This window comes from Cellulomonas sp. WB94 (assembly GCF_003115775.1).
GTDB lineage: Bacteria > Actinomycetota > Actinomycetes > Actinomycetales > Cellulomonadaceae > Cellulomonas_A.
This window is the reverse complement of sequence record NZ_QEES01000003.1, coordinates 56,789-157,415: the sequence shown is the minus strand read 5'-3', so window position 1 is coordinate 157,415 and position 100,627 is coordinate 56,789. Positions and strand designations below refer to the sequence as shown.

General features: G+C 72.5%; 90 protein-coding genes and 1 pseudogene (1 of these 91 only partly in view). 43 read left to right on the top strand and 48 right to left on the bottom strand.

The genetic code is table 11. The features are described from left to right. The 4 genes and pseudogenes from DDP54_RS14635 to DDP54_RS14620 all read right to left on the bottom strand — a co-directional run. Positions 1 to 200, bottom strand: a pseudogene (locus tag DDP54_RS14635) (ubiquinol-cytochrome c reductase cytochrome b subunit); the annotation flags it as partial. Beyond that, a complete protein-coding gene (locus DDP54_RS14630; RefSeq protein ID WP_242448498.1) occupies positions 197 to 1,222 on the bottom strand; it encodes a Rieske 2Fe-2S domain-containing protein in 1,026 nt (341 codons plus the stop codon). The gene DDP54_RS14630 and the pseudogene DDP54_RS14635, both read right to left, overlap by 4 nt. A gap of 8 nt (positions 1,223 to 1,230) precedes the next feature. Then, positions 1,231 to 2,016, bottom strand: coding sequence for a c-type cytochrome (locus DDP54_RS14625; protein WP_109132726.1), 786 nt, complete (start codon positions 2,014 to 2,016; stop codon positions 1,231 to 1,233). 64 nt (positions 2,017 to 2,080) lie between these two features. After that, positions 2,081 to 2,728 (bottom strand): heme-copper oxidase subunit III, encoded by a 648-nt coding sequence (locus DDP54_RS14620; RefSeq protein ID WP_109132725.1) that lies wholly within the window; start codon positions 2,726 to 2,728, stop codon positions 2,081 to 2,083. Positions 2,729 to 2,900: 172 nt separating this feature from the next. Between DDP54_RS14620 and DDP54_RS14615 the strand changes: the two genes are divergently transcribed. Further along, positions 2,901 to 3,353 (top strand): response regulator transcription factor, encoded by a 453-nt coding sequence (locus DDP54_RS14615; RefSeq protein WP_109132724.1) that lies wholly within the window; start codon positions 2,901 to 2,903, stop codon positions 3,351 to 3,353. Continuing rightward, on the top strand, positions 3,350 to 4,402 hold the full coding sequence (gene trpD / locus DDP54_RS14610) for an anthranilate phosphoribosyltransferase (protein ID WP_109132723.1): 1,053 nt from the start codon (positions 3,350 to 3,352) through the stop codon (positions 4,400 to 4,402). The genes DDP54_RS14615 and trpD overlap by 4 nt, the downstream gene beginning before the upstream one ends. Positions 4,403 to 4,474: 72 nt before the next feature. Here the strand turns inward: trpD and DDP54_RS14605 are convergent, their stop codons facing one another. Together DDP54_RS14605 and DDP54_RS14600 are read right to left on the bottom strand one after the other, a co-directional pair. Then, positions 4,475 to 4,756: an Lrp/AsnC ligand binding domain-containing protein gene (locus DDP54_RS14605; protein WP_109132722.1), complete on the bottom strand. Its 282-nt coding sequence runs from the start codon at positions 4,754 to 4,756 to the stop codon at positions 4,475 to 4,477. Between the two features lie 7 nt (positions 4,757 to 4,763). Continuing rightward, the gene (locus DDP54_RS14600; RefSeq protein WP_242448491.1) at positions 4,764 to 6,620 is read right to left on the bottom strand and encodes a DEDD exonuclease domain-containing protein; all 1,857 of its coding nucleotides are present in this window, start codon (positions 6,618 to 6,620) and stop codon (positions 4,764 to 4,766) included. A 91-nt stretch (positions 6,621 to 6,711) separates the two neighbouring features. Here DDP54_RS14600 and DDP54_RS14595 point away from each other — a divergent pair, with 91 nt between their 5' ends. Then, positions 6,712 to 8,064: an NYN domain-containing protein gene (locus tag DDP54_RS14595; protein WP_109132753.1), complete on the top strand. Its 1,353-nt coding sequence runs from the start codon at positions 6,712 to 6,714 to the stop codon at positions 8,062 to 8,064. A gap of 36 nt (positions 8,065 to 8,100) precedes the next feature. Next, the gene (locus DDP54_RS14590) at positions 8,101 to 8,331 is read left to right on the top strand and encodes a hypothetical protein (RefSeq protein WP_109132720.1); all 231 of its coding nucleotides are present in this window, start codon (positions 8,101 to 8,103) and stop codon (positions 8,329 to 8,331) included. A gap of 31 nt (positions 8,332 to 8,362) precedes the next feature. Here the strand turns inward: DDP54_RS14590 and DDP54_RS14585 are convergent, their stop codons facing one another. Further along, on the bottom strand, positions 8,363 to 10,183 hold the full coding sequence (locus tag DDP54_RS14585; RefSeq protein ID WP_109132719.1) for an AMP-dependent synthetase/ligase: 1,821 nt from the start codon (positions 10,181 to 10,183) through the stop codon (positions 8,363 to 8,365). A gap of 230 nt (positions 10,184 to 10,413) precedes the next feature. Between DDP54_RS14585 and DDP54_RS14580 the strand changes: the two genes are divergently transcribed. Further along, positions 10,414 to 11,358 carry an ROK family glucokinase gene (locus DDP54_RS14580; protein ID WP_109132718.1) on the top strand — a complete coding sequence of 315 codons (945 nt, stop codon included), beginning with the start codon at positions 10,414 to 10,416 and terminating at the stop codon, positions 11,356 to 11,358. Positions 11,359 to 11,406: 48 nt separating this feature from the next. Here the strand turns inward: DDP54_RS14580 and DDP54_RS14575 are convergent, their stop codons facing one another. After that, positions 11,407 to 12,033, bottom strand: coding sequence for a hypothetical protein (locus DDP54_RS14575; RefSeq protein ID WP_109132717.1), 627 nt, complete (start codon positions 12,031 to 12,033; stop codon positions 11,407 to 11,409). A gap of 90 nt (positions 12,034 to 12,123) precedes the next feature. On the opposite strand from DDP54_RS14575, the gene DDP54_RS14570 reads away from it, so the two are divergent. The 3 genes from DDP54_RS14570 to DDP54_RS14560 all read left to right on the top strand — a co-directional run bounded on the left by DDP54_RS14570 (position 12,124) and on the right by DDP54_RS14560 (position 15,594). Then, entirely contained in the window at positions 12,124 to 12,909 is a 786-nt protein-coding gene (locus DDP54_RS14570; protein WP_109132716.1) for a lysophospholipid acyltransferase family protein, read from the top strand. A 115-nt stretch (positions 12,910 to 13,024) separates the two neighbouring features. After that, entirely contained in the window at positions 13,025 to 14,245 is a 1,221-nt protein-coding gene (locus tag DDP54_RS14565; RefSeq protein WP_109132715.1) for a pyrophosphate--fructose-6-phosphate 1-phosphotransferase, read from the top strand. Next, entirely contained in the window at positions 14,242 to 15,594 is a 1,353-nt protein-coding gene (locus DDP54_RS14560) for a 3-deoxy-7-phosphoheptulonate synthase class II (RefSeq protein ID WP_109132714.1), read from the top strand. The genes DDP54_RS14565 and DDP54_RS14560 overlap by 4 nt, the downstream gene beginning before the upstream one ends. A 77-nt stretch (positions 15,595 to 15,671) precedes the next feature. Here DDP54_RS14560 and pknB read toward each other — a convergent pair whose 3' ends face one another. Beyond that, on the bottom strand, positions 15,672 to 17,690 hold the full coding sequence (gene pknB / locus DDP54_RS14555; protein ID WP_242448490.1) for a Stk1 family PASTA domain-containing Ser/Thr kinase: 2,019 nt from the start codon (positions 17,688 to 17,690) through the stop codon (positions 15,672 to 15,674). Positions 17,691 to 17,737: 47 nt separating this feature from the next. After that, the gene (locus DDP54_RS14550) at positions 17,738 to 18,973 is read right to left on the bottom strand and encodes a LysM peptidoglycan-binding domain-containing protein (RefSeq protein WP_109132713.1); all 1,236 of its coding nucleotides are present in this window, start codon (positions 18,971 to 18,973) and stop codon (positions 17,738 to 17,740) included. A gap of 166 nt (positions 18,974 to 19,139) precedes the next feature. Between DDP54_RS14550 and DDP54_RS14545 the strand changes: the two genes are divergently transcribed. After that, on the top strand, positions 19,140 to 19,562 hold the full coding sequence (locus DDP54_RS14545; RefSeq protein ID WP_109132712.1) for an Rv2175c family DNA-binding protein: 423 nt from the start codon (positions 19,140 to 19,142) through the stop codon (positions 19,560 to 19,562). A 40-nt stretch (positions 19,563 to 19,602) separates the two neighbouring features. Here DDP54_RS14545 and DDP54_RS14540 read toward each other — a convergent pair whose 3' ends face one another. Continuing rightward, the gene (locus tag DDP54_RS14540; RefSeq protein WP_109132711.1) at positions 19,603 to 20,721 is read right to left on the bottom strand and encodes a polyprenyl synthetase family protein; all 1,119 of its coding nucleotides are present in this window, start codon (positions 20,719 to 20,721) and stop codon (positions 19,603 to 19,605) included. A gap of 19 nt (positions 20,722 to 20,740) precedes the next feature. Further along, the gene (locus DDP54_RS14535; RefSeq protein WP_242448489.1) at positions 20,741 to 21,319 is read right to left on the bottom strand and encodes a hypothetical protein; all 579 of its coding nucleotides are present in this window, start codon (positions 21,317 to 21,319) and stop codon (positions 20,741 to 20,743) included. 123 nt (positions 21,320 to 21,442) lie between these two features. Here DDP54_RS14535 and DDP54_RS14530 point away from each other — a divergent pair, with 123 nt between their 5' ends. The 3 genes from DDP54_RS14530 (at position 21,443) to DDP54_RS14520 (ending at position 24,917) form a co-directional block, all read left to right on the top strand. Then, positions 21,443 to 22,597, top strand: coding sequence for a DUF4192 domain-containing protein (locus DDP54_RS14530; RefSeq protein WP_109132710.1), 1,155 nt, complete (start codon positions 21,443 to 21,445; stop codon positions 22,595 to 22,597). 99 nt (positions 22,598 to 22,696) lie between these two features. Continuing rightward, complete coding sequence (locus tag DDP54_RS14525) at positions 22,697 to 23,095, top strand: universal stress protein (RefSeq protein ID WP_109132750.1); 399 nt, start codon at positions 22,697 to 22,699, stop codon at positions 23,093 to 23,095. A gap of 232 nt (positions 23,096 to 23,327) precedes the next feature. Continuing rightward, complete coding sequence (locus DDP54_RS14520) at positions 23,328 to 24,917, top strand: RNA polymerase sigma factor (protein ID WP_109132709.1); 1,590 nt, start codon at positions 23,328 to 23,330, stop codon at positions 24,915 to 24,917. 121 nt (positions 24,918 to 25,038) lie between these two features. Here DDP54_RS14520 and DDP54_RS14515 read toward each other — a convergent pair whose 3' ends face one another. Then, positions 25,039 to 25,293: a hypothetical protein gene (locus tag DDP54_RS14515; protein ID WP_109132708.1), complete on the bottom strand. Its 255-nt coding sequence runs from the start codon at positions 25,291 to 25,293 to the stop codon at positions 25,039 to 25,041. Positions 25,294 to 25,426: 133 nt separating this feature from the next. On the opposite strand from DDP54_RS14515, the gene DDP54_RS14510 reads away from it, so the two are divergent. The 3 genes from DDP54_RS14510 to DDP54_RS14500 all read left to right on the top strand — a co-directional run bounded on the left by DDP54_RS14510 (position 25,427) and on the right by DDP54_RS14500 (position 29,498). Next, positions 25,427 to 27,553: a DNA topoisomerase IV subunit B gene (locus DDP54_RS14510; protein ID WP_109132707.1), complete on the top strand. Its 2,127-nt coding sequence runs from the start codon at positions 25,427 to 25,429 to the stop codon at positions 27,551 to 27,553. A 70-nt stretch (positions 27,554 to 27,623) separates the two neighbouring features. Further along, complete coding sequence (locus tag DDP54_RS14505; protein ID WP_109132706.1) at positions 27,624 to 28,655, top strand: GNAT family N-acetyltransferase; 1,032 nt, start codon at positions 27,624 to 27,626, stop codon at positions 28,653 to 28,655. Between the two features lie 66 nt (positions 28,656 to 28,721). After that, the gene (locus DDP54_RS14500; protein ID WP_242448488.1) at positions 28,722 to 29,498 is read left to right on the top strand and encodes a lysoplasmalogenase; all 777 of its coding nucleotides are present in this window, start codon (positions 28,722 to 28,724) and stop codon (positions 29,496 to 29,498) included. Here DDP54_RS14500 and DDP54_RS14495 read toward each other — a convergent pair. After that, positions 29,441 to 31,912 carry a DNA topoisomerase IV subunit A gene (locus DDP54_RS14495; protein WP_109132705.1) on the bottom strand — a complete coding sequence of 824 codons (2,472 nt, stop codon included), beginning with the start codon at positions 31,910 to 31,912 and terminating at the stop codon, positions 29,441 to 29,443. The two genes, DDP54_RS14500 and DDP54_RS14495, sit on opposite strands and share 58 nt — an antisense overlap. Positions 31,913 to 32,099: 187 nt before the next feature. Here DDP54_RS14495 and DDP54_RS14490 point away from each other — a divergent pair, with 187 nt between their 5' ends. The 4 genes from DDP54_RS14490 (at position 32,100) to DDP54_RS14475 (ending at position 37,391) form a co-directional block, all read left to right on the top strand. Continuing rightward, positions 32,100 to 34,841 carry a GNAT family N-acetyltransferase gene (locus DDP54_RS14490; protein WP_109132704.1) on the top strand — a complete coding sequence of 914 codons (2,742 nt, stop codon included), beginning with the start codon at positions 32,100 to 32,102 and terminating at the stop codon, positions 34,839 to 34,841. Positions 34,842 to 34,918: 77 nt separating this feature from the next. Further along, positions 34,919 to 35,500 (top strand): DUF5998 family protein, encoded by a 582-nt coding sequence (locus tag DDP54_RS14485; protein ID WP_109132703.1) that lies wholly within the window; start codon positions 34,919 to 34,921, stop codon positions 35,498 to 35,500. After that, positions 35,497 to 36,699, top strand: a complete 1,203-nt coding sequence (locus DDP54_RS14480; RefSeq protein WP_109132702.1) for a nucleotide pyrophosphatase/phosphodiesterase family protein — start codon at positions 35,497 to 35,499, stop codon at positions 36,697 to 36,699. The genes DDP54_RS14485 and DDP54_RS14480 overlap by 4 nt, the downstream gene beginning before the upstream one ends. Positions 36,700 to 36,716: 17 nt before the next feature. After that, the gene (locus DDP54_RS14475; protein WP_109132701.1) at positions 36,717 to 37,391 is read left to right on the top strand and encodes a thymidine kinase; all 675 of its coding nucleotides are present in this window, start codon (positions 36,717 to 36,719) and stop codon (positions 37,389 to 37,391) included. 19 nt (positions 37,392 to 37,410) lie between these two features. On the opposite strand, the gene sepH is transcribed toward DDP54_RS14475, so the two are convergent. Further along, entirely contained in the window at positions 37,411 to 38,526 is a 1,116-nt protein-coding gene (gene sepH / locus DDP54_RS14470) for a septation protein SepH (protein ID WP_109132700.1), read from the bottom strand. A 65-nt stretch (positions 38,527 to 38,591) separates the two neighbouring features. On the opposite strand from sepH, the gene DDP54_RS14465 reads away from it, so the two are divergent. The 3 genes from DDP54_RS14465 to DDP54_RS14455 all read left to right on the top strand — a co-directional run bounded on the left by DDP54_RS14465 (position 38,592) and on the right by DDP54_RS14455 (position 40,686). After that, entirely contained in the window at positions 38,592 to 39,275 is a 684-nt protein-coding gene (locus DDP54_RS14465; RefSeq protein ID WP_242448487.1) for a TRIC cation channel family protein, read from the top strand. A 145-nt stretch (positions 39,276 to 39,420) separates the two neighbouring features. Next, positions 39,421 to 40,227 (top strand): inositol monophosphatase family protein, encoded by an 807-nt coding sequence (locus tag DDP54_RS14460; RefSeq protein WP_242448497.1) that lies wholly within the window; start codon positions 39,421 to 39,423, stop codon positions 40,225 to 40,227. Between the two features lie 159 nt (positions 40,228 to 40,386). Then, positions 40,387 to 40,686 carry a DUF4193 domain-containing protein gene (locus DDP54_RS14455; RefSeq protein WP_109132747.1) on the top strand — a complete coding sequence of 100 codons (300 nt, stop codon included), beginning with the start codon at positions 40,387 to 40,389 and terminating at the stop codon, positions 40,684 to 40,686. Between the two features lie 79 nt (positions 40,687 to 40,765). On the opposite strand, the gene DDP54_RS14450 is transcribed toward DDP54_RS14455, so the two are convergent. Next, positions 40,766 to 41,245 (bottom strand): DUF3093 domain-containing protein, encoded by a 480-nt coding sequence (locus DDP54_RS14450; RefSeq protein ID WP_109132698.1) that lies wholly within the window; start codon positions 41,243 to 41,245, stop codon positions 40,766 to 40,768. A gap of 59 nt (positions 41,246 to 41,304) precedes the next feature. Here DDP54_RS14450 and dut point away from each other — a divergent pair, with 59 nt between their 5' ends. The 4 genes from dut to DDP54_RS14430 all read left to right on the top strand — a co-directional run bounded on the left by dut (position 41,305) and on the right by DDP54_RS14430 (position 43,761). After that, positions 41,305 to 41,781: a dUTP diphosphatase gene (gene dut, locus DDP54_RS14445; RefSeq protein WP_109132697.1), complete on the top strand. Its 477-nt coding sequence runs from the start codon at positions 41,305 to 41,307 to the stop codon at positions 41,779 to 41,781. A 93-nt stretch (positions 41,782 to 41,874) separates the two neighbouring features. Continuing rightward, positions 41,875 to 42,666: a DUF3710 domain-containing protein gene (locus DDP54_RS14440; protein ID WP_109132696.1), complete on the top strand. Its 792-nt coding sequence runs from the start codon at positions 41,875 to 41,877 to the stop codon at positions 42,664 to 42,666. Continuing rightward, the gene (locus DDP54_RS14435) at positions 42,663 to 43,031 is read left to right on the top strand and encodes an OB-fold nucleic acid binding domain-containing protein (protein WP_109132695.1); all 369 of its coding nucleotides are present in this window, start codon (positions 42,663 to 42,665) and stop codon (positions 43,029 to 43,031) included. Before DDP54_RS14440 ends, DDP54_RS14435 begins: the two co-directional genes overlap by 4 nt. Next, positions 43,024 to 43,761 carry a DUF3159 domain-containing protein gene (locus DDP54_RS14430; RefSeq protein WP_242448486.1) on the top strand — a complete coding sequence of 246 codons (738 nt, stop codon included), beginning with the start codon at positions 43,024 to 43,026 and terminating at the stop codon, positions 43,759 to 43,761. The genes DDP54_RS14435 and DDP54_RS14430 overlap by 8 nt, the downstream gene beginning before the upstream one ends. On the opposite strand, the gene DDP54_RS14425 is transcribed toward DDP54_RS14430, so the two are convergent. Continuing rightward, positions 43,694 to 44,368, bottom strand: coding sequence for a TrkA family potassium uptake protein (locus DDP54_RS14425; RefSeq protein WP_109132694.1), 675 nt, complete (start codon positions 44,366 to 44,368; stop codon positions 43,694 to 43,696). The two genes, DDP54_RS14430 and DDP54_RS14425, sit on opposite strands and share 68 nt — an antisense overlap. Further along, positions 44,365 to 45,015: a TrkA family potassium uptake protein gene (locus tag DDP54_RS14420; RefSeq protein ID WP_109132745.1), complete on the bottom strand. Its 651-nt coding sequence runs from the start codon at positions 45,013 to 45,015 to the stop codon at positions 44,365 to 44,367. The genes DDP54_RS14425 and DDP54_RS14420 overlap by 4 nt, the downstream gene beginning before the upstream one ends. A 112-nt stretch (positions 45,016 to 45,127) precedes the next feature. Here DDP54_RS14420 and DDP54_RS14415 point away from each other — a divergent pair, with 112 nt between their 5' ends. The 7 genes from DDP54_RS14415 (at position 45,128) to DDP54_RS14385 (ending at position 53,388) form a co-directional block, all read left to right on the top strand. Beyond that, positions 45,128 to 47,131 carry an APC family permease gene (locus DDP54_RS14415; RefSeq protein ID WP_109132693.1) on the top strand — a complete coding sequence of 668 codons (2,004 nt, stop codon included), beginning with the start codon at positions 45,128 to 45,130 and terminating at the stop codon, positions 47,129 to 47,131. Next, positions 47,121 to 48,410 carry a TRAM domain-containing protein gene (locus DDP54_RS14410; RefSeq protein WP_109132692.1) on the top strand — a complete coding sequence of 430 codons (1,290 nt, stop codon included), beginning with the start codon at positions 47,121 to 47,123 and terminating at the stop codon, positions 48,408 to 48,410. The genes DDP54_RS14415 and DDP54_RS14410 overlap by 11 nt, the downstream gene beginning before the upstream one ends. A gap of 127 nt (positions 48,411 to 48,537) precedes the next feature. Then, positions 48,538 to 49,254: a hypothetical protein gene (locus DDP54_RS14405; RefSeq protein ID WP_109132691.1), complete on the top strand. Its 717-nt coding sequence runs from the start codon at positions 48,538 to 48,540 to the stop codon at positions 49,252 to 49,254. Then, the gene (locus DDP54_RS14400; RefSeq protein ID WP_158274538.1) at positions 49,251 to 49,526 is read left to right on the top strand and encodes a GNAT family N-acetyltransferase; all 276 of its coding nucleotides are present in this window, start codon (positions 49,251 to 49,253) and stop codon (positions 49,524 to 49,526) included. Before DDP54_RS14405 ends, DDP54_RS14400 begins: the two co-directional genes overlap by 4 nt. Positions 49,527 to 49,643: 117 nt before the next feature. Then, the gene (locus DDP54_RS14395; RefSeq protein ID WP_109132689.1) at positions 49,644 to 49,862 is read left to right on the top strand and encodes a translation initiation factor 2; all 219 of its coding nucleotides are present in this window, start codon (positions 49,644 to 49,646) and stop codon (positions 49,860 to 49,862) included. Between the two features lie 160 nt (positions 49,863 to 50,022). Continuing rightward, positions 50,023 to 52,779: an aconitate hydratase AcnA gene (acnA, locus tag DDP54_RS14390; protein WP_109132688.1), complete on the top strand. Its 2,757-nt coding sequence runs from the start codon at positions 50,023 to 50,025 to the stop codon at positions 52,777 to 52,779. Positions 52,780 to 52,962: 183 nt separating this feature from the next. After that, a complete protein-coding gene (locus tag DDP54_RS14385; RefSeq protein ID WP_242448485.1) occupies positions 52,963 to 53,388 on the top strand; it encodes a DUF1801 domain-containing protein in 426 nt (141 codons plus the stop codon). Between the two features lie 39 nt (positions 53,389 to 53,427). Here the strand turns inward: DDP54_RS14385 and DDP54_RS14380 are convergent, their stop codons facing one another. From DDP54_RS14380 to DDP54_RS14365, 4 genes are read right to left on the bottom strand one after another with little or no spacing between them, the layout of a single operon-like run. Then, positions 53,428 to 54,318, bottom strand: a complete 891-nt coding sequence (locus tag DDP54_RS14380; protein WP_109132687.1) for an aminoglycoside phosphotransferase family protein — start codon at positions 54,316 to 54,318, stop codon at positions 53,428 to 53,430. Between the two features lie 27 nt (positions 54,319 to 54,345). Continuing rightward, positions 54,346 to 55,038 carry a CoA pyrophosphatase gene (locus tag DDP54_RS14375; RefSeq protein ID WP_242448484.1) on the bottom strand — a complete coding sequence of 231 codons (693 nt, stop codon included), beginning with the start codon at positions 55,036 to 55,038 and terminating at the stop codon, positions 54,346 to 54,348. Beyond that, positions 55,035 to 56,489 carry a GuaB1 family IMP dehydrogenase-related protein gene (locus DDP54_RS14370; protein ID WP_109132686.1) on the bottom strand — a complete coding sequence of 485 codons (1,455 nt, stop codon included), beginning with the start codon at positions 56,487 to 56,489 and terminating at the stop codon, positions 55,035 to 55,037. Before DDP54_RS14370 ends, DDP54_RS14375 begins: the two co-directional genes overlap by 4 nt. Positions 56,490 to 56,508: 19 nt before the next feature. Then, positions 56,509 to 58,668 (bottom strand): glycogen debranching N-terminal domain-containing protein, encoded by a 2,160-nt coding sequence (locus DDP54_RS14365; protein WP_109132685.1) that lies wholly within the window; start codon positions 58,666 to 58,668, stop codon positions 56,509 to 56,511. Positions 58,669 to 58,831: 163 nt separating this feature from the next. Between DDP54_RS14365 and DDP54_RS18945 the strand changes: the two genes are divergently transcribed. The 5 genes from DDP54_RS18945 to pflA all read left to right on the top strand — a co-directional run bounded on the left by DDP54_RS18945 (position 58,832) and on the right by pflA (position 65,270). Continuing rightward, on the top strand, positions 58,832 to 59,665 hold the full coding sequence (locus DDP54_RS18945; RefSeq protein ID WP_347338540.1) for a glycosyltransferase: 834 nt from the start codon (positions 58,832 to 58,834) through the stop codon (positions 59,663 to 59,665). Further along, positions 59,551 to 59,955, top strand: coding sequence for a glycosyltransferase (locus tag DDP54_RS18940; protein ID WP_347338539.1), 405 nt, complete (start codon positions 59,551 to 59,553; stop codon positions 59,953 to 59,955). Before DDP54_RS18945 ends, DDP54_RS18940 begins: the two co-directional genes overlap by 115 nt. A gap of 78 nt (positions 59,956 to 60,033) precedes the next feature. After that, the gene (dxs, locus tag DDP54_RS14355) at positions 60,034 to 61,917 is read left to right on the top strand and encodes a 1-deoxy-D-xylulose-5-phosphate synthase (protein ID WP_109132684.1); all 1,884 of its coding nucleotides are present in this window, start codon (positions 60,034 to 60,036) and stop codon (positions 61,915 to 61,917) included. Between the two features lie 154 nt (positions 61,918 to 62,071). Next, positions 62,072 to 64,339, top strand: coding sequence for a formate C-acetyltransferase (gene pflB, locus DDP54_RS14350; RefSeq protein WP_109132683.1), 2,268 nt, complete (start codon positions 62,072 to 62,074; stop codon positions 64,337 to 64,339). A gap of 34 nt (positions 64,340 to 64,373) precedes the next feature. Continuing rightward, entirely contained in the window at positions 64,374 to 65,270 is an 897-nt protein-coding gene (pflA, locus tag DDP54_RS14345; RefSeq protein ID WP_109132682.1) for a pyruvate formate-lyase-activating protein, read from the top strand. 21 nt (positions 65,271 to 65,291) lie between these two features. Here pflA and DDP54_RS14340 read toward each other — a convergent pair whose 3' ends face one another. The 5 genes from DDP54_RS14340 to DDP54_RS14320 all read right to left on the bottom strand — a co-directional run bounded on the left by DDP54_RS14340 (position 65,292) and on the right by DDP54_RS14320 (position 71,565). Continuing rightward, the gene (locus tag DDP54_RS14340; protein ID WP_109132681.1) at positions 65,292 to 67,427 is read right to left on the bottom strand and encodes a 3-hydroxyacyl-CoA dehydrogenase NAD-binding domain-containing protein; all 2,136 of its coding nucleotides are present in this window, start codon (positions 67,425 to 67,427) and stop codon (positions 65,292 to 65,294) included. Beyond that, on the bottom strand, positions 67,424 to 68,680 hold the full coding sequence (locus DDP54_RS14335) for a thiolase family protein (protein ID WP_109132680.1): 1,257 nt from the start codon (positions 68,678 to 68,680) through the stop codon (positions 67,424 to 67,426). Before DDP54_RS14335 ends, DDP54_RS14340 begins: the two co-directional genes overlap by 4 nt. 203 nt (positions 68,681 to 68,883) lie before the next feature. After that, positions 68,884 to 70,206, bottom strand: coding sequence for an HRDC domain-containing protein (locus tag DDP54_RS14330; protein WP_109132742.1), 1,323 nt, complete (start codon positions 70,204 to 70,206; stop codon positions 68,884 to 68,886). 70 nt (positions 70,207 to 70,276) lie between these two features. Then, complete coding sequence (locus DDP54_RS14325; protein WP_242448483.1) at positions 70,277 to 70,834, bottom strand: LuxR C-terminal-related transcriptional regulator; 558 nt, start codon at positions 70,832 to 70,834, stop codon at positions 70,277 to 70,279. A 146-nt stretch (positions 70,835 to 70,980) separates the two neighbouring features. Beyond that, positions 70,981 to 71,565 carry a DUF3000 domain-containing protein gene (locus tag DDP54_RS14320; RefSeq protein ID WP_109132679.1) on the bottom strand — a complete coding sequence of 195 codons (585 nt, stop codon included), beginning with the start codon at positions 71,563 to 71,565 and terminating at the stop codon, positions 70,981 to 70,983. A gap of 137 nt (positions 71,566 to 71,702) precedes the next feature. Here DDP54_RS14320 and gndA point away from each other — a divergent pair, with 137 nt between their 5' ends. Both gndA and DDP54_RS14310 read left to right on the top strand, forming a co-directional pair. After that, positions 71,703 to 73,157, top strand: coding sequence for an NADP-dependent phosphogluconate dehydrogenase (gene gndA, locus DDP54_RS14315; protein ID WP_109132678.1), 1,455 nt, complete (start codon positions 71,703 to 71,705; stop codon positions 73,155 to 73,157). Continuing rightward, a complete protein-coding gene (locus DDP54_RS14310) occupies positions 73,154 to 74,392 on the top strand; it encodes a hypothetical protein (RefSeq protein ID WP_242448482.1) in 1,239 nt (412 codons plus the stop codon). The genes gndA and DDP54_RS14310 overlap by 4 nt, the downstream gene beginning before the upstream one ends. Positions 74,393 to 74,443: 51 nt before the next feature. On the opposite strand, the gene DDP54_RS14305 is transcribed toward DDP54_RS14310, so the two are convergent. The 11 genes from DDP54_RS14305 to DDP54_RS14260 are packed head-to-tail and all read right to left on the bottom strand — an operon-like array spanning position 74,444 to position 84,669. Next, positions 74,444 to 74,929 (bottom strand): hypothetical protein, encoded by a 486-nt coding sequence (locus DDP54_RS14305; protein WP_109132677.1) that lies wholly within the window; start codon positions 74,927 to 74,929, stop codon positions 74,444 to 74,446. After that, complete coding sequence (locus DDP54_RS14300) at positions 74,926 to 75,750, bottom strand: dihydrofolate reductase family protein (protein WP_109132676.1); 825 nt, start codon at positions 75,748 to 75,750, stop codon at positions 74,926 to 74,928. The genes DDP54_RS14305 and DDP54_RS14300 overlap by 4 nt, the downstream gene beginning before the upstream one ends. 53 nt (positions 75,751 to 75,803) lie before the next feature. After that, positions 75,804 to 77,036 carry a uroporphyrinogen-III C-methyltransferase gene (cobA, locus tag DDP54_RS14295; protein WP_197711455.1) on the bottom strand — a complete coding sequence of 411 codons (1,233 nt, stop codon included), beginning with the start codon at positions 77,034 to 77,036 and terminating at the stop codon, positions 75,804 to 75,806. 6 nt (positions 77,037 to 77,042) lie between these two features. Next, entirely contained in the window at positions 77,043 to 77,927 is an 885-nt protein-coding gene (locus tag DDP54_RS14290) for an ABC transporter permease (RefSeq protein WP_109132675.1), read from the bottom strand. After that, positions 77,917 to 78,726: an ABC transporter ATP-binding protein gene (locus DDP54_RS14285; protein ID WP_109132674.1), complete on the bottom strand. Its 810-nt coding sequence runs from the start codon at positions 78,724 to 78,726 to the stop codon at positions 77,917 to 77,919. Before DDP54_RS14285 ends, DDP54_RS14290 begins: the two co-directional genes overlap by 11 nt. 2 nt (positions 78,727 to 78,728) lie before the next feature. Then, positions 78,729 to 79,844: an ABC transporter substrate-binding protein gene (locus tag DDP54_RS14280; RefSeq protein ID WP_109132673.1), complete on the bottom strand. Its 1,116-nt coding sequence runs from the start codon at positions 79,842 to 79,844 to the stop codon at positions 78,729 to 78,731. A gap of 44 nt (positions 79,845 to 79,888) precedes the next feature. Beyond that, complete coding sequence (locus DDP54_RS14275; protein ID WP_109132672.1) at positions 79,889 to 81,205, bottom strand: GTP-binding protein; 1,317 nt, start codon at positions 81,203 to 81,205, stop codon at positions 79,889 to 79,891. After that, entirely contained in the window at positions 81,205 to 82,146 is a 942-nt protein-coding gene (gene cysD / locus DDP54_RS14270; RefSeq protein WP_109132671.1) for a sulfate adenylyltransferase subunit CysD, read from the bottom strand. The genes DDP54_RS14275 and cysD overlap by 1 nt, the downstream gene beginning before the upstream one ends. Beyond that, positions 82,143 to 82,847, bottom strand: a complete 705-nt coding sequence (locus tag DDP54_RS14265; protein ID WP_109132670.1) for a phosphoadenylyl-sulfate reductase — start codon at positions 82,845 to 82,847, stop codon at positions 82,143 to 82,145. The genes cysD and DDP54_RS14265 overlap by 4 nt, the downstream gene beginning before the upstream one ends. Next, positions 82,844 to 83,014: a hypothetical protein gene (locus DDP54_RS18440; protein ID WP_197711454.1), complete on the bottom strand. Its 171-nt coding sequence runs from the start codon at positions 83,012 to 83,014 to the stop codon at positions 82,844 to 82,846. The genes DDP54_RS14265 and DDP54_RS18440 overlap by 4 nt, the downstream gene beginning before the upstream one ends. Next, on the bottom strand, positions 83,011 to 84,669 hold the full coding sequence (locus DDP54_RS14260) for a nitrite/sulfite reductase (protein ID WP_109132669.1): 1,659 nt from the start codon (positions 84,667 to 84,669) through the stop codon (positions 83,011 to 83,013). Before DDP54_RS14260 ends, DDP54_RS18440 begins: the two co-directional genes overlap by 4 nt. A gap of 315 nt (positions 84,670 to 84,984) precedes the next feature. Here DDP54_RS14260 and zapE point away from each other — a divergent pair, with 315 nt between their 5' ends. Further along, positions 84,985 to 86,046, top strand: a complete 1,062-nt coding sequence (zapE, locus tag DDP54_RS14255; RefSeq protein ID WP_242448481.1) for a cell division protein ZapE — start codon at positions 84,985 to 84,987, stop codon at positions 86,044 to 86,046. Positions 86,047 to 86,083: 37 nt separating this feature from the next. Here zapE and DDP54_RS14250 read toward each other — a convergent pair whose 3' ends face one another. The 6 genes from DDP54_RS14250 to DDP54_RS14225 all read right to left on the bottom strand — a co-directional run bounded on the left by DDP54_RS14250 (position 86,084) and on the right by DDP54_RS14225 (position 96,222). Then, positions 86,084 to 86,944, bottom strand: a complete 861-nt coding sequence (locus tag DDP54_RS14250) for a PPK2 family polyphosphate kinase (protein WP_109132667.1) — start codon at positions 86,942 to 86,944, stop codon at positions 86,084 to 86,086. Positions 86,945 to 87,061: 117 nt separating this feature from the next. Further along, positions 87,062 to 88,819: a malto-oligosyltrehalose trehalohydrolase gene (gene treZ / locus DDP54_RS14245; protein WP_109132666.1), complete on the bottom strand. Its 1,758-nt coding sequence runs from the start codon at positions 88,817 to 88,819 to the stop codon at positions 87,062 to 87,064. A 1-nt stretch (position 88,820) separates the two neighbouring features. Beyond that, positions 88,821 to 91,340, bottom strand: a complete 2,520-nt coding sequence (gene treY / locus DDP54_RS14240; RefSeq protein WP_109132665.1) for a malto-oligosyltrehalose synthase — start codon at positions 91,338 to 91,340, stop codon at positions 88,821 to 88,823. Continuing rightward, positions 91,337 to 93,502: a glycogen debranching protein GlgX gene (glgX, locus tag DDP54_RS14235; RefSeq protein ID WP_109132738.1), complete on the bottom strand. Its 2,166-nt coding sequence runs from the start codon at positions 93,500 to 93,502 to the stop codon at positions 91,337 to 91,339. Before glgX ends, treY begins: the two co-directional genes overlap by 4 nt. A gap of 53 nt (positions 93,503 to 93,555) precedes the next feature. Next, positions 93,556 to 94,668, bottom strand: a complete 1,113-nt coding sequence (locus tag DDP54_RS14230) for an FAD-dependent oxidoreductase (protein ID WP_109132664.1) — start codon at positions 94,666 to 94,668, stop codon at positions 93,556 to 93,558. Positions 94,669 to 94,791: 123 nt separating this feature from the next. Then, positions 94,792 to 96,222: an MFS transporter gene (locus tag DDP54_RS14225; protein ID WP_109132663.1), complete on the bottom strand. Its 1,431-nt coding sequence runs from the start codon at positions 96,220 to 96,222 to the stop codon at positions 94,792 to 94,794. 138 nt (positions 96,223 to 96,360) lie between these two features. Here DDP54_RS14225 and DDP54_RS14220 point away from each other — a divergent pair, with 138 nt between their 5' ends. Then, positions 96,361 to 97,263 carry a universal stress protein gene (locus DDP54_RS14220; RefSeq protein WP_158274537.1) on the top strand — a complete coding sequence of 301 codons (903 nt, stop codon included), beginning with the start codon at positions 96,361 to 96,363 and terminating at the stop codon, positions 97,261 to 97,263. A gap of 21 nt (positions 97,264 to 97,284) precedes the next feature. Here DDP54_RS14220 and DDP54_RS14215 read toward each other — a convergent pair whose 3' ends face one another. Next, positions 97,285 to 98,280 (bottom strand): pirin family protein, encoded by a 996-nt coding sequence (locus DDP54_RS14215; RefSeq protein WP_109132737.1) that lies wholly within the window; start codon positions 98,278 to 98,280, stop codon positions 97,285 to 97,287. Between the two features lie 169 nt (positions 98,281 to 98,449). On the opposite strand from DDP54_RS14215, the gene DDP54_RS14210 reads away from it, so the two are divergent. Then, a complete protein-coding gene (locus DDP54_RS14210; protein ID WP_109132661.1) occupies positions 98,450 to 98,680 on the top strand; it encodes a hypothetical protein in 231 nt (76 codons plus the stop codon). Positions 98,681 to 98,684: 4 nt separating this feature from the next. Here DDP54_RS14210 and DDP54_RS14205 read toward each other — a convergent pair whose 3' ends face one another. The 3 genes in view from DDP54_RS14205 to DDP54_RS14195 are tightly spaced (at most 11 nt apart) and all read right to left on the bottom strand, a layout consistent with a single transcriptional unit that may run on beyond the window. Beyond that, positions 98,685 to 99,818, bottom strand: a complete 1,134-nt coding sequence (locus DDP54_RS14205; protein WP_109132660.1) for a phosphatase domain-containing protein — start codon at positions 99,816 to 99,818, stop codon at positions 98,685 to 98,687. Further along, positions 99,802 to 100,386 carry a DNA starvation/stationary phase protection protein gene (locus DDP54_RS14200; protein WP_109132659.1) on the bottom strand — a complete coding sequence of 195 codons (585 nt, stop codon included), beginning with the start codon at positions 100,384 to 100,386 and terminating at the stop codon, positions 99,802 to 99,804. The genes DDP54_RS14205 and DDP54_RS14200 overlap by 17 nt, the downstream gene beginning before the upstream one ends. 11 nt (positions 100,387 to 100,397) lie before the next feature. Further along, a protein-coding gene (locus DDP54_RS14195) for a DUF4126 domain-containing protein (protein ID WP_109132658.1) crosses the window boundary here: on the bottom strand, positions 100,398 to 100,627 show its end. 436 nt of this gene lie beyond the right edge of the window; 230 of the gene's 666 nt are visible here — the last part of the coding sequence; its start codon lies off the right edge, out of view — the gene reads right to left on this strand; it ends in the stop codon at positions 100,398 to 100,400.

The following is a 100,627-nucleotide window of genomic DNA, read 5'->3' as shown; positions in this document are numbered from 1 at the left end:
AAGAACGCGGTCAGGAACACCCCGGAGATGAGCAGGACGACGAAGCTGAACAGCGCGATCTCACCGAGCAGGAACGACCAGTGGTCGGGGAAGATCTTGCGGGCGAACGCCTTGACGGCGGTCCCGATCCCGGTGCGCTGGTCGAGGTAGTCCGCGGTCGCCGCTGCGGGCCCTGCGCCGCGCGAGGTGGTCGTGCTCACTTGAGGCGCTCCCAGAAGCTCGGTCCGACAGGTTCGTGGAAGTCCGACTGCGCGACGAGGTAGCCCTCGGCGTCGACCTCGATGGGCAGCTGCGGCAGGGGCCGCTTGGCCGGCCCGAAGACCACCTTGGCACCGTCCGCCACGTCGAACGTGGACTGGTGGCAGGGGCACAGCAGGTGGTGCGTCTGCTGCTCGTACAGCGCGACGGGGCAACCGACGTGGGTGCAGATCTTCGAGTACGCGACGATGCCGTCGTACGACCAGCCCTTGCGGTCGTCCGCCTCCTTGAGGTCGCGCGGGTCGAGACGGACGAGCAGGACCACGGCCTTGGCCTTCTCGTCGAGCGGGTGCTCGGCCTCCTCGAGGTCCGCGGGGATGACGTGGAACACGGAGCCGATCGTCACGTCGGAGGCCTTGATTGGCTGGCCCGACGGATCCTTGGCGAGCTTCGTGCCCTTCTTCCACCACGTGTGCTTGTACTTCGAGACGTCCCAGTCCTCGCCGACGTTGCCGATCAGCGGCAGGACGATGGTCAGCGGGAACAGCGCGAGTGCCGACACGAGGGCGCCCTTGAGGATCCCGCGGCGACCGATGCCGGAGTCGGCGGCACCCTCGGACAGGACCTCGATCGCCGCCGCACGCGTCTCGTCGGAGCTGCGCTGCGGGTGGCGCTCCTCGGACTTCTCGTGGTCGTTCATGATGGACTTCGCCCAGTGGACGGCCGCGGTGCCGATGCCGCCGAGCGCGAAGAACAGCGTCAGGCCGAGCAAGAGGTTCGACGTCCGCATGCTGGCGACGGTCTGGCCGGGCGGGGCGGCGAAGTACGCGACGACGAACCCGATGGTGCCGAGGATCGAGACCGTGAGCATCACGACGACCTGACGCTCGGCGCGCTTGTCCGCGGCGGGGTCGACGTCGGACCGGCGGTCGTGGTGCTCGGGGTGACCGGGGTTCTCGAACCGGTCGGGGACCGTCTGCCGTGCCGGGACGACCTCGTTCGACGCCTGGTGGCCGGGGTTCACGTGCGTGCTCACGAGGACTTCGCTCCGATCCAGACGGCCGCGCCGATCAGCAGGCCGATGCCGATGACCCACACCCACAGGCCCTCACCGACCGGCCCGATGGACCCGAGGGTCGACCCGCCGGGGGAGCCCTGCTTCTGTGCGTCGAGGTACGCGATGACGTCGCGCTTGTCCTGCGCCGACAGGTTGGCGCTGTTGAAGACCGGCATCGACTGCGGGCCCGTCAGCATCGCCTCGAAGATGTGCGTGGGTGTCGTCGCCATGAGCGTCGGTGCGAACTTGCCCTCCGAGAGCGGGCCGCCGATGCCGACGGCGTTGTGGCACATCGCGCAGTTCGTGCGGAACAGCGCCATGCCGTTGGCGACGTTGCCCTTGGCCGGGTCGACGTCGTCCGCCGAGGGGATCGACGGACCGGCGCCGAGCGACGCGACGTAGGCCGCGAGCTGCTCGATCTGCGCGGCGTCGAACTGCACCTCCTTGGCCTCGACCTGCGGACCGCTCATCTGTGCGGGCATGCGACCCGTGCCGACCTGGAAGTCCACCGCCGCGGCGCCGACACCGACGAGCGACGGTGCACTTGCGGTTCCCTCGGCCGAGGCGCCGTGGCACGTGGCGCAGTTGGCCTGGAACAGCTTCTTGCCGGTCGCGACGTCGTTCGTGCTGGTCGCCGCGGGGGCGGCGTCGGCAGTGGTCGGCGCCAGGACGGCGTACAGGCCGCCGGTGACCAGCAGCGCCAGCAGGAGCAGTGCGACCGGCGCATGCCGGGAGTGCCTGCGGGCTGCGAGTGCCTTCACGGATCGTTCCTCGTCTCGCACGTGGGGGTGGGGGCGGTGGGGACGCTGTGCGTCCGCCGGGAGATCAGCGCAGCAGGTAGATGACCGCGAACAGCGCGATCCAGACGACGTCGACGAAGTGCCAGTAGTACGACGTCACGATCGCCGTCGTGGCCTCGTGGTGGCCGAACCGCTTGGCCGCGAACGAGCGGCCGAGCAGGAACAGGAATGCCAGGAGCCCGCCGATGACGTGCAGGGCGTGGAACCCCGTCGTGAGGTAGAAGACGGAGCCGTAGGGGCTCGAGGCGATGGTCAGGCCCTCGCTCACGAGGCCGGCGTACTCGTACATCTGACCGCCGACGAACACGGCGCCCATGACGTACGTGAGGGTGACCCACTCGTTCATGCCCCAGCGCGCGGGCTGGAAGATCGAGCCGGTCCGGGACGGCTGGAACCGCTCGGCGGCCCAGACGCCCATCTGGCACGTGACCGACGACAGCACGAGCACTGTCGTGTTGATGGCGGCGAAGGTCAGGTTGAGCTTCGGCGTCTGTGCCGCCCACTCATCAGGCACCGCGCCGCGGAGACTGAAGTACATGGCGAACAGGCCGGCGAAGAACATGAGCTCGCTGGCGAGCCACACGATCGTTCCCACCGACACGGGGTTCGGCCGGTTGACGCTCACGTGTGGTGCGGTGCGGGGGGCAGCCGTTGCGGTCGACACGTTGGCCATTATGGCCGATCGGAGGCGCGCATGGGTCGTTAGGCCTAGATGACACTCACGGGATATGTCACATCGTCAGTTCCGGGTGGCCTCGGCGCGGCTGTCAGACGGCGTGAGCACCGGGCCGCCCCGACGTGCCAAGATGCCTTTCAGGCACGTCGACGACGAGTGAGGATGCATCATGGGAACCGCCGAGCAGCACGACCAGCCACGATCTGACGGCGTGGAGGGCACACGGGGCGCGGCCCCCGCGATCCTCTTGTACAGCGACGACGTCGACACGCGCGAGCAGGTCAGGCTCGCCGTGGGGTGCCGGCTGGGGCGCGGCGCGCCGGACATCCGGTGGGTCGAGGTGGCCACCGCCGCCGAGGTCATCCGCCAGGTCGAGCTCGGCGGGTTCGACCTGCTCGTGCTCGACGGCGAGGCGGGGAAGGTCGGCGGGATGGGCATCGCGCGCCAGCTCAAGGACGAGATCTACCAGTGCCCGCCGGTCCTGCTGCTGACCGGCCGCGAGCAGGACGCGTGGCTCGCGTCGTGGTCGCGGGCGGACGCGGTCGTGAGCCGGCCGATCGATCCCGTCAAGCTGCCCGTTGTCGTGGCCGACCTCATCGCTGCGCGTGCGCTGACGGCATGAGCATCACGGCGACGTGGTCCGACGTGCTGACGGCCCTCGTCGCGCGCACGGACCTCACGCCCCAGCAGGCTGCGTGGGCGATGGGCGAGATCATGACCGGGGACGCGTCTCCGGTGCAGGTCGCGGGGTTCCTGGTCGCACTGCGCAGCAAGGGAGAGACCGCGGAGGAGTTCGGCGCCCTCGCTGACACGATGCTCGCTCACGCGGTCCGGATCGAGGTCCCCGGGCGCACCGTCGACATCGTCGGCACGGGCGGGGACCGCGCTCACACCGTGAACATCTCGACGATGGCCTCGATCGTGATCGCCGGGACCGGTCTGCGCGTCGTCAAGCACGGCGGGCGTGCCTCGTCGTCGTCCACCGGGTCGGCGGACGTGCTCGAGGCGCTCGGCATCCGGCTCGACCACACTGTCGGGCGCGTCGCCGAGCTGGCGACCGAGGTCGGCATCACGTTCTGCTTCGCGCAGGTGTTCCACCCGTCGATGCGCCACGCCGCCGTCGCCCGCCGTGAGCTGGGCATCGCCACGGCGTTCAACTTTCTCGGCCCCGTCACCAATCCCGCGTCGCCCGCAGCCGCGGCCATCGGTGTCGCCGACGCGCGCATGGCCGTCCTCATGGCGAGCGTCCTGGCGGGGCGGGGGACGAGCGCGCTCGTCTTCCGCAACGACGACGGCCTCGACGAGCTCGCCCCCACGGCACCCTCGACCGTCTGGGAGGTGCGCGACGGCCTCGTGGTCGAGCACCGCTTCGATGCTGTGGTGGACCTCGGGCTCACCGCCCTCGAGATCGCGGACCTGCGTGGCGGCGCGTCGGAGCTCAACGCCGGCGTCGTCCGCGCCGTGCTGGCGGGGGAGCTCGTCCCCGCACGCGAGACGGTGCTGCTCAACGCCGCGGCGGGTCTGGTGGCTGACGGGACCCTGCCGGGCACCGCTCGCGGGACCCTCGTCGAGCGCCTGAGAGCCGGTCTGCGGCTCGCCGGCGAGTCGGTCGACTCCGGGGCCGCGCTCGACGTCCTCGAGCGGTGGAGGGCGGCCTCGGCCGCCTCCTGACCCCTGAGCGGTCGAGAGTCCGAAGTCGAAGGTCGGCCGTCGACCGTCGACCGTCGACCGTCGACTCGAGACTCAGTCGTCCAGGCCGAGCGAGAAGGCCTCGTCGAGGTCGTGCTTGGAGTAGGTCCGGAACGCGATGTACGTCTGCGTCCGGAGCACGCCCTCGACCTTGCTCAGGTGGTCGGCGATGACGTCGGCGAGCTGGTCGTGCTCGCGGACCCGCACGAGCGCGATGAGGTCGACCTCGCCGGTCACGGAGTAGACCTCGCTGACGCCGGGGACCTCCGCGATCGCCGCAGCGACCTCGGGGATGCGGGCGGCGTCGGTGTCGATGAGGACGATGGCAGTCAGCATGCGGCCATCATGCCGCGCCCACGGTGTCGGCGCGCACGCGTGACCCGGCATCGTCGGGCAGCGCTGCGGCGAGGTACGCCGAGACGGACGCCGCCGTGGCCTCGGCACCGGCGCACGACTGGGCGCCGCGCACCGGGCACGCCCACCCCTCGGGGACCTCGACGAGCCGCACGCCCGGGGAGTCGAGCCACGCGAGCAGCAGGTCGGCCTCCTCGGGGTGCCCGGCGGGCGCTGGGGCGACGGGGCGCTCGACGTGCTCGGCAGACAGGCGCAGCGACTCGATGACGGGCCACGGGTCGTCGGTGCGATCCACCGTTGCCGTGGCAGCGAGCCGCGCGTACCGGATGAGGACGACCTCCCAGCCGCCGCCGGGAGACCGCCGGGCCGCGACGAGCTCGGGGCAGGCGGACAGCGGGGCGAGCCGCTGCGCACGAGCAGCGCCGCGCAGGAACGCGGTCAGCCTGTCCCGCACGGCTCCTGCCTCCTCGAACCGCTCCTGGGCGACGAGGGTGGCGATGCGGGTGGCGTGGGCACCGACCACCGCCGTCGGATCGGAGAGCATCGCGGACCGGACGGCGTGGACGACGTCGGCGTAGCCGCTCGGGTCCTGGTGCCCTGTGCACGGTGCGGCGCAGCGGCCCATCTCGGCGAGGGCGCACGCGCTCGCGCCTTGCGCTGCGACGAGGGGCAGACGGGGTGTGCACTGACGGATCGCGAACGTCTCGTGGAGGGCGTCGATCGCCGCCTGCGCCGCACCCTGCGAGGCGAACGGTCCGATGTGGGCCGAGACGGGGCCGTCCGTGCTCCCGCGCTCACCCGCGTCGCCCCGGACCTCGCGGACGATGGAGAGCCGGGGGAACGGCTCGTGGGTCAGGCGCACCCAGGGCATGCGCTCGGGGAAGCGCGAGCGACGGTTGTACCGCGGCGAGTGCTCCGCGATCAGCCGGAGCTCCCGGACCTGCGCCTCGAGCGGTGTCGCGCACACGACGGGCGTGACCTCGTGCGCGATGCGGACCATCTCGGTCATCCGGGCGCGCTTCTCGGCGGCCGTGAAGTAGCTCCGGACGCGGGTGCGGATCGACGTCGAGGTCCCGACGTACAGGACCTCGTCGTGCGGGCCGCGGAACATGTAGACGCCCGGTGCGTCGGGCAGGCCGTCGGCGAGGTGGCGCTTGCGGCGGACGTCCGAGGGGACGGGGTCGGTCGCGGACGCGAGGTCCTCGAGGTGCGTGATGCCGAGCGGCGCGAGTCGGCTGAGCAGCGCGTGCAGCACGTCGACGGTGGCGCGCGCGTCGGACAGCGCGCGGTGGTCGGGCGTGACCGTCGCCCGGAACAGCGCCGCGAGCGTGCCGAGCTTGTGGTTGGGGGCCTCGTCGCGGGTGACGACGCGGCGTGCCAGCCGCACGGTGTCGAGCACCTGGTTGCCCGGCCACGGGTAGCCCGTCTCGGCGGCGGCGGCCTTGAGGAACCCGATGTCGAAGGGAGCGTTGTGCGCGACGAGGACCGACCCGCGTGCGAACTCGAGGAAGCTCGGCAGGACCTCCGCGATGCGGGGTGCGCCGATCACCATCGAGGTCGTGATGCCGGTCAGCACGGAGATGAACGCCGGGACGGGCCCGCCCGGGTCGACGAGCGTCTGGAACTCCCCGAGGACCTCGCCGCCCCGCACCTTGACGGCGCCGATCTCGGTGATCGCGCACGAGCCCGGGGTGCCGCCCGTCGTCTCGAGGTCGACGACCACGAACGTGACGTCCGACAACGGCGTGCCGAGCTCGTCGAGCGTGAGCTGGACCGGGCGGCCGGTCGTCGGTGGCGTCAGGTCGGCGCGGGCCAACGGCCGGCGCTGACGGGGGATCGACACCATGACCCGGAGGCTAGCCGCCGTGACCGACATGCTGCGCCAGTCGGCTCGCCGCGCAGATGTGGGCGGCGTGTCGCCACCTAGGGTGGGCGGCATGACGAAGCGTGCGCAGACGGCCGGGGGCGCCGACGAGCTGCCTGCCGACGTGCGTGCCGCGATCCTGCGGACCGCGGCGGAGGTCCTCGGGTCGCTCGAGCCGACGGAGGTCCCGGTCGCGCTGCGCCAGGTGCACCGGTTCGCGCCGCGTCGTCGTGCGACCGCCGGGGCTCTGCCGCTGTGGACCACCCTCACGCTGGACGACGGCTTCCGTGGCCGCGTCGCGCGCGTCTGGAGCCAGGCGCGGCCGACGCTCGCGGACAGCCTCGTCGGGACGCACGACGGCGTGGACGACCACGAGGTCGCCGAGCTCGCCGCCGGGTCGGCTGCCGAGGTCGCCGTCGGCGCCTGGCTGCTGCGACCCGCGGGCTGGGAGGACCTGCTGGTCGCAGCGTCACGGGCGCTGGCGGAGCAGGGCACGGTCGAGGGGGGCGTGCCAGCACGGACCCTGGAGGCCGCGCAGGAGCGGGCGGACCGCGCCGAGGCCGACGCCGCACAGCTCGCGGCACGGCTCGGTGTCGCCCTCGTCGAGGCCGAGGAGGCCCGGAGCGACGCCGCGACCCTGCGCCGCGAGCAGAGGCGGCTGCGCTCGGACGCAGACCGCGCCCGCAGCGAGGCTCGACGGGCACTGGGTGAGGCGCAGGCCGACCGGGTCGAGGCCGAGCGGCTGCGGGTCGAGGCGGGGGACCTGCTGGCCAGGGCCATGGACGTGGAACGTTCCGCCGAGGCCGAGCGGCTCGTGGTCCGAGGGGAGTCCCGCTTGGCCCGTGGGCTCGCCGAGACACGCGTGCGACTGCTGCTGGACACCATCGTCGACGCTGCGGACGCGCTCCGCGACGAGCTCGCGCTGCCACCGGTCGGCCTCGGGCCTGCTGACCTCGTGGCGCCCTCGGGCGACCAGGGGCCCGCGCCGCGGCGCACCTCACGGGGTCGCGCCGCCACCGACCCGGCGCTCCTCGACGACCTGCTCGCGCTCCCGCACGCGCACCTCGTCGTCGACGGGTACAACGTCTCGAAGAGCGCCTACGGGGAGCTGTCGCTCGCCGACCAGCGTCACCGGCTCGTCGGTGCGCTCGCGAACCTCGCCGGGCGCACCGGTGTCGAGATCACCTGCTGCTTCGACGGCCAGGAGGGTCCGCGCCGGACCGGCGGCTACGCGCGCGGGGTCCGGGTGCTGTTCTCCGTCGGGGAGATCGCCGACGACCTGATCCGGCGGCTCGTACGCGCCGAGCCGCCCGGTCGGGTCGTGGTCGTCGTGACGAGCGACCAGCAGGTGGTCGCCGACGTGCAGGCAGGCGGTGCGTGGGCGGTCCCGGCCGAGACACTGCTCGCGCGGCTGACCCGCCTCTGAGCCGGCGTGTCGGCGGCCGCGGCTAGCGTGCGGCGCATGATCATCGACTGCGACAGCTGCACGGTCCGGGGCGCGGCGTGCGCCGACTGCGTGGTGACCTTCCTGACCGTCCCGGTGCGCGCGGGCGCTGCGGCACCGTCCGCCGCCAGGGCGTTCGACCTCGACCTGGCGGAGCGAGGGGCGATCGGCGTGCTCGCGGCATCGGGGCTCGTGCCCCCGTTGCGGCTGGCGCGCACCGGTGAGGGCGCCCGAGCCGCAACGGGTTGACCGTCGAGCACCTCGCGGTCAGCGGCGCACGTCAGTCGCTGTGGGCGTCGCTCGTCTCGTAGAGCGCGTCGATCTCGGCCGCGAAGTCCTTGATGACCTCCGTGCGCCGGATGCTGAGCTTCGGCGTCAGGTACCCGTTGGCGATGGTGAGGTCCCCCGGGAGGATGCGGAACTTGCGGATCGACTCGGCGCGCGAGACGGCGCGGTTCGCGCGCTCGACCGCCTTCTCGATCGACTCGAGCACGGCAGGGCTCGTCCTGGCCTCCTCGAGCGTCAGGTGAGCGTGACCGTGCGTCGCCAGCCAGCCAGGCAGGCCCTCGGGGTCGAGCGTCACGAGCGCGCCGATGAACGGTCTCGCGTCGCCCACGACGACGACCTGGCTGATGAGCGGGTGGCTGCGCAGGCGGTCCTCGAGCACAGCGGGCGCCACGTTCTTGCCCGCTGCGGTGACGATGATCTCCTTCTTGCGGCCCGTGATGCGCAGGAAGCCCTGCTCGTCGAGCGACCCGAGGTCGCCGGTGCGGAACCAGCCGTCGTGGAAGGACTCCGCGGTGGCGGCCTCGTTGCGGTGGTAGCCACGGAAGACATTCGGGCCCTTGAGCTCGATCTCGCCGTCCTCGGCGATGCGGACCGCGTGCCCGGGCAGCGGTGGGCCCACGGTCCCGATCTTGGTCGTCGCCGGCAGGTTGACCGTGGCCGGTGCCGTCGTCTCGGTCAGCCCGTAGCCCTCGAGCACGTGCAGGCCCAGCCCGCGGTAGAAGTGCCCGAGCCGCTCGCCGAGCGGCGCACCGCCGGAGATCGCCCACTCCGCATGCCCACCGAGCGCCGCCCGGAGCTTGCCGTAGACGAGCCGGTCGGCGAGGCGGTGCTGCAGCCGGAGCCACGTCGGCGGGCCACCGGCGGCGTCGAGCGCGCGCGAGTACGTGATCGCCGTGGCCGCGGCCCAGCGGAAGATCTTCAGCTTGGCGGGGCTCGAGGCTGCCTTCTGCTCGGCGGAGTTGTAGACCTTCTCGAACACTCGCGGTACCGACAGGATGAACGTCGGCTTGAACGACTCGAGGTCGGCGACGAGGTTCTTCGTGTCGGAGGTGTGGCCGAGGACAGCGCCGCCCGGGATGCACAGCACCTCGACGAACCGTGCGAACACGTGCGCGAGCGGCATGAACAGGAGCGTGCGGGAGCCGGGGGAGTTCACGACCTCACCGAGGCGACCGACCGCGTTGCGGGTCAGCACCGAGAAGTTGCCGTGCGTGAGCTCGGCGCCCTTGGGGCGGCCCGTGGTCCCCGACGTGTAGATGATCGTCGCGAGGTCGTCGAGCTGGGCGAGGCCCCTGCGGCGCGCGATCTCGGAGTCAGGGACGTCCCGACCACCCTCGACCAGCATCGCGATCGCGCCGTCGTCGATGACGAGCACCTCGCGGACAGTCGGCGCATCGACCCGCACCTCGGCGGCGGTGGCCGCGTGCGCGGCGGACTCCGCGACGAGCAGCGACACCTCGGAGTTGGTGAGGATCCACAGGACCTGCTCGGCCGACGACGTCTCGTACAGCGGGACGGGCACGGCAGCGGCTGCCCAGCAGGCCCAGTCGAGCAGCGTCCACTCGTACCGGGTCCGCGAGAAGATCCCGACCCGGTCGCCCGGCTCGACGCCCCGGGCGACGAGCCCCTTGGCGAGCGCGACCACCTCGGCGTCGAACTCACGCGCTGTCAGGGGGACCCAGGGGCCGTCCGGCACGAGCCGGCGTTCCACCACCGCGCGATCCGGCGTGGCGGCGACGCGGGCCGCGAGCAGGTCGTTGAGGTTCTCGGTGGGGTCCGGCTCGATGAGCGCGGGGGTACGAAACTCGTCCATGCTGGCTCCAGTGACAGTGGCCGAAGAGTTGTAAGGGACACCTTACCGGGACTTTCGTACTAACCAGTACGTTTCGGGGGTGAGTATTCTTCGCGCGCGGTCCGTTCGTCGGCCCCGGGGCAGCACCACGCCGCGGGGCGCTAGCGTGGACGCGCATCCATGGCAGGGCTCGGATCGACGGGTGGCGTGAGCCCCCCGACCGGCCGCACGACGAGTACGTAGGGACGGACATGCACGCCATCGGAGTGGACATCGGCGGGACCAAGATCGCGGCCGGCGTCGTCGACGAGGACGGGAACATCCTGGCGCAGACGCTGCGCAGGACGTCCGCCGAAGACTCGGACAGCGTCGACCGCGAGGTCATCGCCGCGTGCCGCGAGCTAGCGAGCGAGCATGAGATCGGCGCCATCGGTCTTGCGGCGCCCGGCTTCGTCAGCTCGGATCAGGCCACCGTGCTGTTCACCCCCAACCTGCCCTGGCGGGACCACCCGCTGCGTGACCGCGTCGCGGCGGAGTTCGGCACCGACGTGCGCATCGTCGTGGAGAACGACGCGAACGCTGCCGGGTGGGCGGAGTTCCGCTTCGGTGTCGGCAGGGACGTCGACGACATGCTGCTGCTCACGATCGGCACGGGTCTCGGTGGCGCCGTGATCGTCGGCGGCAAGCTCGTCCGAGGCGCCTGGGGCGTCGCCGCGGAGGTCGGCCACATGCGGGTCGTCCCGGGCGGGCACTTCTGCGGCTGCGGCCACGAGGGCTGCTGGGAGCAGTACGCGTCGGGCAGCGCGCTCGTGCGCAACGCGAAGGCGGCGCTCGTGTCGCGGCCGGACCGCGGTGCCCGGCTCCTCGAGCTCGCCGGGGGCGACGCCGAGGGCCTCGTCGGCCCGCACATCACCATCGCGGCGCAGGGCGGCGACCCGCTGGCCATCGAGCTGCTCGCCGACCTCGGCCGGTGGATCGGTGAGGGCTCGGCGTCGGTCGCTGCGCTCCTCGACCCGGCGCTCATCGTCATCGGCGGCGGCGTCGGAGCCGCGGGCGACCTGCTGCTCGCCCCGGCGCGGCGCGGGTTCACGGACCAGCTGCCGGCGCTGGGCTACCGGCCCGTGGCACGCATCGAGCTCGCGGCGATGGGGAACGACGCCGGGATCGTCGGCGCAGCCGACCTCGCTCGGCTCTGAGCCGCACGCGCCCTACCGTCGGGTGACGGCAGGGCAGGTCGACGCAGGTCAGACGACCGCGCCGTGGTTGTCGTCGGAGTCGTCGCGCCGGTGGTTCGGCATGCGCCAGACGAGCACGGCGACACCGAGCGCGAACACGACCCCGGCGGCCTCGACGAGCGCCGTCGGGGCGTCTCGCCAGGCGATGAGCAGGATGAAGAAGAAGACCGGCATGCCGGCGGCGGCGAACCACGCCATCGTGAGCAGCGGATCGCCGCCGAGGACGGGCCCGGGATCCGGGGGCTCGAAGTGCTCCTCGGCGTCGACGGAAGCCTCGGCGTCGTCGATCTGGTCCGTGCCGTCCCAGTCCCGCCCGGTCAGCTCCGGCGGGGTCACGTCGCGGCCGCCTGCGGGCCGGATCACACGAGGGTCGGACACCCAGGGCGCGACCGGGTACGACACGACGTGGGAGCCGCTCTCGGGGGCTGTGGGGGTGTCGGGCAGCGGCCCGTCGAGGTCGGAGAGCTGGGCCACGATCGCGTCCCAGCGTTCGGCCTCGGTGGGCTCGGGGTTCTCGGCAGCGGGTTCGGCAGCTGCCGGCGCGCCGGCGGACGAGTCGTCGGCACCCACGTCGGGAGAGCCGTCGGCGGCAGGCTCGTCGGCGTCGTCGCGGGGCTCGTCCGCGCGTGGTGGCATGGCAGCACTCTAGAGTCGGACCAGTGCATGGTGAGGCTCGCGGGACGAACCCGGGCTCGGTCGAGAGGTGGCAGGTTGTTCTACTGGCTGATGAAGCGGGTCCTCGTGGGTCCGCTGCTGCACCTGCTCTTCCGACCCTGGGTGCGCGGCATCGAGAACGTGCCCACGACGGGCGGTGCGATCCTGGCGAGCAACCACCTCGCCGTGATCGACTCGTTCGTCCTGCCGCTCGTCCTGGACCGGGAGATCGTGTTCATCGGCAAGTCCGAGTACTTCACGGGCACCGGGATCAAGGGCCGGCTCAAGGCGGGCTTCTTCCGCGGGGTCGGCACGATCCCGGTGGATCGCAGCGGCGGCAAGGCGTCCGAGGCGGCCCTTCACACCGGCCTCCTGCGGCTCGAGGCGGGCGGGCTGTTCGGGATCTACCCCGAGGGGACGCGCAGCCCCGACGGTCGGCTCTACCGCGGCAAGACGGGTGTGGCGCGGCTCGCCCTCGAGTCCGGCGTCCCCGTGATCCCGATCGCGATGATCGGGACCGACGTCGCGCAGCCGATCGGTCGGACCATCCCGAAGCCCGTGCGCATCGGCGTCGTCGTCGGCGAGCCGCTCGACTTCAGCCGCTACAAGGGCATGGAGAACGACCGCTTCATCCTGCGGTCGGTGACCGACGAGATCATGTACTCGCTCATGAGCCTGTCCGGCCAGGAGTACGTCGACGTGTACGCCGCGACGCAGAAGGCGCGCATCGCGACCGGTCACCCCGCGGCGAAGCTCCCGACGCCCGACGCGGCCGCGACGGCCCCCGGCGGCCGACCCGTCCCGGACGTCCACGTGCCGGTACCGCCCGAGGACGACGCGGCGCCGTCGGTAGGATGAACCCGCCGCCGGTCTCCGGGCGGCAACGCCTTCCCCGGACCTAGGGCCCGACGACTCGTCGTCGTGACGCCCGACGATGTGGGCTCCGGTACCCGTTCAACGAGAGGTGCATCTCATGTCGGTTCGTCGCGTCGCGCTCCTGACCGCAGGCGGCTTCGCCCCGTGCCTGTCCTCCGCCGTCGGTGGGCTCATCGAGCGCTACACCGAGCTCGCGCCGGAGATCGAGATCATCGCCTACCAGCACGGCTACCACGGGCTCCTGACCGGCACGAAGATCGTCGTCGACGCCGAGGCGCGCGCGAAGGCCGGCATCCTGCACCGGTTCGGCGGCTCGCCGATCGGCAACTCGCGCGTCAAGCTCACCAACGCGGCCGACTGCGTCAAGCGCGGCCTCGTCAAGGAGGGCCAGGACCCGCTGCAGGTCGCTGCCGAGCAGCTCAAGGCCGACGGCGTCGACGTGCTCCACACGATCGGCGGCGACGACACCAACACGACGGCCGCCGACCTCGCCGCGTACCTCGAGGACCACGGCTACCACCTGACGGTCGTCGGCCTGCCGAAGACGATCGACAACGACGTCATCCCGATCAAGCAGTCGCTCGGGGCCTGGACCGCGGCCGAGGAGGCCGCGGGGTTCGCCGCGAACGTCATCGGCGAGCACCGGTCCGGACCGCGCATGCTGATCGTCCACGAGGTCATGGGTCGGCACTGCGGGTGGCTCACGGCCGCCGCGGCCTCGGAGTACCGCAAGTGGCTCGACACGCAGGAGTGGGTCCCCAGCATCGGTCTGTCGCGGGAGCGCTGGGACATCCACGCGGTGTTCCTGCCCGAGCTCGCGCTCGACATCGAGGCCGAGGCCAAGCGCCTGCGCGCGGTCATGGACGAGGTCGGCAACGTCAACATCTTCCTGTCCGAGGGCGCAGGCATGCACGAGATCGTCGCGCAGCTCGAGGCCGCGGGCACCGAGGTTCTCCGCGACGCGTTCGGCCACGTCCGGCTCGACACGATCAACCCCGGCCAGTGGTTCGCGAAGCAGTTCTCGAAGCTGCTCGGTGCCGAGAAGACCATGGTCCAGAAGTCGGGCTACTACTCGCGCGCCGCGGCGGCCAACGTCGAGGACCTCCGCCTCATCAAGTCGATGACCGACTTCGCGGTCGAGTCGGCGTTCAGGGGCGAGTCGGGCGTCATCGGGCACGACGAGGAGGACGGCGACCGCCTCAAGGCCATCGCGTTCCCCCGCATCGCGGGCGGCAAGGCGTTCGACACCTCGGTGCCGTGGTTCGGTGAGCTCCTGGCCGACATCGGCCAGGACCTGGTCCCAGCGGCGCACTCATGAGCGTCGAGGCGGACCCGCAGGTCCTCGCCGGGCTGGACAACTGGCGCACGATGTCGGCCCGCCAGCAGCCGCGCTGGCCGGACCTCGCCGAGCTGGAGTCCGTCACCCGCAAGCTCGCCCAGGTCCCGCCGCTCGTGTTCGCGGGGGAGGCGGACGCGCTGCGGGCCCAGCTCGCGGCCGCGGGGCGCGGGGAGGCCTTCCTGCTGCAGGGGGGCGACTGCGCGGAGACGTTTGCCGACGCCACCGCCGACAACATCCGCAACAAGATCAAGACGATCCTGCAGATGGCGGTCGTGCTCACCTACGGCGCGAGCCTGCCCGTCATCAAGATGGGTCGCATGGCGGGGCAGTACGCCAAGCCGCGCAGCTCCGACGAGGAGACGCGCGACGGGGTGACCCTGCCGGCGTTCCGCGGCGACATCATCAACGGCTTCGAGTTCACCCCCGAGGACCGCACGCCCGATCCGCGCCGGCTGCTCGAGGCGTACCACACGTCCGCCTCGACGCTGAACCTGATCCGTGCGTTCACCACGGGTGGGTTCGCGTCGCTGCTGCGTGCGCACGAGTGGAACAAGGGGTTCATGGCGAACCCCGCGTACTCCCGCTACGAGGAGATCGCCGCCGAGATCGACCGTGCGATCCGGTTCATGGCGGCATGCGGAGCCGACTTCGACGCGCTGCGCACCGTGGACTTCTACTCGAGCCACGAGGGGCTGCTGCTCGACTACGAGCGGCCGCTCACGCGCATCGACTCGCGCACCGGGCTGCCGTACGACTGCTCGGCCCACTTCCTGTGGATCGGTGAGCGCACGCGCGAGCTCGACGGCGCGCACGTCGATTACTTCTCTCGCGTCCACAACCCGATCGGCATCAAGCTCGGCCCGACGTCGACCGCCGACGACGCGCTCGCGCTCATCGACAAGCTGAACCCGACGGCCGAGCCCGGACGCATCACGTTCATCACGCGGATGGGCGCCGGCAAGATCCGGGAACGCTTGCCGCAGCTCGTGGAGAAGGTCACCGCCGACGGTCGTCCCGTCACCTGGGTGTGCGACCCGATGCACGGCAACGGCATCACGTCGGCCAGCGGGTACAAGACCCGCCGGTTCTCCGACGTCATGGACGAGGTCGCGGGGTTCTTCGAGGTGCACCGCGCGCTCGGGACCGTTCCCGGCGGGCTGCACATCGAGCTCACCGGCGACGACGTCACCGAGGTGCTGGGCGGCTCAGAGGAGATCGACGACGCCGGGCTGGCCCGGCGCTACGAGACGCTCGTCGACCCGCGCCTGAACCACCAGCAGTCGCTCGAGCTGGCGTTCCAGGTCGTGGAGCTGCTGCGCAGGTCCTGAGGCTGCACGGCAACGGGCGCACCCGATCGGGTGCGCCCGTTGTTGCGTCAGGTTGCCCCGACGTGCCCGCAGACGGCTCAGACGATCGAGAGGGTGATCTCGCTGCCCTTGGGAATCTTGGAGCCCGCCTTCTCACTCTGAGAGAAGATCCGGTTCGCCACCGCGTAGCCGAGTGGTTTGCCTGTCTTGACCACGAACCCGGCGGCCTCGAGCGTGGCAATCGCGTCGTCTGCCGGCTTGTTCACGACGTTGGGCACTTCGATCAGCTCCCGACCCTGCGAGATGGTCAGCGTGACCGTGTCGCCGCGGTGGTGGCCCTCAGCCTGGGGGAGCGGGTCCTGGCTGATGACGCGTCCCTGGGCGACGGTGTCCGAGAACGCGGGGGCCAGGGCCACCTTGAGGCCGATGCTCTCGAGCTGCTTGTTCGCCTCGTCCTGCGTCGCGCCGACCACGGAGACGATCGTCACGGGCGCCGGGCCGTCCGAGATCGTCAGCAGCACGTCGGACGAGCGCTCGAGCTGGTCGCCGGGCTTCGCCGACGCCTCGATGACGACACCGAGGCCGGCCATGTCGGAGTAGTGCTTGCCCTCGACGTACACGGCCTTGAGGCCGGCTGCGGTCAGCGCGGCATCGGCGTCGGCCTGCAGCGCGCCGACGAGCTTGTCGGGGACGGAGACGAGGTCCTGACCCTTCGAGACGGTCACCGTGACGGTCCCGTCCTTGCGGATGCGGGAGCCCTCCGCGGGGGTCGTGCCGACGACGAAGCCCGAGGCCACGGTGTGATCGAACGCCTGGACCGGCTCAGGCGTCAGCCCGTGGGCGGTCAGGATGCTCGCGGCGACGTCCTGCGCCTCGCCGGCCACCTGGGGGACCGTCGTGTAGGCGCCGGGGCCGTCGGTGACGTACCACCACGTACCCGCGCCGCCGGCGACGAGCAGGAGCGCGACGATGCTGGCCCAGATGATGCGACGTCGGCGGTGGTTCGGCGCGGACTTGTCGGCGGTGGGCCGGATGCCGCTGCCGATGGGCAGTGCGACGGTGCCTCCCGCGGGGACGAGGACGAACCGGGTCGTCGCGGCGTCCGGGCCGGTCGCAGGCACGTCCTGGGAGTCGTCGGGAGGCGTCGGGCCGACGAGCGCGGTGCCCGGCGCATCGTCGTCGGGCGCCTCCTCGCCGGCGTCGGTGGCGAGCGGCAGGGAGATCGACGGGCTGACGTCCGCGCGGCGATCGAGGGTCTCGGGGTCGAGGGCGAGGCGGGTCCGTCGGACGAGCGCGAGCGCTGCGGACGCGTCGATGGGACGGTCGTCGGGCTCGCGCGCGGCGAGGGCGCCGATGAGCTCGTCGATCTCGACGGGGAGCCAGCCGACGAGGTCCGAGGCCGCCGGGATGTCGGAGTTGACGTGCTGGAACGCGACCTGGATCGGGGTCTCGCCGACGAACGGCTGGCGGCCGGTGATCATCTCGTAGAGCAGGATCCCGATGGCGTACACGTCGGTGCGCGCGTCGCTGCTGCCGCGAGCGACGAGCTCGGGGGCGAGGTAGGCGACCGTCCCGAACACCGTCCCGGTCGTGGCAGACGTGACCTCGGTGACCGCCCGCGCGAGGCCGAAGTCGGCCACCTTGACCCGGCTGTCGGCAGCGATGAGGACGTTCTCGGGCTTGATGTCGCGGTGCACGAGGCCCGCGCGGTGAGCGACGGCGAGCGCATCGAGCACGCGGTCGATGAGGTCGAGCGCCGCGCCGACCGTCAGGGAGCCCTGCTCGCTGAGGTGACGGCGCAGGTTGGTCCCGTCGATGTACTCCATCGTGAGATAGCTGGTCTCACCGTCGAGACCCTGGTCGTAGACGCCGACGAGGCCCGGGTGCGTCAGCCGGGCCGCCGCACGGGCCTCCCGACGGAACCGCGCGACGAAGTCCGAGCCGTCCGTGCCGGCAGCGAGGTGGGGGTGCATGACCTTGAGGGCGACCTCGCGGTCGAGCCGACGGTCGATGGCGAGGTACACCGTGGCCATCCCGCCACGCGCGATGCGGGACATGACCTCGTACCGCCCGTCGACCAGGCGGCCGACGAGCGGATCGGTGATGGTTGCTCCCACGGGCCGAAGTCTACGGTCGCCGTTGCTCCGACCGGGGGACGTGCTCGTCAGCTGAAGCGCGTCATGTGGGTCTGGACGTTCGCGACATAGCGGCGGGTGTCGGCGAACATGCCGTTGCGCCGGACCGAGGCCGCGCCCTGGTAGTAGCCCGCGATCGCCGTCGACACGTCCGGGCTGGACTTGACGAGCGAGCGCAGGATCGCGATGCCTGCCACGACGTTGTCGTCGGGGTCGAGCAGGTTGAGCGAGCGTCCGACGAGCTGCGACGCCCACTCGCCCGAGCTCGGGATGACCTGCATCACGCCGATGGCGTTGGCGGGGGACACGACGGTGTGCTTGAACCCGGACTCCTGGAAGGCGATGGCCTGCGCGAGTGACGGGTCGACCCCCATCTGTCGGGCCGTGGCCACGATCTTCGCCTGCATCTGGGACTTGGTGGGCACAGACGAGCCGAGGAGCGTGCTCTGGTTGACGTTCGCGGCGGCGACGACGGAGTCGGAGTACGTGCGGCCCGCGAACGTGTTGCTCACGAGCTGCACGGTCGCGGTCGCAGCCGTCGCGGTGACGGGAATCGTCAGCTTCTGGCCGATGCGGACGAAGGCGCGGGCGTTGAGCCCGTTCGCCGCGACGATCGCCTGGGCCGTCGTGCCGAGCTTCTTGGCGATCCCGGAGACCGTCTCGCCCGAGACGACCGTGTGGGTGGTCGTCGCCGTCGTGGTCACGACCGTCGCGGCGGCTACCGGCTGCGCGGTCGCGGCGGCGGCGCCCGGGATGGTCAGCTGCTGGCCGATGCGGATGAACCCGCGCGCGTCGAGCCCGTTGGCGGCGACGATCGCCGCGATCGTCGTGTGCTGCCTGGTGGCGATGCGCGAGACGGTGTCGCCCTTCGCCACGGTGTAGGTCGCCGCTGCGGGGGCGACGGTGACGGCGGCGACGGGTGCCACGGCGACGGCCGTCGAGCTGCTCGGGATGACGAGGCGCTGCCCGACGCGGATGCGCGCGGCGTCGGCGAGCGCGTTCGCCCTTGCGATCGCTGCGACCGTCGTGCCGGTGCGCGCGGCGATGTGGCCGACGGTGTCGCCCGTGCGCACGGTGTACTGGTCGTCGGCGTGGGCCGCTCCGCCGGTCGCCGTGACTGCCACGGCGGCGAGCACGAGGGTCGCGGTCGCGCCCGTCCCGGTCACCCGTCGACGCGTCGAGCTGCTGGCGACCTGGGCGTGCCGTGGGCTCGCGTCTGCCGGGCGGAGAGCGCTGCTCGGCGATGCGGGGGCGGTCTGCGTCATTTGTCCGACCTCATGATGCTCAAGTGATGAATGGTGCTCGTGTGACTGGAGTGAATGATTGTGACGGTAGCCCAGGGGAGCGCAAGGGGAAAGCGCGCCGGGGGAATTACGGCGGTGTCATTCACAGGCAGACGGGTGAACCGCGGAAGTTGCGTACGCTGTCGCCGTGACTGACAGCGCACACCTGGACTCCCTCGTCGGCTCGTGGCTGACCCTTCCCGACGTCGCCGACCGGCTCGGCATCGACGTCGGCAAGGTGCGCCGCCTTCTTCAGGAGGGGCGCATCGTGGCGGTGCGACGCGGCGACCCCCGGGTGATCTCGGTCCCCGAGGACTTCTTCGTCGCGAGCCACCTCGCCAACCCGTCCGCCCCGAACCGTGAGGTCCAGGGCGATGCAGAGGCTCCCGCCTGGACCGTGCTCGCCGCGCTCCAGGGCACGTTCACGTTGCTCTCGGACGCCGGGTTCGACGACGACGGCGCGATCGAGTGGCTCTTCTCGGTCGACGACGGGCTGGGCATGACCCCCATCGAGGCTCTGCGGACGGGTCACAAGACCGCGGTCCGGCGCCAGGCCCAGGCCCTGCTGTAGCCCCAGGCCCGTTCGGCTGGCGCCGCGTGGCGCAGCCCGCTCAGGCGCGGCGGTCGACCGCGGCGTGCGCGAGGCGTCCGAGCATCGTGCGGCCCGGCTCGGCGAGCTGGGGCCCGCTCAGGGCCACGAGAGCGCCCTGGGTGAGCTCGCCGATGAGCTGCTCGAGGTCGTCGGGTGCGCCGGTGGCCGCGATCGCGTCAGCGACGGCACGCGCGGCGTGGTCGTCGAGGTCCCGACGTCCGAGCTCGTGGTGCAGCATCGCTGCCGTGCCCTCGTCCCCTGCGGCTCGGGCGCGCGCCATGGCTCGGGCCACGAGCACCGTGCGCTTGCCCTCGCGCAGGTCGTCGCCCGCGGGCTTGCCCGTCGTCGCCGGGTCGCCGAACACCCCCAGCAGGTCGTCGCGCAGCTGGAACCCCTCGCCGAGCGGCAGGCCGATCGCCCGGCACGCGTCGATCTCGTCGTCGCCGGCCTCCGCGAGCACCGCGCCCAGGACCAGGGGGTGCTCCACGCTGTAGCGGGCGGATTTTGCCCGGATGACCTCGCGCGCCCGGGCCTCGTCAGCGGCCGGGTCCTCGCCCCACGGGAGCGCCTGGGCGAGCACGTCGAGGTACTGGCCGACCGTGACCTCGGTGCGCATCAGGTCGAAGACCGCACCGGCCTCGGTGCGCAGGGTCTGCGGCTCACCGGCGACCGCCTCACGGAACGCCTGCTCGCTCAGCACGAGCGCCAGGTCGCCGAGGAGGATCGCGGCAGACTCGCCGAACCGGCGGGCGTCGCCGCTCCACGCCGCCGACGCGTGGAGGTCGGCGAAGGTCCGGTGCGCCGCGGGAAGCCCGCGACGGGTGTCCGAGTCGTCCATCACGTCGTCGTGGAACAGCGCCGCCGCCTGGAACAGCTCGAGCGCGGCACCGACCTCCAGGACGACCTGCTCGCGCGCGGTCCCCGGGAGGCCGCCGTGCGCACGCCACGACCAGTAGCAGAACGCTGCCCGCAGGCGCTTCCCGCCGGAGAGCATCACCGCGACGGCATCCGCGAGCCGGTCCGCGTCGTCACCCGACCGGGCGAGCTCGCCCCGGAGCTCAGCGACCCGCTGCGCAAGGACCGCGTCCACGTGCGCGCGGACGTCCTCGACGTCGACCAGTGCCGTGGGGCTGTTCACGGGGCCGAGCCTAGGCGGCTCACGATCCGACGCGCACGCGTCCACCGAGCGTCATGGTCCGCACCCCGTCCCGGTCGAGCACCCCGAGGACGAGGATCTCGGCGCCGTCGCTCCGGCTGAACGTGGCCTGCGCCGCGAGCCCGGGCTCGGCGTGCTCGGGCGCGGTCTCGACGAACCCGGCGGCCACGAGGTGCTGGCGGAAGACGTCGACGAGGCCGGCCGCGTCCTGCGCCGTCCGCAGGTTGAGGCTCACGTCCCACAGGTCGGTGTCACCGGCTCGAGCCGCCGACGACACGAGCACCTCCGCGCCGTCGGGCACCGGCACGAGATCGACCGGGAAGCCGTCGGCGAGGCTCCCGACCGACGAGTGGCTGTCCGGGCTCTCCGTCAGCAGCGACTCGGTCGGGGCCGGCAGCGGTGCGCTGGCGCTGCTCGTCGCCGACGCCGAGGGCCCGCCGGGACCGGTGACCGGGGTGCAGGCCGCGGCCACGAGCAGGGCGGCCACGGCGCCGGTCGCCAGCGCGACGAGCCGGACCGGGCGCGGGTGGAGGCCCGACGGGTGCGATGACGCGGGGGGCGGGGAGCTCGGAGCGGGCACGGCTCACGGTAACGCGAGGCTCCGGCTCAGTTCGCCCGACCTCAGGGCCCCAAGGCAGGTGAACCATCCACAGATCCTCGTCGCCGGGTCCGGTGACGGGAGTGCATGCAGTGGTCTGTGCCCATGGACACCACCACGATCCGGGTCAGCGAGCCCCGGGAGATGCTCGCCTACCTTCCCCATCAGCTCGGCTTCCGGCCCAGCCACAGTGCCGTGGCAGTGAGCCTCCGTCCGCCACGTGGCCGCATCGGGCTCGTCGCGCGGGTCGACCTGCCCGACCTGGCCGACGTGGAGCGGGGCCCGCAGCTCGCCCGAGGCCTCGTCTCGCACCTCGTGGCCGACCGTGCGTCGGGCGCGGTGCTCGTGCTCTACACGCAGGACGACCCCCGCGATCCCGGCCCGACGCGCACGGTCGCCCGAGCCGCCGCCGAGCACTTCCGCGAGGCCGCGCACACGCTGCTCGGTGAGGTCGTCGTGTGGGTCGTGACGCCGCACGGATACCTGGCGCTCGACTGTGACGACCGCGAGTGCTGCCCGCGCGGCGGACGCCCCCTGCGAGACCTGGAGTCCACCGCGGTCGGCGCCCACATGGTCCTCGCCGGCTCATCGGTCGCCGACTGCCGCGAGGACCTCGCCCGGATCCGGCCCGCACCCGGGAATGCACGCCGGTCCGTCAGCCGCGTCGCCGTCCGGTGGCGTGCACGCGCCGACGAGGCGCAGAGGGACGGTGGCGACGCGCTGCGCGCCTGGCGAGAGCAGTCGGTGACCGCGTGGCGTGCGGCGGTCGAGGTCGAGCTCGCGAGCTCCGCGACCGGCGCAGCGGTCGCGAGCGCTCCGCTCGGTCCGTCGGCTCTGGGGAAGATCGAGGCCGGGCTCGAGGACCGGCGGGTGCGCGACGGCGTCCTCGTGACCCTCGTCCCCGGGACACGCGACCTCGCGGAGCGATCCGTGCGGGACGACGCCACCGCGGCGAGCTCGGAGATGGCGGACGCGGTCGGGGCGATCATCGACCCGCGCTGCGCCGTCGAGCCGCCTGTGGCCGAGACGGCCGCGCACGTCCGGGTCCTCGAGTCCGTCGTCGCGCACGGTCGGCGGGGTGCGCAGCCGCCGGCCCTGACCCTGCTCGCTCTCCTGGCGTGGTGGCAGGGCGACGGGGCACGGGCCAGGCTCCTGCTCGAGCGCGCGCTCGCCGAGGACCCTGCGTACACCCTGGCGCAGCTCCTGGACGCGACGCTCGCCGCCGCCGTCCCACCCGGATGGATCAGTCGGCCACTCTGACGGCACCGTCGGGTGGCGTGCCGGTCGTCCGAGCCGCCGCGCTCCGGTAGCGTCACGGAGCACGGCGACGACGCCGAGGCGAGCGGGAGGGAGACACCGATGGCCATCGTGGTCGGCTACCTGGCGACACCAGAGGGGCGTGCTGCGCTCGAGACTGCAGCGGAGGAGGCCCAACGCCGCACCGAGCGACTCGTCGTCGTGGTGAGCGGCCGTGGGGACGAGACCGACGAGCAGCGGAGCGAGCTCGACGTGGCGCTCGACGGCGTGCGGGCCGAGCTCGACGCGCGCGGAGTCGCGCACGAGCTTCGAGTGCTCACGCGCGGACGCGACGTCGCCGAGGACCTGATCGGCACTGCCGAAGAGGTGGGAGCCGCGCTGATCGTGATCGGTCTGCGCCGGCGCAGCCCGATCGGCAAGCTCATCCTCGGAGCCAACGCGCAGCGCATCCTGCTCGACGCGCCGTGCCCGGTGCTGGCCGTCAAGCCTGTCGCGACCTGAATCAGGGGACAGCCCCGGGAATCATCCTGTTCGGCCGTTCGTTGAACAACGGAACGCGCACGAGAGCTGGCGCGCTCAACCGGAAGAACGGCGCGGGCACCTCCCGCCCGGCCCTTACCTGCAGCGTCTCTACGTTGCCCGCGGGTCTGGGGGCGTGTGCGCGGGACGCCGCCGGTACAATATGGGGGCCCCGCTGATCTGATCCGGGCCTCTCGCTGCCGAAAGGTTGTTTGTGTCGTCCCTTTCTCCACACCCTGCACTGCCGCGTGAGTTCGAGCACCCCGCACTTCAGGCGCTCGTCATCAGCGGTCGGACACACGGACGCGTCGATGCAGCTGCTCTGCGCGACGCATGCGACCAGGCCCAGGTCCAGGACGCCAAGCGGCTGAAGGCCGTCGTGCGCGGGCTGTCGACCGTGGGCATCTCGGTCGACCACCCCGTCGCCGAGCTGCGGGCCGTTGCCGCCACGAGCGCCAAGTCGCGGACCGTCGCGAAGGCCGTGGTCCCCGATGCCGCCGGCGGAGACGCTCCTGCGCCTCGCCGACCCTCGCGCGCCAAGGCCGCGACCACCGCCGCCACGGGTGCGGCCGCCAAGGCACCTGCCAAGACCGCAGCGGCCAAGCCGCTCAGCAAGACCGCCGCCGCCAAGTCCGCGCGCAAGGCGTCCGAGGTCGACGAGGCCGACGGTGTCGTCGAGCCCGACGACGTGGACGTCGACATCGACATCGACATCGAGGCGGTCGAGGTCGTCCCGATCGAGGACGTCGTCGTCGTCGACGACACAGCCGCGGCCGAGTCCGACGACGAGAAGCCGGCCCCCGCCAAGGCGGAGGAGGAGTCCGAGGACACCGGCTTCGTCTACTCCGACGCTGACGACGACGACGCGCCCGCCCAGCAGGTCGTGACCGCCGGTGCCACCGCCGATCCGGTCAAGGACTACCTCAAGCAGATCGGCAAGGTCGCCCTCCTCAACGCCGAGCAGGAGGTCGACCTCGCCAAGCGCATCGAGGCCGGGCTGTTCGCCGAGGAGCGCCTCAACTCCGGCATCACGCTCGAGCCGAAGACCCGCCGCGAGTTCGAGTGGATCGCCGGTGACGGTCGCCGCGCCAAGAACCACCTCCTCGAGGCGAACCTTCGCCTCGTGGTCTCGCTCGCCAAGCGGTACACGGGTCGCGGGATGCTCTTCCTCGACCTGATCCAGGAGGGCAACCTCGGCCTCATCCGCGCGGTCGAGAAGTTCGACTACACCAAGGGCTACAAGTTCTCGACCTACGCCACGTGGTGGATCCGGCAGGCGATCACCCGCGCCATGGCCGACCAGGCGCGCACGATCCGCATCCCGGTGCACATGGTCGAGGTCATCAACAAGCTCGCGCGTGTGCAGCGCCAGATGCTCCAGGACCTGGGTCGTGAGCCCACGCCGGAGGAGCTGGCCAAGGAGCTCGACATGACCCCTGAGAAGGTCGTGGAGGTCCAGAAGTACGGCCGTGAGCCCATCTCGCTGCACACCCCGCTCGGCGAGGACGGCGACAGCGAGTTCGGTGACCTCATCGAGGACTCCGAGGCCGTCGTGCCCGCAGACGCCGTCAGCTTCACGCTCCTGCAGGAGCAGCTGCACCAGGTCCTCGACACGCTCTCCGAGCGTGAGGCCGGAGTCGTCTCGATGCGGTTCGGCCTGACCGACGGTCAGCCCAAGACGCTCGACGAGATCGGCAAGGTCTACGGGGTCACGCGTGAGCGGATCCGGCAGATCGAGTCCAAGACGATGTCCAAGCTGCGTCACCCGTCGCGGTCGCAGGTCCTGCGGGACTACCTGGACTGACCGGGACACCTGGACCGACAGCAACGACGAAGGCCCGACGCGAGATCGCGTCGGGCCTTCGTCGTCGTCTACGGAATCGGTGTCAGCCGGTGGCTCCGGTAGTGGTGTCGGGAGCGGGGGCTCAGCGCGCGGCGCCGGCGCCCGCTCCGTGCTCGGCGAGGAGTCGGTCGGTCTCGTCCTGCACGAACGTCGCCAGCTCGGCGAACTTCGGTGCGTGCTCACGAGCGTGGTGGGCGCAGAACAAGAGCTCGCCCACGGTCAGCTGCACCCGGACGTAGGCCTGCGCGCCACAACGGTCGCAGCGGTCGGCTACGGTCAGCGGTTCGGTCGTTGTCCCAGTCACATCGCTATACAACCAGCGGGCGGCCGATTCCATCGCATCGAAACGGTCAGGTTCGCTTTCCGCGTACAGGCACGGGCGTCGGGAACAAACGCATACCCGCCCGACCCGGGCGCTGACCGGCACGTCGCCGCGAGCCCGTCGGTGCCGTCGATTACGCTCAGGCATCGTGACGACGGCATCGGCAGAGTCCAGCTACACCGCCAGGCACCTCTCGGTCCTGGAGGGACTCGAGGCCGTCCGCAAGCGCCCCGGGATGTACATCGGGTCCACCGACTCGCGCGGGCTCATGCACTGCCTCTGGGAGATCATCGACAACTCCGTCGACGAGGCCCTGGGTGGGTTCGGCGACCGGATCGACATCGTGCTGCGCGCCGACTCGTCGGTCGAGGTCCGCGACAACGGCCGCGGGATCCCGGTCGACCTCGAGCCCAAGACCGGCCTGACCGGCGTGGAGGTCGTGTTCACCAAGCTGCACGCCGGCGGCAAGTTCGGCGGCGGCTCGTACGCGGCGTCGGGCGGCCTGCACGGTGTCGGCGCCTCGGTCGTCAACGCGCTGTCCGCGCGGCTCGACGTCGAGGTCGACCGTGGCGGCAAGACGCACCTCATGACGTTCCACCGTGGCGAGCCCGGGATCTTCCACGACTCCGGCGAGCCGAGCCCCGAGTCGCCGTTCGAGCCGTTCGTCGACAACTCCGAGCTCAGCATCGTGGGCCGCACCGCGAAGGGCCGGACCGGTACGCGTGTCCGGTACTGGGCCGACCCGCAGGTGTTCCCCTCCAACACGCTGTTCTCGTACGACGAGCTGGTGACGCGCGCGCGCCAGACGAGCTTCCTGGTGCCTGGCCTGGCGATCACGGTGCGCGACGAGCGCGGGATCCCCGGGACCCCCGGTGCGGACGGCCCGCACGAGGAGACGTTCCTGCATGCCGGCGGGACCATCGACTTCGTCGACCACCTGGCACCGGACCCGGCCGTGACGGACACGTGGCACCTGACCGGGTCGGGCACGTTCACCGAGACGGTTCCCGTGCTCGACGGCCGCGGGCACATGACGCCCCAGGAGGTCACCCGCGAGTGCCAGGTCGACATCGCGCTGCGGTGGGGCACCGGGTACGACACCGAGGTGCGGACGTTCGTCAACATCATCTCGACCCCCAAGGGTGGGTCGCACCTCGCCGGCTTCGAGGCCGCCCTCCTGCGGACCCTGCGCAAGGCCGTCGACGCGAACGCCCGTCGCCTGAAGATCACGGCGCGCGACACGACCGAGCGCATCGAGAAGGAGGACGTGATGGCCGGCCTGACGGCCGTGCTGACCGTCCGCCTCGCCGAGCCGCAGTTCGAGGGCCAGACGAAGGAGGTCCTCGGCACCGCGCCGGTGCGGGGGATCGTCGCGAAGGTCGTCGACACCGAGCTGGGGGCGATCTTCGTGTCCCCGAAGCGCGACCACAAGGCGCAGTCGTCGCTGCTCCTCGACAAGGTCGTCGGCGAGATGCGCGCGCGCCTGTCGGCCCGCAAGCAGAAGGAGATCTCGCGGCGCAAGAACGCCCTCGAGACGTCCTCCTTGCCGGCGAAGCTCGCGGACTGCCGCAGCGACGACGTCGCGCGCAGCGAGCTGTTCATCGTCGAGGGCGACAGCGCTCTCGGCACGGCCAAGCTCGCGCGGAGCTCCGACTTCCAGGCGCTGCTGCCCATCCGCGGCAAGATCCTCAACGTCCAGAAGGCGTCCGTCACGGACATGCTGAAGAACCTCGAGTGCGCCGCCATCATCCAGGTGCTCGGTGCGGGCTCGGGGCGGACGTTCGACCTCGAGTCGGCCCGCTACGGCAAGATCATCCTGATGACGGACGCCGACGTCGACGGCGCCCACATCCGCACCCTGCTGCTGACCCTGTTCTTCCGGTACATGCGCCCCATGGTCGAGGCGGGTCGCGTCTACGCGGCCGTGCCGCCGCTGCACCGTGTCGAGGTGATCGGGGGCGGTGGGCGCAAGAACGAGTACGTCTACACGTACTCCGAGGCGGAGCTGGCCACGACGCTCACGAAGCTGACCCGGTCGGGGCGCCGGTTCAAGGACGACATCCAGCGCTACAAGGGCCTCGGCGAGATGGACGCCAACCAGCTCGCGGAGACCACGATGGACCCTCGCCACCGCACGCTGCGCCGCGTGACGGTCGAGGGGGCGCAGCGGGCCGAGGAGATCTTCGAGCTGCTCATGGGGTCGGACGTCCCGCCCCGCAAGGACTTCATCATCGCGGGGGCAGACTCCCTGGACCGCAGCCGCATCGACGCCTGACAGGTCCGGGTCTGCCGCGCCGCCCCGAATTGCGTTGCGGCTCGGCGACCACACCCGCGATGGTGGACCGATGAGTGCCCACGTCCCTGCCCCGATCGCGGTGCGCGCGGCCGCCCCCGTCGACGTGCCGTGGCCCGACGCGGCTCTCGGCCTGACGTGGCGGGCGCTCGGCGTGCAGGACGCCCCGGAACTCGCGGTCCTCGTGGCGGCGATCGAGGCCGCCGACGCCGAGCCCTTCCGCACGTCGCTCGACGAGGTCACGGAGTGGTTCGACGGCGAGTGGAAGGACCACGCGCACGACACCCTGGCCGGGTCCGACACCGAGGGTGTGCTGCGGGCCTACGCCCAGGTCACCACGGCGCCGGGAGATGAGCGCGTCGTCCGGGCCTTCCTGACGGGCGGCGTGCACCCGGCCTGGCGAGGTCGTGGGGTCGGCCGCGAGCTCGTCGCCTGGATGGAGGCGCGCGGCCGCCAGCTGCTCGCCGCGTCGGGCAAGGACGTCCCAGGCCGGCTCTGCGCGTACCTCGAGGACTCGGCACCCGCCTCGAAGGCGCTGTTCGCCGCGGCGGGATTTGCCCCGATCCGGTACTACAGCGAGATGCGGCGCCCGCTGAGGGTGCCTCTGCCGGTCCTCGCCGTCCCCGACGGTCTCCAGCTTCGCCCCTGGACGCCCGACGTGGACGAGGCCGTCCGCGTCGCGCACAACGAGGCGTTCGCCGACCACTGGGGGAGCGAGCCACGGACACCCGAGACGTGGTCGCACGGCCGGAGCATGTTCGCGGCGCCGTGGAGCCTCGTCGCGTTCGACGACGCGACGGGGGAGGTGGCGGGCTACCTGCTGTCGAGCCGGTACGAGCACGACTGGCCGATCCTCGGGTACAGCGCGGGGTACACCGAGCTGCTCGGGGTTCGGCGCGCGTGGCGCGGGCGCGGGGTCGGTACCGCGCTGCTGGCGGCCGTGATGGACCTGTACCGCGCTGACGGCATGGAGTTCGTCGAGCTCGGGGTGGACACCGCGAACCCGTCGGGCGCGCACGGGCTCTACGCGAGCCTCGGCTATGAGGTGTTCCACGGCTCGACCCTGGTGACGATCGAGCTCTGAGCCGGCTCAGGCTACGATCGCGCCACCACTGGTCGACGAGGACCAGTCCGGGCGGAGGAGCACCCTGTGGCGGTCACGACGAGGGCGCGGCGCCTCTGGTCCCCCGCGAACCAGCGACAGCGCGGCGCGCTCGCCCTGCTCCTCGCGCTCGCCGTCGTCCACCTCGGTGCTCAGCTCGCGGGAGCGTCGAGCCTCGCGGACCGGTCGCAGTGGTTCCTCATGCCGGCGCTCGCGCTCGTTGTCGCGGTGTGGACGGCCCGGCCCCGCACGCGCCGGGTCCGGCTGGTGCTCGTCGCGCTCGGCTTCTCCTGGCTCGGCGACACCGTCCCCGACCTCGTGCCCGACGACGTCTCGTTCGTCGTGATGATCGGCTTCTTCCTGCTCGCGCAGGTCTGCTACATCACGGCGTTCGTGCCGGGGGCCCGGCGCTCAGCGATCCTGCGCAGGCCGGTCCTCGCGCTGCCCTACGCGCTGGTCTTCGTCGTCCTGGTCGCCTTGTGCGCGCCCGGTGCGGGGCCGATCCTTGGACCGGTCATCGTCTACGGGGCGTGCCTGACGACGATGGCCGTGCTCGCGACAGGCCTGGGCCGGGTCGGCGGGGTCGGTGGTGCGATCTTCCTGGTGTCGGACTCGCTCATCGCGCTCGGTGCGTTCGCCGACGGCTTCCACCTGCCCGTGGCGGGGTTCTGGGTGATGTCGACCTATCTCGCCGGACAGGGCCTCCTCGCGGCGGCGGTCCTCGTCGAGGACCGCCGGCGGGAGAGCATGACGACGGACGAGCCCGGTCAGCCCACCGCGTGGACCGGCGCCGGGAGCGGTACGCCCGACCCGTCCCTGCGCTGATCGGGCGCGGGCAGATCGATCGGTTGACCGCCCGAGCCCGTCGCGTGCGGCGGGGCCTGGCCCACCCACGCCAGGATGAGCGTGTCCTCGCCCTTGAGGAACCGGTGCGCTCGCACGCCTCCGGTCGCCCGGCCCTTGCCGGGGTAGAGCTCGAACGGGGTCGTCTTGGCCGTGCCGGCCTGCGTGCCAGGGAGAGCAGCGGCCGTCCCCGCCACCGTCACGACCGCCGCGTCCGCGCCCGGGAGCACCGCGCCGAAGAACACGACACGCTGACCGTCCGCCAGCTTGATGCCGGCCATGCCGCCGGCCGCTCGGCCCTGCGGTCGGACCGCGGACGCGGCGAAGTGCAGCAGCGAGGCGTCCGAGCTCACGAGGACGAGCTCGTCGTCGTCCGTGACCCCGGCGGCGCCGACGACCTCGTCGCCGTCCTTGAGCGCGATGACCTCCCACGTCTCCTTCGCGGGGGGCACATCACCCGCCGCGACCCGCTTGACCGTGCCCTGGGCCGTGCCCACGGCCAGGGTCGGTGCGTCGGGCGCGAGCGAGGTGAGGCCCACGACCTGCTCGCCGCGGTCGAGCGCGACGACCTCGGCCAGGGGGACACCACCCGAGAGGGTCGGTGCGCCGTCGGTCGGCGGGAGCGAGGGCAGGTCGAGCACCGGGACCCGGACGATCCGACCACGGGACGTCACGACCCCGACGTCGCCACGCGCCGTCGTCGCGATCGCGCCGCGCAGCACGTCGTGCCGGGAGCGCCGACCGCCCGCCTCGGTGCGGAACGGTGAGTCCTCCCCGGACGTCCGGGCGAGCAGGCCCGTCGCGGACAGCAGCGCCCAGCACGGCGTGTCGGCGATCTCGAGCGGAGCCGCCGCACGGGCCGACGGCGTCGCGCCGGTCACCGTCGCGCCACCCGCCGACTCGAGCAGGATCGTGCGACGCGGCGTACCGAAGGTCGCGGCGACGTCCGCCATGTCGTCGGACACGACCTTCCGCAGGCGTGCGTCGTCGGCCAGGATCGCCTGCAGCTCGGCGATCTCCGCCCGCAGCTGCTCCTTCTCCTTCTCGAGCTCGATGCGCTGGAACTTGGTCAACCGGCGCAGCCGCAGCTCCAGGATGTACTCGGCCTGCGCGTCCGACAGGTCGAACACGGTGCGCAGGCGGGCGCGGGCCGCGTCGGCGTCGTCCGACGTGCGAATGAGCTGGATGACCTCGTCGATGTCGAGGATCGCGATGAGCAGCCCCTCGACGAGGTGGAGCCGGTCGAGTCGCTTGCCCAGCCGGAAGCGGCTGCGACGCCGGATCACGTCGATCCGGTGCTCGACCCACACGACGAGCAGCTCGCGGAGCCCGAGGGTGCGCGGCTGACCGTCGACCAGCGCGACGTTGTTGATCGAGAACGACTCCTCGAGGGGCGTGTGCCGGTACAGCTGCTCGAGGACTGCCTCAGGGTTGAACCCGGTCTTGATCTCGATGACGAGCCGCAGGCCGTGCGTCCGGTCCGTGAGGTCCATGGCGCCAGAGATCCCCGAGAGCTTCTTGGACTGCACGCCCTCCTTGATCTTCTCGATCACCTTCTCGGGACCGACCATGTAGGGCAGCTCGGTCACGACGATGCCTTGGCGCCGCGCCGTGACGTTCTCGATGCGGGTCGTCGCCCGGGTGCGGAACGCCCCGCGGCCCGTGCGGTACGCGTCGCGGACACCGTCGAGGCCCACGATCTTGCCTCCCGTGGGCAGGTCCGGACCCGGGATGAAGCGCATGAGGTCGTCAAGGCCCGCATCGGGGTGCGCGACGAGGTGCCGGGCTGCCGCGATGACCTCGACGAGGTTGTGCGGCGCCATGTTGGTCGCCATGCCGACCGCGATGCCCGTCGTGCCGTTGACCAGGAGGTTCGGGATCGCGGCGGGCAGGACCTCGGGCTGCTGGAGCTTGTTGTCGTAGTTCGGGACGAAGTTGACGACGTCCTCGTCGAGACCGGCGGTCATCGCCAGGGCGGCCGGCGACTGCCGCGCCTCGGTGTACCGCGGCGCGGCCGGGCCGTCGTCGAGCGAGCCGAAGTTCCCGTGCCCGTCGACGAGCGGCAGGCGCTGCGTGAACGGCTGAGCGAGGCGGACCATCGCGTCGTAGATCGCCGTGTCACCGTGCGGGTGCAGCTTGCCCATGACGTCACCGACGACGCGCGCCGACTTCACGTACGGGCGGTCCGGGCGCAGGCCCATCTCGGACATCTGGAACAGGATGCGGCGGTGGACGGGCTTCATGCCGTCCCGCGCATCGGGCAGCGCCCGCGAGTAGATGACCGAGTACGCGTACTCGAGGAACGACCCCTGCATCTCCGCACCGACGTCGATGTCGATGATGTGCTCGGTGAAGTCCTCGGGCGGGACGTCGGTGCTCGCGTTACGGCGCGCCATGGCGGATGCGGCTCCTCGTGTCGTGCGGGGTGGTCAAGCGTGCGTGGACGTGCGTCCGCGGACAGTCGTGCGCGGACATTGTCGCGCGAGCCCGCGGCGCCGGGGTTCACGGCACGCTGGCGGGCGTGGGCTCGCTGCGTGGCGGCGAGCACTGTCACCCGCCGCGCACCGCACTAGCCTGACAGGTATGAACGACGTCACCGGTGACCCGCGCGAGCCCAGCGAGGGGGGCCGCGGCTATCCGGCCGGGTGGGAGGCCGACGTCGTCCTGCGTGACGGCACCACGACCCACATCCGCCCCATCCTGCCGACCGACGCTCCGGCGCTCCAGGCGTTCCACGTCGCGCAGTCGGACCGTTCGACGTACCTGCGGTTCTTCGCCTCGCTCGCGCGGCTGTCGGACCGTGACCTCGAGCGCTTCACGAACGTCGACCACGACAGCCGGGTCGCGCTGATCGCCGTCACCGCCGACGACGAGATCATCGGGGTCGCCCGCTACGACCGCGTCGGCGCCGACGAGGCCGAGGTGGCGTTCAACATCGCCGACGCGCACCACGGCAGGGGGCTCGGCTCGGTCCTGCTCGAGCACCTCGCGGCCGCTGCGCGCGAACGGGGGGTGCGCCGGTTCATGGCCGACGTCCTGCCGCAGAACGGTCGGATGATCGCGGTGTTCCGGGAGGCGGGGTACGCGGTCCGGCAGTCCATCGACGACGGGATCGTCTCCGTGGACTTCGACCTCGACCCGACCGACCGGTCGCTCGCGGTCATGGCGGACCGCGAGCACCGGGCCGAGGCGCGCAGCGTCCAGGGGCTCCTGACGGCGCGGTCGGTGGTCGTCGTGGCATCGACCGCGTCGGCGCCCGGCTCGATGGAGGACCTCCTGGCCCGGCGCGTCCTGGCGAACCTCGTCGCGGGCTCCGGCGACCTCGAGCTCCACGTCGTCGGGCTGGACCTTGCCGGAGCGGGGGTGCCCCAGGGGGCGGGCGTGCCCCAGCAGTGGCGGTCGGTCGCGGACATCCCCGGGCCGGTCGATCTCGCCGTCCTCGCGGTCCCGGCCGCCGAGTCGGTCGACGCGGTGCACGCCCTCGCACGGCTCGGGGTTCGCGGCGTCGTCGTCCTGTCGGCGGGGTTCGCCGAGACGGGCCCGGACGGGCTCGCGCTGCAGCGCGCACTCCTGCGGACGGCACATGCCGCCGGCATGCGCGTGGTCGGGCCCGGCTCGTACGGACTGCTGTCCACCGTGGAAGGCCGTACCCTCAACGCGTCGCTCGCGGTCGAGCCCCCGCCCCCGGGCACGCTCGGGCTGTTCTGCCAGTCCGCGCCGATGGCGCTGTCGATGCTCGCCTCGGTCCGTCGTCGGCACCTCGGGCTCGCCCAGTTCGTGTCCGCGGGCAACCGTGCCGACGTGTCGGGCAACGACCTCATGCAGTTCTGGCGTGACGACGACGCGACGCAGGTCGTCGGGCTGTACCTCGAGTCGATCGGCAACCCCCGCAAGTTCTCCCGCGTCGCGCGTCGGCTCGCGAGCGTCAAGCCCGTCGTCGTCGTCACGGCCGGCCGGTCCGGCCACGTCGTCCCGCCCGGTCACGCCGTCCGGACCACGTACGCGCCTCGCCGGACCCTCGAGGAGGTCATGCGCCAGTCGGGCGTCATCCGGGTCGAGAACACCCACCAGATGCTCGAGGTCGCGCAGCTGCTCATGCACCAGCCGCTCCCACGCGGTCGGCGCGCCGCGATCCTCGCCAGCTCGGCCTCGATGGCCTCGCTCGTGTCCGAGGCAGCTGTGGCGGCGGGGCTCGCCGTCGGACGGCAGGCGGCCATCGTGGCGGAGGACGCGACCGACGAGGTGATCGACTCGACCGTCGCCCGGCTGTACGCCGACGACACGGTCGACGTCGTCGTCGCGGTGCACATGCCGATCGTCGGACAGTCGGAGGGCCGGGTCGGACGCGCCCTGGCCCGCGAGGCGGCCGGCTCGGGTCGGGCGACTGTCGCCTGCCTCCTGGGCCTGCACGGCGCGACGCCCGAGCTCACCGCAGCCGACGCGACCGGGCGCAGCTGGACGATCCCCGCCTACACCACCCCCGAGGACGCGGTCCTCGCTCTCGGGCAGGCCGCGCGGTACGCCGCGTGGCGCACCGCGGACCAGGGCGAACGCGTGCACCCCGTCGGTGTCGACACCCGCGCCGCGCGCCGGGCGGTCGCCGGGTGGCTCGCGGGCGTCGAGCCGGGCGTGACCGTGGACCTCGACGCAGCACAGACCGCCCAGCTCCTGGGGTTCATCGGCGTCGACGTGCTCGAGGCCATCCCGGTCTGGTCTGCGGACGAGGCGGTCGCGGCGGCCCGACGCATCGGCTGGCCCGTCGCGCTCAAGACCACCGTGCCGGCGCTGCGGCACCGGGCCGACCTGGGTGGCGTCCGGCTCGACGTCCATGACGAGGCCGAGATGCGCGCCGACGTCGACCAGGTGCTGGCCCTCGCCGCATCCCACGTCCCGGCACCGGGCCGCGCACCGCTCGAGGTGCAGTCCATGGCCCCGCACGGTGCGGCCTGCGTCGTGCGGACCGCCGAGGACCCGCTCATCGGCCCCGTCCTCAGCTTCGGACTCGCCGGTGACGCGTCCGACCTGCTGGGCGACATCAGCTACGCGGTGCCGCCACTCACCGACGTCGACGTCGCGGAGCTCGTCAGGACCGCTCGCGCCGCGCCGCGCCTCTTCGGCTACCGCGGACTGCCTCCGCTCGACGTCGCCGCGCTCGAGGACGTCATCGCCCGCGTGTCGGTGCTGGCCGACGACCTGCCCGAGCTCCGCAGCCTCGAGCTCAACCCCGTGGTCGTCGCCGAGCGCGGCGCGGTGCTGCTCGGCGCGCACGCGCAGCTCGCCCAGGCCGACCGCGCGGACGGGTCGCGGCGGGCCCTGCCGTCGTGAGGCTGATCGGCCGTGACAAGGACCCGGACCGGCCCGATCTGCCAGGGCGAGCCGTGGGCGGTCGCCGAGGTGGAAGGATGGACGCCGTGCCAGCAGCGTTCACTGATCTCCGCCATGACCTCCACCGAGCGGGCTACTACCCCGAGCTGGTCGCGGACGTCCTCGACGTCGCGCTCGCTGACGAGGAGCTCGTCGCGTACCTCGTGCTCCCCGAGACGACGTTCGACGAGGCCGAGGTCCGTCGCCACGTCACCGTGCTCGTCCTGACCCCGACGCGACTGGTCGTCACCCACGTCGACGACCACCCGGCAGACAGCGAGAACCCGTCGGCGAGCGCCTCGGCCACGACGGAGTCGGTCCCCGTCGCCGAGCTGCGCTCGGTCGCACTCACGCACGTCATCGAGTCGCCCGAGAAGCACCGCGCCGGGGACGCCGCGTCGGAGATCACGTTGGCCATCGGGTGGGGCGCGGTCTCCCGGATCGACCTCGAGCCGGTCGCCTGCCCCGACCCCGCGTGCGAGGCCGACCACGGCCTGACCGGCACCCTCACCCCCGACGACGTCGTCGTCCGTGTCAGTGCGGTGGCCGAGGGCGCCGCCGCCGTCCGCGCCGCCACGGCGTTCGCGCGCCGCCTCAACGCCGCCGCCCGAGGACGATGAACGCCTCGGCCACGGCGTCGGCCCGCGGCGGCGGTCCGGCGACCCTCACGTCTGCCGGCTTCGTCCTCCCGGACTACGACCGCACGATCGGTCTGATCCTGCCCGCCGTCGCCGATGCGATCGGCGCCCATGACGTCCCCGGCGGACCCGCCGCGCGCGCCGCACTGGGCCTGCCGACGTCGCAGCGCGCCTGCGTCGTGCTGGTCGACGGCCTCGGTCTGCTCAACCTGACCGAGCGGGCGAGCCAGGCGCCGTTCCTGCGTTCACTGCTCGCCGCGGGCACCGATCTCTGCTCGGGCTACCCGTCGACGACGGCCGCCTCGATGGGCACGTTCGGCACCGGGATGTCACCGGGTCGCACCGGGATGGTGGGCTACACCGCGCGGAACCCCGTCACGGGCGGTCTGGCGAACCTCGTGTCGTGGGACGGCGCCAGTTCGCCGCGTGAGTGGCAGCGTGAGCCGACGGTCTTCGAGCAGGTCGAGGCGGGCGGCATCTCGGTCACGAGCGTGGGGCCACGGAAGTTCGCGGGCTCGGGCCTCACGGAGGCCGCGCTCCGCGGAGGCTCGTACCGGGCGGCGGAGTCGCTGCCCGACCGCGTCGACGTCGCCCTGTTCGAGCTGATGGGGCCGGCCCTCGTCTACCTCTACTGGGGTGAGGTGGACAAGACCGGGCACCACCACGGCTGGGGCTCGCGCCAGTGGGGCAACGAGCTGGCCACGCTCGACCGCGAGCTGGCGCGGCTCGCGCGGTCGCTGCCGCGGGGAACGACCCTCGTCGTCACGGCCGACCACGGCATGGTCGACGTCGACCGTTCGCAGCGCTGGGACGTCGCGCAGACCCCCGCCCTCAAGGAAGGCGTCGAGCTTGTCGCCGGGGAGCCGCGCGCACTGCACCTCCACGTGCCCGCCGGGCCGGACGCGGGGGAGCGGTCACACGCCGTCGCCCGTCGATGGGCCGCGACGCTCGGGAGCGCAGCCGTCGTCGCGCTCGGCGACGACGCGGTCGCCGACGGGTGGTTCGGGCCCGTCGCGGAGCACGTCCGGCCGATGATCGGAGACGTCGTCGTCGCGATGACGGGACGCGCGACCGTCGTCGACTCGCGGACCCAGTCGCGCATGTCGCTCGAGCTCGTCGGCGTGCACGGCTCGTTGACACCGCACGAGCTGACGGTGCCCCTCCTGACCGTGCAGGCCTGAGCAGAAGGTGAGGTCCGGTGGCTGAGCTGGTGTTCTTCTCCGGCACGATGGACTCGGGCAAGTCGACCCTCGCCCTCCAGATGCACCACAACCATGCCGCGCGGGACCGCGACGGGCTGCTGTACACCCGGAACGACCGTGCCGGCGTCGCCCGCCTGTCGTCGCGCCTCGGCCTGAGCGTCGGCGCCAACGAGGTGACGGACAGCACCGACTTCTGGTCCGAGGTCGTCGCGTTGCGCACCCGTGGCAGGTCCGTCGACTACCTGATCTGCGACGAGGCCCAGTTCTACTCCGCGACGCAGATCGACCAGCTCGCGCGCGTGGTCGACGACCTCGGTGCCGACGTGTTCGCGTTCGGCATCTCGACCGACTTCCGCACGCGCCTCTTCCCCGGGTCCGAGCGCCTCGTGGAGATCGCGGACCGTGTCGAGGAGCTGCAGGTGCGTGCGCTGTGCTGGTGCGGCGCGCGGGCGACTCACAACGCCCGGACCGTGGCCGGCGTGATGGTCGTCGAGGGCGCGCAGGTCGTCGTCGGTGACGTCAAGGCCGACGAGGATGCCGTCGGCTACGAGGTGCTGTGCCGCCGCCACCACATGCGTCGGATGACGGCCGGGACCGCGCGCGCGGCCGCGCCGTCCCCGCAGACCCTGGGTCTCCTGCCGGACGGGGGACCGGCAGCGGCGGATCGGTGAGGGCGCGAGCCCCCCCGCGTCACTCGGGCTTGGCGCCGAACACGATCTCGTCCCAGCTCGGGACCTTGGCGCGTGCCTTGCGTGGCTTGGCGCGCTCGGGGGCGGCCCGCTCGTCGGCGGGCAGCGCAGCGGCTGCCGGGAGCGCGGCGGTGTCGTCCCCGGCGCGGGTCGAACGCCGCGTGACGGCTGCGGGCCCCGTGCGCACGGGCGGTGCGGGCAGCACCGTCGCCTCCGCAGCCGGGTCGGCATCGACAGGGTGCGCACCGGGCACCTGGGCCTCGAACGTTGCGAAGTCGAAGGCGTGCTGGGGACCGAAGCCCTCGAACTCCTCCTCGTCGTCGGCGTCGGCGTCCAGGTCGACCAGCTGACGGATGCCGCGGCGGCTGCTCAGGTCGTCGAGGAGCGCGTTCGTCCGCTCGTGCGGGTCGGGCTCGTCCTCGAGGTCGTCCGAGAGTACGGCGTGCGCGTCGACCGACTCGAGCACCGGCCGAACCGCACCGTTCGCCTCGACGTCGAAGACCACGTCCCGCACCGCAGCCAGGTGCCGACGGGGGATCGGCTCGTCGGCGATCTCCGTCTCGGACAGCCACCGGGCCTCGTCCTCGTCGGCCTGCACGACTCGCTTCGCCGGGTCGAACGTCCACCGGGCCTCGCGCTCGTCGCCGTCGCCGACCATGAACCGCGCGACCACGAACCACGGTCCGGACGGCGATCGGTGCGCGTCCCAGGCGAGCGTCTCGAGGGCAACACCACGGGCCGCCAGGCGGTCGGTGACGAGATCGCCGAGCACGGGGGCACCGGCGTCGCGCCCGACCCGGGTCGACCGCGCCTGGTCGGCGATGAACGCACGCTCCGCGAGGACGGGCCCCTCGTAGCGGCGGACCTGCTCGACGACGAGGTCAGCCTCGTCGGCGACCTCCTGCGCGGTGCTGCCGGCACGGATGCGCGTCTGGATCTCCCGCGGGCTCAACGACCCCGCACGAGCGGCGCGCAGCTGCTCGAGCTGCGGCCGGTCGCGACGCACGGCCGCACGCAGCGGCTCGTCGATGCGCAGGCGGAAGCGCTGACCGTCCGGCGCGGCAAGCACGAGATGCTCGCCGTCGTCGTGCAGTCCTATCAGCTCGAGCTCACCCATCCGACCTCCCGGTACTCAGGGACGAGACTGCCACCCCGACGCCCCGATCGCCGGTAGGCGCTGCGGTGCGCCGCGCACCGCGCGCGCACCGGGTGCTGTTGGATCGGGGGCGTGCCGCCCGATCTCCCCTCGAACAGCTCCTGGAGCTCGTCGGCGTGTTCGTGGGCGGTCTTTCGGGCGCGCTGGCCGCCATCCGCAAGCAGTTCGACATCTTCGGCATCGTGGTGCTGGCGTGGGCGGCGGGGCTCGGGGGCGGGCTCATGCGCGACGTGCTCATCGGCGCGTTCCCACCGGTGGGCATCGGTCGGTGGGAGTTCATCCTGACCGCGTGCCTCGCGGGCGTGACGATGTACTTCTTCCACCCGCGGCTCGAGCGGGCCCGGCGCATGATCGCCGCGCTGGACGCCGGCGCGCTCGCGCTCTTCACGGTCGTCGGGACGGTCAAGGGCCTCTCGCTGGGTGCCGGCCCGACCGCGGCGGTGTGCGTCGGCGTCATCACGGGCGTCGGCGGCGGTGTCCTGCGTGACCTGCTCACGGGTGAGGTGCCGGTCGTCCTGCACCATCGCCAGCTCTACGCGATCCCGTCGGTGATCGGCGCCTCGGTGACCGTCGCGCTCTGGTCCACCTCGTCGCTCTCGACGCTCACGGTGGGCGTCGCCGTCGGCCTGGTGCTCGGGCTCCGCCTCGTCGCGATGCGGTTCCACCTGAACGTCCCCGGACCCTGGCGGGGCGGGGCGCGCGAGAGCTGAGGCGCGTGCCGTCGCGTCGTGCCTCTGTCGCCTCGCGGTCAGGCGGGTCGGGCAGGATGGTCGCGTGACCTCGCAGCAGACCGACCCCCGCTCACCCGAACCGACCCCCGCCGCACCCCCCGCAACGCCGCCCGACGCAGCGACGGTGCGCGAGCTCGTCGCGCTGGCCGAGGAGCTCGCGCGGGCCGCGGGTCACCTCGTGCGCGACGGGCGTCCCGACCGGGTCGACGTCGCGGCCACGAAGTCCAGCCCGATCGACGTCGTCACGGCGATGGACCTCGCGTCCGAGGCGCTGCTGCGCAGGATGCTCGCGGAGCGTCGACCGGGTGACGGGGTCCTGGGCGAGGAGGAGGGGCATGTCGCCGGGACGACGGGCCTCACGTGGGTCCTCGACCCGATCGACGGCACCGTGAACTACCTGTACGGGATCCCCGCCTACGCGATCTCGGTCGCCGTCGTGGCGGGTGAGCCCGACCCGGCGACGTGGACCGCGGTGGCGGGATGCGTGCACTCGGTCGCGGACGGACGGACGTACACCGCGGGCCGCGGCCTGGGCGCGCAGCTCGACGGTCGCGCCATCCGGGTCAACTCGGCGCGGCCGCTCGCCGAGTCGCTCCTCGGGACGGGCTTCGGTTACACCGTCGAGCGTCGCCGCGCGCAGGCGCGGGTCGTGGCGGCGCTGCTGCCCCAGGTACGTGACATTCGTCGCATCGGATCGGCCGCGCTCGACCTGTGCACCGTGGCGTCCGGCGGTCTCGACCTGCACTACGAACGTGGCCTGCGGCCGTGGGACCACGCGGCCGGTGCGCTCGTCGCGCAGGAGGCCGGCGCGCTGGTCAGCGGGCTGCGTGGGCGGCCGGCAGGCGAGGCGATGACGGTCGCAGGTGCGCCTGGCACCGTGGAGGAGCTGATCGCGTTGCTCGAGGACCTCGAGGCTGACACGGACTCCTGAGCCCGCGCCGGGGTGGTCGTCGTCGTGCCCTGGCAGCGTGCGGGTGCGCGGCGGGCAAATATGGTGCAGAATCCCACCGCCGCGGGAACAAAGTGCAGCGCCGAAGCATTGATCCCGCGTACGACGATCCGCCGACACGACCGGAGTGTGAACCCGCAGATGGCAACCGACTACGACGCCCCGCGCAAGACCGAGGAGGACCTGAGCGAGGACTCGCTCCAGGAGCTCCAGGCCCGGCGCTCCGACAAGAACTCGGGCGTGGTGGACGAGGACGAGACCGAAGCTGCCGAAGGATTCGAGCTCCCCGGAGCCGATCTCTCCGGCGAGGAGCTGTCGGTCCGGGTGCTTCCGCGTCAGGCGGACGAATTCACCTGCACCCGGTGCTATCTCGTCCACCACCGCAGCCAGCTCGCGTACGAGAAGGACGGCCAGCCCGTCTGCTCCGAGTGCGCGGCCTGACCCCGAACGACCACCGCACGACGCACTGACGCACGCGAGGCCAGGAGCTCCGGAAGACCGGGCTCCTGGCCTCGATGCGTCACGGCCCGGTCGGTGCCGACTGCTGCGCGAGCACGGCGACCAACGCCTGCGGGCGGCGAGTCGAGACGAGCCAGTACGGGGTGGGGTCCTGCGGGTCCTCGACCTCGATGCGGACGGCCGTGGGGATCCACGACCGCAGGCACACGTACGCGCGCGCGTCGAGCGCCGGTCCGAGCTCGTACCGGGTCGCCGCACGATCCAGGACGCGCACAGGGCCGAGCAGGTCGAGCGGGATGTGGGCCGAACCCGCCCGCAGCTCGCCGCCCGCCACCTCGATCCGTGGGGCGGTGGCGAGGCCCAGCACGGCGCCCGCGACGAGAGCCGCTGCACCGAGGCCCAGCGCGAGCCCGAGCCCGAGCGGGACGAACGAGATCATCAGCATGCCGGCGAGGCCGACGGTCACGATCCACATCCCGGGCCCCGGTCGCAGCCGCTCGGCGAAGAGCGCGGACGTCGGGCGGTGAAGATCGGCAGGCATGCGACCAAGCATCCCACCCAGGATCGGACGGTCACGATCAGACGGTAGGGTCGGGCCCCGTGACGGGCGACACGACTCTTGAGGTACTGCTCCTGCGGCTCGACGACGGGGTGCCGGTGCCGAGCTACGCCCACCCCGGCGACGCGGGCGCCGATCTCGTGACCCGGGTCGACGTCGTGATCCCGCCGCAGGGCCGCGCGACGGTGCCGACCGGCATCGCGATCGCCCTGCCGGACGGGTACGCCGCGTTCGTGCACCCGCGCTCGGGGCTCGCCGCTCGCCACGGGCTGACGATCGTCAACGCCCCGGGAACGGTCGATGCCGGCTACCGCGGGGAGATCGCGGTGACGCTGCTCAACACCGACCAGGCCGAGCCTGTCGTCCTGCACCGGGGTGACCGGATCGCCCAGCTCGTGATCCAGGCCGTCGAGCGGGCGCGGTTCGTCGAGGCCGAACGGCTGCCGGGGTCGCACCGCGGCGACGGCGGGTTCGGCTCGAGCGGCGGATGGAAGTCGGCCGGTACGCCGACCGCCTGACGCCCTGCGCGCCCGCGCTGGACACGGGGCAGGGGCGGATTACTGTCGTGGGGTACCCCAGGGCGGGTGACATCTTCGAAAGAGGGACGAGCTGTGGGTCTTTTCCGGCGCGGTACGCACGGGCGTACCGCCGAGGACGCAGGGGTCGAGAACGCCGTCGAGGGCCAGGACGTCGAGGACGCGGTCGTCGACGACGACGCGCTCGACGCTGGGACCGACGATGCGGCGACGAACGGCCAGGTCACGGAGGCGCACGCCGCGGCGGTGCGCACCGGGGGCCCGTGGGACGTCGACGACGCGCCCGGGGCCGGTCCCCGGGTGGACCTCGGCGCGATCCTGCTGCCCGCGGTCCAGGGCATGGAGCTGCGCATGGAGATCGACAAGGCCACCGGTGCCGTCTCGGCGGCCGCGGTCAGCGTCGAGGGCTCCACGCTCCAGATCCAGGCGTTCGCGGCACCGCGGACCGAGGGGATCTGGGACGACATCCGGGCCGAGATCGCCGAGTCGGTGATCAAGCAGGGCGGTTCGGCCGACGACCTTCCTGGGCCCTTCGGTCGCGAGCTGCTCGCCAGGCTGCCCGTCCGCACGGCCGAGGGACGCACGGGCCACCGCCCCGCGAGGTTCATCGGCGCCGACGGCCCGCGCTGGTTCGTGCGCGGGGTCGTGACGGGCAAGGCTGCCGTCGACCCGGCGGCCGCCGAGGCGATCGAGCGGATCTTCTCCGACATCGTCGTCGTCCGAGGTGCCGAGGCGTGCGCTCCGCGCGACCTGCTCCCGCTGCGCATCCCCGGTGAGCGGCCGGCGATCGTGCCGGACGCCGCCGAGCCGTCGTCACCCTCGTTCGACCCCATGGCCCGGGGTCCGGAGATCACGGAGATCCGATGAGCCTGCGCGAGGTCCTGCACCGGGCGTTCGAGTCCCAGTCCGAGATCGAGGCCGCCGAGGAGCGCGCCGAGGCGAAGCAGACGGTCGGCTGCGTCGCGGTGGACAAGGTGAGCGACCGCCACCGCGTCAGCGTGTCCGGCGTGCTGCGGTCCGTCACCCTGCGACCGCGCGAGGGAGTTCCCGCGCTCGAGGCCGAGCTCTACGACGGCAGCGGCACCCTCGACCTGGTCTGGCTCGGCCGCCGAGCGATCGCCGGCATCAACCCCGGGCGGCGCCTGCGCATCGACGGGTTCGTCTGCGACATCGCAGGGCGCCCGACGGTCTTCAACCCGCGCTACGAGCTGCGGCCCCGACCCGGTGAGTGAGCTCGTGGAGGCCTCGCAGCCCGAACCGGCCCCGGCGGAACCGGCTGGACCCGCGGCCCCGCTCGCGGGCGCGCGCGGCGTGCGGATGATCGCCGGCGAGGAGTTCTCGTTCACCGAGGCGATCGGCGGCGTGCGCGGGCTGGTCGAGTCGGCGCTGCCGGGCCTCGTCTTCGTCGTGGTGTTCGTCGCCACGCACCGGCTCGCCCCGTCGCTGATCGCGTCCGCCGGGCTGGCCCTGGCCGCCGTGGTCGTGCGACTCGTGCAGAGGACAGCGGTCACCCAGGCGTTCTCCGGCGTCCTCGGCGTGGCGATCGGTGTCGTGTGGGCCTGGCGCACCGGTGAGGCGCAGAACTTCTTCGCGTGGGGCCTCGGAGTCAACATCGCGTGGTGCGTGGGCGCGGCCGCCTCGGTCCTGGTCGGATGGCCGGCCGTCGGGGTGGTCGTGAGCCTGGTCCGCGGCGAGGACATGTCGTGGCGAACCCGTCCGGAGGCCCGTGGGGCTCGCCGCCGGTACGCGTGGGCGACGTGGCTGTGGGCGGCGGTGTTCGGCCTGCGGCTCGCCGTGCAGGTCCCGCTCTACCTGCAGGGCAGCGACGCGGTCGGGTGGCTCGGTACCGCCAAGCTCGTGATGGGCGTCCCGCTGTTCGCGGTCGGCCTGTGGGTCACGTGGCTGATGGTCCGTGGGTCAGGAGCCGTTCGAGCTCCTTCTCGTCCGCCTCTCGACCCGTGACGAACATCAGCTCGTCGTGGGCCTCGAGCGTGTCGTCGATGCTCGGGGCGATCGGCCGGTCACCCCGGATGATGCACGCGAGCACCGTGTCCGCGGGCCAGATCACCTGACCGACGCGCACGCCGACCAGCGCGGACTCGACCGGGAGCGTCAGCTCGAGGATGTCCGCACCGGACTGGTGGAACGTGAAGATCCGCACGAGGTCGCCGACCGCGACGGCCTCCTCGACCATCGCCGTCATGATGCGCGGGGTCGACACGGCGACGTCCACGCCCCACGCCTCGTCGAACATCCACTCGTTCTTGGGGTTGTTGACGCGGGCCACCGTGCGCGGCACTCCGTACTCAGTCTTCGCGAGCAGCGCGATGACCAGGTTGGCCTTGTCGTCACCGGTCGCGGCGACGACGACGTCGCACTCGTCGACCTTGGCCTGCGTGAGGGTGGGGAGCTCGCACGCGTCCGCGAGCAGCCACTCGGCATCCGGGACCTGCGCGATGCGCATCGCGGACGGCTGCCGGTCGATGAGGGTGACCTCGTGACCGTGGCCGAGGAGCTCGCGCGCGATCGAGCGCCCGACGGAACCGGCTCCAGCGATGACGACCCTCATGCGGAGACCTCCGGTGCGTGGGTGAGCGTGCGCTCGACGTGGTGGGCCTCGTCGGTGCGCAGCAGGACGTGCACGGTGTCGTTCTCCTGCATGACGGTGGCCGGCGTCGGCAGGACGCCGTCGCCGTAGCGCGTCACGTACGCGACGCGGGCGCCGCTGGCCTCCTCGAGGGCTCGCAGCGGCCGACCGACCCACCCGGGGTGGACGTCGACCTGAGCGAGCACGATGTGGCCGGACGAGTCGCGGTGCTCTTCCGTCGCCCCCATCGGGAGCAGGCGGCGCAGCACCTGGTCGGCCGTCCACCGGACGGTCGCGACCGTCGGGATGCCCAGACGCTGGTAGATCTCGGCGCGGTGCGGGTCGTAGATGCGCGCCACGACGTTGTCGACCCCGTACTTCTCGCGCACGACGCGTGCCGCGAGGATGTTGGAGTTGTCGCCGTCGGACACGGCCGCGAAACCGTAGGCGTCCTCGATCCCGGCCTGCTGCAGCGTGTCGCGGTCGAAGCCGAGACCCGTGACCTTGTTGCCGGAGAACTCCGCGTCGAGGCGCCGGAACGCCTCGGGGTTCTGGTCGATGACGGCCACAGAGTGGCCTTGTCCCTCGAGCGACTGGGCAAGAGTCGCTCCGACCCGGCCGCAGCCCATGATGACGAAGTGCACAGCCGGTCACGCTATACCAGGGTGGACGTCGCCGCCGTCCCGCGGACGCCACCGGTCGGCGCGAAGTCCGGGGTGCGCTGGCCTAGCATGGGCTCCCGTGTCGGACATTGCGGATACCGCCAAACGCCTGCTGCTCGGACGGCCCGTCCGCAGCGACCGGCTCGGCCACACCCTGCTCCCCAAGCGGATCGCGCTGCCCGTGTTCGCGTCGGACGCGCTGTCCTCCGTGGCGTACGCGCCGGACGAGGTCCTGCTCACGCTCGCGGTCGCAGGCCTGACCGCCACAGCCATCTCCCCGTGGGTCGGCCTGGCGGTTGTCATCGTGATGGTCACGGTGATCGCGTCGTACCGGCAGAACGTCCACGCCTACCCGTCGGGTGGTGGCGACTACGAGGTCGCGACCGTGAACCTCGGGCCGACGGCCGGTGTGACCGTCGCGAGCGCGCTGCTCGTCGACTACGTGCTGACGGTGGCCGTGTCGATCTCCGCGGGCGCGCACTACGCGTCGTCGGCGCTGCCAGCCCTGCGAGGGCACGAGATGGTCTTCGCGATCATCCTCGTCGTGCTGATCACGCTGGTGAACCTGCGCGGCGTCAAGGAGTCGGGGACAGCCTTCGCGATCCCCGTCTACCTGTACATGCTCGCCGTGGGGACGACGGCCATCGTCGGGCTGGTCCGCTACGTGCTGGGCAACCTGCCGATGGCGGCGAGCGCGCAGCTCGACATCGTGCCCACCTCCGCGTTCGACCAGGGTCTGACGGGCGCGGCCGGCGTGTTCCTCGTCCTGCGGGCGTTCGCGTCCGGGTCTGCGGCCCTGACCGGCGTCGAGGCGATCAGCAACGGGGTGCCCGCGTTCAAGAAGCCGAAGTCGAAGAACGCGGCCACGACGCTCGCCCTGCTGGGGATGGTCTCCGCACTGTTCATGACGTCGATCCTGTTCCTCGCCCGGGTCACGGGCGTCCACTTCGTGGAGTTCCCGGCGACGGAGCTGCTGCGTGACGGGATCCCCGTGGGGGACTCCTACGTGCAGCACCCGGTCATCGGACAGCTCGCCGAGACGATCTTCCAAGGGATGCCGATCGCGTTCTACGCCGTCGCCGTCGTCACGGGGATCATCCTGGTGCTCGCCGCCAACACCGCGTTCAACGGCTTCCCGGTCCTCGGCTCGATCCTGGCGCGCGACGGCTACCTGCCGCGCCAGCTGCACACGCGCGGCGACCGGCTCGCGTTCTCCAACGGCATCCTCACCCTCGCTGCGGCGGCCATCGCGCTCATCGTGGCGTTCGACGCCGAGGTGACGCGCCTCATCCAGCTGTACATCGTCGGTGTGTTCGTGTCGTTCACGCTCAGCCAGCTCGGGATGATCAAGCACTGGACGCGCGAGCTGGGCACCGAGCCCGACCCGCGTGCACGGGCTCGGATGCGGCGCTCGCGGGTGATCAACTCGATCGGCTTCGGCATGACCGGGACGGTCCTGCTCGTCGTGCTGGCGACGAAGTTCACGCACGGTGCGTACATCGCGATCCTGGCCATGGGGGCGGTGTTCGTGGTCATGCGGGGGATCCGCGGGCACTACGACGCCGTCCGGTCCGAGCTCGCTCTCGGTGTCGATGCCGAGTCCGCCCGGGCCCTGCCGAGCCGCGTGCACGCGATCGTGCTCGTCTCGCACCTGCACCGCCCGACGATGCGTGCGATCGCCTACGCGCGGGCCTCCCGGCCGCAGGTGCTCGAGGCGGTCACGGTGGGCGTCGAGCCGGATGCCGTCGCGGCGCTGCAGGCAGAGTGGGAGAGCCTCGACCTGCCCGTCCCGCTCAAGGTGCTGGACTCGCCCTTCCGCGAGATCACGCGCCCGATCCTGACGTACGTGCGCTCGATCCGGCGCGAGAGCCCGCGCGACCTCGTCGTCGTGTACATCCCGGAGTACGTCGTCGGGCACTGGTGGGAGCAGCTCCTGCACAACCAGAGCGCGCTGCGGCTCAAGGGCCGGCTGCTGTTCACGCCGGGCGTCGTCGTCGCCTCCGTGCCGTGGCAGCTCGCGTCCACCCACGGGCAGACGGGGCTCGAGGACCGGGTCCGGGGTACGGTTCCGCGTGGACTCTGACCTGATTGAGCTCGAGATCGGCCCCATCGCGCACGGCGGGCACTGCGTGGCACGCCTGGATGCGGTGGACGACGGGACGTCTGGTGCGGACGGCCCCGGCCGGGGCCGCGTCGTCTTCGTGCGGCACACCCTGCCGGGCGAGCGGGTGCTCGCGCGTCTGACCGAGTCCGGCGAGGGTGCGACGTTCTGGCGCGCCGACGCGGTCGAGGTCCTCGTGGCGTCGCCGGATCGCGTGCCGTCGGCCTGGCCTGCTGCGGGTCCCGGGGGAGTGGGTGGCGGTGAGCTCGCTCACGTCGCCCTCCCCGCGCAGCGCGCCTGGAAGTCGACAGTCATCGCCGAGCAGCTGAGCAGGCTGGCGCACGTCGAGCGCGAGGTCCCCGTCGAGGGGGCTCCCGGCGACGACGAGCGTGGCGGGCTCGGCTGGCGCACCCGCATCGAGCTCGTGGCGGACGCCTCGGGGCGGGCCGGCATGAGCAAGTTCCGCTCGCACGACGTGCTGGCGCTGGACTCGATGCCGCTCGCGAGCGAGGCCATCGTCGCGCTCGACCTGTTCTCCAAGACGTGGCGACCCGGTGCGCGCATCGAGGCCGTGGCCCCCGCGGGCGGCGACGCGCCGCTCGTCCTGGTCGACGGCGAACCCTTCGACCTGCGCCGTGGCCGCCCGGACCCCCGCCCGAACGCCCGGTCCTCGGTCAACGAGATCGTCGAGATCGCCGGCCGCACCCATGTGTTCCGGGTCGGTGCCAGCGCCTTCTGGCAGGTCCACCGCGAGGCGCCCGGCGTCCTTGCGCGCGCCGTGCTCGAGGCGCTGGGCGACGTCGAGGGCGCCACGGTGCTCGACCTGTACTCCGGCTCGGGGCTGTTCACCGTGCCGATCTCCGAGGCCGTCGGGCCCACAGGTGCCGTCGTCGCGGTCGAGGGCGATGCCCGGGCCGTCCGCGACGCCCGCCGGGTCGTGCACGACCGTCCGAACGTCGAGCTGCTCCAGGGCGACGTCGGACGGGTCATGACCGGTGAGGACGACTCGAGCTCGAGCGTCGTGCACGCCGACGTCGTCGTCCTCGACCCGCCGCGCGTCGGTGCGGGTCGGGTGGTCGTCGAGGCGATCGCCGCGCTGCGGCCCGAGCGGGTCGTGTACGTGGCGTGCGACCCCGCGGCACTCGCTCGCGACATCGCCTACTTCGCGGGCGCCGGCTACACGCTGGGCGACGTGCGGGCGTTCGACCTGTTCCCGATGACGCACCACGTCGAGTGCGTGGCGGTCCTCCTCCCGGCGTGATCGTGGGTGGCCGTCCGCGCTCGACGGGCTCGGGTGTGGTGAGGCTCACGAGCCGCGACAGCGCTACGGAGCGGTAGACGGACGAAGGTCCCCGCCCCGTCGCCGCCCGCGCGGGCATCCTCGAAGCATGGGGACAGATGCCACCGGCGTGATCTCGCACGACACCGACGACGACCGTCGCGGCACATCGGTGGAGGTCCCGGGGTACGGCGATGTCGCCCGCGACGCGGGCATCCTCGACACGCCCGCCCTCCGCGCCGAGATCGCGACCTTCCTCGATGCCGCGACGGTCCTGCTCGCGCGCCCTGTCTGCTGGGACTCGACGCGCTGGAACGTGTGGTGGGGCGTGGACGCGCTCGCGCGGCGCGCTGGCGACCCTGACCACCTCAGCCAGAACGTCCGGGTCTGGCGCGACGGCCACGGCGTCATCGTCGCGATCGCCGTCCACGAGCGACCGGGACCGACGTTCGACGTCGTCGTCCACCCGGCGTGGGTCGACGTCGCCGAGACCGTCGTGTCCGATGCCGTGAGCACGTGGGGCGAGGGCGGCGCTGCGCGCACGCACGCCGTCGTCGGTGACGTCCACGAGGACGCGCTGCGGCGCCTGGGCTTCCGGCCGGGCGAGGCCGGCGTCGGGACGATCCACGAGCTCAGCACGACGCCCCCGAGGCGCGTCGTCCTGCCCCCGGCTACACGGTGCGCGACATCCTGCATACCGGCGGCCGCCGCGCTCGGCTCGCGTGCATGGCCCAGGCGTTCCTCGGCGAGGACCTGGTGCCGAAGGACGCGACCTACCCGCGCGCGGACCTGCCGGGTTACTGTCCCGAGCTCGACCTCGCGGTGATCGCGCCGCACGGGATCGACGTGGCGACGTGCTTCGGGTACGTCCCGGGATCGGGAGCGCCGGCGGTCATCGAGGGCGTCGGCACGCGACCCGGCTCGCGCGGGCTGGGCCTGGCGACGGCTGCGGTGGCCGCGTGCCTCGACCTGCTGGCGGAACGAGGCGTGGCACACGCCACCGCCACCGGGTGGCACGCGGAGGCGAACGCCATGTACCGAGGGCTGCTCCCGACGCGCAGCCACCGGATCGACAGCTGGGTCCGCGAGCCCGCCTGACAGCGGCGCGGGTGCACGGCCGGCGCCGCAGCCGCCAGGCCTCGCGACAGACGGTCCGGCGGCCTACCGTGGTGGTGCGCCGGGCCGCGGTGGCCCGGACGGAGGGAGTCGACGACGATGACCGACCACGAGCACGAGGCCGCGCAGCGGCTCGCCGAGGCGAGCCGGGTCGCGAGCGAGGAGCTGTTCAAGCAGGGCACGCCGGAGTACGACGCCCGCGCGCACCAGCGGGCCGTGGAGTTCGAGCGGAAGGCGGCCGAGGCCGTCGCGGCGGAGGCAGAGGCCGCCAAGGCAGCCAAAGCAGCCAAGTCCGCCAAGGGCGCGTCGCACAGCTGACCTGCGGGGTCGGTGGCGTGTCGCCCAGCACGACCTGACCCGCTAACATGTATCTTGACATCGAGATACATGACGTCGTGCCGGCACGGTCCGGCGGCGACCGCCACCCTGTCCCGGCGGGACGCCACCGTCGGTACGCCCGCCCAGCGAAGGAGCCACAGTGAGCAGCGTCGACAGTTTCGGGTCGAAGGGCACGCTCGAGGTCGGTGATGCGTCCTACGAGATCTTCCGGCTCGCGGCCGTCCCCGGCGTCGCACGCCTGCCGTACAGCCTCAAGATCCTTGCCGAGAACCTGCTGCGTACCGAGGACGGCCTGAACACCACCGCCGACCACGTGCGCGCGATCGCGGCGTGGGACCCCGACGCGCAGCCGGACACCGAGATCCAGTTCACGCCCGCGCGCGTGATCATGCAGGACTTCACCGGCGTCCCGTGCGTCGTCGACCTCGCGACGATGCGGGAGGCTGTCGCCGAGCTGGGCGGGGACCCGAGCAGGATCAACCCCCTGGCGCCCGCCGAGCTCGTCATCGACCACTCGGTGCAGATCGACGTGGCCGGCCGGGCCGACGCGTTCGCCCGGAACGTCGACCTCGAGTACCAGCGCAACCGTGAGCGCTACCAGTTCCTGCGCTGGGGGCAGACGGCGTTCGACGACTTCAAGGTCGTCCCGCCCGGCACCGGGATCGTGCACCAGGTCAACATCGAGTACCTCGCCCGCACGGTCATGACCCGTGAGGTCGACGGCGTGCTGCGCGCCTACCCGGACACGTGCGTCGGCACCGACTCGCACACCACGATGGTCAACGGGCTCGGCGTGCTCGGCTGGGGCGTCGGCGGCATCGAGGCGGAGGCGGCCATGCTCGGCCAGCCGGTGTCGATGCTCATCCCGCGCGTCGTCGGCTTCAAGCTGTCGGGTGCGATCCCCGCCGGGGTCACCGCGACCGACGTCGTCCTGACGATCACCCAGCAGCTGCGCCAGCACGGCGTGGTCGGCAAGTTCGTCGAGTTCTACGGCGAGGGGGTCGCTGGGGTGCCGCTCGCGAACCGCGCCACCATCGGCAACATGAGCCCGGAGTTCGGGTCGACGGCCGCGATCTTCCCGATCGACTCGGTGACGATGGACTACCTGCGCCTCACGGGGCGCTCGTACGAGCAGATCGCCCTCGTCGAGGCGTACGCCAAGGAGCAGGGCCTCTGGCTCGATCCGACGGCCGCGGGCTACGTCGAGCCGCTCTTCTCGGAGTACCTCGAGCTCGACCTGTCGACGGTCGTCCCGTCGATCGCCGGCCCGAAGCGCCCCCAGGACCGCATCGAGCTCACGCATGCCAAGGCCGCGTTCGAGCGCGACCTGCCGACCTATGCGCCCGAGGTGCGGGACACGGTCGACGAGGCGGAGGAGGAGTCCTTCCCGGCCTCCGACTCGCCGGCGATCCGGGCGTCCACACAGCGCACCGTTCACGTCACGGACACGACCGGCCGGACCTTCGACCTGTTCCACGGCGCCGTCGCGATCGCCTCGATCACGTCGTGCACCAACACGTCGAACCCGTCGGTCATGCTCGCCGCCGGCCTCCTCGCGAAGAAGGCCGTCGAGAAGGGCCTCACGGCCAAGCCCTGGGTCAAGACGTCGATGGCTCCGGGGTCGCAGGTCGTCACGAACTACTACGAGAAGGCCGGCCTGTGGCCGTACCTCGAGAAGCTCGGCTATCACCTGGTCGGCTACGGCTGCACGACCTGCATCGGAAACTCCGGCCCGCTCGACGAGAAGGTCTCCGCCGCCGTCAACACGCACGACCTCGCGGTCGTCTCGGTGCTGTCCGGCAACCGGAACTTCGAGGGTCGCATCAACCCCGACATCAAGATGAACTACCTCGCCTCGCCGCCGCTCGTCATCGCCTACGCGCTCGCCGGCACGATGGAGTTCGACTTCGACCACGAGCCGCTGGGCCGCGCCGAGGACGGCACACCCGTGTTCCTGCGGGACATCTGGCCGACGGCCGAGGAGGTCCAGGCGACGATCGACGCGTCGATCGACCGGGACATGTTCACGAAGGACTACGCCGACGTCTTCACGGGCGACGAGCAGTGGCGCGCGCTACCGACCCCGGTCGGCGACACGTTCGCGTGGGACCCCGACTCGACCTACGTGCGCAAGCCCCCGTACTTCGACGGAATGACGGCCGAGCCGGCCCCGGTCACGGACTTCACGGGCGCGCGGGTGCTGGCCAAGCTGGGCGACTCGGTCACGACCGACCACATCAGCCCCGCCGGCTCGATCAAGGCGGACAGCCCCGCGGGTGCCTACCTCGCCGAGCACGGCGTCGACCGTCGGGACTTCAACTCGTACGGCTCGCGTCGCGGCAACCACGAGGTCATGATCCGCGGCACGTTCGCGAACATCCGCCTGCGCAACCAGCTGGTGCCCGGGGTCGAGGGCGGCTTCACCCGCAACCTGCTGACCGATGAGCAGACGACGATCTACGACGCGTCGCGGGCCTACCAGGCGGCCGGGATCCCACTCGTCATCCTCGGCGGCAAGGAGTACGGCTCGGGGTCGTCGCGCGACTGGGCCGCCAAGGGCACCGCGTTGCTCGGGGTCAAGGCCGTCATCACCGAGAGCTTCGAGCGGATCCACCGGTCCAACCTCATCGGGATGGGTGTGCTGCCGCTGCAGTTCCCGGCGGGCGAGTCGGCCGAGACGCTCGGGCTCGACGGCACCGAGACGTTCGACATCGTGGGGGTGACGGCGCTCAACGAGGGCACCACGCCCGCGACGCTGCTCGTCACGGCGACCAAGCCCGACGGAGCGTCGGTGTCGTTCGACGCGGTGCTGCGGATCGACACCCCCGGCGAGGCCGACTACTACCGCAACGGCGGCATCCTGCAGTACGTGCTCCGGTCGCTCGTCGCGTCCTGACCTGCTGCTCGGCCCGGACGGGCCACCGGAGGGCGCTCGCACCAGGTGCGGGCGCCCTCCGGTGGGTCCAGACGCATCGCCCGGACGGGGACGGTGCGGTCCTCGGCGAGCTGGTCCGGCGGTCGTTCGTCGACGGCACGCGCCTGTCGTGGTGAGCGGGCGGTCTGCTGGCAGAATCGTGGCATGGCGACGGCAGACCAGGACCCGAGAGGGACGGCACGCGGCGGGGACGTCGAGGCGTTCGTGGCGTCGATCGCCGACCCGGCCCGCCGGCAGGACGCCCGCACGCTGATCGAGCTCATCGGGCGGGTCACCGGAGAGCCGCCGGTGCTCTGGGGGACGTCGGTCGTCGGCTTCGGCCATCACACGTACCGCTACCCGAGCGGGCTCCAGGAGGACACCGCCGCCATCGCGTTCGCGCCGAAGAAGGCGGACACGACGCTCTACCTCATCGACGGGGCCGACGGGTACCGCGCCATGCTCGTGCCGCTCGGGCCGCACAAGATCAGCAAGGGCAGCCTGCACCTCAAGCGGCTGGTCGACGTCGACCTCGAGGTGCTCGCCGAGCTGGTGCGGCTGTCGTACGCCGCGGTCCGCCGCCTCGCGTAGTCGTCGCCCCGCTCCGGGTCGTCGGGCCGACTCCCGGGGTCAGTCGCCGGCGAGGACCTCGCGCAAGGTGTGCTCGCCGATGTGGCGCATGAGCGGCTCGTCGTCGCCGTGCGCGAGGAACACCGTCGCGAAGGACAGCGCCCAGCCGCGCGCCCGCCGCCAGGTGTGCGGGTCGGTCCCGCTGAGCGTGGTCGTGGTCGCCCGGAACTCCTCGCGGCCCGCGGCATCGAACGTCATCCAGACGGTCGCCAGGTCCGTGGCCGGGTCGCCGGCTGTGACGTCCCCGAAGTCGAGGATCGCGCCCAGGCCCCCGTCAGCGCCCGCGAGGAGGTTCAGCGGGTGCGGGTCGCCATGGATCCACAGTGCCGGGCCGGCCCAGCTCGGGGTGTCCAGCAGCTCGTCCCACAGCCGGCCGACTCGGTGCGCTCCGGGGACGTGGCCGGCATCGAGCCGGGCGCGCACGGCGTCGTCGCGGGTGCGCAGCGAGACTCCCCGAACCGGGTTCGACGGCGCGTCGTCGGGTGCCGGAGCGTGCAGGCGCGCGAGCACCTCGGCGAGCGGCCGTGCGAGCGTGCTGCGGGCAGCGACCGGCACGCTCGCCACCATCGTGCCGGCGAACCACGGCACGACGCTCCAGCCCCACGGCATCTCGTCGGCCGGGTGACCGATCCGCACCGGGACCGGGATGTCGACACCGAGCCTCGGAGCAAGCACGGGCAGCCACCGCTGCTCGTGGCGGACGAGCTGCGCGGCCATTGCGCGGCGAGGCACCCGCACGGCGAGCGCGTCGCCGAGCCGTAGCGTCACGTTGTCCCAGCCGTTCGCCACGACCCGCAGGGGCAGCTCGGCCAGGTCGGGGTGCTGGCCCCGCAGCAGTCGGCGCACGAGGTCGACAGTGACGTCGACCTCGGCGGGCGGCGTGCCGGGCATCGCGGGCCTCCTGGGGGTCGGACGGTGTCAGGGTGCGAGGTCGATCAGCCGGCGGGCGTCCCACGACTGGGTCCACGCGAGGGCGTCGAACATGCGGTCGAGCACGATGGCCGTGAACCCCCACACCAGGACGTCCCCCACGACGAAGGCCGGAGCACGCCACGTGCGGCCGGCGCGCACGTGAGCCGTCGAGCCGCGGTTGTCCGGGAGCAGCAGATCCGCGACGGGCACCCGGAAGACGTCGACGGTCTCGCCGTGGTCCACCGCCACGACGGGCGTCGGCCGCCGCCACCAGGCGGGGACCGGGGTGACGAGGTGGTTGCTGACGGCAAGCGCGAGCGGCGGCAGCGTGCCGAGCGCCTCGACCCCGGCCGGGTCGAGGCCGGTCTCCTCGACGGCCTCCCGGATCGCCGCGTCGATGGGCCCGGCGTCGTCCGCGTCGATCCTCCCGCCCGGGAAGGCGACCTGTCCGGCGTGGTCGGTGAGGGTCGACGCGCGGCGAAGCAGCAGGACGTCGAGGTCACGCGCCACCGGCGTGCCGGTCACGCGCGACGGGACCGCGTCGAGCACGCCGAAGAGCACGAGGACCGCAGCCGGACGCGGATCGGACGACGGGTGGAGAGGCCCCGTCGAGCCGGGCCAGCGCTCGGGCGGGTGCGCGCACAGCTCGACGAGCTGCGCGCGTGCGGACTGCGCCGAGGGCTCGGCCGGAACGGTCACCAACCCTCCGGGAGCGGACGCCCCTCGTCGTACCCGGCAGCGGACTGGATCCCGACGACGGCGCGCTCCGTGAACTCCTCGAGCGTCGTCGCACCGACGTAGGTGCAGGCCGAACGCAGCCCCGACGTGATCCGGTCGAGGAGGTCCTCGACGCCGGGACGCTCGGGGTCGAGGTAGATGCGCGAGGACGAGATCCCTTCCTCGTAGAGCGCCTTGCGCGCGCGCTCGAACGGCGAACCGGCACGGGTGCGCGCCGCGACGGCACGAGCCGAGGCCATCCCGAAGCTCTCCTTGTACAGGCGGCCGTCGGCGTCCGTGTGCAGGTCACCGGGAGACTCGTGGGTGCCCGCGAACCACGAGCCGATCATCACCTGCGAGGCGCCGGCGGCCAGCGCGAGCGCGACGTCGCGCGGGTGACGCACGCCGCCGTCCGCCCAGACGTGCGCGCCGTGGCGCCGGGCCTCGGCAGCGCACTCGAGCACGGCGGAGAACTGCGGCCGCCCGACGGCGGTCATCATGCGGGTCGTGCACATCGCCCCGGGGCCGACACCGACCTTGACGATGTCGGCACCGGCCTCGATCAGGTCGCGCGTGCCCTCGGCGGTCACGACGTTGCCGGCGACGACCGGGACGTCCGGGTCGAGCGCCCGCACCGCGGCGAGCGTCTCGAGCATCTTGCGCTGGTGACCGTGGGCCGTGTCGACCACGAGCACGTCGACGCCGGCCTCGAGCAGCTCGGCCGCCTTCGCCCGGACGTCGCCGTTGATCCCGACCGCTGCGGCGACGCGCAGGCGCCCGGCGTCGTCGAGCGCGGGCTGGTAGATGGACGAGCGCAGGGCGCCGATCTGGGTGAGGATCCCGACGAGCTCGTCACCGCGGACGACGGGCGAGAATCGGCGCCGGGAACCATGCAGCGCCTCGAACGCGGCCTCGAGACCGCGCGCACCGGCCTGCGTGAGGACATCGAGCGGGACGACCGTCGGGTTCGTGCTCATGACGTCACCGACCTGCGTGAACCGGTCGACGCCCTCGCAGTCCACGGCGGCGACGACACCGACCGGGCGACCGTCGACGACGACGACCGCCGCGCCGTGCGAGCGCTTGCCGATGAGCGTCAGCGCGGTGTGCACGGTGTCCTGGGGCGAGACCACGACGGCGCTCTCCACGACGGTGTGCTTGGCCTTGACGGACGCCACGACATCCGCGACCACGTCGGTCGGGACGTCCTGGGGGAGCACCGTGATCCCGCCGCGGCGGGCGATCGTCTCGGCCATGCGGCGACCCGCGACAGCCGTCATGTTCGCGACGACCACGGGGATGGTCGTGCCGGTCCCGTCGACGGTCGACAGGTCGACGTCGAAGCGGGACGTGATCTCGGAGCGCGAGGGGACGAGGAAGACGTCGCCGTAGGTCAGGTCGGACGTGGCGTTGTGGCCGGGAAGGAAGTGCATGCCTCAAGGGTACGAGGCGTCACAACGGCGAGAAGCGGTCGCACCCGTGATCCTCCGGCGCACGGGTCACGCGTGCGCCCGGAGGGAGCCCTTCGACGTGCACGTCCGTCGTGTCCACCTCGATGGACAGACGGGTGTCGGCGAACGGGACGCCGTCCATGCGCACATGGCCGAGCGACGGCGGGGCCGGGGACACGTGGATCGTGTGGTGCGGCACGCACGGGTCGAGCCGGAGCAGCGTGCGCAGCAGCTGGAACGGCGCGGCGGCCGCCCAGGCCTGGGGGGTGCACGCCGCGGGGTACGGCACGGGGAAGCCGGTGTCCCGTCGGTCGAAACCGCAGAACAGCTCGGGGAGCCGGCTCCCGAAGGCGGCCGACGCGTCGAGGAGCCCGTCCACGACCTCGAGGCACTCGTCCACGAACCCGTACCGGGCGAGCCCTGAGGCCGCGAGGGCCGTGTCGTGCGGCCACACCGACCCGTTGTGATAGCTGACCGGGTTGTGCATCGCCATCCCGACGCCGAGCGTCCGGATGCCGAACCCGGTGAAGAGGTCCGGTGAGAGCAGCGCCGCGGCGACCGCCGGAGCCCGCTCGGGCAGGACGATCCCGGACCACAGGCACTGACCCATGTTCGAGACCAAGGAGTCGACCTGGCGCTTGTCGTGGTCGAGCGCGAGCGCGAACCTCTGCTTGTCCGGGATCCAGAACGCCCTGTCGAACGCCGCGCGCAGCTCCGCGGCGCGTGCCGTCCAGGCCTTCACTCCGGCCGGGTCACCGAGCAGGCCCGCAAGGTGCGCTCGCGCACGGTAGGCGCTGTACGCGTAGCCCTGGACCTCCGCGAGGGCGATGGGCGGCACCGCGAGGGTGCCGTCGGCGAACGAGATGCCGTCGTGGCTGTCCTTCCAGCCCTGGTGCAGCAGCCCCCGGTCTGTGCTGCGCCCGTACTCGAGGAAGCCGTCGCCGTCCCGGTCGCCGTAGTCGCGCATCCAGTCGAGGGCCGCGTCGACGGCGGGCATCAGCGCGGCGACGTCCGCCATCGGCACGCCCCACCGCGCGGCCTCGTCCACCAGCATGACGAAGAGCGGGGTCGAGTCGATCGAGCCGTAGTAGACGGACTCCCCGCCGAGCGCGAGGGTCAGGTCGATACCCACCCGCACCTCGTGCAGGATCCGACCGGGCTCCTCCTCGGTCATCGGGTCGACGCGCTTGCCCTGCATGCGGGCGAGCGTGCGCAAGGTCCCGAGCGCGAGGTTCGGCGCGACCGACACGGCCATCCAGCTCGCGATCAACGAGTCGCGGCCGAACAACGCCATGAACCAGGGGGCCCCGGCGGCGACGACGTCGTCCTCCGGGTGAGCGAGGTCGACGATCCGCAGTGCACCGAGATCCCGCTCGCTCTGGTCGAGCGCGAGCTGGAACAGGCGGTTCTCCACCGTGATGCGCGGCACCGTGTCGCGCCAGCTCCGCATCCGCACGGCCGCGGCGGCGCTCTCGACGGGCAGGTGGGCCGGGAAGGCGGCCTCGAGCTCGGAGCCCCCGAGGCTCGGCAGCACCTCGATCGTCGTCGTCCAGCTGCCCTGGGCGGGGGCCACGACCCGGAACGACACGATGCGGGATGCGGCCTCGGCACCCGGAGCCGAGATGCGCACGCCGCGGCGCACCCCCTCGTGCTCGAACCAGAAGTGCAGATCGCTGCCCGCCGCGTTGTGCTGGACATGTGCTCGACGGGTCACGCCACGGGCCTCCTTGACCTGGAAGAGGTCGGCGAAGTCCGCATCCACCTCCAGGGTCAGCCGTAGCCCGGCGGTCTCCGTGCCGTAGTTGCGCACGGTCACGTCCTCGCGCATGCCCGCGCTCACGAACCGGCGGCGGTGCACGATCACTGTCGCGTCGTCATGTCCTGGGCGGGGGGCGGCGCGGCAGACGAACGTTCCCTCGAAGGGCTCTGCGGGAACGGTCGCGAGCGGCTGCAGCGGTGCCCCGTCGACCAGCAGCCGCCACTCCGAGATCAACCGGGTGTCACGGACGAACAGCCCCTGCTGCTCCCCGGGCTCGATGTCACCGTTCGGCGAGCTCGCACAGAAGGACGAGCCCTCGACGAGGCTCGCCACCGTGCCGGGGGGAAGGGGCAGCTGGGCGTCGTCGGTCAGTCCGAACGGTGTGAACGACGGGGTGTCCATCGTGCCCCAGCTCTCTTGCGACGCGACGTCAGGCGAGGACGAACTGTCCGGATTAGCCTACCTACACAGAACCCGACGTCGGCGTCGGCGAGCAACGAGGCTGGGGACGCTGTGCGCCGGTGCCACGCATACGCCGCGTATGCACGGTGACAGGAGGGCCATCATGACTGTCGACCTCGCGAGCAAGCTGCCTCAGGGAACGGAGCCGCTCGGCTCGCTGCGGATCGGGATGGTGGCGCCGCCGTGGTTCGGGCTGCCGCCGCGAGCGTACGGCGGCATCGAGTCCGTCGTCGCGGACCTCGTCAACCAGCTGACGCTGCTCGGGCACGAGGTGACCCTCGTCGGCTCGGGCGAGAACCGCACGGCCGCCCACCGCTTCGTGCAGGTTTTCGGCACGCCTCCGACCGAGTCCCTGGGCGACCCGCTCCCCGAGGTCATCAACGCCGCGGCGACCGCGGAGGCGTTCATGGACCTCGCTGTCGACGTGGTGCACGACCACACGATCGCCGGCCCGCTGCTCGCGCGCGGCCGGGTCGCGCCGACGGTGATCACAGCGCACGGACCCGTGACCGGGTTCCACGCCGACTACTACCGGCGCCTCGGGGGCACCGTGGGACTCATCGCGATCTCCGACGCGCAGCGGCGGGCGAACAGCGAGCTCGACTGGCTCGGCACCGTTCACAACGCCGTGGACGTGTCGTCCTACCCGTTCCGCGCGGACAACGACGGGTACGTCCTGTGGCTCGGCCGGTTCAGCAACGAGAAGGGACCCCAGCTCGCCATCGATGCGGCGCGCGCCGCGGGCAGCCCGATCGTGCTCGCCGGCAAGCTCAACGAGCCGGACGAGAAGGAGTTCTTCGCCCGGGAGATCACGCCCAGGCTGTGGGCGGGGGTCGAGTACGTCGGCGAGGCGGATGCCAGGGCCAAGCGGGAGCTGCTCGCGGGGCGCGCGCGCTGGTCTTCCCCATCCAGTGGGAGGAGCCGTTCGGGATGGTGATGGTGGAGGCCATGGCCTGCGGCACGCCGGTCGTCGCGATGCGCCGGGGGAGCGTCCCCGAGGTCGTGCTCGACGGTGTGACGGGCCTGGTCGTCGACACCTACGACGAGCTCGTCGAGGCGATCGACGCCGTGTCCGGGATCGATCCCGCAGACTGCCGGTCCCGTGCCGAGGAGTGCTTCGACCTACCGGTGATGGCACGCGGCTACGTGCGGATGTACCGCGCGGTGGTCGACGGGGGCAGGGCGCTGCGCGACCTCGCCGCCCATGGCGCGGGCGCGGGAGCGTGACGAGTTCTAGAGTAGGACGGCTGCCACGGGGCAACTGCGACGTGCGGCATCGTCGCCGCACGAGGAAGGGAGATGCGCATGGGCGTTCTCGCCCGCATCGCCACACCCGCTGACCTGCGGCGTCTGACGCATGCGCAGGTCCGCTCGCTGTCCCAGGAGATCCGTGACTTCCTCGTGCAGTCCGTCTCCCGCACCGGCGGTCACCTCGGCCCCAACCTCGGCGTCGTCGAGCTGACGATCGCGATCCACCGGGTGTTCGAGTCACCCCGCGACACCATCGTGTTCGACACGGGCCACCAGGCGTACGTGCACAAGCTGCTGACCGGTCGCCAGGACTTCTCTGCGCTCCGCAAGCGCGGGGGCTTGTCGGGCTACCCGAGCCGCACGGAGTCGGTCCACGACGTCGTCGAGAACTCGCACGCCTCGACGGCGCTCAGCTGGGCCGACGGCATCGCGAAGGCCAACGCGATCCTCGGTCACCGGGACCGGCACGTCGTGGCCGTGATCGGCGACGGCGCGCTGACCGGCGGCATGGCGTGGGAGGCCCTCAACAACATCGCGGCGTCGCAGGACCGCCGCCTCGTCATCATCGTCAACGACAACGGGCGCTCCTACGCGCCGACGATCGGCGGGCTCGCCCATCACCTCGACACGCTGCGCACGACGCAGGGGTACGAGCACGTGCTCACGTGGGGCAAGCGCACCCTGAAGCGGTCCGGCCCGCCCGGACGGTTCGCGTACGACGCGCTGCACGGCCTCAAGAAGGGCATCAAGGACGTCGTCGCGCCGCAGGGCATGTTCGAGGACCTCGGGCTGAAGTACGTCGGCCCGGTCGACGGTCACGACGAGCCCGCGGTCGAGCGGGCGCTCCAGCGCGCCAGGTCCTTCGGTGGGCCGGTCCTCGTGCACGTCATCACCGAGAAGGGTCGGGGGTACACGCCGGCCGAGCAGGACGTCGCCGACCGGTTCCACGCCGTCGGGCAGATCCACCCGGAGACCGGCCTGCCGGTCGCACCGTCCCGGTTCGGCTGGACGAGCGTGTTCGCCGACGAGATCGTCCGGATCGGTCGACGTCGGCCCGACGTCGTGGCGATCACGGCCGCGATGCTCGCACCCGTCGGGCTCGCGCCGTTCGCGGCGGAGTTCCCCGAGCGGACGTTCGACGTCGGGATCGCCGAGCAGCACGCGGCGACGTCGGCCGCGGGTATGGCGTTCGCGGGCCTCCACCCGGTCGTCGCCGTGTACGCGACGTTCCTGAACCGAGCGTTCGACCAGATCCTCATGGACGTCGCGCTGCACAAGGCCGGCGTGACCTTCGTGCTCGACCGTGCGGGACTCACGGGCGTCGACGGCGCGAGCCACAACGGCATGTGGGACATGGCGATGCTGCGCATCGTGCCGGGCCTGCGCCTCGCCGCACCGCGTGACGAGCCGACCCTGCGCGACGCGCTGCGGGTCGCGGTGGACATCGACGACGCGCCGAGCGTCGTGCGCTACCCGAAGGGCGCCCTGAGCGCGACGATCCCTGCGATCGACGAGGTCGACGGCGTGGACGTGCTGGCGCGCCACTCGGCCCCCGCCGGTGCTCCGTCCGTCCTCGTGGTCTCGATCGGGTCGATGGCCGACACCGCGATCGCGACCGCTGAGCTGCTTGCGGCGCACGGCCTGCGGGTCACGGTCGTCGACCCTCGCTGGGCGCTGCCCGTGCCGTCGGCGCTGGTGAAGCTCGCCGGTGAGCACGACCACGTCGTGACGCTCGAGGACGGCGTGGTCGACGGCGGGATCGGCTCCCAGCTCGCTCAGCGGACGCGGGCGGCAGGTCTGAGCGTGCCGGTCCAGCCGATCGGCGTCCCCCTGGCGTTCCTGGGGCACGCCACGACCGAGCAGCTCTCGACGGACCTGCGGCTCCAGCCTCAGGACATCGCGCGAGACGTCCTGACGGCGATCGACGGAGCGCGCTGACACCCGTAGCGCCCGACCGGGTCTCGGAGGGACAATCGGGACCCATGGTGACGCGTCTCACGTCGCCAGCTGCCCCCGTCGGGGCGAAAGTCCCAAGACATCCCATGACTTTTCGGTAGCGTTGATGGCACGACGACCTCCACGAGGAGCAGAGATGTCCACCACAGCAGTCCAGCAGTCCAGCACCGACGCCACCGCGGGTGCCTGGCGCAGCTTCGTCGCAGGCCCGTGGTCCGACGGGATCGACGTCCGCGACTTCATCCAGCGCAACTACACGCCCTACACGGGCGACGCAGAGTTCCTTGCGGGCCCCACGCCCCGCACCACGGGCATCTGGACGACGCTGAGCGCGATGTTCCCCGAGGAGCGTGAGCGCGGTGTCTACGACATCGACAACAAGACGCCCGGGACCATCACCTCGCACGGTGCCGGCTACATCGACCAGGCGAACGAGCTCATCGTCGGCCTGCAGACGGACGCCCCCCTCAAGCGCGCGATGATCCCCAACGGCGGATGGCGCATGGTCGAGACGTCGCTGAAGACGTACGGCTACGAGATCCCCCAGGACATCAAGAAGATCTTCACGGACTACCGCAAGACCCACAACGCCGGGGTCTTCGACGTCTACCCCCCCAACGTCCGGGCCGCGCGCTCGTCGCACATCATCACGGGCCTGCCCGACGCCTACGGCCGCGGCCGCATCATCGGTGACTACCGCCGCGTCGCGCTGTACGGCATCGACGCGCTGATCAACGCCAAGAAGATCGAGCGCGCCGAGCTGGACATGGAGCGCTCCGTCGAGGACGTCATCCGCGACCGTGAGGAGAACGCGGAGCAGATCCGCGCGCTGCAGGAGCTCAAGGCCATGGCCGCCTCCTACGGCTTCGACATCTCTCAGCCCGCGGCAACGGCCCGCGAGGCCGTGCAGTGGCTCTACTTCGCCTACCTGGGCGCGGTCAAGGAGCAGAACGGTGCGGCGATGTCGCTCGGTCGCACCTCGACCTTCCTCGACGTCTACCTGCAGCGCGACCTCGCCGAAGGCGTGATCACCGAGTCGCAGGCCCAGGAGTTCATCGACGACCTCGTCATCAAGCTGCGGATCGTCCGGTTCCTGCGCACGCCCGAGTACGACGACATCTTCGCGGGCGACCCGACCTGGGTCACCGAGTCGATCGGTGGCATCGGTGAGGACGGGCGCCCGCTCGTCACCAAGTCCTCGTTCCGCTTCCTCCAGACGCTCTACAACCTGGGCCCGGCGCCGGAGCCGAACCTCACTGTCCTGTGGAGCAACCTGCTCCCCGCGGGCTTCAAGGCGTTCTGCGCGCAGGTCTCGATCGACACCTCCGCGATCCAGTACGAGTCCGACGAGCTCATCCGCTCCTGCTGGGGCGACGACGCCGCGATCGCCTGCTGCGTCTCCGCGATGCGGGTCGGCAAGCAGATGCAGTTCTTCGGTGCGCGCGTCAACCTCGCCAAGACGCTGCTCTACGCGATCAACGGCGGGCGTGACGAGATCAGCGGCAAGCAGATCGCCCCGGTCAGCGCGCCGGTCGCCGGTGACGTGCTCGACTTCGACGACGTGTCGGAGAAGTTCGACAAGCTGACCGACTGGCTCGCCGAGACCTACGTCGACGCGCTCAACTGCGTGCACTACATGCACGACAAGTACGCCTACGAGCGTCTCGAGATGGCCCTGCACGACCGGACCATCCTGCGCACCATGGCCTGCGGCATCGCCGGCCTCTCGGTCGTCACCGACTCGCTCTCCGCGATCAAGTACGCGACCGTGCGCCCCGTGCGCGACGAGTCGGGCCTCGTGACCGACTACACGGTCGAAGGCGAGTTCCCGATGTTCGGGAACGACGACGACCGTGCGGACGACATCGCGATCCAGGTCGTCACGAGCTTCATGGACAAGATTCGTGCGCAGAAGACCTACCGCGACTCGCTGCACACGCAGTCGGTCCTGACCATCACCTCGAACGTCGTCTACGGCAAGGCCACGGGCAACACCCCCGACGGTCGCCGCCGCGGCGAGCCGTTCGCGCCGGGTGCCAACCCGATGAACGGCCGCGACACCCACGGCATGCTCGCCTCGGCCCTCTCGGTCGCCAAGCTGCCGTACTCCGAGGCGCAGGACGGCATCTCCCTGACCTCGACGGTCGTGCCCTCGGGCCTCGGCCGCACGAAGGACGAGCAGGTCGCGAACCTGGTCGGCCTGCTCGACGGGTACAACGTCTCTTCCGGTTACCACCTGAACATCAACGTTCTGAACCGCGAGACCCTCGAGGACGCCATGGAGCACCCCGAGAACTACCCCCAGCTGACCATCCGGGTCTCCGGCTACGCGGTCAACTTCGTCCGGCTGACGCGCGACCAGCAGCTCGACGTCCTCTCGCGCACCTTCCACGGCGGCCTCTGAGCCGCACCACCACGACCGGCAGGACCAGCCCCTCATGAACGTCACCACGGCAGCACCCCAGGGTGCCGACCCGGTCGGCGCGCCCGTGATCGAGCTGTCCCTGCCGGTCGTCGGTGGGTCGCACCACCGTGCCACGGCCGGGACGTCGGGACTCGAGGTCAGCGAGGTCGGTCGGTCCGAGAAGTTCGCCCAGGTCAGGGCCGGTGAGCTCGGCTCCCTGCACTCGTGGGAGCTCGTCACGGCCGTCGACGGGCCGGGCACCCGGATGACGGTGTTCCTGTCGGGCTGCCCGCTGCAGTGCCTCTACTGCCACAACCCCGACACGATGGAGATGCGGCGCGGCGAGCCCGTGACCGCGACCGAGCTGCTCGACCGCATCGCCCGGTACACGAGCATCTTCCAGGTCACGGGCGGCGGCGTGACCATCTCGGGTGGCGAGCCGCTCATGCAGCCTGCGTTCGTCGCGCGGATCCTGCGCGGCGTGAAGGAGATGGGCCTGCACACCGCCGTCGACACGTCGGGGTACCTCGGGGCGCACTGCACCGACGAGATGCTCGACGACATCGACCTGGTCCTGCTCGACGTGAAGTCGGGCATCCCCGAGACCTACAAGCGCGTCACAGGCCGCGAGCTGCAGCCGACGCTCGACTTCGGTCGCCGCCTCGCCGCGCGCGGCACGGAGATCTGGGTCCGCTTCGTCCTGGTCCCCGGGCTGACGGACGCGCCCGAGAACGTGGATGCCGTCGCTGACTACGTCGCGACGCTGTCGACCGTGACCCGCGTCGAGGTCCTCCCGTTCCACCAGATGGGCCGGGACAAGTGGGACAGCCTCGGGATGCGCTACGAGCTCGAGGACACGTCCCCGCCGACCCCCGAGCTCGTCACCCGCGTGCGCGAGCAGTTCCGAGCCCGGGGGCTGACGGTCTTCTGACCGACCTCCTCGGCGTAGGGTTCAGCCAGCGGCGGGAACGTCCGCCACGCCGCGCGGCAGCAGGCGCCGGCCGAGAACCCGCTCCGAGTAGCCCGTGCGGTCGAGGTACGGGCTGATCCCCCCGAGGTGCAGCGGCCAGTTCGCGCCCAGGATCATGCAGAGGTCGATCTGGTCGGGCGAGTCGACGACTCCCTCGTCGAGCATGAGGCCGATCTCCTCGGTGAGCCCCACGAGGACGGCGTCGAGCACGCCTGCCTGGTCGAGCGGTGCGGCGTCTGCGGGCCCGTCGAACGCGTCCTGGATCGCCGGGTCGACCTCGAGCTCCGCACCGTGCCCGTCCGGCTCGGGCACGAGCCGCCGGCCCTGCGTCGCGAGCCGCTCGAGCCCGGGGGAGCGCGGGTAGCGCTCGCCGAGCTCGTCGTGCAGGGTGTTGAGCACATGCAGCGCGACGGGCAGCCCGACGAGCTGGATGAGCGCGAACGGCCCCATCGGCAGGCCGAGGGGACGCAGCGCGACGTCTGCTGCACGGACGGGCGTCCCGCCCTCGACGGCGGCTGCGACCTCGGCGAGGAGCCGGAGCAGCAAGCGGTTGACCACGAAGCCCGGTCGGTCCGCGACACCCACGGCGGTCTTCCCGAGCTGCTTCGCGAGGGCGAACGCGGTCGCGACGGCCGTGTCCGTGGACGACGCCGTCCGGACGACCTCGATGAGCGGCATCTGGGCGACCGGGTTGAAGAAGTGGATCCCCACGACCCGCTCGGGGTGGCGCAGGTTGGCGGACATCGCGGTGACGGACAGTGCGGAGGTGTTGGTGGCCAGCACCGCGTCGTCCGCGATGACCCCCTCGAGCTCGGCGAACACGCGCTGCTTGAGCGCGAGGACCTCCGTGACGGCCTCGATGACGAGGTCGGCGCCAGCGAGCGTCGACAGGTCGGTGCTCACCGAGATGGACGCAAGGACCCGGTTGGCCTCGTCGGGCGACATGCGGCCCTTGGCCGCCTGCCGCTCCACCTGCGACCGGATGCCCGCGAGACCGGCGGCGACGCGGGCGTCGTCGATGTCGCGCATGACGACGGGGACCCGCAGCCGGCGCGCGACGAGGACCGCGAGCTGGCCCGCCATGAGTCCCGCGCCGACGATGCCGACCGACCGCACCGGCCGGGCGAGCTCCGCCGGGGGAGCGCCCGCGGGCGTGCGGGCCCGGCGGCTGGTCAGGTCGAACGCGTACAGGCCTGCGCGGAGCTGGTCGGACATGACGAGCTCGGTGAGCGCGTCGTCCTCGGCCGCGAAGGCCGAGTCGCGGTCGGCCGTCCGTGCGGCCGCGACCAGCTCGAGCGCCCGGTAAGGAGCCGTCTTGGCTCCGTGGAGGCGCTGGTCGAGCTGCGCCCGAGCGCCCGCGACGACCGCGTCCCACTCCTCCTGCGACTCGATCTCGCGACGCACCGGGACCACGCGACCCGCGAGGACGTCGGCGGTCCAGGCCAGCGACTGCTCGAGGAAGTCGGCGGGGTGGAAGACGGCATCGACCATGCCGAGCTCGAGCGCCTCGGCAGCCTTCGTCATCCGGTTGCCCCCGAGCGGACGTGTGAGGATGACCTCGAGCGCCCGCCGGACACCGACCAGGTGCGGCAGCAGGTAGCACCCGCCCCAGCCGGGGACGAGACCGAGGAAGGCCTCGGGCAGGGCCAGCGCAGAGACGTCGGCCCCCACGGTCCGGTAGGTGCAGCTGAGCGCGAGCTCGAGCCCCCCGCCCAGAGCGGCACCGTTCACGTAGGCGAAGGTGGGGACGCCCATCTCGCCGAGCAGCCGGTAGGTCGTGTGACCCGCCTCGGCGACCCGTCGGGCGTCGACCTCGGTCGAGATCGCCGTGACGGCGGTGAGGTCGGCACCCGCGGCGAGGTAGTACGGCTTGCCGGTCACGCCCACGGCGACGATCTCGCCCGCGAGGGCCCGGCGCTGCTGGGTGAGCAGGGCCGTGTGCAGCTCTGCCAGGCCGGCGGGGCCGAGGGTCGTGGGCTTGGTGTGGTCGAGCCCGTTGTCGACGGTGACCAGCGCGAGCGTCCCGGCGTCGCCCGGGAGGGCGACGTCCCGGACGAAGGCGTGGGCGATGCGCTCGGGTCGTGGCGCGGCGGACGTCGTGGGCGATGGCGTGCTCATCGGGCGCTCCCGTCGATGGTCAAGGCGGTGGGCCGGTAGCCCTCGTAGTCGGGGTGGTGCGGGTTCTCCCAGATGACCGTGCCGCCCTGGCCGAGGCCGACGCACATCGTCGTGATGCCGTAGCGGACGTCGGTGCGCTCGGCGAACTGGCGCGCGAGCTGCGTCATGAGTCGCACCCCTGAGGAGGCGAGCGGGTGGCCGACGGCGATCGCGCCGCCGTACGGGTTGACGCGGGGGTCGTCGTCGGCGATGCCGAACGCGTCGAGGAACGACAGCACCTGGACGGCGAACGCCTCGTTGATCTCGAACAGGCCGATGTCCTCGATGGACAGGCCCGCTCGCTGGAGCGCCCTGTGCGTCGCGGGGACCGGTCCGATCCCCATCACGGCCGGGTCGACGCCCGCGTACGCGAACGACACGAGACGCATCCGCGCGCCCAGTCCCAGCTCCTCGGCGGTGTCCTCGGCGGCCAGGATGCAGGCCGCGGCCCCGTCGGTCAGCGGGGCCGACGTCGCCGCGGTCACGCGCCCGCCCGCACGGAACGGCGTCGCGAGGTTGCGGACGTCCTCGAGGCGCGTGCCCGGGCGCGGGGGCTCGTCGGCCGTCGCCAGGCCCCAGCCGCGCTCCGGGTCGCGCAGACCCACGGCGACGAGGTCGGGGGTGATCTGCCCGGCCGCGAGTGCGGCGGCGTACTTCGCCTGGCTCGCGACGCCGAACGCGTCGGCGCGGTCGCGGGTGAGCTCGGGGAAGCGGTCGTGGAGGTTCTCGGCCGTGTTGCCCATGTTCAGCGCGTCGGCGCTGACGAGCCGCTCGGCGACGAACCGCGGGTTGGGCTCCGCCCCGGCCCCCATCGGATGATGGCCCATGTGCTCGACCCCGCCCGCGAGCGTGATGTCCAGGGCACCGACGCCGATGCCCGACGCCGTCGTGGTCACAGCAGTCATGGCGCCGGCGCACATCCGGTCGATCGCGTAGCCCGGCACGGACTGCGGGAGCCCCGCGAGGAGCCCGACGGTGCGCCCGAGGGTCAGACCCTGGTCGCCCGTCTGGGTCGTGGCGGCGAACGCGACCTCGTCGATCCGCTCGGGCGGCAGCTCGGGATGACGGCGCAGGAGCTCGCGGACGGCCTTGACGGCGAGGTCGTCGGCCCGCGTGCCTGCGTAGAGGCCGTCGGGCCGGGCGCGACCGAACGGCGTGCGCACGCCCTCGACGAAGACGACAGGGCGGACGGTGCGGGGGGATGCGCTCGGCATCGGACCTCCAGGGAGCAGGGACGACGGTGTCCTCGCGGCCCGACGGGCGGGCCTAGGTCGGCTGACCGTACCCGGACCTAAGTCCCTTGTCAGCCGAAGTTACCGAAGAGTAACAGGGCGCGACCCGCTCGGGCGAGGTGTCCGGTCAGCAGTTCCAGCCGGGTTGCGGGCTGCCCGGCGAGCGGGCACGAGCGGTCGCCCGCTCAGTCGGCGGCGGCAGCCGCAGCGGCTGTGGCGAACGCAGCGACCAGCCGAGGCGTCACGACGTCGACCTGCCACTGCCGGGCACCGCCGGCGCGCAGGAAGGCCTCGATGGACGAGGCGTCGAGCGGCGACGGCGGCGTCCAGCACAGCCGGCGCAGCAGGTCGGGCTGCAGCAGGTTCTCGGCGGGCACCTCGACCTCGGCCGACAGCGTCGCGACAGCGTCGCGGGCTGCGGCGAGCCGGGCTGCGGCAGCCGGGTCCCGGTCGGGCCAGGCGCGCGGCGGAGGCGGAGCGTCGGACCGCGGGCCGCGTACCGACGGCAGCTCGGAGTCGGGGAGGGCAAGGCCCTCGTCGATCGCGTGCTGCCACAGCGCGGCCCGGCGGCGGGTCCCCTTGCCGGAGAACGCCGGCAGGGCGACGAGCTGCGGCACCGACCGGGGCAGCGCCTGCGCGGCGGCGAGGATCGCGTGGTCGGGCAGGACGCGTCCCGGCGAGATGTCACGTTGGCGCGCGTTCTCCTCGCGCGTCGTCCACAGCTCGCGGACGACGGCGAGCCGCCGTGCGTCATGGATCGCGTGCAGGCCGGACACCCGGCGCCACGGCTCGACCCGCGGCGTCGCCGGGGGCGCCGTCCGGACGGCCTCGAACTCCTGAGCCGCCCACTCGGCCTTGCCCGCGACAGCGAGCCGCTCAGCGATGATCTCGCGCAGCTCGACGAGGACCTCGACGTCGAGGGCGGCGTAGCGCAACCACTGCTCCGGGAGCGGCCGGGTGGACCAGTCGACCGCCGAGTGCTCCTTGGCGAGGCCGAGCCCGAGCAGCTCAGCGACGACCGCGGCCAGTCCGACCCGCTCGAGCCCCAGCAGACGGGCGCCGAGCTCGGTGTCGAAGATGCGCGACGGACGCAGGTTCTGCTCCAGCAGGCCAGGGAGGTCCTGGGATGCCGCGTGCAGCACCCACTCGACGCCCACGAGCGCATCCGAGAGGATCGACAGGTCGGGCAGGGCGATCGGGTCGACCAGAGCGGTCCCGGCGCCTTCGCGGCGGAGCTGGACCAGGTACGTGTGCTGCCCGTAGCGGTATCCCGACGCGCGCTCGGCGTCGACAGCGACCGGTCCCGTCCCCGCCTCGAAGGCGGCGGCGACCCGTGCCAGCTCCTCGAGCGAGTCAACGACCGGAGGGATGCCCTCAGCGGGCTCGGTCAGGGGGACGACGGTGGGCGCTGTGTCGGGCGCGGCGCCGGTCTCGGTGGGCGCAGCGGTGGCCGGGTCGAGGGCGGCGCCGTCAGCTGCGCCGTCGTCGGCCGGTCGATCGGAGAGCATGGTGACCACGGTAGGCGCACCCCGGCGCCCATCGGTGCAGGCCACGCGGGGCGCACCAGGATCTGTGAGGTCAGTCGAGCAGGCCCGACCGGATGGAGATCGCGACGAGGGCCGCACGGTCGCCCGTCCCGAGCTTGCGGGAGATGCGCGCGAGGTGGCTCTTGACCGTGAGGGCCGACAGGCCGAGGTGCTCACCGACCGCGCGGTTGCTGCACCCGTCGGCGACGAGCCGCAGGACTCCGAGCTCACGCATCGTGAGGTCGGGCCGCTCGGTCGCGAAGGACGGTCCGCGGGAGCCGACAGGGATCGACGCGTGCGACTCCGAGGCGATCGCGCCGCGCAGACCGCCCGTGAGCAGTCCGACGAGCTCGGGTCGGCTCGCGCGACGCGCCAGCAGGATCACCCGGCCGGTGCCGCGCCGACGGAGGTTGCGGACCAGGATCTGCCCGTCACCGTCGGCGAGGTTGGTGACCACGACGCACATCTGGCCGACCGCCCGGCGATCGGCGGGGTCGCCCGCAACGACACGGCCGGCGGTGGCCGAGCTCGCGGGGTACGCGCGGTTGCCCGGTGCAGGCGGGACGGCGCGGAGGGTGGTCGGCCGCGCGCGCAGTGCTCCCGTGCTCACAGCTGCCTCCCCACGGCGATCCAACGTCATGCCATGGCATCGGCAGCGCCGCGGAGCACCTTGAGGTCAGGACCTCGCGGTATTGACCGCGCAGCGGGTGGACCTGCGATGACGCGCGCGGGGCGACGGGTGACGAGACGACCCCGTCAGCGGCGGCGCGGGAGGGGAACGACTCCCGCCGGAAGCGGGGGGAGACCCGCGGCGGTGCACAGCAGAACGGCCCACGCCTGAAGGTGCGGCTGGAGGTTCTCGTCGCGAGCGGTCCAGCTCGCGCGGATCTCGAGGTCGACCTGCTCAGGGCGCCTGTCGAGCGCACCGAAGCTCTGCGACAGCACGCGCGTGATGGTCCCGCCGGCGGCGTGCGCGTCCAGGCCCGACTCGGCCAGCGCGTCGACGAACCAGCTCCAGGCAACCTCTCCGAGCATCGGGTCCGAGCCGACCTCGGCCTCGAGGGACGCCCGCACGAGGGTCACGAGGCGGAACGTCCCGTCCCAGGCCTCCTGACCGGCCGGGTCGTGCAGGACGACGAAGCGTCCGGACGCCAGGTCGTCGGCCTCGATGTCGCGGGCGTTCGCCCGGACCTCCGCGGCGAGAGCGGCGGTGTACGGGGCGATCCGGGCCGGGCCCGGGACCTCCTCGAGGTGGATCTCGGGTCGCAGCTGCACGTCTCGCAGCGATCGCAGCGCGCGGACGAAGGCGGGCGGTGCATCGTCGGGTCCGGCGGGGATCACATCGGCGAGCGTACGTGCGAGCTGCGACAGTCTTGCGGTCCGGCACGCCGCGTCGTCGTGTCGCCTGCGCCGTTAGGCTGGTCGCTGAACCCAGCCGCCGGCTCGACGACGCGAGCCCGCACGAAGGAGCACCCCTCATGACCACACCTAGCGCCCCCGTGGGAACGGCTCAGATCGGTGTGACGGGTCTGGCGGTGATGGGTCGTAACTTGGCGCGGAATCTGGCGCGGCACGGGTATGTGACGGCGGTGCACAACAGGTCGTTCGCGAAGACGGCGTCGTTGGTCGCGGATCATGGTGGGGAGGGCGCGTTCGTGGCGTCGGAGTCGATGGCGGACTTCGTGGCCTCGTTGGAGCGGCCGCGCAAGGTGATCGTCATGGTCAAGGCCGGGGGGCCCACGGACGCGGTGATCGGTGAGCTGGTCCCGTTGCTGGACGCGGGTGACATCGTGATCGATGCGGGCAACGCGCACTTCCCGGACACGGTCCGCCGGGAGCGGGAGCTCAAGGCCCATGGCCTGCACTTCGTGGGGTCGGGGGTCTCGGGTGGTGAGGAGGGTGCGCTGCTGGGCCCGTCGATCATGCCCGGGGGGTCGCCCGAGTCCTACGCGGTCCTGGGCCCGATCTTGGAGGACATCGCGGCGAAGGTCGACGGGGTGCCGTGCTGCACGTATGTGGGGCCCGACGGTGCCGGGCACTTCGTGAAGATGGTGCACAACGGCATCGAGTACGCCGACATGCAGCTCATCGCTGAGGCGTACGACCTGCTGCGCCAGGGCCTGGGCGCCTCGGCGGCGCAGATCGCGGAGATCTTCCGGGACTGGAACGGTGGTGAGCTGGAGTCGTTCCTGATCGAGATCACCGCCGACGTGCTGGCGCACACCGACGCCGAGACCGGGCAGGCGTTCGTGGACGTGGTCCTGGATCAGGCCGAGCAGAAGGGCACGGGGCGTTGGACGGTGCAGAACGCCCTGGACCTGGGGGTGCCGATCACCGGGATCGCGGAGGCGACGTTCGCCCGGGCCCTGTCCGGGTCGGTGCCCCAGCGCGCGGCGGGGGTGCGGGCGCTGGAGGGTCATGCCGGGACGTGGGACGTGACCGACCGGGACGCGTTCATCGAGGACGTGCGCCTGGCGCTGCTGGCCTCGAAGGTCGTGGCCTACTCCCAGGGCTTCGACCAGATCGCGGCCGCGTCGGCGCAGTTCGGGTGGGCCATCGACCGCGGGGCGATGGCCCGGATCTGGCGTGGGGGCTGCATCATCCGGGCCCGGTTCCTCAACCGGATCACCGAGGCGTACGAGCGTGACAGCGGCCTGGCCCTGCTGCTCGCGGACGAGTACTTCGTCGAGACGGTCGGCAAGGGCGTCGGGGCGTGGCGCCGGACCGTCTCCCAGGCGGCGCTCAACGGGGTGCCCACCCCGGCGTTCTCCTCCTCCCTCGCCTACTACGACGGTGTGCGCGCCGACCGGCTGCCCGCCAACCTCATCCAGGCCCAACGCGACTTCTTCGGCGCCCACACCTACCGGCGCACCGACCGCGGCGGCACCTTCCACACCGACTGGACCGGCCACCGGACCGAGTCCCCGGCGTGAACGGGCCGCTGCAACCGGTCATCCTCGGGGCGGACATCGGCGTCTACGCCCTTGCCCGGTCGTTCCACGAGGCCTACGGCGTGCGCTCGATCGTCGTCAGCGGCGCCGCCCTGGGGCCGGTCGCGAACTCCCAGCTGATCGACAACTCGCTCGTCGCCGACGGCCACGACCCGCGTCAGCTCGTCGACCGGCTCGTCGAGCTGGGCAAGGAGATGTCGGACCGCACGCTCGTCCTCCTGGCGAACTCCGACTGGCTCGTGCGGGTCGTCGTCCAGCACCGCGTCGAGCTCGAGGCCCACTACATCGTGCCGTTCCTCGCGGAGGAGGTCCTCGACCGGATCTCCGACAAGGCGACGTTCGCCCAGATCGCGGTCGACCTCGGGATCAGCGTGCCGCGGACCCTCGTCCAGGACTTCGCCGGTGCGGGCGAGCCCGGGTGGGCCCCTGACCCGGTCGACATCGCGTACCCGCTGATCGCCAAGGCGGCGAGCAGCGCCGACTACCAGGGCGTCGAGTTCGTCGGCAAGAAAAAGGTCTTCGAGATCTCCGACGCTGCCGAGCTCGACGCGCTGTGGGCCTCGCTCGCAGGCGCCGGGTTCCGTGGCAGGTTCGTGGTCCAGGAGCTGATCCCCGGCGACGACACGCAGATGCGGTCCATCACCGCCTACGTCGACAGCCGTGGCGTGGCGACGCTCCTCTGCTCGGCGCACGTGCTGCTCGAGGAGCACACCCCGTCAGGTCTCGGGAACCCGGCCGCGATGATCACGACCCGCATCGACCCGATGCTCGACCAGGCGCGGGCGTTCCTCGCCGCGACGGGCTACATCGGCTTCGCCAACTTCGACGTGAAGGTCGACCCGCGGGACGGGTCGTTCCGCTTCTTCGAGGTCAACCCGCGCATCGGTCGCAACAACTACTACGTGACGGCCGCCGGTGCGAACCCGACCCGGTTCCTCATCGAGGACCGGGTCGAGGGGCTCGCCGTCGAGCCCGTCGTCGTGGATCGCGAGGTCCTCTACTCGATCCTTCCGCACCGGCTGCTGCTCCGGTACGTCCTGGACCCGGCGCTGGCCGCGAAGGTGCGCGGGCTGATCCGTGCGCGCGCCGTGGTGCACCCGCTGCAGTACCGGCACGACGCGCTCCCGCGGCGCCGCGCGTACGTCACGGCGGCTCTGCTCAACCAGGTCCGCAAGTTCCGGCGGTACTACCCCGAGGTCACGTCGACGGGGTTCTGAGGTCGACCCGACCGACCCGGGCTGCGCGTCCGGCGGACGCGGACTGCGGGGTCAGCCGAGCTCGCTGGTCCCCGCGTACAGGTGCAGCACCGGCACCTGGAGCACCTCACGGGCGCGCGACGCCCAGTCGGTGTGGAACGTGTCCTCGACCGCGTGCGGGTACGTCACGACGGCGACCTCGCGAACCCCGCCGGCCGCGACAGCGGCACGCAGCGCCGGGAGCGGGTCGTCGGCGACGATCTCGCCCGTGGCCGTGCGTCCCGCCTCGGTGAACGCCGACAGGCTCTCGGCCAGCTGGTCGGCAGCCGTGGCCTTGGCCTGCGTCGGCACCGGCTCGCGGCGGAGCACGGTGGCGAGCGCGTCGCGCAGCTCGCCCAGGCTCAGCTGGTCGACGAGCGACACGAGAAGGTTGCGCGACGTGTCGGCGGGCACGAGGACCCGGTAGACGAGCGTCTCGTCGGGGTGCAGGGACACCAGGTTGGCGACGTCTGCGGAAGCGAGCGTGTCCTCGGTGAGGACCAGGATCGTGTCGGTCACGGGGTGAGCCTAGTGCCGCCGTCGGTGATGGGCTGCGCACCGAGCAGCCAGCGGGCCAGGAGCACGCCGTCGCTGTGGAGCAGGTGGGCGAGAGTCGCCGGGCGCGGCGGCGCGAGCCAGGCAGGGGTGTCCAGGATGCGAGCGGCCGGGCCGCCGACGAGCAGGGCGCTCGTCGTCAGGCACAGGTCATCGACCACGTCGATCGCGACGAGCTGCGCGAGGAGGTGCGGGCCGCCCTCCGTGAGGACGCGCACGAGGCCCCGCGCCGCCAGCGCGTCGAGGCCGCGCCCGAGGTCGACCTCGGCGTCGCCGGCCTCGATGACCCGGTCGGCACCCAGCCGCTCACGCAGACCGGCCAGAGCGGGGCTCGAGTACACGGTCAGGACGATCGGGAGGTCGTCGCCCGTGAGCAGCTCGGGCGGCAGGACTCCCGACGCGGACACGACGGCGAGCTCGAGCCGGGCGGACTGCCCGCGGACGGCCCGTGCGGCGGCGAGGGCGGCGGGCATGCGCAGGGATCGGTACCGCTCCGCGCGGGCGGTCCCGGCGCCGATCAGCACCACGTCGGCCGCGGCCCGCAGCACGTCGAACACGCGGTGGTCGGCGGCGTTGTTGATCGACCCGGAGACGTGGTCGGGACCCGTGGCTCCGCCGTCGACCGTGGCGACCATGTTGGCCCGGACCCACGCGGAACGCCCGGCGCGCGGGGCGGGATGCGCGTAGAGCGCCTCCAGGGACTCCTCGGCCGGGTCGGGGCCGATGGCCTCGCGCCCGGGCGGCAGCAGGACGTCGAGGGTCGGTACGGGGCGGCTCGTTGCCATGCGGGTCAGGCTAGCCGCCGGCCGCGGGTGCCGCCGGGTGGCCGAGATGCGGGTCAGGACGGGGTGCGGTAGGTGCCGGCGAGGGACTCCGCGAGGGCGACGACCGGGCCGACGACGACGACGGCGGGGGAGCGGACGGCACGGGCCGCGGCGAGCTCGGCGATGTCCGCGAGGGTGCCGATGGTGGTGCGCTGGTCCGGCGTGGTGCCGCGCTCGATGACCGCCACCGGCGTCGAGGCCACGCGCCCGAGCTCGATGAGTCGCGCCGCGTGCTGCTTCAACCGGGTGACCCCCATGAGGAGCACGAGCGTGCCGTCGAGGCGGGCGAGCGCGGGCCAGTCCGGCGCCGCGTCGTGCGCCGAGACGACGGTCACCTGGCGGGACACGTTCCGGTGCGTGACGGGGATGCCCGCGGCCGCGGGGACGGCGAACGCGCTCGTGACGCCCGGGACGACCTCGACCTCGACCCCGGCGGCCAGGCACGCCAGCAGCTCCTCGCCGCCACGTCCGAGCACGAACGGGTCGCCGCCCTTGAGCCGCACGACCCGGTGGCCGGCCTGCGCGCGGTCGACGAGGACGGCGTTGATCTCGTCCTGGGTGATCGTGTGCGCGTCCGGCGACTTGCCGGCCTCGATGACCTCGACGTCGTCGTCCAGGCCGGCGAGCAGCTCGCGGGGGGCGAGCCGGTCCACGACGACGACGTCCGCCTGCGCGAGAAGGCGCCGACCACGGGCGGTGATGAGGCCGGGGTCGCCGGGGCCTCCACCGACGAGCGCGACCGATCCGGGCCCGGGCCGGCGGCGGCGGATCGGCAGCTCGCCCGTGTCGAGCAGCGTCGCGACGGCCGACCGGATCGCCGCGGCGCGTCGCGGGTCGCCCCCGGCGTTGACCGCGACCGTGACGTCCCCCGAACGCGCGACCGCGGACGACCAGGCGCTCGAGGCCGACGGGTCGCCGGTCCGGATGCACCAGATGCGGGCGGCGTCGGCGTCGTCGGCGACCGCGTCGTCCGTCGCCGGATGTCCCGTCGCGGTGTGCACGAGCCATGCTCCGTCGAGGTCTCCCCGGACGTAGCCCCGCGCCACGTGCTCCAGCGCGCCCGAACGGGCGAGCGCGGCGAGGTCGTCGCTCAGGACGGGCGAGACCACGCGCACCACCGCACCGGCGTCGAGCAGGTTGATGGTCCGACGGGTGGCCACCACGCCGCCGCCGACCACGACGACGCCACGGCCGTGCAGGTCGAGCAGCACCGGGTGGCGGATCGGGCCGGCTGCGATCTCACTCATGGCACGTCACCGCCCGCTCGTACCGGTCAGGCCGCGCGCGCGCAGCACCTTCCGCTCGAGCGGACCGAACACGGCGAGCTCGATCGCCATGCCGACCGCGAAGATCAGCAGGATTGAGGCGATGACCAGCGACATGTCGTTGGTCTGACGGCCCAGGTCGAGCAGCTGGCCGAGGCCCGTGCCGAGCTGCGGGGAGGACGAGATCAGCTCGGCGGCCATCAGGGAGCGCCACGCGAACGCCCACCCCTGCTTCAGCCCGGCGAGGAACCCGGGGAGCGCACCGGGGAGCAGCACGTACCGGATCCGGGTCCACCCGCTCGCACCGAGGACCTGCCCGACGCGCAGGACCAGCGGCGGGACCTGGTCGACGCCGGCGAGCAGCCCGTTGACGATCGAGGGGATCGCGCCGAGCAGGACGACCGTGAAGATCGCGGCGTTGCTCAGCTGGAACCAGATGAGCGCGGCCGGCACCCACGCGACCGACGGGAGCGACTGGAGGCCCGAGACGATCGGCCCCAGCGCGCGCCGGAGCAGCGGCACGGTCGCCATCGCCGTGCCCAGCAGCACGCCGACGACGACCGAGATCGCGAACCCCAGGCCGCCGCGCTCCAGGCTGAGCCCGACCGCCCGGACCCCTGAGCCGTCCTGGGCGGAGACGACGAGAGCGGTCCACACGTCGGCCGGGCTCGGCAGGGCGTACGAGGGCTTGAGCCCGGCGAGCGCGACCGCCTGCCACACGGCGCCGAACACCACGACTGCCGTGGCGGTCGGCCAGAAGGCGCGCCATGCAGCGCGCGTCCTGCTCGCGGGCACCGGTGTGACGAGCGAGTCGAGCGCGTCGAGGCCCGCCTCGAGGGCGCGGACGTCGCTCGGAGCAGTGTCAGCGGCCATGGCGGACGATCTCCCGTCGGAGGTGCTCGGTGATCTCGGTCGAGAGGTCGCCGACCGCCGGGTCCTCGATCCGCCTGGGCTGGGGGATGCCGACTGTCCACTCCCGCACGACCCGACCGGGCCGGGAGGACAGGAGCACGACCCGCTGCCCGAGCCGGACGGCCTCGCGCACGTTGTGCGTCACGAACAGGACCGAGAGACCCGTCTCCTGCCAGATGCGCGTCAGCTCGTCGTGCATGACGTCACGCGTGATCGCGTCGAGAGCGGCGAACGGCTCGTCCATGAGCAGGACGCGCCCCTCCTGGGCGAGGGCCCGGGCCAGCGCGACGCGTTGACGCATCCCTCCGGAGAGCTCATGGACGCGCTTGGCCGACGCGCCGTCGAGGTGCACGAGGTCGAGCAGCCGACGTGCCTCGCCGGCACGCGCGCCCCGCGGCACCCCCCGCAACCGCAGGGCGAGCTCGACGTTCTGGCCCGCGTCGAGCCAGGGGAACAGCGCGGGCTCCTGGAACATCAGGGCCGGTCGCCCGGCGGCGACCTCGACCGTTCCCGAGGTCGGCGCGTCGAGCCCCGCGATCATCGACAGCAGCGTGGACTTCCCGCATCCTGACGCCCCGACGAGGCACACGAACTCGCCGGGGGCCACCGTCAGGTCGATCCGGTCCAGGACGGGCGGTCGACTCGTGTCGCCGAAGTCCTTGGACACCTGCTCGAGGCGCACGGCGGCAGGCGGACGCGGGTCGTCGGGCACGGAGAGGTCGGCGGGGAGCAGGGGGTGGTCCGTCCTGGTCGCGGTCATGGCTACTCCGTCCCGAGCACGGCAGCAGACACGGGTGGGAGCCCGTGAGCCCGCAGGATGTCGTTGAGCGGGGTCAGGTCGTAGATGCCATGCAGGTCGACCTTCCCGGACACGCCGACCTCGGCCGCGTGGTCGGCGGACGTCTGCACCGAGCTGGCGACCGGGTCGTTCGTGATCGTCAGGTTCGACCAGGCGCGGTCGAGGACCTGCTGGCTGAGCTTCTTGGACGTCAGCGCCTCGATCGCGTCGTTGGCCTGCGTCCTGGCCTCGGCGTCGTGCGCCGCGATCCAGTCCGTCGTCGCCAGCTGCGCCTCGAGGAGCTTGGCGACCGTGCCGGGGTACTGCGTGAGGAACTCGGTGCGCACGACGAGGTTCGTCGTGACGAACTGGGCGTCCGGCCACAGGTCGGCCTCGTCGACCAGCACGTGCGCGCCGCCGTCGAGCACGAGGCGTGACGCCCACGGCTCGGGGACCCAGGCGCCGTCGAGGGCGCCCTGCTTGAACAGGTCGAGCGTCTGGGCGTTCTCCTGCGGAACGATGTCCAGGTCGTTCTGGCCGCCCTTGACCGACGTCTGCAGCCCGTTGGACCTGAGCCACGCGCGCAGCGCGACGTCCTGGGTGTTGCCGAGCTGCGGGGTCGCGATGGTCGTGCCGCGCAGGTCCTCGACCGAGGTGATCCCGTCGCGCACGACGAGCTGGGCGCCGCCCGACGTCGCGCCCGCGATGATCCGGATCGCCTCGCCGTCGGACTTGGCGAACGCGTTGATCGACGGGTTCGGGCCGATGTAGGCGGCGTCGATCCCGCCCCCGAAGATCGCCTCGACCGCGGCCGGCCCGGCGTTGAAGATCTGGGTCGTCAGCTTCGTGCCGCCGAGCGAGGAGGCGAACGTGCCGTTCGCGACGCCGATGAGCGGGATCGCGTGGGTGATGTTCGCGAAGTACCCGAGACGCAGCTCGGGCGCCTCGGCGGCAGACGCGCCGGACGCCCCCGCGGTCGTGGGCGCCGTCGCCGCCTGACCGGAGGAGGCGCAGGCAGCGAGGCTCAGGGCGGCGAGCGCCGCGAGGCCGCCGGCGAGGACGGTGCGACGGTGGGGACGGGGTGGGAGGTGCGATGACATGGGTGGTTCCTCTCGGCCGAGCTCAGGGATGGCGGACGCGTCTCCTACCGCGTCCGACATCGCTCGGGGTCGTCCGAGGCGGCCACGAGGACCGACGGGCCGACCATGCCGGCGGCGAGCGTCGAGCCGTCCGCCTGGTCGACCAGCAAGAACACGCCCGTGCGACGGTGCTCCGCATAGGCGTCGAGCACGACGGGCTCGGCGAGGCGCACGTGCACCGTGCCGATCTCGTTGAGCGCGAGGGTCGTCGCGCCCTCGTCGATGGTCAGGTTGTCGATGTCGAGCCGGGACCCGACACTGCGCACGAGGCCCCGCACCGTCCTCGTACCGATCCGCACGAGCACGCGAGCGCCCGGTGCGGGCGCACGCTCGGACAGCCAGCACACCGTGCCGACGAGGTCCGCACCCGTCACGGTCGGCGCACCCGCCGGAGCGAGCACGTCGCCGCGGGACACGTCGAGGTCGTCCTCGAGCCGGAGTGTCACGGACTGCGGCGCGAACGCCTGCGTGAGCTCACCGTCGGCGGTGTCGATCCCGACCACGCGGGTGCGCCCCCCCGCAGGGAGCACGACGACCTCGTCGCCGACCCGGACGACCCCGGACGCGACGCGACCGGCGTACCCGCGGTAGTCCGGGTGCTCCGCCGTCCGGGGCCGGATGACCACCTGCACGGGGAACCGGAACGCCTCGGTCGTCGGGTCGCGGTCGACCGGGACCTCCTCGAGGTGCTCCAGGAGCGTCGGGCCGGCGTACCAGGGCGTGCGGGTCGATGCGTCGACGACGTTGTCACCCTCGAGCGCCGACAGCGGGATCGCCTGGACGTCGCGCACCCCGAGGTCCGCCGCGTACCGGGCGAAGTCTGCGGCGATCGCCCGGAACGTCGCCTCGTCGAAGCCGACGAGGTCCATCTTGTTGACGGCGAGGACGATGTGCGGGACACGCAGCAGCGCGGCGATGGCCGCGTGACGACGGGTCTGCTCGAGGACCCCCTTGCGGGCGTCCACCAGCACGATCGCGAGCTCGGCGGTCGACGCACCGGTCACCATGTTGCGCGTGTACTGCACGTGGCCGGGGGTGTCCGCGAGCACGAACGCGCGGGTGGCCGTGGAGAAGTACCGGTACGCGACGTCGATCGTGATGCCCTGCTCGCGCTCAGCCCGCAGCCCGTCGGTGAGCAGCGCGAGGTCGACGACCGCCCCGCCGCGCGCCACGCTCGCGCGCTCGACCGCGGCGAGCTGGTCGGCGAGCACCGACTTGGTGTCGTAGAGGAGCCGGCCGATGAGCGTGCTCTTGCCGTCGTCGACCGATCCGGCCGTGGCCAGCCGGAGCAGGTCGCGCTCGTGGTGCTGCGTCGTTCCCATCAGAAGTACCCCTCGCGCTTGCGATCCTCCATGGCAGCCTCCGACGCACGGTCGTCGGCCCGGGTCGCCCCGCGTTCGGTGAGCCGGCTCGCCGCGACCTCGACGATCACGTCGTCGACGGTCAGCGCGCGGGACTCGACGGCACCCGTGCAGCTCATGTCGCCGACGGTGCGGTAGCGCACGGTGCGTCGCTCGACGGTCTCGGTCCCGCGCGGGCCACCCCAGTCGCCCGGTGCGAGCCACATCCCGTCGCGCAGGAACACGTGACGCTCGTGCGCGTAGTAGATCGTCGGGAGGTCGATGCCCTCGCGCTCGATGTAGCGCCAGACGTCGAGCTCGGTCCAGTTCGACAGCGGGAAGACCCGGACGTGCTCGCCCGGGCTGTGCCGGCCGTTGTACAGGTCCCACAGCTCGGGGCGCTGGCGCCGCGGGTCCCACTGTCCGAGCTCGTCGCGCAGGGAGAACACGCGCTCCTTGGCGCGCGCCTTCTCCTCGTCGCGGCGGCCGCCGCCGAACACGGCGTCGAACCGGTGGGTCGTGATCGCGTCGAGCAGGGGGACCGTCTGCAGCGCGTTGCGGGACCCGTCGGGGCGCTCGCGGACCGCCCCCGCGTCGATCGCGTCCTGCACGCTCGCGACGACGAGCCGCAGGCGGTGCTCGGCCACGACGGCATCGCGGTAGTCGATGACCTCGGGGAAGTTGTGGCCCGTGTCGACGTGCAGCAGCGTGAACGGGACCGGCGCCGGCCAGAACGCCTTCCGCGCGAGGTGGAGCATGACGACGGAGTCCTTGCCGCCGCTGAAGAGCACGACCGGGCGCTCGAACTCGCCGGCCACCTCCCGGAAGATGTGGATGGCCTCGGCCTCGAGCGTCTCGAGCTGGGTGAGCCTGCGGGGCGCCGTGGCGGCGCGGGCATCGGTCACTGTGGTCTCCGTCGTCATGTGTGCAACCCGCATTCCGTCTTGTCCAGGCCGGCCCAGCGACCGGCCCGGGGGTCCTCGCCCGGTGCGACGGCGCGGGTGCACGGCGCGCACCCGATCGACGTGTACCCGAGCTGGCGCAGCGGGTTGAGCAGCACGCCGTGCTGGGCGACATAGGCGTCGACGTCGTCCTGCGTCCAGGCCGCGAGCGGGTTGAGCTTGACCTTGCCGCGCTTGTCGTCCCAGCCGACGACCGCGATGTCGGTGCGGGTCGGGGCGTCCTCGCGGCGCATTCCGGTGACCCAGGCGCGGTACGGCGCGAGCCCGCGTTCGAGCGGCTCGACCTTGCGCAGGGCGCAGCACAGGTTCGGGTCCCGGTCGTGGAGCCGGGGCCCGTGCTCGGCGTCCTGCTCCGCGACCGTGCGCAGCGGCAGGATCGTGCGCAGCGTGATGTCGGTCGTCTCGGCGTACGCGTCGCGCGTCCCGATCGTCTCGGCGAAGTGGTACCCGGTGTCGAGGAAGATCACGTCGACCCCGGGAACCGCACGGCCGGCCAGGTGGACGAGGACCTCGTCGCCCATCGACGACGCCACCACGAGCCCCGGACCGAACGTCTCACCGGCCCAGTCGAGCACGTCGAACGGGTGCGCGCCCTCAAGCTTCGCGCCCTGGTCGGCGACGATCGCCCGCAGGGCGACCTCGTCCTGCAGCTGCGCGCTCATGACCGCACCGCCAGGCCGATGAACCGCACCGCGAAGACGCGGGTGCACCCACGGCACTCCCACTCACCGTGGCGCTCGCCCGCGGGGCGCAGGTCCTCACCGGCGCAGTACGGGCAGTAGTACGCCGTGACGCGCTCGCCGGAGCCGGCGACGTCGGCGGCGCTCATGCGAGCTCCGCCTCGTCGGCGCGCAGCGCCCACTGCGCGAACGCCTCGTCATCCTCGCGCTGGGCTGCGAACCGCGTCGCGACCCGCTCGACGTAGTCGGGCAGCTCCTCCGCGGTGATCCGCAGCCCGCGCACCGTCCGGCCGAGCCGGCCGTCGATGCCGAGCGCGCCCCCGAGGTGGACCTGGAAACCCTCGTCGCCGCCCGCCAAGACACCCTTGAGGCCGATGTCGGCGACCTGGATCCGTGCGCAGGAGTTGGGGCACCCGTTGAGGTTGATCGTGAGCGGGTGCTCGAACGTCGGGAGCCGCCGCTCGAGCTCGTCGACGAGCGCCGCACCGCGCGCCTTGGTCTCGACGATCGCGAGCTTGCAGAACTCGAGGCCCGTGCAGGCCATCGTCCCGCGCCGGAACGTCGAGGCGCCGGTGACCTCGAGACCGAGCTGCTCGAGCCCGGCGACCAGTTCGTCGACCCGGTCGGCCGCGACGTCGAGCACGACGACCTTCTGCTCGACCGTGAGCCGGACGCGGTCGCTACCGGCCCGCTCGGCGAGGTCGACGAGAGACGTCAGCATCGGTCCGCTGACCCGCCCGACCGTCGGCGCCGCACCGACGTAGAAGCGGCCGTCGCGCTGGGGGTGCACGCCCACGTGGTCACGACGCCCGAGCGGGGGCGCGGGGGGCTCGGGACCGTCGTCGAGGCGCCGGCCGAGGTACTCCTGCTCGAGCACGTCGCGGAACACCTCGGCGCCCCAGTCGGCGACCAGGAACTTCAACCGTGCGCGGTTGCGCAGGCGGCGGTAGCCGTAGTCGCGGAAGATGCCGATGACACCCTCCCAGACCTCGGGCACCGCCTCGAGCGGCACCCAGGCGCCGAGGCGGACGGCGAGCATCGGGTTGGCCGCCAGCGCCCCGCCGACCCACAGGTCGAACCCGGGGCCGAGCTCGGGGTGGACGACACCGACGAACGACACGTCGTTGATCTCGTGGACGACGTCGTGGTGCGGCGAGCCGCTGATCGCGGTCTTGAACTTGCGCGGCAGGTTCGAGAAGGCCGGGTCGCCGATGTAGCGCCGGTGGATCGCGTCGATCGCGGGGGTGCCGTCGATGATCTCGTCGGCGGCGACCCCGGCCACCGGTGAGCCGAGGATGACGCGCGGCACGTCGCCGCAGGCCTCCTGCGTCGTGAGCCCCACGGCCTCGAGCCGGCGCCAGATCTCCGGCACGTCCTCGATGCGGACCCAGTGCAGCTGGATGTTCTGCCGGTCGGTGATGTCGGCCGTGCCGCGGGCGAGCTCGGTCGAGATCTCGCCGATCACGCGGAGCTGGCGCAGGGTCAGCCGACCGCCGTCGCACCGCACCCGCAGCATGAAGTACTCGTCGTCGAGCTCGTGCGGCTCGAGGGTCGCGGTCCGGCCGCCGTCGATGCCGGGTCGGCGCTGGGTGTACAGCCCCCACCAGCGCATCCGACACCGCAGGTCCTCGCCGGGGATCGACGCGAAGCCGTCCCGCGAGTACACGGTCTCGATGCGGGCGCGGACGTTGAGGCCGTCGTCGGCGGCCTTGAGCTCCTCGTTCGCGTTCAGCAGCTCGCGGTCACCGAAGGCCCACTGGCCTTCGTTCCTGGCCGCGCGCGGTGCGATGCGGGTGTGCGCCATCAGCGCTACCTCCGGGGGACATGGGCCCACGGTCACATCACGGTGCCTGAGGCGGTCTCCATGACGGTGACCGCGTGCCCGGTGAGGGGTGTGGGGCGGTCAGTCGACCCGCGGGCAGCAGCGCATGGTGCTCGCCGCGGGGTCGCCACAGGCCAGACAGCACCCGGAGACCACGGTCATCAGCACCCGCTCAGGCTGACACACGAGTCCGAGGGATGAAACCACCCATCCGCATGATGAGACGAAGGTCCCGAGTCCGCTCCGCGCCGCGGGTGTAACCGACCGCGCGATCCGCCCGACGTAGGCTGGTCGATCGTGACCGAGCCGGCGACCCCAGCGAACCCCTCCGCGCCCTCGCTGACCTCACGCCACCCGGTCGTCCCCGTCGACCGGCTGCTCGCCGAGCTCGTCCCGCCGCGGCTGTTCACCACCGCGTCGTTCGACACCTACCGTCCCGACCCGGCCCACCCCAGCCAGCAGCACGCCGTCACGCGACTGCGGCAGGTCGCGGCCGACGTCGCGGCGGGGGAGCGGCGCTCCTGGTGGCGACCGCGGCGCCGGGGAGCCGCGCCCGCGGTCTACCTCGACGGGGGATTCGGCGTCGGCAAGACCCATCTGCTCGCGGCTCTCGCGCACGCGACGGGCACAGGGACAGCGGCAGGCACCGGCGCCGCGTACGGCACGTTCGTCGAGTACACGAACCTGGTGGGCGCGCTCGGGTTCCTGCCGACCGTCGAGGCGCTCGCTGCGCACCGGATCGTCTGCATCGACGAGTTCGAGCTCGACGACCCGGGCGACACGGTCCTCGTCACGCGCCTCCTGCGCGAGCTCGCGGACCGTGGCGTCGCGGTCGCGGCGACGTCGAACACCCTGCCGGGCTCTCTCGGCGAGGGCAGGTTCGCCGCCGAGGACTTCCTCCGGGAGATCCAGGCGCTCGCGGCGCGGTTCGAGGTGCTGCGTGTCGACGGCGAGGACTACCGGCACCGGGTGGTGGTCACCGATGCCCCCGGGCTCCCCGACGAGACGGTGCGGACCTCGGCGAGCCTCGTGCCCGGCGCGACGATCGACCCCTTCGCCGACCTGCTGGCGCACCTCGCGACGGTCCACCCGAGCCGGTACGGGGCGCTGCTGGACGGTGTGGCGCTCGTGGCACTGACCGGCGTCGGGACCATCCACAGTCAGGACGTCGCGCTGAGGTTCGTGGTCCTCGTCGACCGCCTCTACGACCGCGACGTCCCGGTCGTGCTCGGCGGAGCGGGCGAGCAGCAGCTCTTCACCTCCGAGATGCTCGCGGGCGGCTACCGCAAGAAGTACTTCCGCGCGCTGTCGCGGCTCGGTGCACTGACGGGGGCCGGGCGCTCGATGCTCGCCGGCTGAGCGCGGTCCGGTCACCCCGCGAGCGACCGGGCGCGCCTCAGGGCTGCTGGGCGTCGAGCCGCGCCATCTCGGCGGCGACGTCGAAGTCGGCCGGCGGCCAGCCCAGGTCGAGACCCTTGAACGCGTGCGTGAGGAGCTCGGTCACCGCCAGACGTGCGTACCACTTGCGGTCGGCCGGCACCACGAACCAGGGCGCGACGTCGGTCGACGTGCGGTCGAAGACCGCCTGGTACGCCTCGGCGTACTTCGGCCAGAGCAGGCGCTCGTCGAGGTCACCGGGGTTGTACTTCCAGTACTTGTCGGGCCGCTCGAGGCGCTCGCGCAGACGCTTCTTCTGCTCGGCCGACGAGACCATGAGCGCGACCTTGACGATCGTCGTGCCGCTGGCCACGACTCGGGCCTCGAACTCGTTGATCTCGTCGTACCGCGCACCCCAGACCTTGGGCGGCACGAGCTTGTGGACGCGGACGACGAGGACGTCTTCGTAGTGCGACCTGTCGAACACGCCGAGCTTGCCGGGCTGGGGCAGGGCGTTCTCGATGCGCCAGAGGTAGGGGTGCTTGCGCTCCTCCTCGGTCGGCACACCGAAGGCCGTGAGCTGGACGCCCTGCGGGTCGACCATGCCGACCACGTGCCGGACGACGCCGCCCTTGCCGGAGGTGTCCATGCCCTGCAGCACGAGCAGCACGGACCGCTTCCCGTCGGAGCGGCCCTCCGCGAACAGGCGCTCCTGCAGACCCGACAGCAGGACGCCCTGCTGAGCCAGGTGCGCGTCGGCGTGCTTCGACTTCCCGTCCCAGCCGGGCTTGCCGGTGGGGTCGAAGTCGGCCAGCCGGAAGCCCTCGGACGCCCGCAGGGCCTCGTGGGCCGGTGTGGTCCAGCGGTCGGACGTGGACACGGGAGCCTCCTTGTCGCGGTGGTCGATCGAGCCCGACCCTACCCAGGGCGCGCGAAGGCCGCGCCTCGAACGGCTGGGTGGGGGTGCGAGGCGGGGCGCGGGGGCTCGGCGTCCCGCTCAGGCCAGCACGGCGACGCTGCGGGCCGGCATGTCGATCGTCGATCCCGCCGGGCCTGTGGGCTCCCACGCGGCGAGCACCGCGAGCGCGCTCCGGGTGCGCAGCGTCACCCGCTGGGGCTCATGGGCGAGGTTGCACACGATCCTCGCGGCCCCCCGCTCGACGACGACCCAGCTCGGTCGGTCGTCGTCGTCGAACCGGACCGCCGTGGCCGCGAGGTCACCGGCCGCGAGCTCGGGGATCGCGCGCCGCAGCTCGATCAGGGTGCGGTACCACGCGAGCATCCGGGCGTGCTCGGGCTGCGCGGTCTCGGTCCAGTCGAGCCGGCTGCGTTCGAAGGTCGCCGGGTCCTGCGGGTCGGGGACCTGCTGGTCCGCGGTGGCGGCGGCCGACGACGCGTCCGGTTGCCCGTGACCGGCGAACTCGGCGCGTCGCCCCTCGCGCACCGCCTGGGCGAGGGCCGGGTCGGTGTAGTCGGCGAAGAACTGCCACGGCGTGCGGGTTCCCCACTCCTCGCCCATGAAGAGCATCGGGGTGTAAGGGGACAGCAGGACGAGGGCCGCCTCGATCGCGAGCGCGCCGGCGTCGAGGCGGGCCGACGGCCGGTCGCCCTGGGCGCGGTTCCCGACCTGGTCGTGGTCGGAGGCGAACACGACGAACTGGTGCCCGTCGGTGCCCCGCGGGACCTGATGCCCCCACGGACGGCCTCGGAAGGTCGAGTACGTGCCGTCGTGAACGAACGCCCTCGTCAGGGCGGTCCGCAGGGTCGCCGCCGTGCCGAAGTCCGCGTAGTACCCCTGGCGCTCGCCTGTGATGAAGGCGTGGATCGCGTGGTGCACGTCGTCGGACCACTGCGCGGTCATGCCGTGGCCGCCTGCGGTGGTCGGGGTGATCGTGGTGGGGTCGTTGAGGTCGGACTCGGCAACCAGGGACAGGGGCCTTGCGAGCGGCGTGGCGAGCACCGCGACCTCGTCGGACAGCTGCGCCAGGATGTGGCGCTCCGAGTCGTCGACGAGCGCGTGGACCGCGTCGAGCCGCAGGGCGTCGACGTGGAAGTCGCGGAACCAGCGCAGGGCGCTGTCGCAGATCCACCGGCGCACCTCGGCGCAGCCCGGCCCGTCGAGGTTGGCGGCGGCCCCCCACGGCGTCTCATGGGCGCCGGTGAAGTACGGCCCGAACGTCGACAGGTAGTTGCCGGCCGGTCCCAGGTGGTTGTGCACGACGTCGAGGCACACGCCGAGCCCGCGAGCGTGCGCGGCGTCGACGAGCTCCTGGAGCGCGGCTGGCCCGCCGTAGGGCTCGTGCACCGTGAACAGGCCCACGCCGTCGTAGCCCCAGCCGTGCGCGCCGTCGAACGCCGCGATCGGCATGAGCTCGATGACGTCCACGCCGAGCGAGACGAGGTGGTCGAGCCGGTCGATCGCCGCCCGGAGCGTCCCCTCGGGCGTGAACGTTCCCACGTGCAGCTCGTAGAGGACCCGTCCGCGCACGTCGGTGCCGGGCCAGCCGTCGTCCGACCAGACGAACGCGTCCGCGTCGAACACGCGACTGGGGCCGTGCACGCCGTGCGGCTGCCACGCGCTGCGCGGGTCCGGCCGGGGCGGCGACCCGTCGACGCTGAAGGCGTAGTCGACGCCGGCGGCGAGGTCGACGTCGGACGCCCACCAGCCGTCGCCGTCGCGGGCCAACAGGGACCGGTTCTCGCCGAGCACGAGCTCGACGACCTGGGCGTCGGGCGCCCATACGCGCGGGACCACGTCAGTCCGTCGAACGCACGAGCAGGGCGACCGGGAGCCGGTCGAGCAGCGGGGCGATCTCCTGGACGCCGCCCAGGACGGCGCGGTTCGTCAGCACGTCGTGCCACTCGCCCTCGGGCAGCGCGACGGTGTGGTCCGCCCACCCGCCGAGCCGGTCGAGGGTGATCGCCAGGCGGGTCGCGAGGACGACGACGGACGCCTCGCCGGCCACGGTGCGCGCATAGCTGAGCGTGTGGCCGGACGAGTGCGCGAGCGGGCGGAAGCCGGCCTCCGGACCGATGAACGCCTCGGTCAGGTCCCGGCGCGTTCGCAGCGCACGCGACGTCACGAGCAGCTTCTCGTCGGCGAGGTCACGGGGGCCCGCCCCCTCGTCGAGCCGCGAGAGCCGAGCTGCGAGCGGCGCGACGTCCACCGCGCGACGGTTGTCCGGGTCGACGAGCGCCACCGCGGGGATCTCGGTGCCCTGGTACACGTCGGCGACGCCCGGCAGCGTGAGCTGGACGAGCTTCGTGCCGAGCGTCGCGGCCCGGACCGCGGCCCTGGTCCGCAGCTCCCAGGCGGCGAGCAGGTCGACGGCATGCTCGTCGCCGAGCACGCGCCCGGCCGTGGTCAGGACGGCCGCCTCGTAGGCCGCGTCGGGCTCGGTCCACGTCGTGCGGGACTTCGCCTCCCGGATCGCCTTCGTCAGGTACTCGGTCAGCCGGTCCTCGCCCAGCGGCCCGTCGGGCGTCCAGGTGCCCGCCAGGGTCTGCCACAGGAGGTTCTCGGTGCGGCCGTCGAGCAGCGCGCTGCGGTACGGCGCGCTCGTGGCGCGCAGCCTGTCCACGAGGGTCGACCACTCGACGGCCACCTCGCTGAGCACCCCCATACGGGTCCGGGTGTCCTCGCTGCGCTTGGTGTCGTGCGTCGAGAGGGTCGTCATGCCGAGCGGGGCCTGAGCCTGCTGGCGCACCGCCCAGGACGAGAGCTCGGTCGGGGTGAGCGCGAACCGCGCGGGTTCGCCGCCGACCTCGCAGAGCCCGACGAGGTGCGTCCAGCGGTAGAACGCGGTGTCCTCGACGCCCTTGGCCATGACGGCGCCGCACGTCTGCTGGAAGCGGACCACCAGCTCGTCGCGCATCGGGCTGCGGGTGCGGCCCGCGCTGCCGGCCTCGCGCCCGAGGAGCAGGTCGACGAGCACGGACATGGTGGCGGCACGTTCGGGCGAGAGCCGGTCGGCGGCGATCCGGGCGGCGGACTCAAGGACGTCGACCGACACGGTCGGCAGCGGGTCGCCGGGAACGACGTAGGCCCGGTACCGGTCGAACGCCACGAGCAGCTCGACGAGGCAGTCGTGCACCGACCGCCATGTGTGGTCCCGCAGGCGCAGGTCGTCGTGGCAGATCCCGGCCGCGAGCTCGGTCAGGCGGTGGACCTCGGCATACAGCGCCCCGTCGACCATCTCGCGCTTCGCGGTGTCGATGATCGCGGGCAGCGCGTCGGACGTGTCGCCCGTCAGGCGGTGCATGACGGCGCCGAGGACCGCCGCGCCGCCCGGGTCGATGAACGTCTGCTGGACGCGCCAGAGCGCCTCGTACCCGGTCGTGCCGGCGGTCTCCCAGTCGGTCGGGAGCTCCTCGTCGCCCTCGAGGATCTTCTCCACGACGACCCACGCCCCGCCCGTGCGCTCCCGCAGCCGCGTGAGGTACCCGGCCGGGTCGGTCAGGCCGTCGGGGTGGTCGATGCGCAGGCCGTCGAGAGTCCCGTCCGCGAGGAGGCCGAGCACGAGGGCGTGCGTCGCGTCGAAGACGACCGGGTCCTCGACGCGGACGGCGACGAGGGTGCCGACGTCGAAGAACCGCCGGTAGTTGAGCTCCTCGTCGGCGACCCGCCAGTACGCGAGGCGGTAGTGCTGACGCTCGAGCAGCTCCGCGAGGGGGAGGTGCTCGGTGCCCGGGCGCACCGGGAACACGTGGTCGGCGTACCGCAGCACGGTCCTCGGTACGTCGTCGGTCCCGGGCACGACCATCTCGTCGAGGGTCAGCTCGCCGCCGGCGAGGACCGCGCCGATCCGGTCGGCGAGCACCGGCATGAGCACGGCGCCGTCCCCGGCGGACCAGTCGACGTCGAACCACGAGGCGAACGGTGAGTCCGGGCCGTCGGCGAGGACCGACCACAGCGCCCGGTTGTGCCACACCGGAGTGGGGACGGCCATGTGGTTCGGGACGATGTCGAGCACGAGCCCCAGGCCGGCGGAGTGCGCAGTGTCGGCGAGCCGGCGTAGCGCGGGCAGCCCACCGATCACGGAGGAGATCTCGTCGTGGTCGACGACGTCGTACCCGTGGGTCGACCCGGGTGCCGCGCGCAGCACGGGGGACAGGTACAGGTGGGTGACGCCGAGCGCGGCCAGATACGGCACGCGCTCGGCGGCGTCGTCGAGCGTGAGCTCGGGTCCCAGCTGCAGCCGGTACGTCGAGACAGGAACGGCCCGCCCCTCGCCGACCAGACGTCGGGCCGCCGTCGCCTGCCGGGCTTCGCTCATGCGCCCGGGCTCGGAGCGGCCGCCGGGGTCCCGGCCAACGTGCGCGTCGTCTCCACGGGCGGCCGGGTGAGCATGACGAGCGAGTGGTGCTCGAGCACCAGCGAGGCGCTCGCCGCGAACGTCTGACCCTCCTCGACGCGCGAGTCGGTGTCGAGCAGCGCGGTCCAGTCCTCGCCGTACTCCGCGTCCGGAAGCACGAAGGTCGCCGGCTCCGGCTGGGCGTTGTAGAGGACCAGGAAGCTGTCGTCGACGATGGGCTCGCCGCGCAGGTCCGGCTCGCCGATCGCCTCGCCGTTCAGGAACACCATGACCGCGCGGGCCTGCTCGGCGTGCCAGGACGCGCTCGACATGTGCGTCCCGTCCGGCGCGAACCAGGCGATGTCGCGCAGGTCGGACTCGCCACCGTGGTCCGGGTCGCCGGCGAAGAACCGGCGCCGGCGCAGAGCGGGGTGCTCGCTGCGGATCCGGAACACGCTCTGCGTGAACTCCAGGAGCGCGGACCGGTCCTCGTCGAGGTCCCAGTCGACCCACGTGAGCTCGTTGTCCTGGCAGTAGCCGTTGTTGTTGCCGTTCTGGGTCCGGCCGAGCTCGTCGCCGTGAGCGAGCATCGGCACGCCCTGGGAGAACAGTAGGGTCGCGATCAGGTTGCGCTGCTGCCGCGCCCGCAGCTTGCGGATGGCAGGGTCGGTCGTCGGGCCCTCGGCCCCGCAGTTCCAGGACCTGTTGAAGCTCTCGCCGTCGCGGTTGCCCTCGCCGTTCGCGTCGTTGTGCTTCTCGTTGTAGGACACGAGGTCGGCGAGCGTGAAGCCGTCGTGCGCGGTCACGAAGTTCACCGAGGCGATCGGCCGACGGCCCGTGTGCTCGTACAGGTCCGACGAGCCCGTCAGGCGGCTCGCGAACTCCGCGAGCGTGGACGGCTCGCCGCGCCAGAAGTCCCGCACCGTGTCCCGGTAGCGACCGTTCCACTCCGACCACAGCGGCGGGAACCCGCCGACCTGGTATCCGCCGTCCCCGAGGTCCCACGGCTCGGCGATGAGCTTGACCTGCGAGATCAGGGGGTCCTGCTGGACGATGTCGAAGAACGCCGAGAGCCGGTCCACCTCGTGGAACTGCCGGGCCAGCGTCGCCGCCAGGTCGAAGCGGAAGCCGTCGACGTGCATCTCGCTGATCCAGTACCGCAACGAGTCCATGATCATCTGCAGGACGTGCGGCGAGCGCATGAGCAGCGAGTTGCCGGTGCCCGTGGTGTCGAAGTAGTGCGCCTGGTCGTCGTCGACCAGCCGGTAGTAGCTGGCGTTGTCCAGACCCCGGAACGACAGCGTCGGCCCGAGCTCGTTGCCCTCGGCCGTGTGGTTGTACACGACGTCGAGGATGACCTCGATGTCCGCCGCGTGCAGGGCCTTGACCATCGCCTTGAACTCCTGGACCTGCTGGCCCGGGGCCGTGTAGGCGGCATACCCGTTGTGCGGTGCGAAGAACCCGATCGTGTTGTAGCCCCAGTAGTTCGACAGCCCCTTCTCGACGAGCGTGGGGTCGTTGACGAACTGGTGCACGGGCATGAGCTCGATCGCCGTGACGCCCAGCGTGGTCAGGTGCTCGATCACCGCAGGGTGCGCGAGGGCCGCGTACGTGCCCCGGAGCTCCTCGGGCACGCCCGGGTGCAGCTGGGTGAGGCCCCGCACGTGCGCCTCGTAGATGACGCTGTCGTGGTACTCGTGCTGCGGCGGGTGGTCGTGACCCCAGTCGAAGAACGGGTTCACGACGACCGAGGTCATGGTGTGCCCGGCCGAGTCCTCGTCGTTGCGGGTGCCGGGCGTCCCGAACTGGTAGGAGAACAGCGACTGGTCGCCGTCGATCTGTCCGTCGATCGCCTTGGCGTACGGGTCGAGGAGCAGCTTGGCGGGGTTGCAGCGGTGGCCCTGCTCGGGGTCGTACGGTCCGTGGACCCGGTACCCGTAGCGCTGGCCGGGTTGCAGCGCGGGCACGTAGCCGTGCCACACGTAGGCGTCGACCTCGGGCAGGTCGACCCGTTCCTCGGTGCCGTCCGCCGCGATGAGGCACAGCTCGACGCGCTCGGCGACACCCGAGTACACCGCGAAGTTGGTGCCGGTTCCGTCGTACGTCGCGCCGAAGGGGTAAGGACGTCCAGGCCAGATGCGCATCCGCTCAGCCTGCCAGGACTTCACCGTCGCGCACACCGAACGAGGGTGTGACGTCACGCGTGCCGGGCGCGCCGGCGGCCGAGGACGGCGGAGATCGCGTCGCTCATGAGGTCGACGCCCTTGAGCGCGCTGGTCTCGGCCGGCCCACGGACCGTGCGCAGACCCGTCTCGTCGGAGAGCTGCGACGCGCCGCCGTCCGGGCCGAGGGGGAGCACGATCCGCTCGGGCGCCGGGGTGTAGGCCGCGGAGGGCGTACGTCCCTCGACGAGGTCGCGGATATTCGTGGCGACCACCTCCGCGTGCGCGCGCGCCGCGCTGGCCCGCTTGGTCTCGCGGACGTCGGTGATGTCCCCGATCGCGAAGACCCGCTCGTGGCCGACGACGGACATGGCCGACGTCACACTCAGGGTCCCGTCCGCGTGCCGCGCCCGGGCGAGGTCGGCGTCCAGGTAGTCGGTCATCGGGTGCGACCCGTAGCAGCGGAACCAGATGTCGGCGCCGATGTCGAGGCCGTTCGTGGTCTGGACGGTGAACGGCGCGAAGGTGCCCACGTCGACCGGCGGCAGGTAGCCGAGCCGGGAGTCGAGCACGACCTGCACCCCGCGGTCGTCGAGCTGGCTGCGGACCGTCGCACGCAGCTCGGGCAGGTAGTCGCCCTCGGGCAGGATGTCGGACCCCTGCTCGACCACGGTCACCGCGAGGTGCGGGAACGCCGACGTCAGCTCACCGGCGAGCTCAAGGCCGACGGGACCGGCCCCGACGAGGAGCACCCGACGACTGGCGGCGAGCGCGGCGCGGGTCCGCACGAGCCGCGCGGCGGCCACGGTGACCTGGTCCTCGAGGTACTTCGCCGGGAAGGGGTAGCTGGTCCCGGTCGCCAGCACGAGGAAGTCGGTGTCGATCGACTCGGTCGCGGACAGGTGCACGCGAGTGGCGCTCGCCAGCCTGACCCGGTCGCGGATGATCTGCCCGTTCCGCAGCAGCTGGTCGTACGGGAAGAACACCCGGTCCAGCCACGCGGGGTCGACGACGGCACGCAGGGCGCCCGCGGCGTGCACGAAGGCGTCCTTGGGTTCGATCAGCACGACCTCGAGGAGGTCGTCGAGCGTCTTCGCGACCAGCGTCCCGCCGTAGCCGGCGCCGACCACGACCACTCGTTGCCCCATCGTGATGCTCCTGTCGCGTCGGTGTGTCCCGGACCCAGCATGGACCAGGAAGGTCGATGAGGACGGTGCGGCGGGTGCGGCCGCGCTGTGTCGCCGGTCTCACCGGGCCCGCGCAGCGCCGGATCAGGGCGCCGTCGTCGCCGCCGGGGGACGCACCGCCGCCATCGACCCCGGGAGCGACACGAGAGCCAGCAGCCCCCCGCCCGCCAGCAGGCTCGCGCAGATGAGCATCGCCGTGCGGTGCGCCGGGGCGAGCGCCGTGGCGTCGGTCAGGTCGGCGCCGACCCCGGCGAGAAGCGGCAAGACGGCGACCGCGAGGAGACCGGCGATCCGGGCCACGGCGTTGTTGACGCCGCTCGCCGTCCCGGCGAGGTGGTCGGGAGCGGCCGACAGCGCCGCGGAGGTCAGTGGTGCGACCGTGAGCGCCAGCCCCAGACCGAACCCGACCACCCCGGGCAGCACCGCCGACATGTACGGCGCCTGGGGGCCGAGCCGGGCGAGCAGCGCGACGCTCCCGGCGCACACGAGCGGGCCGACGGTCATGGGCAGGCGCGGGCCGATCCGCGTCCCCAGACCGCCGGCGCGCGAGGACAGGGCCAGGAGCAGCAGCGTCACCGGCAGCGGGGCGATGCCGGCGGCCAGCGGCGAGTACCCGCACACCACTTGGAGCGTGACGACGAGGAAGAAGAAGATGCCGGACAACGCCGCGTAGATCAGGAACGTCGCGGCGTTGACCGCGCTGAAGGACCGCCACCGGAACAGGCGGAGCGGGAGCATCGGGTACCGCGTGCGGGCCTCCACCGCGAGGAACCCGGCGGTCGCGGCCACCCCCACGACGAGCGGGACGAGGACCGCCGGGTCGCTCGCGCCGCGCGTCGGCCATCCCGTGAACGCTGCGGTCAGCCCGGCGAGCCCCGCTGCGCCGAGGATCGTGCCCGCGATGTCGAGGTGCGGGGCCGCATCGGGGTCGGCGGACTCCGGGACGTGCCGCAGGGCGGCGACGACGACGACGGCCAGCGGGAGGTTGACCCAGAACACCCACCGCCAGCTCGCGACCTGCACGAGCCACCCACCGAAGAACGGCGCGACCGCTCCGGCGATGCCCCCGAGCCCCGACCACGCGCCGATCGCCCGCCCTCGCTCCTCGGGACGGAACGACGCTTGGATGATCGCGAGGGAACCCGGCGTGAGCAGCGCACCGCCGACACCCTGGAGCGCACGCGCCGCGATCAGGGCCCGGATGTCCGGTGCGAACCCGCAGAGCAAGGATGCGAGCGCGAACCAGACGACGCCGACCCGGAACATGCGGCGCCTGCCCAGCCGGTCACCCAGCGACCCGCCGAGCAGCAGGAACGCCGCCAGGGTCAGCCCGTACCCGTTGACCGTCCACTGCAGAGCTGCGGTGCCCGCGTGCATCTCACGGCCGATGACCGGCAGCGCGATCGTCACGACCGTGCCGTCGATGAACGCCAGCCCCGACCCGAGAACCGTGGCGAGCAGGACCCAGCGCCCCTGCGCCGTCCCGTAGACCAGCCCATCGTCCGTCCCGGCCATGGCGCCACCCTGCGCCGCACCTGCGCGGTCCGCAAGACCGATGCCCGCCACGCCCGGGGGTGATCCGACGCGAACAGGCGCCGCGGCCCGCCACGCAGGACGATCATGGGAACGACGGTGGTGTCGAGGGAGACGGCGATGAGCAAGACGGTGGTCGCGGGGTACGACGACTCGGCGGAGTCCGCTGCGGCCGTGCGGTGGGCGGCGGCTGAGGCCGCGCGGTTCGGCGCCCCCCTCCAGGTGGTCCACGTGTGGGGGTTCGCGGGGGAGACGCACGGCGGCGCCGGCACGTCGCGGCTCGGCGAGCAGGTGCTGGCAGCGGTCCAGGGGGTCGCCGACGCGGGAGCGGACATCGCGCGGGACGCCGCGCCTGGCGTCGAGGTCAGCGCGGTCGTGAGCCACGGACCGGTGGCCGAGGTGCTCGTCGACCTCTCGCGCGACGCCCTGCTCGTCGTCGTGGGTCGACGGGGGAGCGGGCGCGTCGCCGGCGGGCTGCTCGGTTCCGTGGCCCACGCCGTCCTGCACCTCGCGCACTGCCCCGTCGTCGTCGTCGCGGCGGGGGACGCCGGGTCGACGCCAGGCGTGGGCTCCGACGAGGTCGTGGTCGGGTTCGACGGTTCGGCCGGCGCGTACCAGGCGCTCGACGCCGCCGCGGCGGCCGCGCGCGTGCGGGGTGGGGGCGTCCGCGTCCTGACGGCGTGGTCGCCCGCGAGCGAGACCCGCTCGATGACGTACTGGGCCGTGGCCTATCCCGACGAGAGCCCCGGCGAGGTCGCGCTCGAACGTGCGGAACGCGCGCAGGCCGAGGCCCGCGCCTGGTGGGAGAAGCAGCACGCCGACGTGCCGGTCGAGTGGGAGCTGCCGGTCGGCGTGCCGGTGGATGCGCTGGTCAAGGCATCGGTCGACGCCGGTCTCGTCGTCGTCGGCGCTCGCGGGCGTGGCGGCCTCGCGAGCCTGCTGCTCGGCTCGGTGAGCCGCGCCGTCGTGCACGGCGCGCACGGGCCGGTCGAGGTCACCCGGAGCGAGCCGGCGCCGTCGTAGCCGGCTCCGCGGCCGGACCGATCAGGTCGGCGGACCGGATCGGCCAGCGGCTCCGCCCGACTCGTCTCGGCGGCGACGCGGGGTCAGACGGAGGTTGGGCAGCGCAGGCGCGGGGATGCGCTCGTCGCCGTGACCCGTGACGCGCCCGTAGCGCGCGGGCCCGTCGTCCTCCCAGTCGCGGCGCGCCTGGACGATCTCGTCGTGGCTGCGCCCGACGAAGTTCCACCACATGATGAGGTCGTCCGTGAACGGCTCACCGCCGATCAGAAGCACGCGGCCGCCACCGGCGCTCGCCATCGCGAGGTGGTCGCGGCCGGCACCCAGGTAGAGCAGCGGCCCGGGAGCCAGCTCGGTGCCGTCCACCGTGACGGCGCCCTCGAGGGTCAGCACCGCGTGCTCGAACAGGGGGTCCAGCGGCAGGGTCGTCGTGGTGCCGGCGTCGACCGCGATGTCGGCGCCGACGAGCGGGGTGTGCACCACCGCGGGCGACGCGCGCCCGCCGAGCTGGCCGACGAGCACCGTCGCTGCGAGGCCGTCGCCGGTGACGACGGGCAGGTCGAGGTGCTGGGAGAAGCTGGGTGACCGGTCGGCCTCGCCGGCGGGCAGAGCGACCCACAGCTGCACACCGTGCAGCAGGCGACCGGCCCCGAGCGAGATCTCGGAGTGCGAGACCCCGTGCCCAGCGGTCATGAGATGGAGCTGCCCCGGTCGGACCACGACGTCGCTGCCGACGCTGTCGCGATGGTGGATCTCGCCAGCGAGCGGCCAGGTCACCGTCTGCAGCCCGATGTGGGGGTGGGGGAGCACGCGCATGTCGACGTGCTCGGGCCCGAAGGTGTCCAGGAAGCACCAGGCGCCGACGAGGGGGAGGTCGCGGGTCGGAAGCGTCCGGCGCACGTGCATGGCCCGCAGGCCGCCGAGCGGGACCTCCCGGGCATCCAGCAGGCGGTTGACCGGTCCACGCACCAGGGCGGGGTGGCACAACGTCTCGTCCGGTCGCGCGTCGAGGTTGCTCATCGGGACACTGTCGCACCGGGTGCGCGCGAGTGCAGCCCGGGTTGCGACCGCCTCCGGGAGTCGCATCCGCTGCACTCCCTCGTGGGAACGGTGAGATGTCGAGCCGCACGCTGGTCGACAGCCCCTCCAGCGCGTGCGCCACGCGTCCCCACGGAGTAGAACCGGTGACATGAGTCGCAGAACCGGTGGCAAGCGTCGCGGGCACGCGAACCTGACCTCCGACCCCGCCGCCGAGCACCTCGCGGACCGCACGCCGTCGGACGACGAGGTGCGCGCCGCGGACGCCCGCGCCGGCGGCGACCCCTCGCACGCCCCGCGGTCGTTGCTCGGCGTCGAGCTCGAGCCTGACGACGAGGCGATCTCGAGCAGCGACGAGTGGGACGACCCCGAGCGGCTCTGACGGACTACTCGAGACCGATCCCGTGGGACGTCCACTCGCGCAGGAGGGCTGCTCCGTCCGCGCCCTGCAGCAGCGGGACGTCCGCGCGGCGGGTGCGGGCCTCGGCGCTCGCTGTCCCTGCCGCTGGTGCCGGAGCGCCGTGGGCGAGCACCTGCTCGGTCCCTGACAGCTGACGGATCGCGACAGCCAGCACGCGCTCGGGGTGCTCCTGCACGACCTCCGCGTAGATCTGCGGGTCGCGCTGCCCGTCGTCCCCCACAAGGACCCACCGGAGGCCGGGCAGCTCGGTGAGGAGCCGGCGCAGCGTGGCCCGCTTGTGCTCGGCCCCGCTCCGGAACCAGCCGGAGTTCGTGGGTCCCCAGTCCGTGAGCAGCAGGGGACCGGTCGGGTAGCCGTGCCTCCGCAGGAACCGGCCGATCGCCGGTGCGGCGTTCCACGCGCCCGTGGAGAGGTAGAGCACGGGGACGTCACCGTGCGACCCGAACGCGCGGCGGTAGAAGTCGGCCATCCCTGGCACGGGCTCCCGAGCGTTGTCGTGCCGGACGAACGTGTTCCAGGCCGCGATGAACGGCCGGGGGAGCCGCGTGATCATCACCGTGTCGTCGATGTCGCTCACGACGCCGAACCGGACGTCGGGACCGATGACGACCACAGGAACCGTTGCGGTCCGGCCGCCGACGGTCACCAGCTCGACGTCGTGCCAGCCCGGGGTGAGCGAGCAGTCGACGACGCTGTCGACGAACCCGCCCCGGTCGGCGACCAGCTCGCTTCGGTCGCCGTCGACCACCGCACGGACGCGGGCGAACGGCAGCGGGACGACGGCGAAGCTGCGCCACCCGCGCAGGGCCGTGACCGGCCGCGCCGCGCCGCCGGTCGGGTGCGCGCCGACCCCCGGCAGGTCGGCGTCGCGCACGCCCGGACCTGCGAGGACGACCCGGCCCAGCACCCGGACCCAGCCGGTCGCGCCGTAGCCCACGTACGGCTCGACGCGTGCCGTCCACCCCCGGCGCTGCAGGAACGCCGCGAGCCTCGAGTCGAACGCGTACTCGAGCCGAGCCGCACGGTGCGGCCGGCTCGACGTCGCGTCCGAGCTCGCGGGTCGGGGGCTCGAGCCGGCGCCCTCAGCGCTGGGCGGCACCCTTGGCTGCCGACCCGGCCTTCCGGGCGGCCTCCTTCTCGGTCGTCGCGCCTGTGGTGCTCAGGGCGCCGCCCGCCGACTCGAGGTGGGCGCGGACGAACCAGTGGAAGAGCTCCAGCTGGTGGAGATGGCCGATCAGCAGGTCGTTGGTGACGGTGTCGAGCTCCTCGACGTCGGCCGCTGCGGTCCGGTGCGCCGCGATGACGTTCTGGTAGACCTCGTCGAGCGCTCCGAGGTGCTCGATCGCGGTCGCCCGGCCGATCGAGTAGTCGTCCCACGTGCGCTCGGCGACGAGTGCACCCGGCGTCCCGCGCGGTGCCACACCGAGCGTGGCGATGCGCTCGGCGATCTCGTCGACCATCACGCGCACCGCGTCGACCTGCGGGTCGAGCATCGTGTGGACAGCGATGAAGTGGGGCCCGACGACGTTCCAGTGGATGTGCTTGAGGGTGAGCGCGAGGTCGTTGAGAGAGTTCAGCCGGGTCTGCAGGACGGCGGCGACCTTCGCTCCGTCCTCGAGGGTCAGCGAGGGGACGGTGTACTTGGGCAGCTCGGTGCGGCGGGCCATGTCGGTGCCTCCTACGGTCGATCGGACGGCACCGGATCGGCGTCGTCCAGACCCACGCTGCCGTACGGCGGACGGGCCCGCATCCGGAGCGGACCGAACCGTCGGTATGCCACGAGACGTCGGCGCAGACGGAACCAGATCACCACGAGGGCCGCCAGGCCGAGGACGACCAGCACGGGCGCGAGGATCGCCGCGAACGACAGACCCACGCTCGTCGCATCCTCGACGGTGCTGACCACGG

What these genes read in the sequence shown, in the direction of transcription:
- DDP54_RS14620 (WP_109132725.1), bottom strand. Translation starts at nt 2,728, where the DNA reads ATGGCCAACGTGTCGACCGCAACGGCTGCCCCCCGCACCGCACCACAC.
- DDP54_RS14615 (WP_109132724.1), top strand. Translation starts at nt 2,901, where the DNA reads ATGGGAACCGCCGAGCAGCACGACCAGCCACGATCTGACGGCGTGGAG.
- trpD (WP_109132723.1), top strand. Translation starts at nt 3,350, where the DNA reads ATGAGCATCACGGCGACGTGGTCCGACGTGCTGACGGCCCTCGTCGCG.
- DDP54_RS14605 (WP_109132722.1), bottom strand. Translation starts at nt 4,756, where the DNA reads ATGCTGACTGCCATCGTCCTCATCGACACCGACGCCGCCCGCATCCCC.
- DDP54_RS14600 (WP_242448491.1), bottom strand. Translation starts at nt 6,620, where the DNA reads ATGGTGTCGATCCCCCGTCAGCGCCGGCCGTTGGCCCGCGCCGACCTG.
- DDP54_RS14595 (WP_109132753.1), top strand. Translation starts at nt 6,712, where the DNA reads ATGACGAAGCGTGCGCAGACGGCCGGGGGCGCCGACGAGCTGCCTGCC.
- DDP54_RS14590 (WP_109132720.1), top strand. Translation starts at nt 8,101, where the DNA reads ATGATCATCGACTGCGACAGCTGCACGGTCCGGGGCGCGGCGTGCGCC.
- DDP54_RS14585 (WP_109132719.1), bottom strand. Translation starts at nt 10,183, where the DNA reads ATGGACGAGTTTCGTACCCCCGCGCTCATCGAGCCGGACCCCACCGAG.
- DDP54_RS14580 (WP_109132718.1), top strand. Translation starts at nt 10,414, where the DNA reads ATGCACGCCATCGGAGTGGACATCGGCGGGACCAAGATCGCGGCCGGC.
- DDP54_RS14575 (WP_109132717.1), bottom strand. Translation starts at nt 12,033, where the DNA reads ATGCCACCACGCGCGGACGAGCCCCGCGACGACGCCGACGAGCCTGCC.
- DDP54_RS14570 (WP_109132716.1), top strand. Translation starts at nt 12,124, where the DNA reads ATGAAGCGGGTCCTCGTGGGTCCGCTGCTGCACCTGCTCTTCCGACCC.
- DDP54_RS14565 (WP_109132715.1), top strand. Translation starts at nt 13,025, where the DNA reads ATGTCGGTTCGTCGCGTCGCGCTCCTGACCGCAGGCGGCTTCGCCCCG.
- DDP54_RS14560 (WP_109132714.1), top strand. Translation starts at nt 14,242, where the DNA reads ATGAGCGTCGAGGCGGACCCGCAGGTCCTCGCCGGGCTGGACAACTGG.
- DDP54_RS14550 (WP_109132713.1), bottom strand. Translation starts at nt 18,973, where the DNA reads ATGACGCAGACCGCCCCCGCATCGCCGAGCAGCGCTCTCCGCCCGGCA.
- DDP54_RS14530 (WP_109132710.1), top strand. Translation starts at nt 21,443, where the DNA reads ATGGACACCACCACGATCCGGGTCAGCGAGCCCCGGGAGATGCTCGCC.
- DDP54_RS14525 (WP_109132750.1), top strand. Translation starts at nt 22,697, where the DNA reads ATGGCCATCGTGGTCGGCTACCTGGCGACACCAGAGGGGCGTGCTGCG.
- DDP54_RS14515 (WP_109132708.1), bottom strand. Translation starts at nt 25,293, where the DNA reads ATGGAATCGGCCGCCCGCTGGTTGTATAGCGATGTGACTGGGACAACG.
- DDP54_RS14505 (WP_109132706.1), top strand. Translation starts at nt 27,624, where the DNA reads ATGAGTGCCCACGTCCCTGCCCCGATCGCGGTGCGCGCGGCCGCCCCC.
- DDP54_RS14495 (WP_109132705.1), bottom strand. Translation starts at nt 31,912, where the DNA reads ATGGCGCGCCGTAACGCGAGCACCGACGTCCCGCCCGAGGACTTCACC.
- DDP54_RS14490 (WP_109132704.1), top strand. Translation starts at nt 32,100, where the DNA reads ATGAACGACGTCACCGGTGACCCGCGCGAGCCCAGCGAGGGGGGCCGC.
- DDP54_RS14485 (WP_109132703.1), top strand. Translation starts at nt 34,919, where the DNA reads ATGGACGCCGTGCCAGCAGCGTTCACTGATCTCCGCCATGACCTCCAC.
- DDP54_RS14480 (WP_109132702.1), top strand. Translation starts at nt 35,497, where the DNA reads ATGAACGCCTCGGCCACGGCGTCGGCCCGCGGCGGCGGTCCGGCGACC.
- sepH (WP_109132700.1), bottom strand. Translation starts at nt 38,526, where the DNA reads ATGGGTGAGCTCGAGCTGATAGGACTGCACGACGACGGCGAGCATCTC.
- DDP54_RS14455 (WP_109132747.1), top strand. Translation starts at nt 40,387, where the DNA reads ATGGCAACCGACTACGACGCCCCGCGCAAGACCGAGGAGGACCTGAGC.
- DDP54_RS14450 (WP_109132698.1), bottom strand. Translation starts at nt 41,245, where the DNA reads ATGCCTGCCGATCTTCACCGCCCGACGTCCGCGCTCTTCGCCGAGCGG.
- DDP54_RS14435 (WP_109132695.1), top strand. Translation starts at nt 42,663, where the DNA reads ATGAGCCTGCGCGAGGTCCTGCACCGGGCGTTCGAGTCCCAGTCCGAG.
- DDP54_RS14425 (WP_109132694.1), bottom strand. Translation starts at nt 44,368, where the DNA reads ATGAGGGTCGTCATCGCTGGAGCCGGTTCCGTCGGGCGCTCGATCGCG.
- DDP54_RS14420 (WP_109132745.1), bottom strand. Translation starts at nt 45,015, where the DNA reads ATGGGCTGCGGCCGGGTCGGAGCGACTCTTGCCCAGTCGCTCGAGGGA.
- DDP54_RS14405 (WP_109132691.1), top strand. Translation starts at nt 48,538, where the DNA reads ATGGGGACAGATGCCACCGGCGTGATCTCGCACGACACCGACGACGAC.
- DDP54_RS14395 (WP_109132689.1), top strand. Translation starts at nt 49,644, where the DNA reads ATGACCGACCACGAGCACGAGGCCGCGCAGCGGCTCGCCGAGGCGAGC.
- DDP54_RS14385 (WP_242448485.1), top strand. Translation starts at nt 52,963, where the DNA reads ATGGCGACGGCAGACCAGGACCCGAGAGGGACGGCACGCGGCGGGGAC.
- DDP54_RS14380 (WP_109132687.1), bottom strand. Translation starts at nt 54,318, where the DNA reads ATGCCCGGCACGCCGCCCGCCGAGGTCGACGTCACTGTCGACCTCGTG.
- DDP54_RS14370 (WP_109132686.1), bottom strand. Translation starts at nt 56,489, where the DNA reads ATGCACTTCCTTCCCGGCCACAACGCCACGTCCGACCTGACCTACGGC.
- DDP54_RS14365 (WP_109132685.1), bottom strand. Translation starts at nt 58,668, where the DNA reads ATGGACACCCCGTCGTTCACACCGTTCGGACTGACCGACGACGCCCAG.
- DDP54_RS18945 (WP_347338540.1), top strand. Translation starts at nt 58,832, where the DNA reads ATGACTGTCGACCTCGCGAGCAAGCTGCCTCAGGGAACGGAGCCGCTC.
- dxs (WP_109132684.1), top strand. Translation starts at nt 60,034, where the DNA reads ATGGGCGTTCTCGCCCGCATCGCCACACCCGCTGACCTGCGGCGTCTG.
- pflB (WP_109132683.1), top strand. Translation starts at nt 62,072, where the DNA reads ATGTCCACCACAGCAGTCCAGCAGTCCAGCACCGACGCCACCGCGGGT.
- pflA (WP_109132682.1), top strand. Translation starts at nt 64,374, where the DNA reads ATGAACGTCACCACGGCAGCACCCCAGGGTGCCGACCCGGTCGGCGCG.
- DDP54_RS14340 (WP_109132681.1), bottom strand. Translation starts at nt 67,427, where the DNA reads ATGAGCACGCCATCGCCCACGACGTCCGCCGCGCCACGACCCGAGCGC.
- DDP54_RS14335 (WP_109132680.1), bottom strand. Translation starts at nt 68,680, where the DNA reads ATGCCGAGCGCATCCCCCCGCACCGTCCGCCCTGTCGTCTTCGTCGAG.
- DDP54_RS14330 (WP_109132742.1), bottom strand. Translation starts at nt 70,206, where the DNA reads ATGCTCTCCGATCGACCGGCCGACGACGGCGCAGCTGACGGCGCCGCC.
- gndA (WP_109132678.1), top strand. Translation starts at nt 71,703, where the DNA reads ATGACCACACCTAGCGCCCCCGTGGGAACGGCTCAGATCGGTGTGACG.
- DDP54_RS14300 (WP_109132676.1), bottom strand. Translation starts at nt 75,750, where the DNA reads ATGGCAACGAGCCGCCCCGTACCGACCCTCGACGTCCTGCTGCCGCCC.
- cobA (WP_197711455.1), bottom strand. Translation starts at nt 77,036, where the DNA reads ATGAGTGAGATCGCAGCCGGCCCGATCCGCCACCCGGTGCTGCTCGAC.
- DDP54_RS14290 (WP_109132675.1), bottom strand. Translation starts at nt 77,927, where the DNA reads ATGGCCGCTGACACTGCTCCGAGCGACGTCCGCGCCCTCGAGGCGGGC.
- DDP54_RS14285 (WP_109132674.1), bottom strand. Translation starts at nt 78,726, where the DNA reads ATGACCGCGACCAGGACGGACCACCCCCTGCTCCCCGCCGACCTCTCC.
- DDP54_RS14280 (WP_109132673.1), bottom strand. Translation starts at nt 79,844, where the DNA reads ATGTCATCGCACCTCCCACCCCGTCCCCACCGTCGCACCGTCCTCGCC.
- DDP54_RS14275 (WP_109132672.1), bottom strand. Translation starts at nt 81,205, where the DNA reads ATGGGAACGACGCAGCACCACGAGCGCGACCTGCTCCGGCTGGCCACG.
- cysD (WP_109132671.1), bottom strand. Translation starts at nt 82,146, where the DNA reads ATGACGACGGAGACCACAGTGACCGATGCCCGCGCCGCCACGGCGCCC.
- DDP54_RS14265 (WP_109132670.1), bottom strand. Translation starts at nt 82,847, where the DNA reads ATGAGCGCGCAGCTGCAGGACGAGGTCGCCCTGCGGGCGATCGTCGCC.
- DDP54_RS18440 (WP_197711454.1), bottom strand. Translation starts at nt 83,014, where the DNA reads ATGAGCGCCGCCGACGTCGCCGGCTCCGGCGAGCGCGTCACGGCGTAC.
- DDP54_RS14260 (WP_109132669.1), bottom strand. Translation starts at nt 84,669, where the DNA reads ATGGCGCACACCCGCATCGCACCGCGCGCGGCCAGGAACGAAGGCCAG.
- treY (WP_109132665.1), bottom strand. Translation starts at nt 91,340, where the DNA reads ATGAGCGAAGCCCGGCAGGCGACGGCGGCCCGACGTCTGGTCGGCGAG.
- glgX (WP_109132738.1), bottom strand. Translation starts at nt 93,502, where the DNA reads ATGCGCATCTGGCCTGGACGTCCTTACCCCTTCGGCGCGACGTACGAC.
- DDP54_RS14230 (WP_109132664.1), bottom strand. Translation starts at nt 94,668, where the DNA reads ATGGGGCAACGAGTGGTCGTGGTCGGCGCCGGCTACGGCGGGACGCTG.
- DDP54_RS14225 (WP_109132663.1), bottom strand. Translation starts at nt 96,222, where the DNA reads ATGGCCGGGACGGACGATGGGCTGGTCTACGGGACGGCGCAGGGGCGC.
- DDP54_RS14220 (WP_158274537.1), top strand. Translation starts at nt 96,361, where the DNA reads ATGAGCAAGACGGTGGTCGCGGGGTACGACGACTCGGCGGAGTCCGCT.
- DDP54_RS14215 (WP_109132737.1), bottom strand. Translation starts at nt 98,280, where the DNA reads ATGAGCAACCTCGACGCGCGACCGGACGAGACGTTGTGCCACCCCGCC.
- DDP54_RS14210 (WP_109132661.1), top strand. Translation starts at nt 98,450, where the DNA reads ATGAGTCGCAGAACCGGTGGCAAGCGTCGCGGGCACGCGAACCTGACC.
- DDP54_RS14200 (WP_109132659.1), bottom strand. Translation starts at nt 100,386, where the DNA reads ATGGCCCGCCGCACCGAGCTGCCCAAGTACACCGTCCCCTCGCTGACC.